The following is a 115,343-nucleotide window of genomic DNA, read 5'->3' on the forward strand; positions in this document are numbered from 1 at the left end:
TTTGTTACTTTCCAAATAATAAGTCTATTACTGAGTCCCGCTTAAAATAGAATTCTACATAATAATCAGAGAGATATATGGCATTAGTTGGGGATATAAAAGATCTGCCTTTAGCCGATATTATTCAAATAAACTGTCTAGGTCGCAATGTTGCTCGATTACTAGTGCGCTTTCCTATTGGGGATGCGATATTTTATTTTCAAGATGGCGAAATCTATGATGCACGCTTAGGACAGCTATCTGGAGTAAAAGCAATTTATGAAGCACTAAAATATGAAGAGGGGGCATTTCGCATAGATGCGTCTGTAACTACTTCTGAACGAACAATTTTTAAGTCCTGGGCAGAAGTGTTGATGGAGGGGATGCGCATTTTAGATGAGCAAAACGCTGGTATGGCAACCCCTGGACGTAGTTATCCTAATTTTGACCCTCAGGCATTTTTAGCTAGACAAACTCAAGGCATTCCTATTGCAGGCAAGCAAACTAAAAACTATATTGGCAAGATAGTCAATGATAAATATAGGGTTGTTACTAAGATCAAGGAAGGTGAGCTTGGTGTAATGTATCAAGCTACTCATATTCAAATGGATGTGTCAGTAGCAATTAAAATAATGCACCCTTATTTAGTAACAGATCAGGCTGCTGTAGAAAGATTTCGACGTGGTGCGCATGCTGCCGCAAAAATACATCATCCTAATGCCATTAGTGTACTAGACTTTGGTATTACTAAGGATGATATTGTTTATTTAGCAATGGAGTTCTTAAAGGGGAGACTTTTCGGGATAGACTCCAAAGACAAAAAGAGTTGCTGCTAAAGATTTACTTAAAATTATTCGCCCTGTATGTTCAGCATTAGAAGCGGCTCATCGTGATCAAATTATCCACCGTGATCTAAAACCAGAAAATATAATGATTTATGAAAGTGGTGGGGAAGAATTAGTAAAAGTTTTAGATTTTGGTATGGCAAAACTAAAATCTATGGGAACAGAAGGCGTTTTAACCTCTCATGGGCTGGTGCTAGGTACTCATAGCTATATGTCGCCAGAACTTTGCGAAGGTACAGAAATTGATCATCGTTCAGATGTTTATGCTTTAGGAATAATTTTATATGAAGCTTTAACAGGAAGTTTACCTTTTAATGACCCTACTCCTGTTGGTATGGCATTAAAACATATTGGTAGTGTTCCTAGTTCAATGAGAACACTTTATCCAGAAATTTCAGAGAATGTTGATCGTGTAGTAATGAAAGCACTAGAGAAAAAACCTAGTGCGCGGCAACAGTCTGCTGCTGAACTAGCTAAAGAATTTGAGCAAGCTGTTACTTCAAGAGGTTTTACAGGAAATTTACCTAAACCTAAATCTCCTTCAATGGGTGGTTTTCCTGCTGCATCTTCCTATCAGGGGATACCTGAAGTGTCTGGTGGTGAACTAGGGGAAGCGCGATCGCGTGTTCCTAAAAATATTCAACCACCTATTCAATCGCCAATCTTACAAAATAGTAGTAGTAATGATACTGCTCCGCAGTCTCGTAAGACGGTTGCTGAAGAAAGATTTTTAGCTTCCCCAAACCAGCCTAATATGCAAAGGATACAAAATCCAGCTAGTTTTGAAACTAAACCTTTAGATACAAGGCCAAAAGTTGTTGAACCACCTCCTATTAAAGTAGTTGAAGAAGTAAAACCACAAGCAGTAAAGACTAAGAAAAAAAGAAATTTACTAGAATCTAACTTAGTTTTATTTTTCTTGTCAGCTTTAATTGCAGGTGTACTATTTTTAGCTGCCCTATTATTTTTTAAGTATTTTAATAGCCAAAAAACTACTAATATACAAAATATTATTGTTCCAGAAATGATTAAAATTGCAGGCAGTAATTTTACTATGGGACGTGATGGCAAAGATGTCACAGCTATTGAATCTCCAGCACACGAGGTAACTGTAAAAGATTTTTTTTTAAGTCGGTATGAAATTTCTAATAAAGAATATCAGGCATTTGTATTAAGTACTAATTATAGACCACCTTTAGAATGGAATGGGGTAGATATTCCTAAATCAGCAGAAAACTTGCCAGTAGCAAATATAACTTGGGAAGATGCTCAATATTATTGTTATTGGCTTTCTCAAGCAAAAGGTGAGAATTATCGACTTCCAACAGAAGAAGAATGGGAGTTTGCTGCACGAGGTGCGGAAAATAGCCTTTACCCTTGGGGTGATGAACTGATAGCTAATTCTGTTGTGTTTGCAGAAACTAGTTTAGGCGTTAGTTCTCCAATTAACAGTGCTACTTTAGCTAAAGATAAAAGCAGTTTAGGAGTTATTGGTTTAGCAGGTAATGTTAGTGAATGGACATCAAGTAAATTTACGCCTTACTCTGGTTCAACTGCAACAATAAATTGTGATAATTGCTATACAGTACGAGGAGGCAATTTTAAGTCTCAAGCAAATGAATTAGTTACAACCTTTCGTCAAGGTGCTAAAAAGGCTAGTGAAACTATTGGATTTCGTATTGCAAAAAATTAATATTTTCTACTTATTTTTTTGGTTGATTAAATAAATCGTCTGCAACTGTTTTGTTATGTTCTACTTGGCTTAAGCGGATAATCACATTTGTTTGTAAAATAGATTGGCGTGTTGTCATAGGAAACTTAATGCCATCTATTTCCTTATAGTCTTCATAATAAACTTGGATTGGTACTTTAGCTTTTTCTGGTTCATAGACAGGATAAGTTGACCCGTTTTTGGTTTCTTCTCTTTCGTTAACTCTAGGAATTTCTGTATCAATATCGCTACGAAGAAGTAATCCTGTTTGAGTATCAAAATAAAATGTTTCTTTAGGGGAGTTTTCCTTAATTGCTTCTAAAATATAGGCTTCTTTTTTAGAAGTTGTTCCCTCTATTTCTATGATTTTTTTACCAATTATTTTTAGCTCAGGATAAAGGGTTTTTAAGTTGATAGCTCGATAAAAGTCAGCACGAGTTCTTAATAGATCTAGCTCTGAGCCTGAAATTTCACGCAATCCAACTTGTAAGTCTTTTGCCCAAGCTTCTTTTCCATTAAAAGCTCTTTGAATATCTTCTTTTTCTGAAGCCTTTATTTTCAAAATAAATTTATTAGGAGCTTTAGCATATATTTCTAATGGTGCGCTAATTCCAGCAGGAGAAATTTCATAAGTACCTTTTGCTACACGAGAAGTTAATTTTTCTATTGCTGCTTTTCCTCCAAGAGCCTTGACATAATTATCTAGGACTTGATCTACAGTAATATTTTCTTGTGCTAAAGTGTTGTCTAAATTAGTTAATAGAAGGCTAAAACAAAATAGTAGCACTAAAAATAACTTCTTCATTAAAAAGTCTCCCTTAAGTAATTATTCAATATTAAAAAATTCAACGTTATTTAATATCCAGCCTGTACCTTTACGACGAAGTATATAAAGGGCTTCGCCGCTTTGCTCACGTTTGTTAATGTCTACAGCCGTAACAATTACATCAACAGCAACTTTATCATTAGAAATAGTTTCTGTTCTAACAATTTCCGTTGTCCAACTATCAGGTTTATTGCCAACTAGTCCACGAACAAATTTATTTAAGTTAGCTCTAACCAAAACAGTTTCTAGTGCTTGACTAGAAGAATCTTTAATTGCTTTATCTAATTGTCCCATAAAGGAGCGAATAGATTCTTCGGTGGCAGGTAATTGGTTAGCACTAGCTTCTAGGTCTATTAACTTATTCCTAATAAATGAGTTATCTTTGCTAACTGTAATTGCACGACGAAAATAATCTATAGAATCTTTGGTATTTTTTTGACTTAGTGCTAATTCTGCTTGTAGGTAATTTACCCAGATAACAGAATAATTTGGTAATGGTGCAGAACTAGCTAAAATTTTGTCAACTTCTGTTTTAGCTTCAGTAAGTTTATTAGCTGCTAGAAAGCTTCTAGCTAACAAAGTTCTAGTAACAAAGTTGTTGGGTTCTAGTTCTAAGGCTTCTTTAAGTTTAGCCTCTGCTTCTGGATAGGATTTTTTGTTAAATGCTATGTTAGCATCTCTAAATAATGTAATTGCAGATGTTATAGGAGGGCGAGAATCATTATCATAATTAGTTTGTGGATAAAGTTTATCAGGATCAACTTCTACTTTAGCTATTTTATCTGGGGTCTTAAAAAATACTTCTCCTCGGCCCAAAGAAGCTAGGTTAACAGTTTGGAAAAGCTTTTCTCCTTTTTCTGTAATAGCTAGGACTTTTACAGTTACATTACCATTCCCTAAATTACGTAATGCACAAACCCAGCCACCTTCTTTAGCTAGTGGAACACCAATAATAAAATCTGGGTCAACAATTTTATCAAACCATTGGTCAAAAAAGAGTTCTAGCTCTTTAGTTAAATCTTTATTGGCATTAAGAATATTTTTGCGAAAGTCATCAAATTTTATTTGACGCTCTTTTATTAAATCTTTAATTAAAGCTAGCATTTTATCTCGCCCAAGTTGCTGTTCAATAATACGTAGCATTAAAGGAGCTTTATTTAGTATGCTAGTTGTGTAAGAACTATCTAAGGTAGAAAGAGAAAGTAATGCACCATCACTTTTATTAGCTGCTACTGGAGCATAGGCGCGGACACGGCGAGCAAAGAATTCTTGTTCTTCAGTTACACCATAGCGTTTTCCAAAGTAAAAAGCACTAAGATAAACTGGAAGAGCATCTTGTAAAATAGTCCAACCTTTTGCACGAGGAACACTTTCCCCACCAATTTTAGTTTTTAGTAATGCACGAGCTACAAACTCAATAGTTTCAATATCTAAGCTATCACGGCGAAAAAAATCTTCCCCCAAAATAAAAGTAGTTCCAGTTATATAAGAGCCTATTTGGTCAGAGCTAATTACTCGAAATTGTTTTGGTAGATTGATGCCTAGGAATTGATTATAAAAATCAATAATTTCGGCTATTTCTGTAGTTAAGTTTTCAGCTTGTTTACGAGCATTATTACTTATTCCACGAGGATAAACAAATTCTACTTTAATGTCTTTTTTAGTTATTTCTATTGGGTCATCATAATTACCAGAAAGTAAAATTGGTTGAGCAGGCAAGTTTTGTTGAAAGCTATTGCCTTGGCGTTGGCCGTCTGCTTGGGGTCGTTCATTTTCAGCACTTGTAACTTGTAAATTTACAGGAGCAACATCAATTCCATAAGTAATAGCAAAAGGAGTGTGAATAAAAGGCACCCAAAAACTTTCTGGTAATAAAATAGTACTACCGGGAATAATAGCATTTATTGGGGAGCTTTCTTTTATCTCTAAAGTGTAATTAATAGTAATATTTGCTGTAGCTGCGGGTGCTAAGGCTTTAGGGAAGTCTGCTGAAACGTTGGCAAGTTCTGTTAAGCGTTCATCGTTTTTTTGTCGTACTTCTACAGTAGTTCCATCTATTTGCATTCCTGTAACTTTAGCTCTTTTATTAAGCTTAAAAGTGATAAATGGGCCACTACGTCCTTGAGTAGTGATATTAACAACAGTTAGTTTAGCTTGTACTTGTACAGAATTATTAGATGGTTGGAGTTGAGCATTAATGTCAAAGCGTTGAATATCATAATCTTGTGCTTGAATTGTGGTAGCAAAAAACAAGATTATAAGAACAGACCAAAATAGCATTCGCATGAAATCACACCTTTTGAGTTTTTTAATTCTCTGAGAAAGCAAGAAAAATTAGAATAATTTTTCTCTAATTCCTTATATTGGTTGCTTTTTAACTAATTCGTCAATCTTTTGAGCATAACCAACAACGCTTCTAATCTAGCTAAAGGTAAAGCATTAGGGCCATCACTTAATGCAACAGCAGGATTATCATGTACTTCCATAAATATACCATCTACACCACAAGCAACGCCAGCACGAGCTAAATTTTCTATAAATTGTGAGTCTCCACCCGTTGCATTACCAAGTCCGCCAGGGCGTTGCAATGAGTGTGTAACATCAAAAACTACTGGACGATTAAATTCACGCATAATTGGAAAGCCGCGCATATCTACTACTAAATTGTTATAGCCAAAACTAGCTCCTCTTTCGGTAAGCATCGCAGTTTGACACCCTGAAGCGGTAAGTTTTTCTACAACATTTTTCATATCCCAAGGGGCTAGGAATTGCCCTTTTTTAACATTTACAATCTTTCCTGTTTGGGCAGCAGCAATAAGCAAATCCGTTTGACGGCAAAGAAAAGCAGGTATTTGTAAAATATCAACCACTTCAGCTACCGCTTTTGCTTGCTCAACTTCGTGTATATCCGTAAGAATTGGCAGGTTAAATTCTGAGCGAATTAACCCAAGTATTCTTAAACCTTCTTCTAAACCTACGCCACGAAATGAGTTTATAGCTGTACGATTAGCTTTATCATAAGAGGCTTTAAAAACATAGCAAATATCTAATTGGCTGGTAATTTTTTGTATTTCTCTTGCCATCTTTATTGCATGAGCTTCACTTTCAAGTACACAAGGGCCAGCAATTAGAAAAAATTGTTTTTTAGTAAAAATCTCATTAACTATTTTTTTATGTAAATTATCCATCATTTTAACCTAGTAGAAAAGTTATTAAAAATTGCTTATAAAACTTTAATTATTTGTTGCTTCATTTTGTTTTTTAGTTATCAAAGACAAAAGTCGTACTTCTAACATAGCCATTATAAAAGCTATACCGCTATAAAAATAATAAAGCCAATGCCAGGGGATTACTTTTAATGTAAAAATAAATCCTCGTTTATTAAGAAAAAATTTGTAAACTGAGATGTTTAATATAGTTAATCCAATAGCACAAATTAAAGGAATTATTAATAAAAAGGAATATAAAAACTCTTCAATAATAAAATTGAGAATATACTTAAAAGACTAGCTAATAAAATAAAGACTAACATTACACTAAGTCGGCTAGAATAATTTAAGTTTAAGTCATTAATAAAAACTTTGCCTGTAAGAATTAATTTTGACCAAGGTAAGGCGCGTTGAAAAAAATCTGTTCTAATTAATGAAATAGGAGTCCAACATTTAAGATGTTTAACTTGAAGTGATTTATCTAAGTAAATTTTATGACCTGCGCTAGTCAGACGATAACCTAATTCAATATCTTCAATAGAAGGTGTTTTGTAGATTTTGCTAAAACCTTGAAACTCCATAAAAACATTTCGTTTAATAGCTCCACATCCACTCCAAAAAGTTGTAGCTTGAGTGTTAGCGGTTTGATGGGTAAAATGATGGAGTAGGTTTTTATATTGAGAAGGAAAGTTTGTTTTTCCAGGCTTATCATCATAAGAGCCAAAAATAGCTGTAAGATCAGGATCTTTAAGAAAGCATTTCTCTACTTTAGAAATAATATCTGGGCAAACATCAATATCTGCATCAATAAATAAAATAATGTCACCTGCTGCTATTCTTGCACCTTGATTGCGGGCCTGTGCCGGGCCTTGCGGACTAGAATTAGCGATAACTTTTAATCCAAATTTTTCTGCTAACTGTCGTGAGCCATCTGTATCTCCATCTGCCACAATAATAATTTCTTTAACTCTAGATTTAATAGCTAACAGATGTTTTAAGCAAGAATGAAAATCTTCTCCACCATTATAAACAGGTACTATTAGAGAAATACTTGGTTGTAATTCACTGCTAGTTATCATAAGCAAATTTTATTTACACATTTATTTTACACATTTCATGATAAAGCGCGAGGGTTTGTGCTGTTGGGCCTACGCTTTTAACTTGACCATTAACTAACAACATGGCTTTATCACAAAAACGCATAATTATTTCGTCTGAGTGTGAGACTATTAGAATAGTTTTTCCTTGTTTAACAATATTTTCTATTTGTTTAGTAAATTTTTTCTGAAAATTATCATCACCAACAGCTAAAATTTCATCTAGGATTAAAATATCTGAGTCTAAATGTACTCCAACAGAAAATGCTAATCTAATATACATACCGTTAGAGTAATGTTTTACAGGTGTATCAATAAATTTTTCAATCCCAGAAAATTCAATTATTGTATCAAATTTAGCTGTAATTTCTTTTTTGGTCATTCCTAAAATTGCACCACATAAATAAATATTTTCTCGTCCTGTTAAATCTGGATGAAAGCCTGTTCCAACCTCCAATAAGCTAGAAATACGTCCATAAATTTCTGCTCGTCCTGAAGTTGGATCCATAATACGAGAAAGTAGTTTAAGTAGAGTAGATTTACCAGAACCATTTGGGCCAACAATCCCAAAAACTTCTCCTTGCATTACTTCAAAACTAACATCTTTTAATGACCAAAATTCTTCTTTAGGAGATTTTTTGAGCTTACTTAAAGGATTGCGTATAAATCCAGTAAGAAATTCCTTTAAGGTATCAGGCTCCCATGCATGATTGATATAAAAATGTTTACTTAAATTATATGCTTTAATTATTGAAGACATTACAGTTATATTTTTTCTGCAAAAACTTTTTCTAACTTAATAAAGATATAAGAAGAAATGATAAAAGTTATTGTTGTTGCCCCAATACAGTAAATAAGTAATTTAATATCTAAATAGATATTAAATAGTGAGAGTCTAAAAAGCTCAATTATTGCTGCTAATGGATTTAAGGCAATTAACCAACGTTGTTCAGCAGGTACTAGGCTTAAAGGAAACATTATTGGGGTAACAAAAAAAAGAACTTGTATTACAAATGGTAGAGCATAACGAACATCACGATAAATTACATTTAATGCTGCTAATAACATTCCCATGCTATTGGTAAATACAATTAAACAAACAATTACTGGAGGAATTAAAAGTAATTTCCAACTAATAGGAACCTTAAATATTATGGCTAAAATAACTAGTAATATAGATGTTAGGGCTAAATCTACTAGATTAGTTATTACTTTTGAAATACTAAGTAGCATTCTAGGAAAGTAAACTTTAGTAATTAAATTTCTTTCCATAGTTAAACTAGTGCTAGCATTAGTAACAGAGTTAGAAAAAAATGTCCAAAGAACTAAACCACTATAAAAAAATATTGGATAAGGAACATTGTTGGATGGCATTTTAGCTAATTTTCCTAAAACATAACTTAAAATTAGCATGGTAATTAATGGTTGAAGTATTGCCCAGGATGCTCCCAACAAAGTTTGACGGTATCTAACTTTTAAGTCTCGCCAAACAAAAAAATAGCATAATTCTCTATAACTCCAAAGTTCTAAAAGGTAGGCGAAACTAACTTTTTTAGGTTCAATAATAAAGGTAGGTTTTTTGCATTGTTGGGAGTTTGCAGTTTGCAAATTAGCCTGATTAGCCTGATTTTCTAATTCTTTTATTTCTATGGACACGAAAAATATCTCTTTCTTACCTAATGAAATGTTATTAAAATTGAGAGAAAGTTAGGCTAGTTGCTGACAACCAAGCAAAGCTAATAGTACACAACAAACTATCTTTTATCAAACAGCTATTTTACTATTGGGATTTGTTATAAAGACTTTTATTAAAACTATTAATAAATTGGAATGGATAAATTTATTTTTTTTTCAATAATTATTCCAACCTATAATCGCTTAGATTTGCTTAGTAGCTGTCTAATAAGTATTGCTACAGTAGACTATCCTTTTGATAAATTTGAAGTTGTTGTTGTAGATGATGGTAGCAAAACAGCACCTGATGAGGTTGTTTTATCTTTTCAAACTAGATTTAAGTTATCTTTAATTAAACAAAAAAATAGTGGGCCTGCTTCGGCCCGTAATAGAGGAGCAAATAACACGGTAGGGGATTACTTAATTTTTATTGATGATGATAGTATTGTTAGTAAAAATTGGTTGAAAGAATTAAATAGAATGGTTTTAGAAAAACCTGATTGTGCAATTGGTGGAGCTATTGAAAATGCTTTACCAAACAATCTTTATGCGACAGCTAGCGAAACTATTGTTAACTATTTGTATAGTCAATTTAATAAAGATCTAGAAAATGCTAACTTTTTTGTCTCAAATAATTTAGTAGTTTCTAAAAATAACTTTTTATTAGTTAAAGGTTTTGATACTAATCTAGAAATGAGTGAAGATAGAGAGTTTTGTAAAAACTGGTTAGCCAAAGGCTTTAAGCTTTGTTATGCTGAGAAAGCAGTCATTTATCACCAAAATAGAGCTAATTTTAAGGCTTATTGGAAACAACAATTTGTTTATGGACGCGGAGCCTATCGTTTTAATCAAATCTGCCAACAACGCTTTCAAAACAGTTCTTCACTTAATAAGCACAGCTTTTATATAGATTTGCTAGCTTTTCCATTCAAAAAATTTAGTTATAGACATGCTTTTCCAATAATGGTTTTAATTTTATTATCACAAATAGCTGTTTTTACAGGCTATTTTTATGAAAAAATATTTTTAGTTTATAAACCACTAGAAAGAAAAGGACTTACTGCTTAAAACAAGCTTAAATCCTTAAGTTTAATTTGGAGTAGTTTCTAATGACACTTGAGACAATTAATAGTTTCCTTTCCTTAAATAACACTAAATTAGCTCATATAGTTTTTATTCTAGTTTTAATAGCTTCTAGTTTTATTACCTGGAAAAATTTTCCATCAGAGCTAGACTATAGTAATGCTGATGAAGGTACTTATTACCGCCAAGCTAGGGTGATAAAGGATGGAGGTTTTTTAGGCTTTAAAAATATGGGAGAGCTATACATTAATGAACCTAATAATCAAGGTCGTCCTACTCCTCTTAGAATGGCAAATATTTATATCTGTGCATGGTTATTGAGCATAAATGATTCTATTAGAACACTTAGCTATTATTCCTTAGCTGCAAATATTCTTTTATGTATAGCATTGTTTTTCTTTGTAAAAAGGTTTTGGCAAATTAATATTGCTTTAATAGTTAGCTCTATAGCTGCTTTTTTTCCCTTAACTACAGGACTTGCTACAAGAGCTTTATCTGATTCTAGTAACTATCTTTTTTCATCACTTAGTTTATTTTTCTTTATTTATTTTCTTAATACCAAAAATAAAAAACATTATTGGCTATTTATTTCATCTTTAATAGTTTCTATTTTAATTAAAGAAACTAATATAATGTTTATCCCTTTCTTTGCAGGAGTATTAATAATATTAAAATTTCTTGATCAAAACTCTAATATCAAACAAGAAGATATTTTAATAACAGCCCTAGTACCAATTTTTATTGTATTTAGTCTTTATTTTATTGCATTTGGAGGCATGGACGCTGTTAGCAGTATAGTTAAATTTACACTAAACCCTAAAAATGTAAACTCTACTAACTATTTTAAAGGCTATTTGGCCGGCCCTTGGTATCAATATTTTATAGATTACTTTTTATTTTCTCCAATAATTTCTATTTTGTTTTTTGCTTTTATTGGAAATTATATATTTAGTGAAAATAAAAGCTTAACAACCAATATTTTATTAGCATTTTTTATTTATTTTATGATCTGTAATATTATTTTACCTAAAAATATTAGGTATGGAGTTTACCTAACGTTTATTTATATCTTATTTTCTTCATTGATGTTAGTTGAAGTAGTGTATAAATATATCTCTCAACAAGCATTGCAGAAACTAGCTGTTATTGGACTTACAACTATAATTTTAGGAACTAATATTTATACTTTTTATAAATTTTATGTAATAGAAAAAATTTATGATCCCGTAATATTTAATTTAGTTAAAGCAGAAAAACTAATTCCTCTTCCTAAAGTACAAAACAATGATGAAACTACTAAAGTAGACACAATAGATCTAGCAAAAAAAGACTTATTGGTAAATATAGGTAAAATTTCTGCTGATACTATGGATGCCCCAACATATGGTAAGTATATAAATCTAAGTTTATACTATTATCAAGCACATCTTTATGATGAAAGTATAAAGATGAGTAAAAAAGCCCTAGAACTTAACCCTAAAAGTGCTGTTGCTTATAATAATCTTTGTTCTGCTTATAATGATTTGCAAGATTGGGATAAAGCTATTGAAGCAGGAAAAAAAGCCTTAGAACTAGATCCTAATTTTCAACTAGCTAAAGCTAATTTAGAATGGGCAGAAAGTCAAAAGGGAAAAAAATAAAATGATATTGTGTAACTTATTGATTTAAGACATATTTTTGATAAATGCTAATAGTGAATTTTTCTAAAAATATTTTTTTAGAAAAATTAGTAAAATTTTGTTGATTCATTTAGAAAAATGAATGATAATTCACTCACTTTCTTACAATCAAAAATTCAAGTAATTTTATTAAGCAAAAATTAGCATTTAAGGAGTTTTTTAGTTATGGCAATGCGTATAGGTGGAGATAATTCAGTAAATCAACTACAACAAACAGTAAATAATTCTTCAAGCACTCGTACAACACAACAGCCTTCAGTTGGTGAAAACAGTGCTTTCCAAGGCGATCAATTACGTGCGGGTACTTCTAATGCTGCTAGTATTCGCAACCAGGAATCTGGCATTGCTGCTAGTAGCTTAAGAAACCAAGCTCAATCTGCTCCATCACTAAGAACTGTTGTAGATAACATTGATAGTGCAATGCGTTCTGTTAATAGTGGCCGAGATGGTTTAACTGCGACTGGAACAGCTTCACCAAATGCTGCAATTAGAGATAACTCCACAACCACTTCTGCTATTAATATTAACGATGATTTATCTGTAACAGGTGTAAATGTAGCAGTAAACATTGACCATACTTATGTTGGAGACGTGGAAGTAAAATTAAAATCTCCTTCAGGTAAAGAAGTAACACTACGTGCTGCTAGTGGTGGTAGAGGAACAGGAACACTTAATTTTACAGCTAATCCTGCTGATTTTAATGGTGAATCAAGCAAAGGGGCTTGGACATTGGTTGTAAATGACAAAGCTGCTCAAGATACTGGCACATTGAAATCTTGGAATCTAAGTGTTTCTGGTGATCCAAAGACTCCTGCTCCGGGTGGCGATGTAATCACTAAAAATGCTACTCCAAATGCAGCAATTAGAGATAATTCTACAATTACTTCTGCTATTAATATTGCTGATGAAGGAAGCTTAGAAGACCTAAAAGTTAATGTAAATATTGGACATACATATCGCGGTGATTTAGTTGTAAAGCTTGTTTCCCCATCAGGAAAAGAAGCTGTTTTAACAAATAAAGCGGGTGGTTCTGCTGATAATTTTGTCCTTTCTGATAAGAGCTTGACAGAATTTGCAAATGAATCAATCAAAGGTGATTGGAAACTAGTAGTTCAAGATACCGCTACTCAAGATACAGGTACACTTAATTCTTGGGGCTTAAGCATTAAGAAAAAAGCTGGTGGCACAACTCCTCCACCTCCTCAACCATCAGGCCCAACATTATTACAAGTAACAGGAGATGCAAATTTTAGAAGTGTAGTAGCAAGAGATTTAGCCAAATTTGCACCCGGAACAACAGTAGATTCCCAAGGATATGTTCGTGCAGCAACAACTAGAACCTCCGGACACGAACAAGGCTATAAATTACTAGATGATATTCTAGCAGGTGGAAAAGGTGGAAATAAGGCAGTCACCATATCATTTTACATCACAAAATGCGTTTACTCAATCTGGTGCAGGTGCAACAGTAGATACTCAAGGCAGAGCAGGAACAGGATCTAATGCAACAGTAGCAATGGATTTTGACTTAAGGATCTCTTTACCAGCACTCCAACCAGATGGAACAATAAAAGATGAGCCTATTGCAACAGAAATAATTTTAGCTCATGAACTAGCACACGCAAGCCACGCTCAAAACGGAACAATTGACCGTTCATTAAGAGATCGCACATTTACAGATGGCAGCACAACCTACAAAGAAAATTGGAGATATGAAGAATTCCGTACAACAGGATTTACAGGATTTCGCCAAGGTAATGAGCCTTCAGAAAATTCAATCCGTGCAGAATTAGGATACAATGCACGTGCAACATATCTTGATAGATCAAGCTGGACTCGTGTAAATGGTGCTACTAATAATGGTATCACCGCTAATGCTCCTACTAATGGTAATGAGCAACTAGTTGGCGATTCTTGGCGATCTGCTGGTGCTGCATTACCTAACGGTCAATTTAGAATTTGTGATTGTTTTGCTTGCTAACTATTACTTAAGGTTATAGCAGGAAAATTAGTTTTAGATTTTTAAGCAAGTTATTAAATTTACTTAATAACTTGCTTTTTAATTTTAAAACTGGGTTTTACCGAAAGGTTTTCTAAATCTTCGGGAATTTTTTGGCAACAAATTTATTCAAGTACCGATAAATTGAATGACAATTCATTCATACCTTAATTATTAATCTACTAAATAAAAATTTTTGAAGGAGCTAAAAATCATGGCAATGCGTATTGGAAATGACAGTTCAGTAAATCAACTACAACAAACAACAAGTAATTCTTCAACAAGTCGTGCAACACAACAACCTTCTGTCCGTGAAAACAGTGCTTTCCAAGGCGATCAATTACGAGCAGGTACTTCTAATGCTGCTAGTATTCGCAACCAGGAATCTGGCATTGCTGCTAGCAACTTAAGAAGCCAAGCTCAAACAGTGGCTCCTTCCTTAAAGCAAATTACAGATAACGCTGCTAGTGCTGTTCGTCCAGCTACTACAGGCCGTGATGAAGCAACACCTGTCACCAAGAGTGTTAGCCCAAATGCAGCAATTAGAGATAATTCCACAACTACTTCCACAATTAATTTTGCTAATGAAGGCCAAGTACAAAACCTAAGTGTCAATGTAAATATTGCTCATACATATCGTGGTGACTTAGTTGTTAAACTCGTCTCCCCATCAGGAAAAGAAGCTGTATTAACAAATAAAGCTGGTGGTTCTGCTGATAATTTTGTCTTGTCTGCCAAAGACCTAAGCACAACTTTTGCAAATGAATCAATCAAAGGTGATTGGAAATTAGTAGTTCAAGATACTGCTAGACAAGATGTTGGTACATTAAAGTCTTGGGGAATGACTATTACTCCAAAAGATGCCACTACCCCACCTCCACCACAAACAGGCCCAACATTATTACAAGTAACAGGAGATGCAAATTTTAGAAGTGTAGTAGCAAGAGATTTAGCCAAATTTGCACCCGGAACAACAGTAGATTCCCAAGGATATGTTCGTGCAGCAACAACTAGAACTCCAGGACACGAACAAGGCTATAAATTACTAGATGATATTCTAGCAGGTGGAAAAGGTGGAAATAAGGCAGTCACCATATCATTTACATCACAAAATGCGTTTACTCAATCTGGTGCAGGTGCAACAGTAGATACTCAAGGCAGAGCAGGAACAGGATCTAATGCAACAGTAGCAATGGATTTTGGCTTAAGAATCTCTTTACCAGCACTCCAACCAGATGGAACAATAAAAGATGAGCCTATTGCATCAGAAGTGATTTTAGCTCATGAATTAGCACACGCAAGCCACGCTCAAAACGGAACAATTGACCGTTCATTAAGAGATCACACATTTACAGATGGTGGCACAACTTACAAAGAAAATTGGAGATATGAAGAATTCCGTACAACAGGATTTACAGGATTTCGCCAAGGTAATGAGCCTTCAGAAAATTCAATCCGTGCAGAATTAGGATACAATGCACGTGCAACATATCTTGATAGATCAAGCTGGACTCGTGTAAATGGTGCTACTAACAATGGTATCACCGCTAATGCTCCTACTAATGGTAATGAGCAACTAGTTGGCGATTCTTGGCGATCTGCTGGTGCTGCATTACCTAACGGTCAATTTAGAATTTGTGATTGTTTTGCTTGCTAACTATTAGCACTTTGCTAATAGTCACTTTTGCCTAATTTCGAGCTTCCTTTATTTTTTGGCACGCTGTTGAGTTAACTTAACAGCGTGCCTATGTTATTTTTAACTCAAATTAAAAATCCAAAAAAATTAAAAACAATATTGAGTAGAGGTGTTTAATGAACCTGGATCCATTAGCTGTAGATGCTTTAGCCATTGGTGCGCATCCTGATGATATTGAATTAGTAGTAGCTGGTACTTTATTAAAACTAAATTCTTTAGGCTATAAAACAGCAGTTTTAGATGTAGCTAGAGGAGAGATGGGAACTAGAGGCTCGGCTGAAATTCGCGCACAAGAAGCCGCTGCTGCTGCTAAAGTTTTAGGCTTAGTTGCAAGAGAGAATTTAGGTTTACCAGATAGCAATATTTGGTGTAATGAAGAGTCAAGAATAAAAATGGTTCGTGCTATAAGACGCTTTCGTCCTAAAGTAGTTTTTACTCATTATTGGGATGATCCACATCCAGATCATGCTCATATTGCACAACTGGTGCGGGAATCTGCTCATTTAGCTGGTTTAGCTAAATTTGATGTAGAAACAGGTCAAACCCGTTTTCGTCCATCAGCGGTAGCTCATTTTATGTTTCCTCGTAATGTTATTCCTACCTTTGTAGTTGATATTACTGAATTTGCTGAGCAAAAAATAGCTGCAATAGCTTGTTATAAGTCACAATTTTATGATCCAAACAGCAAAGAACCTGAAACCAACATTAGTACAGAAGGATTCTTAAAGCGTGTTGACGCTCGCCAACATTTTTATGGAAGCTTAATTGGTGTTGATCACGGCGAAGGTTTTGTTGTAAAAGAAGCTATCAATATTATTGATCCTATTGAACTTCTAACTAGAAAAATGAATATGTATTCTTAAAAAATCAAGATGAAAACTAAGGAAAAATAAATGAGTGACAATACTAGCTATGCTGTAGAAATGCGTAATATAACCAAACAGTTTGGAACAGTGGTAGCTAATAGCAAAGTTAGCTTAAAAATTGCTAAAGGCTCAATACACGCTATTATTGGGGAAAATGGAGCAGGTAAAAGCACTATAATGAATGTTTTATATGGATTTTATCGTGCTGATGAAGGCGAAATTTTAATTGATGGACAAGTGCAAAAAATTAATTCAACGGCTGATGCTCTCAAATTAGGTTTAGGTATGGTGCATCAACACTTTATGTTAGCAGGGGCTTTAAGCGTCACAGAAAATATTATTTTAGGCTCAGAACCAGGCTCCACCTTTATGATTGATTACAACAAAGCTAAAGAAAAAATAAAGGAAATTTCTAAGCAATATGGACTACAAATAAATCCAGATGCCAAGGTAGATACGCTTTCCGTAGGTGAAGAACAACGAGTTGAAATATTGAAAACTCTTTATCGTGGCGCAAAAATACTAATTTTAGATGAACCTACAGCCGTACTTACACCACAAGAAACCGAGGAATTTTTCCGCATTTTACGTTCTTTACGCGACCAAGGAAAAACCATAATTATAATTACTCATAAACTAGCAGAAGTTTTAGCAATTTCAGAAAAAGTAACAGTAATGAGACTAGGAAAAGTTGTTGGCGAGGTGGAAACAAAAAACACTTCTGCCGAAGAATTAGCCCGTTTAATGGTAGGACGGGAAGTTTTACTTAGAGTAGATAAAAATCAATTTGGCCGACCAGAAAAACAAGAAACAGTTTTGAGTGTTAAAAATCTTGGCTTAAAAAGTAGTGAAGGGATCAATCTATTAACAGACATTTCTTTTGAAATAAAATCTGGGGAAGTATTTGGTATTGCTGGAGTAGAAGGAAATGGACAAACAGAACTAGTGGAAGTATTAGCAGGTTTACAAACTCCAACAAGCGGACAAATAACATTACTTGGCAAAGATATTACAGCTTGTAGCTCACGACAAGCTAAAGAGTTACATATTGCACATATTCCAGAAGATAGACATAAACGAGGACTATTGCTTAATTCTCCACTTACAGAAAATGCAATTTTAGGTTTGCAAAATAATGGGGAATTAGTTGGCTGGCCGTTACTAAATGATGCACAAATTGAAACGCATACAAAGAAATTAATTAATGATTTTGATGTAAGACCGCCTGACCCAAATATAACTGCACGAGGACTTTCAGGAGGAAATCAGCAAAAGTTGATTATTGCACGCGAATTTTCTATAGCACCTAAATTTTTAATTGCTTCACAACCAACAAGAGGTGTAGACATTGGAGCGATTGAGTTTATTTATAAGAAATTGCTTGAGTTAAGAGCTAGCGGAGCAGCAGTTCTTTTAGTTTCTGCTGAACTTGACGAAATATTTTCCTTAAGTGACCGTGTTGCAGTAGTTTATGAAGGAAAAATAGTTGGAATAATTGACCCAAATAAAGTATCCCAACAAGAGATTGGTTTAATGATGACTGGTGGCAAAAAATCTAACAAAGCTAAAGCTTAGTGATAAACCTCCATATGCACCAATTTAAGAATAACTATTCTATTTTCAATTAGTTATTGTTTAAGTTGGCCCATATGGGAGTTTAACCCTAGGTATAAGAATGGAGTATTCCCTATTACTTAGATTAGTTATTCTTTTCTAGCTTTTTCTGCTCAAACTTTGGGCTATTGATAATAATTTTGGTAAAGTCAAATTTGTAAGTTTTTTCACTTTGGTTTATGTCCAAATGGTGTGGTAATTGTAAGTTTGCAACTTGTTTCCAATCAGAAAACAGTATTTTTATAATTTCTTTTTTGTTATCTGAATTTTCTATATATACCGCTCTTAACAATTTGGTATCAATATCAAAAAATAGCCAACATTCTTGATTTAATGCGTCTTTGGCTTCTAATTGATAAGTCTTTTTGTTGTTTATTTCAACAATTGTTACTTTTCCAAAATCATAAAAGAAATCTTCTGGTTTTAGTATTAATTGATGAAAATAATGTCCTCTAATTATATTTACAACGGCTTTAGGCAATTTCTCTATTTTATTTCCTAAAGTAAATCCCTCTTCTTTTCCTTGTGTTATTGCTTCAAATGCTTGTGCTTTATAATCATATACTTGCTTAAAATATCCATATCCTTTTGAATTGGTATGTATTTCAGTGGTATAAGTACCTTCGGGAGATTGACAGCTTGCTATTGTAATTATATTTTCTATTCTTTTAATATACGATGTTTCTCCTAAAGCTTCTACTGAATATTTAATAATATCTGCGGCTATTAAATTAGCTTCTTGTAAATTTAATGCTTCTTTACAATTTATATTTATATTATTTATCAATTGTTTTTCTTCCTGTCCTAACACACTATAAGATATTACTAATAATATTAAACAAGAAAATAATATATTTTGCATATTCTATAACCTTATATAGATTTTTTGGTAAATAAAGTTTTTTTAGATGTGAAGTTGGCCGGCTTTACGATTAATGTTTTCTTTTTGTTCGACAACTATTTTTCTAAGATAGCAACCTAATTTTTTGTGGATAGGTTAATTTCTAGTTTTTCAATCTCTAATTTAAGAGGTAGGTTTATTCCAATTACTAAGTTCTTATATATCTTCTATAACTAGAATATGGCTTTTTAATTAGTAACTAGTTTTATTTTATACTGATTAACGTATTACGTAAAATAACACTATTATTTTATAATACTTTTTTAGTATCAGCAGAGAAGTTGAACAAAATTTTTGTAAAATACTTAAATGACTAAGAGGCTTTTACATATTAACAACAATAACTAATAAAAATAGTGGTTAGGAAATACTTTAAGGTAATTTTATGGATGATAAGAAAAAATTTAGTGCTTCAAATGCATGGCGCGAAGCAAGAGAACTACTTTGGGCGCACAGAAAACGCTTAGGTTTAGGTTTTTCTTTAATGATAATTAGCCGGTTGATGGGCTTAGTTTTGCCTGCATCATCAAAGTTTTTAATAGATGAAGTGATAGTTAAACAACAAGTGCAAATATTATATTGGATTGCTTTATTTGCCGGGCTAGCAACCATTGTTCAAGCTATAACCTCTTTTGCTCTATCGCAAATCCTTGGTGTTGCTGCTCAACGAGCAATAAATGATATGCGTAAACGTGTTCAAGTACACATTACACAACTTCCTGTTAGCTTTTTTGATAGCACTCAAACAGGGAAATTAGTCTCCAGAATTATGACTGATGCTGAAGGAATAAGAAATCTTGTTGGTACAGGTCTAATTCAACTTGTAGGAAGCATTTTTACAGCTATTTTATCCCTAGGCATATTGTTTTACTTAAACTGGTGGCTAACACTAATGACAATTTTAGCCTTAAGCTCTTTAGGCGCGATTTTAGCTTTTTCTTTTAGCAAACTGCGTCCGCTTTTTAAGGAACGAGGAGAAATTACTTCTCAAGTTATGGGCCGTTTGGGTGAATCTTTAGGCGGAATACGCATTGTTAAAGCTTATACGGCCGAAAAAAGAGAAAATAGAACTTTTGCTAAGGGATCGCATAAACTATTCCGTAATATTGCTAAATCAATGACAGGTGTTTCTGCTACAACATCATTTGCTTCAATGATTGTAGGCATAATTGGGGTGATTATGATTCTTGTTGGTGGGAATTCTGTACTTAGTGGAGCAATGACTTTAGGCGACTTTTTTATGTATGTATTTTTTACTGGACTAATGGCAATGCCTATAATTGAAATTGCTGCAATAGGCACACAAATTACAGAAGCATTTGCTGGGTTAGATAGAATTAGAGAAATACTTAATCAACCAACAGAAAAAGATCAAGACCGTAACCGCCAAGCTGTAAGAAATGTTATAGGAAATGTTGAATTCAAAGACGTTAATTTTTCTTATGAAGCTGGAGTTCCTGTCTTAAAAAATATCTCTTTTTATGCTCCAGCCGGTTCAACTACGGCATTAGTTGGCTCTAGTGGTGCTGGAAAAAGTACCTTAATTAGCTTGATTATGAACTTTAACCAAGCCAAATCAGGTAGTCTTAAAATTGATGGGAAAGAAATTTCTAGCTTAAAAATGCAGGATTATCGCTCATATTTAGGTGTGGTTTTACAAGATAATTTTTTATTTGATGGGACAATAGCAGAAAATATAGCTTTTTCTAAACCAAATGCAACTCGTGAGGAAATAGAAACAGTTAGTCAAATTGCTTATTGTGCTGAGTTTATCGAAGGATTTGATAAAAAATATGACACAATTGTTGGCGAACGAGGAGTTAAGCTTTCAGGGGGACAACGCCAAAGAATTGCTATTGCAAGGGCAATTTTAGCTGATCCAAAAATTTTAATCCTAGATGAGGCTACTTCTAGTTTAGATAGCGAAAGCGAATCCTTGATTCAATCAGGGCTTCGCGCACTTCGCAAAGGTCGCACATCCTTTGTAATTGCTCATAGACTTTCCACAATTACTAGTACAGATCAAATTTTAGTGCTAGAAAAAGGTGAAATTGTCGAGCGTGGCACACATAAAGAATTACTAGCAATGGGTGGACGTTATAGACAGCTTTATGATAAGCAATACCAATTAGAACTTAATCGTTTTACTAATCCTGGAGAAGAAAATAGTTTAGAATCTCCAAGACAATATGCTATTTCACACTAAAACAAGGCTTTATCAATAATTTACTAAATGGAAGGTTTTATGGAAAGAGAAGCACAAAATTATCAAAATCATGTTAGATGGCATCAACCTTTTCACTTTTTTGTTATGCCAATATTTGCTATTCATTTGATTTGGACTTTAGTTGTACTTGTTCGTCAACCGGGTTGGCAAACAGCAGAAAATTTCCTTGTAGCTGTGGCTTTAGTTGTAGCAGGGTTTTTAATTCGTATTAACGCACTTAAGGCACAAGATAGAGTAATTCGCCTAGAAGAGCAACTAAGGTTTCAACGCCTATTTCCACAAGATTTTGCTAAAAAGTTAGAGTCTTTAACAACAGGCCAACTTATTTCGTTGCGTTTTGCACCTGACGAAGAATTACCAGAACTAATAGAAAAAATAAGAGCTAAACAGTTAACAAAAGGCGGGGAAATCAAAAAAGCTATAAAAAACTGGCGGCCCGATTATCACCGTGTTTAATTTGGGAAAGCGAGCATTTTGCTCGCTCTCCTCACTCTCCAAATTCTTTCCATAAATAGCCTTGAACCATTTTTCACTTACTTAGTTAAACTAGTCACACTCCAAATAAAATTTCACGTTAAAAAATAACTTTTCTAGGAGCAGCTATGTCTAATCGATTAAAGATAAAGCTACTTACAATATTCGTGTGTTTTTTGATATTAGCAATTGTGCCTAATCAATCATATTTGTTCAGTAAAAAGTTTTATTTTTCTCCTTATCAAGTAACAGGAGCAAATTCACCAAAAATAACTAGGGTAACACCTAATAAATTTTCTTTAGCTGGAAATGTAGAAATTGTTGTAGAGGGAGAAAATTTTTCTGCTAACTCGTTGGTAGTTTTAGGAGATCAAGTTATTTCAAATACTACAATTAGCGAAAAAGAAATAAAATTTTTAGCTCCTAGCCAAGATTTGGCTGGAAATGTAACTTTATCAATACAAAATGCTAACGGGTTAGCACAAACTGAACTCCAAGCACTTGCCAAAAATACAAATGAGTTACAAGGAGGTGAAATTACTACTTTACTTGCAACTAAAGCTGCTTTAGGGAATGGACAGTTAGCCAGCAAAATAAGCTTAAACACTTCTACTAAAATAGCAGTTGATAAAGATGGGAATATTTTTATTGCAGATACAATTAATCATCAAGTTCGCTTTATAGACGCTAAAACAGGAATTATTAATTTAGTTGCTGGAATGGGAGTTGCTGGTTTTAGTGGTGATGGACAACTAGCTTTAACAGCTAAACTTAATAGTCCAATAGATATTGATGTAGATGATGATGGAAATATATTTATTTTAGATTCTGGTAATTTGAGAATCCGCAGAATAGACAACCAAACAGGGATAATTACTACATTTGCTGGCAATGGAACTTTTGGTTGTAGTATTGCATTTTGTGGCGTTTTTGGTAACGGCGGCCCGGCTACAGAAGCTAGCGTAGTTGCTGAAGCCATAAGTATAGATTCACTAGGAAATCTATTTCTTATAGAATCTGGTTCAGGCTTTAATTGCATTAGAAAAGTAGATAAACAAACAGGTATTATTACTGGGTTTGTTGGTGCTTGCTCAAAAGAAATTTTTATGCCCTGTGATGTAGAAGATGAAGAAGATTGTATGTTTTTTATTGATATTGCGTCGGATAAAACAGGTAATCTTTTTGTGATTAATTCAAGAAACGATTCTATTGATAAAATAGATTCTGCGACTAGAGAACGAACGATTTTACAACGCTATGACCGATTTAATAACCGAATCCCAAGACTTAGTTCTATTGCAGTTGATCAAGAAGGGAATATTTTGCTAGCCACTATAAAAAATACAATTATTAAGCTAGATGGAAAAACAGGAGAAATGCTTTCAACCATTGCTGGTAATGGAAAACCAGGTTTTAGCGGGGATGGTAATTTAGCAACAGAAGCTAGCTTTAATTTTTTGGATATTTTTTTAGAGGAAGAAGTGTCTTTAGATGTTGATGGTATAGGCAATATTTTTATTTCCGATGTTGGAAATAACAGAATCCGTAAAATTTCGGCTAGTACAAACATAGTGGAAACAACTGCTGGACTAGACCAAGTTATAACTGAACCAGCAGAAAATACTTTTCTAAATCTATCTTATATAAAAGTAAAAAACGGCAAGCTTTATACTTCAGATTTTTTTAGTAATTCTGTAAAAGCCTTAGACTTAAACACAGGCCAAGTAACACTTATTGCTGGTAATGGACAAGATGCTTTTGCTGGTGATGGAGGATTAGCCACACAAGCAAGTTTAAGTTTTCCTCAGGGTATAGCAATTAATAATAGAGGAGATGTTTTTATTTCTGATTCAGATAATGGGCGTGTCCGAAAAGTAGATGCTCAAACAGGCATTATTACTACATTTGCTGGTGGAGAATTTAGCGGATCAATTAAAGATGGAGTGCTAGCAACCCAAACCCGTTTACTTCAACCACGAGATTTAGCCTTTGATTTAGCAGGAAACTTACTTATTTTAGATAACCGGGTAATTAGAAAAGTAGATGCTAAAACTAATATTATTAACACAATTGCTGGTGGTGGAAATAGTTCTAGTGATGGAGTTTTAGCCCTAGAAGCTAGTTTAAATGATCCAGTCAGCATAGCAGTAAATTCTGTTGGAGATGTTTTTGTTGCTAGTTTTGGAGACAAGAAAGTCCGTCAAATAGATGTCCAAACAGGAATTATTACTACATTTGCTGGTAATGGAGAAACGCAATTTAATGGAGAGGCAATACTTGCAACACAAGCAAATCTAGGAGTACCTACAGGACTAGCTTTTGATGAACAAGACAACTTATTTATTAGTGATACTTTTAACAATCGGATAAGAAAAGTAGATACTCAAACAGGAATTATTACTACTGTTGTAGGAAATGGTTCTTTAGGTTATAGCGGGGATAATGATTCTGCTATAGGTGCTAGTTTGGAGAATCCTGGAATAATTGCTTATGACAAAGGGAAGCTATTTATTTGTGATCAAGTAATAAATCCTAGTAGCTCTGGTCTTTTCTTTGGCGAATTTAACCGAGTTGTTAGAGTGGCTAAAGTAGGTGCAGAAGATGACTTTGGCCTGTTTATAACAGAAAGTCCTAATATTTTTCTTAACCAACAAAACCGAAAAAAATTTGTAGTTAATATAAATAAATTAGGTATATTTGATGATACGGTTACAATAACTCCACCACAAAATCTACCCTTAGGAATTAGTTTTATTCCTACAAAACCTGTTAAAACTAGTACAAGTGCTAATTTTAAGATCAAAATTACAGAAGAATTTCCTTGTGGCAATAGCAAATTTACTTTTGTTGGGCAAGATTCAAAAGGTCGAAAGAGAAACGTTGAGTTAAGATTAATCTTGCAACGTCAAGATTGTATTAGGTAGCTGTAACGATAATTGCCAAAGCTGCAAAAAATAGCTTGAAAAAATTTAATTGCTGTTTTAGCATACCAACAAATTCATAAACACCTGTTATCAATATCTAAAAATTTTATGCAAAACACAAGATTTAGCAATTTCAGATTTACTTTCCGCTTCTCCTTTAGGGAGCAGCGGACGGCTAAGACTTGTGCAAAGGAAATAGATATTTAGTTAGAAATTAATAGCACAAAAAGTTTTAGACTGGAACCGACTGCGAACATTTAAGTAAAAATCGCAGTCGGTTTTGTTTTTATGGGCTACTTTTAACAAATCTAAAAATCTCTCGAAAGGAAAAAAACAATGAATATTGAAGATTGCAGAGCAGAAATAGACGCTGTAGACGAAAAAATTATTCATTTGCTAAATCGCCGTGCTGAATTAGTAGCAAAAATTGGCGAAATAAAACAACTTCAAGGACTACCTATTTATGATCCAGCTAGAGAAAACACTGTACTTTCAAATATTTATAATGCTAATAAAGGCCCTTTAGACAATGAAACACTAGAGAAGTTTTTTAAGCAAATTATTGCTAAATCTAAGCTTATAGAAAGCAGTTACATAGAAACTACTCTAGCTTCTTAACTTTAGTAACAAAAGGGTTGCAAATTATGACATATGTAGCATTTCAAGGAGAAACAGGAGCATTTAGCGAAGAAGCTGCTATTTCATTATTAGGTTCACAAACTCAATTACTTCCTTGCAGTAGCTTTGAATCAATGTTTGATAGCGGCCTTCAAGGAAAAGCAGATATGATTCTTGCTCCGCTAGAAAATAGTTTAATTGGCTCTATTTCACGATGTTATGACCTACTTTTAGAAAGTTCTTTACAAATTATTGCCGAAGTTGTTCACCCTATTCATCATTGCCTAATAGGTTGTCAAGGGTCGTCTTTTGAAGATATAAAAACCGTAGAATCACACCCAGCAGCCTTAGCACAATGTGAAAAGTTTTTTGCCGCAAATCCAAAAATCAAAGCTGTTGCAACAAATGACACTGCGGCAAGTGTGCGACGGGTTATTGAAAGATCTGACCCAACTATTGCAGCCATTGCTAGTTATCGAGCTTGTTTAATTTATAAAGGCAAACTTTTAGGTCAAAATATAGAAGACAATAGCCAAAATTTTACCCGGTTTGGACTACTTACCTCTAAGGAAAAGGCTAGCAAAAAAGCTACTAAATTTTCTATACCTAATAAATTATCCTTAGCTTTTTATCCATCAAAAGCCGACAATGAGCTATGTAGATTATTGCAATATTTTACTGATCATAATGTAGAGCTATTAAAAATAGAGCCTCGACCAATCAAGGGACGACCTTGGAACTACTCATTTTGCTTAGATTTAAGGGCTTGTCTTAAAAAAGAGCAATTAAAAAATATTTTAGAAACCCTTCAAAGCCAAGGTTACAATCTGCAATTTTTAGGGTTTTATCCTGAAATGTTAATGCCTAAGCAAAATTAAGTGGAGAATCAAAAATGCTTATTAAAATGCTAGAAAGTGCTACAGAAAGCCAAATAAATTATTTATTAGAAAAAATAAGAGAGCTTGGATTTCAGCCCTATACAAATTACAGTAGTAATTCTATGACAATTGCAATAACAGGAAATGGAAATTCTGACAAATTAAAAACCTTATCCAATGAATTAGGAGTAGATATGCTTGTACCAACAACACACCCTTTTAAGCTTGCTAGTAGACAAAACAGATCTCAAACCTCAGTTGTTGATGTAAGAGGTGTAAAAATAGGCGGAAAAGAAGCTGTAGTAATAGCCGGCCCTTGTTCGGTTGAATCCCGTGAACAGCTTTTAGAAACAGCTATTGCAGTAAAAGCGGCTGGAGCAGTAATGCTAAGAGGAGGTGCTTATAAACCTCGTACTTCTCCTTATGATTTTCAAGGTTTAGGAATAGAAGCTCTTGAACTCTTAAAAGAGGCCAGACAGATTACAGGACTTCCAATTGTCACTGAAGTAATGAGCGAATACGACGTTGAAATAATGAGCGAGTATGCAGATATGATACAAGTTGGCGCAAGAAATATGCAAAACTTCGCTTTGTTACGCCGTTTAGCAAAGCTTCAAACGCCAATTTTATTAAAGCGCGGCCCTTCAGCAACAATTAAAGAATGGTTGTTAGCTGCTGAATATTTGCTAGCAGGTGGAAATGAAAAAGTTGTTTTATGTGAAAGAGGAATAAAAGGTTTTGATACAGAGTTACGAAACACGCTTGATTTAGCCGCAGTTGCCCAAGCTAGAGAGCTTTCACACCTGCCTATTTTGGTTGATCCTTCTCATGCAACAGGTAAAAGAAGTTTAGTTGCTTCACTTTCAAAAGCAGCTTTAGCAATGGGTGCAGATGGGGTTTTAGTTGAAGTTCATCCTTGCCCTGAATTTGCTTTGTCTGACGGCCCACAATCGCTAGATTTTCAAGGCTTTGCCGATATGATGTATCAATTAACAGAACCAAATCGCCCTGTTGCTAGTCCAAAAACTTGGATGGTAGAAGCAAATATAGCTCAAGTTGTAGCCTAAGAGCTATAACTTGAGCTATCAATTGGTTTTCTCGCACGGTTTATTCAATACTAAAAGCTAAGTCATTGTTGATAATTTCGCCAGAAACAACTAACTCAACACGTCGGTTTTGTTGTCGCCCGCCTGCTGTATCATTTGAAGCTACAGGGCTTGTTTCTCCAAAGCCGCGAAATGTAATAGCATCAGGTGCTACGCCTTGTTGACTAAGGAAATCTCGGACGGCTTGAGCGCGGTTTTCTGAAAGTTCTTGATTATATTCATCTGTTCCAACGCTGTCTGTATGACCTTCAACTTGGATTTTTAGGCCAGGATAGGCTAGCAATATTCCAGAAACTTTAGCTAGTTTTTCACGTGCGCCAGGTTTAAGTGTATATTTTCCAGTATCAAACAAGACATCTGACATATTAACAATTAAACCTCTAGCTGTGTCACGTGTTTCTAGGATTAAACTTAATTGTTTGTGTAGTTTAGCCCGTAGTTGAGTTTTTTCATTTTCAGCTTGTAAGCGCAAGCGTTCAGCCTCTTGAGCTTGTAAGCGGAGGCGTTCAGCTTCGGCTAAAGTAGCTTGTTGTTGTGCTAAAGCTTCATTTTTGGCGCGTTCAGCTTCTGCCTTTTGTTGTGCTGCGTGTTTGGCTGCTAATTCAGCCTCCATTTTAGCGCGTTCAGCTTCCATCTTGGCGCGTTCAGCTGCTAAACGCTCAGTTTCAGCTAAAGCCCTGCGTTCAGCTTCTAGGCGGGCTTGTTGCTCTTTAGCCTCGGCTTCAGCTTTAGCTTTAGCTTCTCGTTCTGCGGCAGCGGCTCGCTCATTAGCTAGCTGTTCGGCTTCAATACGTTTAATAGTAATAATTCGAGCATCTTCAGCCGTTTGTACTGCTTCTCTAGACATTGCAGCAACAGGTTTTTTTCCAGATTTGTTTGCTAAATATTTTTTAGCTTGTTCTAAGCTTCTAAGAGCTTTTTCAAATGTTTCTGGAGCATATTTTTCTGCTCCTGCCCAACTAGCAATTTGTACTGCATTTTCAGCTTGGTAAAATTCTAGTGGAATATCATCAGAAAATCTTACTGGTTTAATAGCCATTGGATTTACATTTAATGTATATTGCCCTCTTTGCAGTAGTTCATATTTAGCATCTACTTCCTCTCGATTTCCTTTAGTATCGTGTCTAATAAAGTTTTCCATTACTACTACATCGCTTGGTTGAGTTACTGCATAATAAGGTTCTGCTGTAACAATTAACCCAAATGCTTGAAGTTCAACTGTGGCTGATAGCTTGCTTTCATCGTCATCTAGCAATACTTCGCCAACATTTATTGCTCGGCCTTCAGGCGTAATTGCCCACATTACATAAGTTAAATATTCAGGGCCATATTTTGTTGCTGGCTCAAGTTTATCCATCTTGGCATCAATCTTTAGCACACCTTGTTTACTTTCTACTTTTGCCTCTCCTTTAGCATTTGGCAAAAGGGCTGTACCGCGAAAATCAACCTTTGTTGACCCGCTACGATGTCGATAATTAACCGCTTTTATATTTCTAGCTACTACCGTTACACGATAAATAGGAGTTGTATCTTGTTGATAAATATCATCTTGTTGTATTGTGCGTTGAGTTGCTTTTTGTGTTGGGTTAGGTGCTTGTGAAGATTGAGCAAATAGAACACCAGATAAAGAAACGCTTAACACTAAACTTAAAATAATAGCTTTTACTTTCATTTTTACATTATCCTTTCTTTATTACTTATAATTATTGCGATACTTATAATGTAGCTATATATCGTATAGCTTATATCTGTAGGTTATTTAGCTAGATGTATATAAAGTATTACTTTGCGGGTATTGCTTCAAGATTAGAACTAGAAGTATGTTTGGCTAGGTTTTCTAAGGGAGTAAGTAGCGATTGCCACAAAGATGTATCTCTTTTTAATTGTAGGGTTTTAATTGGTGAAGTGCATAAATGAGCTAAGTCATCATTTAATTCTAATAAGAAAATAGCCTTAGCATTAGTGCGTATGCTGTTGCTACTAACTCTAACTTCAGTTCCTTGAGAGGTAAAAAGAAATATTGCTCTATGTCTACTATCTCCTAATCTACCACCCGATAAAATCCCGCTTCTAGTGGCAGGATTAAGTATTTCAAACTGATATTCATGATTTTGGGTGTTAATAATAACTTGATCAGTTGATTTTAAGTTACGAAAAGGAATTTTTTGTTCATAATTTAGCATAATTATTATCTCCTACGTAGCTCTAAAGTATAGCTACTAGTTAGTTATTGAAAAATAATAATTTATCAATAAGTTAATTCTACTTTTTAACCTCGTTTATTCTGCTTATAGATATATCAAAAGGTGTGCCATAGTTGCAAAATTGTTTGTAACCTGTTGTATATAAATGATTTATATTAAATAATAATTTTAAGAAAAGTTAAAAAGCTAGTTTATCTGTCTGTATAAGGATGTCTGCTATTAATACACTTGTATTGTATTAATACAGAAAAAGAGGAATTTTCTTAAAACTTAAGCTTTGATCTGCAAATAAGACCTTTATAGTTTTTATGCTGTATTATTTTTTGCATTATTTTCTTGTCATATACTTAGGAAGTTAGCCATTTATTTAATTAAATGTAATAATAAAAGGCGGCTAGTTTTATCCAAAAGGCACTAAGCAAAAGCAGTTAAATCTTTCTTAACCAGTTTAAGGAGAATAGTCATGTATTTTATAAGCAAATTTTTAGCAAAAGTTTTTTTTGCTATTAGTCTAGTAATATTTTCTTTTATTAATATTTATGGTCAAACGTCAGGTACTTTAGATGGTACTGTGGTAGATGAAAATAATGTTCCTGTAGATGCTGCATTAGTAGTTGTAACTAATCAAGATGATGGTAGTCCTTATGCGACTAGAAGTAATGCTCAAGGTAAATATGTCTTTTCTTTTCTTGAACCGGGACGTTATACAATTGCAATTGAAAAAACTGGTTATCAAAAGACAGAAAAACTTAACTTTATTATTCCATTAAATAAAACTACTGTCACATTACCACCGATTGTAATTAGGTCTTTAAGTGCGCCTACTCCAAATCAACCAGATCCAAACCAGCCAACTCCAACAACTAATCAGCCTGTTGCTAGTGCTTCGGGAAATGATGTTTTAGTAGAACTTACAGACGCTGCTAACCGAGGTAATTATAATAGTCAACTTTTAACATCACTCCCATTAGCAGGAATTAGGTCTTTTGATCTCTTTGCATTGCTTTCTCCAGGTGTTGCTCCTTCACCAGCTACCACAGGTGCAGCAGGCCCAGGTCTTGGGCCCGGCGTTGGCACTTCTGGACAATTTGCTGTTAATGGTCGTCGCGCTCGTTCTAATAATTTTACAATTGACGGGTCAGATAATAATGATCAAGATATAGGTGTACGTCGTCAAGGGTTTGTTTCACTTGTTCCACAATCAATAGAAAGTGTTAACGAGTTTCAAATTTCTACCCAAGTTTGGGATACAGAATTTGGAAGAAATATTGGTTCACAGGTTAATGCTGTTTCCCGTTCAGGTGGAAATGAATTTCATGGTACAGCTTATGGATTCTTAAATTCTGATAGCTTTAATGCACGAAATTTCTTTGACTTAAAAGGCGGTGCATCAGGTGATAAAGACGAAATTACACGCTCACAAGTAGGGTTTGTTTTAGGTGGGCCAATTGTTAAAAATAAAACTCATTTTTTTGGTTCTTTTGAAAGACAAGATATAAACGCTTCACAAGAACATCATTTTGCTGTACCACTAGCTAATGAAAGAAGTTTTCCTGGCCTTACAACAAACGTTGGTAGAGCAATAGGAGGTATTTTTCCATTACCAAATAATTTAGCTGGCCCTTATGGGGCAACTAATTTTACTCAAATATTACCTAGTAGTGCTAATGGAACAGTATTTTCTGTTAAGCTTAATCAAAAGATAGGAAAAACAGTTTTTACTGCTCGTTATAACTTTACGGATGATGATTCAATTATTCCTAGTGTAGGCAATGCTATAAATGCTTCTTTAGGTACAGATACTCGAACACAAAATCTTTCTTTATTTTTTAATAGCCAATTTTCTCAAACAATTTCTAATCAAATTCGCATTTCCTATGGCCGAACTACGCTAGCTTTTCCTGTACAAGCAGGGAGTCCATTACTTTTTGGTGAAACACCTGCTACTTTAAATTTGCAACAGTTAACTACAGATCTGCAACAGGCTGGAAATATTTTAATTACAGATCCTTATCTAAAACCTCTTACAGCACCTTTTGGTAATTTTGATGCTTTTGGTCGTACCGGCCCTCTAGGACAATTAGTTGTAACTCCTTTTAGTCCAGTAGGTGTAGATCCTTTTACTTTTCCTCAAGGTAGAACAAATAATACTTTTCAATTGGCTGATACTCTAGTAAAAACCATAGGCAACCATACTATTAAATTAGGGGCTGATTTTAGGCGTACACAACTTAATAGTTCCTTAGACCGTAATTTCCGACCACAAGTAGTTTTTACTGGTGGTTTTTTTATTAACCCTAGTTTAGGAGCTAGATTAATTCCTGGTTTAGATGTTGCACTTAGAGCTATACCCTCACAGGTTTTCCAAGCTCTAGCAACTACACCAGATTCAACAATTGGATTACGTTTTAATGAATATAACTTTTTTGCTCAAGATAGTTGGCGTGTTAATCGTCGGCTATCTATAAATTATGGGTTGCGTTATGAATATACTTCTGTACCAGTTGAAGTAAATAACAAAATTGAACAAACCTTTAACCTACAACTACCTGCTTCTAATCCCAATATTGGGAGAACAGACTTTGGACAAACGTTTCAAGGTTTATTTGAAGGCTTTATCAATGATGCAGTAGGCTCACTTAATCGATTTTTAGATGGTAGAGATAAAATATTCCGTCCAGATAAAAATAATTTTAGTCCTAGAATTGGTCTAGCTTTTGATCCATTTGGTAAAAGCACAACTTCTATTAGATTAGGTTATGGTATTTACTACGATCAAATTATTGGTAGTGTTACTAGCCAATCCCGAAATGTCTTTCCAAACTTTATTCCAGTAGTTTTTGATCCATTATTTTCCTTTGATCCACAAGGCAATGTAATTAGTGTTTTAGGAGCTTTTAGAGAAAATGGGTTGTCAGGTATTGGGCGGATAATAAATTTTATTCAACCAGGTACACTTAACACTTTATCTATTAACAGCGATGTATTGAGATTTGCTTTAGGAGAGGTTTTACTTGCAACAGGTGCGCGTAACCCCATAGAATTTAACGGCATGGCATTTGGCGGCCCAAGAGGTGGAGGACTTGCCTTTGTGTTACCAGACGCTAATTTACGTAGTCCTTATAGCCAGCATTGGAATGTTTCTATAGAACATCAATTTGGCCGTGATTTTGTTGCAACTGCCTCTTATGTTGGTTCAACAGGTACTAAGTTAATTAGATCTCGCGCTCCGACCGGGGGGCCACAGTCTTTTGCTATCATAGCTCCTGATACAACTGTACCAACAGGTTTCCGAGCAAACGCATTTGCTCCATCACGCAGGATCCAAACCTCGGGCCATTTACTGTAATTGAATCTTCGGCTGCTTCTATTTATCACTCTCTACAATTATCTATTACTAAACGCTTAAGCAGTGGTTTGCAATTTGGTTCTAGCTATACTTATTCTCACGCAATTGATGAAGTTTCTGACGTATTTGATACAACTGGCACTTTTGCACTTCCTCAAGATGATAATAATTTACGTGCTGAACGTGCTTCAGCAGGTTTTGATGTTCGTCATCGCTCAGTTACTTACTTTAACTATGACTTACCTAGTTTTAGCAAAAATAAATTACTTAATGGATTTCAATTAAATGGTGTGCTTACCTTACAAACAGGACAACCATTTACTGTTAATCAAGTTTTTGATACTAATCGAGATGGTAATTTAACTGATAGATTAGATTCAAATAATTTTGTTACACAAATTGATAAAGGTATCCAACGCCTTAATGATCCAACAAATTCATTTCGCCAAGCAACTGAAATGATTGGTGTAGGTGTTAGAAACGGTGCTTTAGGACGTAATACTTTTCGTGCTGCTGGCGTTGCTAGTTTTGACTTAGCTGTAGTAAAGAAATTTAGTATTTCCGATAGACAATCTTTCTCTATTCGTACAGAATTTTTTAATCTCTTTAACCGAACACATTTTGGTATTCCAGTAAGAATTTTTGGCGCACCATCTTTTGGACGTTCAGTTAATACTTCTCTCTCAGCAAGAACTATTCAATTTGCTGTTAAGTATCAGTTTTAGCCTACTTTAGGAGTAAATAAATTATGTCAAATGAAGAAATGGAACGAGCAATAAATTTCTTGTTAGAGCTAAATGCAAAATTTGAAGTTAAACAGCAAATCTTGCAAGAAAACATGCAACTTATGCAAGAAAACATGAAAGTTATGCAAGAAAATATTCAAGGACTAACAAAAGATGTTCAGCAACTAACTAATGCTGTAGCTATTTTGGCTGTACAAGCAGACCAAGACCGAGCAGAAATGCGAGCATATCAAGCAGAGATGCGAACATATCAAGCAGAAATGCGAACAGTTGTGCAGCAAACAAATTCTGCAATAACAACTTTGTCTAATATAGTTGGTGGGATTCATCAAAGGGTGACTAAATTAGAGGAAAAAATTAATTAATCTTAAGGGATAAATTTTTATGAAAGTGCTAGAACGTTTACGTAGTCGTGCTACTGCTAGTCCTCAACATATTGTGCTTCCTGAAGGTGAAGATCCACGGACTATTGAAGCAGCAGCAGAAATTATTAAAAGTAAAATGGCGCAAGTTACTTTGCTTGGAGATGAGGATAAAATTGCAAAAGCAGCTAAAGAACAAAATATTTCTCTTAGCAATATCCCAATAATTAATCCTCGTCGCTCATCAGATTTTACTAAGTATGTACAGTATTTTTATGAGCTAAGAAAAGCTAAAGGAATCTCTTGGGAAGAGGCAGAAAAAGCCATACAAGATCCACTTTTTTTTGGGAATATGATGGTTAGAGAAAATAAAGCAGACGGCTCTGTTGCTGGTGCTACTAATACTACAGCACACACGGTTAGAGCAGCACTTCAAGTAATAGGACTAAAGAAAAATTTCCGTATTGTTTCTAGTTTTTTTATTATGGTAGTCCCTAATTGTCCTTATGGAGCAGATGGAAATTTTATTTATGCTGATTGTGGAGTAGTAATTAACCCTAATGCAGTAGAGCTAGCAGAAATAGCTATTGCTTCAGCAGAAAACACCCGCGCTTTGCTAGAAGTAGAACCTAAAGTTGCGCTTCTTAGTTTTTCAACTAAGGGTAGTGCAACACATCAATTAGTGGATAAAGTTGTAGAAGCTTTACAAACTATTCGCGCTCGCGCACCACAGTTAAAAGTTGATGGTGAACTGCAAGCTGACGCTGCCCTTGTTCCTAAAGTAGGAGCAAGTAAAGCACCTGGTAGCAGTGTTGCAGGCGAGGCTAACACATTAATTTTCCCAGATTTACAGTCAGGAAATATTGGTTATAAATTAACAGAACGCCTAGCAGGTGCAACGGCCATTGGGCCAATACTTCAAGGTCTTGATAAACCAGCTAATGACTTGTCTCGTGGTTGTAAGGCAGCAGATATTGTTGATGCTGTTGCAATTACAGCAGTTCAAGCCCAAGCAGGAAAATAAAAATTTGTTTGCTAATGCGGCAATTGATTCTAAAAGCCTAGTAATAAAGTAATTGCTAGGCTTTTTAATTCCTACATTTTTCTAAAATTCTTCTATAGTGATAGAGTAGTTTTCAAAATTAGCGTCTTCAACTCCGTAATCAAAAAGCAAAAAATCCATTCCAGCTTCTTCACTTTTTAATAGTTCGGTAATAAATTTTTTAGCAGTTTCAGCATTCATTTTATGAATAACTTTACGTTGGCGAAGATCTTTACTTTTTCTCCAAGTGCCTTGAATACTTATTGTTAGACTCCCTATTTGTTGAATCCGACGGCTTTTAGTTTTTGGATTTTTTTGCATAGCTGCTAGGATTTGTTCTTTAGATTTTGGAGAAGGTTTTCTAACACCTCTTTTGTAAAAATTTACTTTACGCATTGCAGCCTTATAAGCTTTGCTTTTTTTGTCGGTTGTTCCTGCCATAGCCATTGCTAAAGCAGGGGTGCTACCAAAATCATAAAGCACTTCAAAAAAACTATCTTCTTGATACTGGATTTTACTAGCTAAAATTTGTTCAGCTATTTGAGTTAAATTAGTACCACTATATGAAGACATAGAAATTTTATAACTCCTACAGTTTTAAGAAAATAAGCCTTAATATTAAAACATAGAAAAGCAAATTAATTATTTTGTTTTAGCTGATCCATTGCTCTAATAAAATCTCTAATTGGGAGGTCAAAAAGATGTGCTACTTTTTTTAATGGATATTTGGCTTCTAGTTTATATTTATCTCCAAGAGGAATTTCTTGATTGCTAGCAAAATAAAGCGCGTCAGTTCGTGCTGCTAGAGGGTGAAACCCTTCTTTTAAGAGTTTATCAATGTTGTAAAACATTCTTGCTCGTGCTGTAGCAATAATTGACCAACGCCAATCAGGTCTAAAACTCCATTTACGTTTGCTATAAATATTGGCATCAAATAAGCCTATGGTAGAGCGAAAAACACTTTTTACCCCTAAAATAGCTTTTTGACGAGCGATTTCATTCTTAAATTTATTTTCAGCATTATTTTTAAGCTCAGTTAATGCAGATGTAAGCAGTTTATAAAATGGTTCAAGTATCTTAGCTTTTTGCTTAAATACTTCTGCTTCATAAATAGTTACTTGATAACCTAAATCTAAAGCTAGTTGTACTAAAGCAGTATCAAACCAACCTTCAGAAAGATAAGGTTCACGGCTGTTTCCTAGTGGATGTGGAAGGCTTTGCCCATTCCAAAGGCTTTCTCCACTTAAAGAGATTTTCCAGAGTCCAACAATTGCTTTATCAAAACTTGGATTAATTAGCCGTTCAGGTTCACCAACACCAAAAAAAGATATTGCTAGCAGATAGATATTGTTGGTTTTTATCATAAACATAAATATATTTGCATTTTTGATCTTTTTTATTTAATGGACGTACCCAGGCTAAATCAAAAGGCTTATTTTCATGCCAAATAGCTAAATCGGTTTTTAAGTCTTTAATATATTTTTTTCTAACATCATTTGTAGAATTTAGTCGCTCAATTAAATTAATTCCTGTTGTATTAGGCTTATTTCTTAATTCTATATCTAATAGTGTTTCTAAATAACTTATTGCTCCATAAAGGTTTGATGCTTGCGTAATATCTGAAAAATACCAGTCTATTAAACGATTTGGTAAATTAATATAGGTGCAATTTCGGTCTGATTCCCAATAGTATTTTAGAGCAATTTGATAAATCATATCGCCTGGTTTGGTTACATGGTCTAGTTTCCATTCTTCGCCTAAGTTACTTATAAATGGATGTTTAGTAAAATCAGGTGTAAAAATTAGTGGTTTATCAGTTAATTTTTTAGAAAGAGAGCAAGTAGGAAGTAACCAAACGTGTTTTCTCTCATACTGCCTAGCCAATTCTGCTATATCACTTGCATTAAGCAATAGCTTTATATCAATAGGGATTTGATGCCATTTGCCCTTACTAGCAAAACAAAAAAAATCTTCTGTTAAAACAGAATGAAGGCCAATCATGTAATTTTACTTATATCACCATACTATAGCTGCTCCACTAGAAGAGCTAGCAACCATAGTGCGAAAGGCTTCTGCTGTTGAGCCTAGTTGATCATGGTTGTTTTCTAGTTCTGCTGAAAGCTTATCAATCATATCAGAAGCTTTATGTGAAGGAATGAGTTCAAAGGATAGCAAAGCACTTCCTAGTTGAATAATATCTTGATTTTTAAGTAAAACTCCTTGTCCATAAGGGGTTAAAGGTATTTGTGTACGAGTATTATTTTCTCGCCTGTTAATTTTAGTTCCATTAGTGCTACCAGTATCATAAAGGTAAAAATTACCATTAGTAAATTCTATTTTCGCATGTTTACGGGATATAGTTGTATTAGGTGATGTTGGGTGGTTAGGTTGTAAAAATGAAATATCATTACGTCGTAAAAGTTGGCTAGTTTGTAAATCAACAACGTTGCGAAAACGTCCTAGATAAGTAGTTGGTTTAATAACTAAATGGTAATTTGTGTAAGTAGTTCCATTAATTGGTTGAAGTAGTGCTAAAGTAGAAATTTGTACTGCTGGAAGATGTGTTTTTACTATTTTATGTGAATCTACTTGAATAATTTTTTCTAGTCCATTGCTAATATCGCTACCTGTCGGCCAGATTAGCTCTAAAGAGCAACCTTCATAACCGCTAGCTTGAGGATGGACAATTTCAAGCTCTAGTTTAATATCACTAAAAAAGCGATATCCTGCTTCACGGACATATTTATAAATGTTGCTAATAAAGGCTATAGAGTTAAAAATAGATTCCATTTCTTGGAATTTTTTTGTAGAAGTATGTGGTACATAAATTTTCATTAAATTAGGAGCAAGCCAAATCCCATCTTTGAAAACAGCTTTAGTTTCTAGTTCTTTTCCTAGTTGAGAAACTATTTTTTGTGGATTTAAGTCAGAACTAGATAAAAATTGACTTATTCTTAAGGCTTCTACTAATACTTTAGCCATTGATGCTAATTTTGGATTTTTTTCTGCAACTGCACTAGGTGGAAATTTACTTATATTAACACTTCTTTCAGCTACTGGGTCAAGCTTAGAGGCTTTTGGCATAGTGTTGTTAATTCTTCTACTTGAGGTGTTGGGCCTGTTATAGTTGGTAGGATTTCTGATAAAGATTCCATTTGGCCTGTTCTAGGTTTATCAATAATCATTTTTATTAAATTAATCATTGATAAAACCGAGGAAAATCGATCTTCAGGAGATTTAGCTAAAGCCCTTAATACTAGAGACTCAACAGCTTCTGGAATGTCTCTTCTAATGGATCTTAATGGTATAGGGCTTTGTTTTATATGTTGATTCATCAATTCTTGTGCAGAAGTAGCAAAAAAAGGTACTCTACCAGTTAGTAATTGATAAAAGATTACTCCTAAAGAGTAAATCTCACTAAGTTTAGTGATTTCTAAGCCATCACATTCTTCAGGAGAAAGATAAAAAGGTAGAGAAAATAGGTTTTGTGTTCTTGAACCGGGAAGGAAATTATATAGTTCTTGGTTTTTAATTTTGGCAAAACCAAAGTCTAAAACTTTAATACGTTCTTTCCCATTTTGATCATAAACAATAAAAATATTATTTGGTTTTAAGTCATGGTGTAATTTATTATTTTTGTGCATTACTGCTACTGCTGCACAGATTTGATACATTAAGTTATAAACCGTTTCTAAAGTTAAATTAGGTTCTTGTTCAATTAATGTACTTAATAAACACCCTTCTAAATATTCCATTACTATATAAAGTGTATTGTTGCTAAGACCATAATCTAGTATTTGGACAATATTGGTGTTTTGTGCTTTAGCCATAGCTTGAGCTTCGGCCAGAATTACATTAGCTATTTCTGGGTCGGCTTGTAAAAATTCTGGATGGAAAACTTTAATTGCTAGAGGGGTATTTTGACCAATCTTAGCTCCTTTATAAACAATTGCTAAGGAACCGGAGCCAATTCTTTGGTCTAATCGGTAAGAGTTGATAATTGGAAATATTGGAAGTGTAATTCTAAGAGGACTATAATCACGGTCACATTTTTCTACATGATCACCAAAAACTCGTTTGCAAACAACACATTCTTTCATAAGCAACTCCAAAGAGACCAACCATTACTTAGGGGCAGATTTGTTTTTTGTTATTTTTATGTTATGGCTAAAATACCCTGATCATAGCATGAGAGTTTTATATAGCCAAAAATTTTCATTTGATTTTAACAATTTAAAAATAAAAATTTTTATGACCAAAATTAATATAAAAAAAAAACTGCTAATCTGTAGTATTGACCTAGGAACTTCTTCAGTTAGAGTATTGGGTTATGATAACAAAGGCCAAGCTGTCAAAGGTTTAATAGTTCAACAAGCTTACCAAATGAATACTGCATTAGATGGCAAAGTAGAAGTAGCAGCAAAAACTTTATTTTCTCTAATTGCTAATTGTTTAGACTCTTTTTTAGAAAAAGTAAGCAAAGAAAATTATTTAATCAAAGCTGTTTCAATTTCTAGCTTTTGGCATAGTCTTATGGGAATTGACTCTAAGGCTAAAGCTATTATGCCATTAATTAGCTGGAATGATACCCGAAGCCATTTAGCTGCAAAGAATTTACAAGCTAGCTTAAATGAAATAGAAATACATCAAAAAACAGGTTGTAGACTACATTCTAGCTACTGGCCTGCAAAAATCTCTTGGCTATCAAAAAAAGAAAATTTTTCAGAAATAAAATATTGGCTATCTTTTGCAGATTATCTTTTTTTAGAGTTATTTGGCGAATTAACTACTAGTATTTCCTTAGCATCTGGAACAGGATTACTTGATCATAATAATTGTGTTTGGGATAAAGAATTAATCAAAAACCTACCATTAGAATTTTCACAACTACCTAGAATTAGTGAAGAACCGCTTAAAAACTTAAGACCAAAATTTGCAGGACGTTGGCCCGAACTTGCTAAAATACCCTGGTTTTTAGCTATTGGAGATGGGGCTTGTAGTAATATTGGTAGCAATTGTTTTGACAACACTAAATTTGCTTTAATGATTGGCACTTCTGGAGCAATGCGGGTAGTTTGTGAGAGAGATTTTTCAATTCCTAGCGGGCTTTGGTCTTATCGTATAGACTCACGACGTAGCATAATCGGCGGTGCAATTTCTAATGCAGGCAATCTTTTTGCTTGGTTAAAAAATACCTTAATCTTAAACTTAAGTGATAAAGCATTAGAAATAGCCTTAAACAAAATAAAAGCTGATAGTCATGGACTAACTCTACTTCCATTTTTTAGTGGAGAACGAAGTTTGGGTTGGAACGATAATGCTAAAGGGGCAATAATAGGTTTACAACTAGCTACTAAGCCTATAGAAATTCTTAGAGCAGCTTTAGAAGCCATTGCTTATCAATTTTTCTTGATTTATCAAGAGTTAATAAAAATTTTAGATAAACCTAAAGTAATTGTTGCTACAGGTGGAGGCTTATATAATTCAAGGGTTTGGGGAAAAATTATTGCTGATGTAATAGGGGAAAATTTAGGCGTTATATCGCAAGCAGAAGCTAGTAGCCGGGGGGCTGCTCTTTTAGCTTTAGAAGCGTTAAATATCTTAAAGTTTGATAAAAGTGATAATTTTAAGGAAATATATAAGACAAACTCTGACAACAAATTCGTTTACCAGCACGCAATTGGCCGATATAAAAATTTTTATCAAAAATTAGTTTTAGAAAATTAATCTTTTATTTTAAATCTGAAAATCTGGCTATAAAATAAATAAAAATATCTAGTAAGAAATTATAAAAAGACTTATCTTAAAACGAAAAATCTTTTTATAATTCATTAAAACAAAAAGAAATTTAATAATTAGATGGCATTTATTAGTTTTATCAAAAAAATAATTATGAGTAGCACATTTTTGCTACTTTGTATTACTTTTTGTATAAAAACTATTTATTCCCAAGACAATCAGGTTTACTTTGACCATATTACTCAAAAACAAGGTCTTTCTAACAATGGAATACTAGCAATACTACAAGATTATAAGGGTTTTATATGGATAGGGACAGAGTTTGGTCTAAATCGTTATGATGGACAAATTAAATCTTATCAATATCCTGACAATCTGCCTGTTAAAAGAATACTTTGTCTTTATGAAGATAAAGCTAATAACCTATGGATTGGCTCAACAGAAGGATTACTAAAATATAATAGACAAACAGACTCTTTTAGCAAAATCCCGCTTTGTGATGATACGCTTACTAATATTACTAGCTGGATAAGCAGTATTTATCAGGATAAAAATAATATTCTTTGGTTAGGTACTAATTGGGGATTAGTAAAATTAGATATAGCTAATAATCAATGTGAACGTTATTTGCTTAAGGAAAAAACTGTAGATACTAATTATTCTCCTGTTTATGGCATAGTAGAAGATCATTATGATAATTTATGGGTTAGTACTAATGATAAATTAAAAATTTTTGACCGTTTAACTAAAACTTCTACAGATATAATAAAATTAGATACAAAAAACGCTTTTTTTAACATAGCTTATAACAATATAGCACTACACCCTAATGGAAATTTATTTGTTGGCAGTACGGAAGGGCTTTATTTAGTAAATACCCAAACTAAACAAATAGTAAGTAAGTATGAACAAGTAAATAATGAACAAATAACTTCTTTACTTTTAGCAGATTCAAAAACTCTTTATGTAGGTACTTTTAAGTCAGGATTTTTTAAGATAGATTTAACTACAGGTAAAACTACTAATTATAGAAATAATCCAGAAGATCCCAATAGCTTACTTGGCAATACTATTTTTGCTTTATTTCAAGATCGAGGTGGAGTTTTATGGGCAGGGGATGGTTCTTATGGCTTAAATAAACTCTCTCCATATAGAAATTTGTTTCGTCTTTATCAAAATAATCCTTTTAATAAAAACTCATTAAGTAATAACTATATTAGAGGTATTTTTGAAGATTCTGAAGGTTTTATTTGGATAGCTACTCAATATGGCGGTCTTAATAAATTAGATCGTCAAACAGGAAAAGTTACTCATTACCAAGATAAAATAGAAGATATTTCCTTGGGTAGCAGTTTGGTTTGGAATATTTATAAGGATAGCCAAAATATTTTCTGGATAGGACTTTTTCCTGATATTTTAGCTAAAGAAGGCCAGCTTAATACAGATTTTACTATTGTTAATACTAAATTAGATAAAAATACTGCTACAAAGCTTGTATATTCTGGAAAAGTATTTCATGAAGATCGACAAGGTACTTTATGGATTGGTACGGCAAACAATTTATATTCAATAAGTAAAGATCGACAAGTTATTACAAATTATAAAAAACAGTATTTAGATAAATGGGTAATAGGGGAAGATATACAGGCAATTTTTGAAGATAGTCAAGGAAAAATTTGGATAGGGACTGAAAGAGGTTTTTTAGTTGTAAATACAAAAACTAACCAAAGCACTTTTTACACAGGTTATTTATCAGGAATTTATATCTCAGATAGTTATATATGTAGTTTTTGGGAAGATGAAAATAAAAATATTTGGATTGCAACAAAAGGTTCTGGAGTTTTAAGTTTTAACTCACAGAAAAATGAATTTACTGCAATAACAGAAAAAGATGGGCTGCCTCATAATAATACTTATGGTATTTTAGGAGACTCAAAAAATACTCTTTGGATAAGTAGTGATAATGGACTTGCTCATTATGATCCAGGCAAAAAAACATTTGAACTTTTTGGTGTTAATGATGGGCTACAAGGCAAAGAATTTAATCGGTATGCTTTTTTTAAGAGTTCAAGAGGAGAGCTATTTTTTGGTGGAACTAATGGGCTAAATAGTTTTTATCCAGAACAAATTATAAAAAACAATGTCGCCCCAAAAGTTATTATCACTGATTTTTTAGTTAATGGAGTTAGGTTAGATACAGATCAAAGTAGTTTAGAGCTAAATTACACACAAAAATCTTTATCAATTAAATTTGCTGCAATAGATTTTAATGACCCAGAAAATAATCTTTATAATTATCGGTTAGTAGGTTTTGATCCAGATTGGATACAATCACGCGGTCAAAAAGAAGTTATTTACAACAATTTAGACCCAGGCAACTATACTTTTGAAGTCCGAGGAACTAATAACCATCAAATTTGGAGCGACAAAATAACAGAGCTAAAGTTTACGGTTTTACCTCCTCCTTGGCGAAGTAATTGGGCTTATTTACTTTATAGTGTAATGCTTATAGGTAGTATTTCAGCTATTATTAGCTATCAAACTAATAGGCTAAAAATAGCAGCTAATATAAAAGAGGCAAAATTAAGGGCTGAATCTGCTGAAATGGCAGCAAAAGCAGCACTCCTAGAAGCAAAAGCAGCAGAACTTCAAACAAAAGCGGCTCAAGTTCAAACAGAAAGTTTGGAAAGAGAAAACCAACAACGTATAAAGAATGAATTAGAAATTAAACAAAAGAATCAAGACCTAGAGGAAGCAAACTTAAAGTTAAAAGAACTAGACGAAATCAAAGCTAAATTTACTGCCATGTTAGTTCATGACTTAAAATCTCCTTTAACTGTAATTAGTTCTACTTTAGATATTCTCTTAGAAGATAAAAAAGATATTGTAAAATCAAAGTTAATTAATACTTCTCGAAAAAGTGTAAAGAAAATAGTTGATTAGGTTAATGAAGTTTTAGAGTTTTACCGAGCTAATTCTGAGGAGATGAAACTAGAGTTTCAACCTACAAACCTTTTATACTTAATTACTTATTCTGTAGAAGGAGCAAAAATAGCTGCTAGGGATAAAAATATTTTAGTTAAATTTTATCCAGACGCACAAATACCTTTAGTTTCTGCTGATGCTAATAAATTAGAAAGGGTTTTTAGTAATTTATTTTCTAATGCTCTTAAATTTACTCCTAAAAATGGAAAAATAACGGTTGAAGTTTCAACACAAAAAGGTAGTGGTGTAGAAACTGGATTAACATTTGTTAATATTTCCATTACAGATACTGGAGAAGGAATTTTACCCGAAGAATTACCCTATATTTTTGAACCTTATCGACAAGCTAAATCTAGCCAAAGTAAAGCAGGTGTAGGACTAGGGCTTTCCATTGTTAAACGTATTATTGCTGCACATAGTGGTAATATTTCTGTACATAGTCAAATAGGGGTTGGTAGTTGTTTTACTATAATTTTACCTGCTTTAACTTGTTTAATCGCAGACTTATCTAAAAATCAAGAAAATTTGACTAATATTTCAAGTTCAAATCAAGAAATAAATAGTGAAATGGTTAAAGATAAAAGAATTTTGCTTGCAGATGATGAAAAAATTAATCAGAAAATAGTAGTAGCAAAATTAAAAACTATTGGTTATAAAGTAGATATTGCTAATAATGGAAAAGAAGCTGTAGAAATGTTTTTATCTAATAGATATGATCTTGTATTAATGGATCATTATATGCCAGAAAAAGATGGACTAATAGCTAGTAAAGAAATTAGAGAGTATGAAAATAAGCAAAAAGATAGCAAACATACACCAATTCTTATTATTACTGCTAATTCTATAAGCGAAATGAAAATAGATTATAAAGATGCTTATATAGACGATTTTATAGAAAAGCCATTTAATATAGATAAACTTGCACACACAATTCAAGAATGGTTATTTAATAAGGAAACAAAAGTCTTAAATTAGTTTTAGGAAAAATTCTGAAGAAATAGTTAGACAGCTAATAAAAAGCTATGTTAAGTTTCTAAATACTACTTAACTTAATAGGTACAAATACAAAATGCTAAATGTCCAAAAAGTTTTCTTAAAATTAATTAAACAAAGCTTGGCTTTAGCTATAATTTTTTGCCTAAGTGGAATGGCAAGCATAGTTTGCTGTTTTACCAAATGCCAAGTAGACCTAGAAACTACTTGTCATCAAACTTCTGCTAGTTTTACAGAAAGTAATTGTCAGGAAAGCGATTTTGAAGAATCAGAAACTTGTGCTGCTAGTGAAATTTCATTAGAAACTAGTTGTAGTGAAAACAACAGTCAAAACTGTTGCACTACAGATAACACTACAAATAATTTAACTTCCTGTGAGTTTCTTTTAAGCAATGATCTGGTAGAGGGGTTTAATAGTGATTCTAGTTGTAAAATGAAATGTTGTTTACCTTCTGAAGAAGTTCTTGATATTCCTAGAATTCCTAGGCTAGACGACCTAAAAATTATAATTACTACAGAACTTTCTTATCCTACTGTTGTTAAAGAGCAAATTATTTTTACTAGCTTTCCAATTAAAAAATTAGTCAATCAAGAAAAAACCTACCTACGTTGCTGTGTCTTCCTAATTTAAAAATAACTTTTAGCTAAGTCTTTTCTATTTATTAACTTAGGTTAGTTAATTAACTATCCTTTTAGCTAAAAACTTAAATTTACTTAAATTAGGAGATTCAGTTATGTCAAATTTGAAATCATTTTTAGTTAGTTTTGCTTTAATTCTTACCATGTTTGCTTTACCTGTTTTTGCTCAAGAAAAAAACACAGGTGAAAAGTCTAATCAAACAACAGAAGCTAAAACACATTGTGAAGAAAAGGCTGAAGGAAAATCTTGTTGTGCTTCTAAAACGAGTTGCTCAGAAAAGAAAGTGACCAAAAAAACTTCTAAGAGCAAAAGCAAAAAAGTTGCATATAATTCTAATTCCTGTTGTGTAGTAGATAAAAGCTGTTGTGTGGTAGACAAAAATTGCTGTGATGAAAAAGACAGTAAAAAAACTATTCAAAATGTTAGCTTAAAAACCAGCACTAGCAATGACATTAGCCAAAATGAAGATTGTTGTTCAACAGATGGTAAATGTTGTTTGATAGATAAAAATTGCTGTGATGGGAAAGCTAGCAGCTAAATAACTAACTTAATGAAAGTAAAAGGGTAGAGTCGTTCTACCCTTTTATTTTTGTACTAATTAAGTAGGAGTTTAAGATTTTATGGGTAAATCAGAAGAAAACTTAAATGATTTAGTAGAGAAACTTACAGATTTAGAAAATAAGCTTGGAACAAAAATGTCTCAAGAAGATGTAGAAACAGCTATTAAAGATTTTTCTATTGCCTTAACAACCTTAAAACAACTTCAAAAAGATATTTTGAGTGATTCAGCATTAAATTCAGCCAAAAAAATAGAAACATTAGACGAAGATAGCCCATTTGAAACTTAACTAAAAATTCTCCTGCGTAGAAGACTCTATATCTTCTATTAATGCTTGAACCTTTAGCTTATCTCTCATAAACTCTGCTAAATCAACATTATCTGGTAAATTATCACAAAGTTTTTGGATAATTTCTTGGGCTTTTTGAAGTTCCTCTAAAGCTTCTTCCGTTTGACCAAACATCCAAAAAGTGTTTGCTAAACCATAATGAGCTTGCCACTTGTAGGTTGGATGAATAATGCGCTGGCAAAGCTCTATAGCTGTTTGATAGTTTTGTTGGGCTACTTCTACTTGTCCTAGCTGCTCATTTGTATAGGCTAAAGCACAATAAGCTTCAGCCATTAGCCTATTTTGACCTAGTTTATTATGTTCTTCTAAGGCTTTTTTAAGCTTACGTAAAGCATCATGATAGATACCTAATTCTAAGCTAACTAACCCTAAATTATGGTTAGCTAGTGTTTTTGCTCCTATATTATCCATACTATTAGCAATATTAAGTAATTTCTCATAGCATTCACGAGCCGTATCTAACTCACTTAAATAGCGGTAAACATCTCCACGCCCGTTTTCAAAAATTGCTTCATCTATTTTAGCTTCTAAAATATAAGCTAGTTCTAGCCCACAATCAAAAGCTTCTAATGCTTTATCTAATTGCATTGTTTGAAGATAGAGTTGACCCATACGACGTAAGGCGGTTAATTCTCCAAAACGGTCTTTATTGTTATGAGCCATTTTTAAGGCTTGTTCTACTAGTATAAAACCTTGCTTAAATTTTCCTGTTAAGCCATAAGTGCTACCTAATAAAGATAAAATTTGGTTTTCTGTGCTAATAACTTTTTGCTGGCGTGCAATAGTTAGATTAGCTTCTAATATATCAAGAGTTTCTTCTGTCTTTCCCAATGCTGTAAGAATTTGGGCTAGCATTAGCAATAACTGGCTTTCTAATTTGGTATCTCCAAGAGAGCGAGCAGCCTTTAATCCTATTTCCGTTGCTTCTCGTGCTTGCTCAAAATTACTTAAATAATACTCTATTTGACTTTTAATTAAATTACTATGACAAATTATAGTTTGATTTTGCTCAAATTTAGTCAATTGTTGGGCTTTTGCAAGGTCTTGTTGAGCTTTTTCTATTTGTCCTAAATGTAAAGCAATACGAGATGAGCCTAAATAAAGCTGTGCTTGTTCCTCTAAATTAGGTAGGTTTCCTTCTTCCTGCATTTCTGAAGCAGCAGTTAATGCCCAATTATAATATTTTTCTGCTTGTGCAATGTCTTGTCGTGACAGTGCTGCTTCTGCTGCAAGACGACCATAATAAAAGGTTTTTTCTATTTCTCCTGATTCATAATAATGATGAAGTAATGCTGTACTATGACGAAGTAATTTTTGTTGGTTATTTTTTACTAAGTCCTCAATGGCTTTAGCTACTTGTAAATGTAGCTTGCGTCTACGTCGTTTTGGGGTTGCTTCATAAAGTACAAATTGAACTGTTGGGTCAGTAAATAAATATTCTTCTTCTTTGCTCTCTGTTTCTTGTAGTATTCTTGCTTTTATAGCCTTTTCTAAAGAATCAATTAATGTATCTTCTGAAAGATTAGTAAATTTTTCTAGTAGATCAAAAGTAAACTGTTGGCCTATTATTGCTGCTTGACGTAAAATATCTAATGTATCTTGACCTGCTTGTCCTAACTTTATTTCTGCTAACTGTTGTAAGCTTTCAGGTAACACAAAATCTTTAATATTTTCACAATGCCAAGCCTCTGCTGATAAAGTTATTTTTCTTTCATTAATTAAATAGCGAACTACTTCAACAACATAGTAAGGGTTTCCTCTAGAAACTTCCCAAATTCTTTCAATATCTCGTTCAATTATTTCTAAGCGGCCAAAAATACCATCTAACATATTTCTTAATTCAGCTTGACTTAATGGAGTTAGCTTTATGGTTTCATAGCCTCCAGAACGAGATAGAGAAACTAACCATTCTTGGCAAGGATGACCTTTTTGGGTTGCTTTTTCACTATTAACTAAAAAAACAAATAATGTTTGACTAGGGAAATTACGGATTAAATAAGAAAGAAACTCTAAATTAACATGAGCATATTCTAAGCTATCAAATATTAATGCTCCTATTTGAATAGTTGAGGAAATAGTATTTGCTAGACTTTCAAAAACTGACCATTTTTCACTTTCATCTAGGCTACGACCTTCAAAAATATACTCAGGTAAAATTATCCCTGTTTTTTCTGCAACTATAGGAATTAAATCTGATTCTTGAGATAAAGACTGACGACGGACATTAAATATTCTTCGCAGTAAATCCAACCAAGGTTGAAAAGGTAGTTGTGCGCGGCTAGTGGGTTCATAAAATTTAGTTAGCAAAACAGGAATATTCTGCTTTTTTAACCATTTAGTAAACTCTTCTCCTAATTGAGAGAGTCCAACGCCTTTTTCCCCTAAAACTACCACTGGCCTAGCTTTTCCAGCTAGTAAATTTTGATATTCTGCCGTTAGTCTTTCTAATTCCTTTTTTCTACCTACAAAATTACTAAAATCTGGATTAACTTTAACTAAACGACGGCTAATAGTATCTAAACGTAAGGGTGTAATAGGCTCATTACGCTTATTTGGATAAGGGGTTAAATCAGCACTAGAGGATTTATTTTTGTTATGCGCTCCTGTGTTAACAGTTCGTAAATGACCAATTCCTGAGTTAGTCAAGAGTTCTTGTCCAAATTCCTGGGCTGAATTTGGACGCTCATCAGCCGTTTTACTTAAAGCTCTTAAAATAACAGCTTCTAAATCCATAGGAATATTAGGCCGGAATTGTCTTAAAGATGGTGGTGCTTTTTCTACATGAGCTTGCAGAATTTCAATAATTGATGATTCATTAAATGGCAGATGACCAGTTAACATCTCATAGGCAATTATTGCTAGGGAATATATATCGGAACGAGCATCTAATTCTCGACTATAGCATTGTTCTGGTGACATATAATGAGGTGTGCCAAGTATGTTATTGACTTGGGTTAACGCTTCACCTGCACGAACTTTAACAATACCAAAATCAACTACTTTGACTAATTCTGTACCATCTTTAAGCTTATGTAGTAATATGTTAGAAGGTTTAAGGTCGCGGTGAATAATTCCTTCTTGGTGTGCTGCTCCTATGGCACGACATACAGGCAGAAAAATATCAATAAATCGCTCTACAGCCAGACCATTATAATTACTTAATTCTTCACTAAGAGTTGGGCCCTGAAGCATTTCCATTACTAAATAAGTTAGCCCTGAAGTTGTTGTTCCAAAGTCATGAATAGTAACAATATTAGGGTGTTTAATTCGTGCTGCTGCCTGGGCTTCACGCTCAAAACGAATTTGGCTAACAGCATCAGCCGTTACTTCTGCATGTAAAATTTTAATGGCTACTTCATCATTTATACGTAGTCGGCGAGCTTTATAAACAACTGACATACCTCCTTCGCCAAGAGGCTCAATCAATTCATATTTATTATCAATAATTTGACCAGATAAATTTTGAGTTGTTGTGTTGTCTGCCATTGCAATAGTTTATAAATTAATTAACTTATCAAATTTATTTTAAGTAAATCTTTATCTTATTGATTTAGTAGATTTAAGCAAATTAGCATAACCTTTCAGGTTATTCAATCTTAGCTAGTATTAGAGAAAAACTTTTCTATCTAATAAATTGACAATAAATATATTTACTATTTATTTTGGAAGATAATATGGTAGTGACAACTATTACTACCTTGGGGGATAGTACGTTTTAGAGAAACATGCGCATCTAAAGCTTGTCTTTGCATATTAAGTTCTGCTGTACAAACTTCTGGAAAATCTGCTGCAACCTGGGAAATAGGGCAATGCTTAATGGTAAGAACATACTCATTCTTACCCATAGCATTAACTTCTACAACATAACCCATAGCACGTAAAAGTTCTGCAAGTTCACTAATTTTAGTAACTTCTAAGGGTTTACCCTTAAATTTTGATTGTAATTGCTGAAGAAACTCCTGGGCCCGACCAGCAAATATTGAGCTAATTGCTTGCATACCAAACATTTGCTTTACTTGCTTTAATACATCACTAGCCAATTGATTATAAGCACTAGGAAAAGAAGAATGCCCTTTTTCTGTAAGTTTATAAAGATATGATGGCCGTCCACGTTCATTAGATTTCTCACAACGCATAATAACTAAACCATCTCTCTCCATTCGGCTTAAATGACCACGAATGTTTACACCTGATACTTTAAGCTCTTCACTTAGTGAAGATACAGTCATCTCCCCATTAATTTTAAGTAGATGTAAAATTTTTTCGCGGGTTTTGTCAACTAGCTGATTATCCATAACCATAAAGTCTTAACGAAAATGACTGATAATTAACAACACTAAGAATAAATGTTTTATTGTTTTAACTAGCTAATTTTATCTATAAAGTAAATTAGAGACACTAGCAATATTACCAGTGATATTATACTCTATTATTCCAGAGAATACCTTACAACAAATTACTAGTTAGAACTTAAGTTACTTATTAATATAAAGCTAAGGTACAAAAAAAGTGTAACACTTAGATATAGGTTTTTCAAACCCGCTATCCTTATGTAATTGCGGAAATTCCAGCAGTTAGCCTTATTGGGCAAGTTTTTAAAGAGACAACAAAAAGAAAATAGATTAAGTTTAAGTTAACCTATTTTCTTTTAAGTTAAGCTACTGTAATTCGGGAAAAATTTCTTGATCATCTATGTTTGCAAAAGAAGGTTTTTCTTCTTTTTCTACAACCTGTCGTAAATACTTAGGCCAACGGCCTTGGCGAAAGACCATTAGTAAATAATTTACATTATCTAAATTAATTGCATAGAAAACGCGGTTGTCTACGTTAGGACGATCTGAAGGGTCTTTCTTTACCCAAATTTCTATGTTTTTTCCATTATTTATTACCCCTAAGTGAGGATCATTGTACTCATTTTCATTAGGGTGTAGTTCTGTATTACCTTGTAATTGGGCATAGGAAACTAATTTTTTAGCAAATTTAATTATTAATTGTACATCTTGTTGATTCATGCAAAAACTTCCTCAGAAAATAAAATTTTTGTTTTTGATGCCGATAAAGATTACCGTTGATTGACTCTAAAGGCTAGGAATTTAGCCGCAATATTGGCTAAATTTAATCTTTCTTAAACTTTAATAGAGATCTACACAAAAAAGATCTACTAAATGTATGACTTAAGAGTAAAGTTAAAAATTTTTATGCACAATCCTTTTTACCTTGCTATAATCGAAAAGTTAGTTTACTTGGCCGCGACTTAAATTAAATTAATAAAAATTTGTGGGGAGTAATTATGTTTGATTACTACCAAATACTTGGAGTTTGTCCAAAAGCGAGCCAAGACGAGATCCGTTCAGCCTATCGCAAATTAGCTAGACAACTTCATCCAGATCTAAGCAATGCACCGGAGGCTAATGAACAATTTGCTCGTTTAAGTGAAGCTTATAAAGTGCTTTCTAACCCTGAACTTAGGTCACTTTATGACCTAGGTGGAATAGAAAAACTAGATAGTAACCGCCGAAGCAATAACTTACGCACACAACGAGATGTTTATCGCTCTAATATTAATCGTGTTGTTGAAGAAATGTTAGAACAAGAACGCCTTGAAGTGCAGGCCCGCGCTCAGGCTGTGACTGTAGTAGCAACTCTTTTTACCTCTACTTTTATTGTTGCTCTACTAAAACCTATGATTTTGGATTCTATTGTAACAAAAGTTTTAGCTGTCTTTTTATTTGTTTTTGGAGTACGGTTTCTTTTTCAAAATATGCAAAATATATTAGAGAAATATACTTATTTACCAAACGTTCCTTCAGTAACTAAAATGACAGAACCTCCAAAACAACCCTTTAGCCGTTCTTTAGCCTTAGCTTTTTTAGGATTTGGATATTTGGTTTCTTTAGTGCTAGGTACATTAATAGGGTATTATTTCTTAGATAATGGTAAAAATGGCCCCTACATTGATAATTACTATTTAATGAACATATTTTTGCTACCTACAATTGCAGTTTTTCTTATAGGAATTTGGCGAGAATTTGTTTCAAAAATGGATGAAGTATTTGATTTATAAACAATTTAGTTTTACATGATAATTTAATATACATGGAATTTATTTTGTAACTTATTGATTCTAAAAAATTTTAGAATTTTAATGCCCTGTAATGGCATTTTGTAATAGCCCAGTCATGACAGGGCTGGGCATAATTTATTAGCTGCACGAAAGAAGCTTTCTTTTCATGAAACAATGTCTTAAATGTAATCGCCCTTTTGAAGATAATAGCGGTTTTTGCCCCTATGATGGACAACGCTTAATTTTTGTCCAAAATAAAGATGATATGATTGGGCGGTTGATTGATAACAAATACCAAATAGATAAACTTATTGCTAAGGGTGGTGCTGGTGCAGTTTATCGTTGTACGCATGTACAACTAAATGTTCCTGTAGCCTTAAAGATAATGCACAGTAACTCTACAAGTGATGTTAGTACTATTGAACGCTTTCGCCGTGAAGCTTATGCAGCAATGCAAATACGCCATCCTAATGCTATTGCTGTGATGGATTTTGGTGTCACCATAGATAATTTAGTTTATGTTGTAATGGAATATTTATCAGGTGTAACACTTAGACAAAGGTTAAAGGAACAAAAATTCTTTTCTATTAAGGATGCTAACGAGATTATCCAACAAATTGCTGCTGCTGCTGCTATTGCTCATAAACGTAAAATTGTCCATCGAGACTTAAAACCAGAAAATATCTTTCTTCACCTAGATAGCGAACAAGAAGTTGTAAAAGTCCTAGATTTTGGCATCGCTAAGTTTAAGGAAGCTATTCATAATGAAGTAGAAGGAAACATTACTCGTAAAGGCTTTGTTGTTGGAACTCCTCATTATATGTCACCAGAACAATGTTATGGTAAAGAAGTAGATGCACGCTCTGATGTTTACTCTTTAGGCATTATTCTTTATGAACTACTTACAGGACAGTTGCCTTTTGTTGGGCCATCACATACAGCAATAGCTGTAAAACAAGCATCGGAAAAACCACGCCCTACTTATGAAGTCCGTAAGGGCATACCAGCGGTTGTTAATGCTGTAGTAATGCACGCGCTAGAAAAAGCTCCAAGTAATCGCCCTCCAGATATGATTGCTTTTGCTTCTGAGCTAGAAGCTGCTGTAAAAGCTGTAACAGAACAAGAATTCTTAAAAGTATTTCTTAATGCCAGTGAACAAGATTTAGAAGCAGCACTGCTTTTAGCAAGTGACCCTAATAAAAGCTCTACTAGGATGTTAGAAATAGATAGCGATTTACCAACTTTAGAAGAAAAATTAAATCTACCTCCGCCCCCAGCCTATATGTCTGACAATAATAATGATATAAGTAATGCTCCTGTAGTTGGTGTGTCTGGTAATGTTGCTAGTAATTCCAGAAGTAGTTCTTTTAATCACTCTATAAGCATTGGCTTAAAGGCTAGAAAAACAGCATCTGTTCCGCGTTTGCAAGTTAGTAAAAAAACTAGTGAAAATGACTTTAGCGAGTTACAAAACTTACTTGGTGCTGCTCCAGAGGCTATTACAGTAGGTGATAGCAGTAATCAACAAGCTTTAGCTGCTGATTTATCGCAAATAATTTCTATAGAAATACCATCGGGTACAGTCCCTAAAATTGTAAATATTAACCGAGAAGCCTTACTTAATAGCTCTAAAGAAACTGCAATGTTGCTGCAAATTATTATTGGCGATTTAGAAACAGATAGTCCGCTAGATGATATATTTTTGAGTGAATTAAAAGCAGCACTACAAAATTTACTTGCTAATGTGAAACCTAGTTAACGGATTTCTTTTGGAACCAACTTCTAAGTTAAACGTCAAAGTCAAAAAATCCCAATCCTGAAAGTTGCAAAAGCTTATGAAAATACTTTTCCTCATATCTTTATTTTTTGCTTTTACTATGGTTGTTTACTCACAAATTAATGATTATGAAAAAATTAAATCTGAAGCTGAAAAGCTCTACTCTGAAGGCTCTTATAGTATGGCTAATCAGCTTTATCAAAAGCTAGCTGATTGGCCTTTGTCCGATACAGAAAAACGCTGGGTAAACTTTCGTTTAGCTGATACTCTTTGGCGTAGTCAAGCTGCTACAAACACATCAGATAACACAAAATATGAACAAGCCCGTCAACAATTAGAAATTTTAGTTAGAGATATTAACCGTGAGCAAGATAGGGATTTAGTTTGGGCCGAAGTCCAAGAATCACTAGCTGATTTTTATTGGCAAAGAAATAATAGCCGAAGTTGGGGACAAGCTAGCAATTACTACCTAGCCGCGCTAGATTGGTGGGCCGGCTCTCAAAACCTAGATCTAGCCCGTCGTAGATACTTAAAAATTGTTTTTTCCTCTGCTAAACCTACCTGGGCCGAAACCTATTACTATTATGGTTACTACGGAAATATTTTTCCTATACAAGTTTTAGAAAATGCTTTGAAAATTGCTCAGTCTGATAATGATAAAGCTCATGCACATTATTTGATTGCAATGGCAATTCGTTATAGTGGTGGAAGTAATGAAGTTCGCCAAAAAGCACCAGAAGAATTTGAAGCAGCAATCAAGTTTGGTAAAACTGCCGATTGGTATGATGACGCGCTATTTTATTATGGCGAATGGCTGCAAAGCTATGGACGTATTAGCTTTGCTGATGATGGTCGAGTAATTCAGCAACAAGATTTTCCTGGCGCATTAAAACTTTATCAGCAAATAGTAAGCGAATACAAAAAAGGTGAAAGTCGCTACTATGACCAGGCACAACAAAAAATAGTAGAAATTACTAAATCCTATGTTCAAATTAGCGTTTCTAATTTCTTTTTACCTGATTCAGAAATACAGTTTTATCTTAACTACCGCAATGTAAAAGACATCAACTTTGCTTTATATAAAGTAGATTTAACTCAACACTTAAATTTTACTGACAACAATGTTTCTAGCAGTGGTTGGTTACAACAAATCAAGCTTGAAACTACACAACAAGTAAAAGCATGGACAAAAACAGTTGAAAATAAAGGTGATTATAAGCCTGTTGGGGAAAACATTGTTTTAGGTGAAAAATTACCCGTTGCAGCCTATGTTATTGAAGCTAAAAGCGGTGATAGCACAAGCAGGGAATTAATTTTAGTTACTGACACAGTTTTACTAGTTAAAACTGCTGGAAAACAAGTCTTAGCCTATTTTAGTAAAGCAATAGATGGTAGTCCGGTTGCAAGTGCAAATGTAAAGCTTTGGCAACGCTATTACACAGGTAATCAATATGTTTGGCAATCGCTAAATTTACAAACTAATTCAGATGGCCTAGCAGTTTTTAATCTGCCTGATAATAGTTCTAATCAAGATATTTTTATTGCTGCTAATAGCGATAATTATCAAGCATTTAGCCTTGGTTATAATTATCGTTATGGCAGTAGTGGTCAAAGCTGGAAAGTTTATGCTTTTACAGATCGTCCGGCGTATCGACCAAAAGAAGAAGCTAAATGGAAATTTATTGTCCGCCGCTATGATGGGTCAGTTTATAGCACTCCAGCTAATGAAACCGTAGAGTTTGAGGTTACAGATCCACGAGGAACAAAAGTCAAAGAAGGCAAAACAAAATTAAATGCTTTTGGCACGGCTTGGGACAACCTACAACTTACTGAAGCTATGCCACTTGGAGAATATCGCATTAGATTTTGGGATGAAGGAAAACGAAACGGCATTGGCGATGCTGTACTATTTCGTATTGAAGAATATAAGCTACCAGAATTTAAGGTTTCTGTAAAAACACCTGAAGAAAATGGAAAAAGACAAGTTTTCCGCATAGGTGAAAAAGTAGAAGTTAATATCCAAGCGGATTACTACTTTGGCGGGGCCGTAGCCAATGCTAACGTCCAAGTGGTAGTTTATCAAAATCCTTTTTATCACTATTACCGACCAAGAAGAGATTTTGCTTGGTACTATGAAGATTTTGATCGAGGCTATAATAATTATTATGGAAACGGACAAGTCATTAAACAAGAAACACTTAAGACTGATGCAGAAGGACGAGCAAAACTTATTTTTGAAACTCCAACTTATGGAGGACAAGATTTTGAATATCGAGTTGAAGCTAGAGTTACTGATAGCTCACGACGGGAAATTATTGCATCAGAACGAATTAGAGTAACACGCCAACGCTACTATGTTTATTTACAACCTGATCATTATCTTTGTCGCCCACAAGATAATATTAAAATCAAAGTTAAAACCATTGATGCTAATGATCAACCAACAGCAGTTGAGGGAAATATCAAGCTAGTTAGAGATTATTGGTATGAAATTTGGCTTGATCCAAATGATAAAGAGATTAAAGGCGAGGAACTAGACAAAATACGTAGGCAGCTTAAACAGTTTCCTCCGCCAAATGAGCCAAATAAAAAACCTTGGCGGCTAAAATTCCGAGGTTATGAGCATGAAGAAATTTTAACAGACAAATTAACAACTAATGACCAAGGAGAAGCTGAATTTAATGCTAAACCTGTTAAAGTTGGCTACTACCGTTTAGAATGGGCTAGCAAGGATAAAGGCCGTCCTCCAATCACTACACAAACAACTTTTTGGGCAATAAACAACGACACAACAGAGTTAGGTTATCGCTATGATGGTGTCCAAATTATTGTTGATAAAGATACTTTGCGCGTAGGTCAAAAAGCTTCTGTAATGGTGACAGTCCCAAGCCCAGACCGCTATGTTTTATTTAGTCTTGAAGCTAGCGACCTTTACAGCTATAAACTTTTACGTTTAAGCGGTACTGTCCAACTAGTAGAATTTGATGTTCAACAAAAACATGTTCCAAATGTTTTCCTAAATGCTTTAATGGTTTGGGATAAACAAGTTTACTCAGATAGTAAGCAAGTCATTGTTCCACCTACGCAAAATTTCTTAAATGTTAGCGTTAAGTCAGACCGTGACCAATATCAGCCACGAGAAGAAGGAACTTTAACTATTGATGCACGAGATGAAAATAATAATCCTGTTTCGGCTGAAATAGCCTTGGGACTAGTGGACGAGTCTGTTTATTACATCCAAAGTGATTATGCTGGAGATCCTCGTCAATTTTATTTTGGAAGTAAACGATCTCTTAATGTCCAATCTTTTAACACTTTCCAACAAAAACGCTATGTTCGTCTAGTTACAACAGGCCAAAGATCTCAACCATTAGTTGAACAAGAACGCTTGCAAGAATTTCAAGGAAAATCTGGTGGAGAAGGTGCTTTTAGAGATGAAGAAAGTGATTTTGCTGCTGCACCTCAATCCGTTGCTGCTGAATCAGTAATGAGCTTACAATCAGGTGCAAGACCTGCTGCACCTGCTGCAAATGCTCCTGCTAAATCCTTGGGACGGGCTAATAATGCTCAACTAGCTAAAAAAGAGTCTAAAGATGATGCTAATGAACGCAGAAGAGACGGTGCCGACCTAGACGATAGAAAACAAGTTGGTGAGAAAGGACAAGGGGGCGAACCTGCTGTTCAAGTTCGTAGCGATTTCCGGTCAACTGTTTTTTGGCAACCTGATGTTGTGACTGATAATCAAGGAAAAGCTACAGTAAAAATCAAATATCCTGACAATTTAACTAGCTGGAAAGCTGTTGCTCGTGTTGTAACAACCAAAGACCAATTTGGTATTGCTGATGCAATGACTAGAACCAAACAACCGCTAATTGTTCGTCTTCAAGCTCCAAGATTTTTTGTTGTTGGTGATTTAACTACTGTGTCCGCAGTAGTCAACAATAACACTGATAAAACTATAGTTGTAACACCAAAAATTGACGCTACAGGCGTAACCGTAACAGGATTTCTAAAAGATGGCAAACCTGCAAAGGGCGAAGCCTCAAACTTAGAAATTCCTGCAAATGGTGATGCACGGGTTGATTGGATTGTCTCAACATCTAAAGCAGGCGACGCAAAAATAAAAGTTAGCGCGTTTAATAAAACTTACTCTGATGCTATGGAAAATAGCTATCTTGTCTATGAACATGGCATTGAAAAGTTTGTTACTAAATCAGGAAAAATGCGAGGTAGCGAAGTAGCAGTAAACTTAACTATTCCTAAAGAACGCAAAATAGAAACTACTTCTTTAGTTGTCCAAGTTGCTCCAAGTATGGCAGTTACAATGCTAGATGCTTTGCCATATTTGCTAGATTATCCTTATGGTTGTACTGAACAAACAATGAGCCGGTTTTTACCTGCTGCAATTATGGCTAAAACCTTGCGTGAGCTAGGTTTACAGCCAGAAGTTGTAATGGGACGTTTATTTGGCGGAATTGAACAACAATTTGTTGATAAAACTCAACCAAAAGGCAAAAAAGATTTAACTAAGCTAAATGAAATTGTTTACCAAGGGCTAAATCGTCTGTATGACTTCCAGCATTCTGATGGCGGTTGGGGTTGGTGGAAAGAAGGCGAGAGCGACCATTTTATGACAGCTTATGTTTTATGGGGACTGACTCTAGCCAATCAAGCTGATATAGATGCTCGCTTAGATGTTGCTCGTCGTGCTGCTAACTATTTAGATAAAGAGCTTGTAGAAGAAGAACTTAACTATGATCAACAGGCTTGGATGCTACACGCTTTAGCCGTATTTCAAGCTTCAATAAAAGCTAAAGCTACAGAATTTCAAACCAAAGCATTTAACAACATTTGGCAAAATCGAGATAAATTAAATGCTTATACTCGCTCATTGCTTGCTTTAAGCGCACATTATTTTGGAGATAAAGAAAAGGCAATGGTGCTAATTCGTAATCTTGAAAATGGCGTAAAAATAGATAATACACCTGATGTAGCAGTAATTGAAAAAGGTGCAGAAAAATCAAATGATTCTGTAATCGGCACTGCTCATTGGGGCGAGGATGGGCTTTATTATCGATGGTCAGATGGTGGAATTGAAGCAACTTCATTTGCTCTAAGAGCTTTACTTACAATAGATCCACAAAATAAGCTAATTGAACCTGTGACAAATTGGTTAGTAAAAAACCGACGTGGTGCGCAATGGAGTAACACTAGAGACACTGCTATTACGATACTTGCCTTAAATGATTATCTAAAAACTACAGGTGAGCTAAAACCTAACCTAGAGTATGAGTTATTAGTTAATGGTAAGTTAGTAGTTACTAAAAAACTTTCTGGTGAAGACGCAATAGCAGCACCTAGCCAATTTCCAATTGAGCAAAAGCTAATTGCTGATGGAGCAAATGAAATTCGCATCCGTCGTAAAGGTGGTAGTGGGACGCTATATTTTGCTGCTCAAGCTACTTTCTTTAGCCTAGAAAACCCAATTGCTTCAGCAGGAAATGAAATTTTTGTCCGCCGGGATTACTATAAAATTGTAAGTAAACCTACCTTACTTAAAGGGTTTATTTATGAAAAAGAGTTAATGAAGGACAAAGATAAAATTAATAGTGGCGATAGAATCCAAGTTGTACTAACAATTGAAGCTAAAAACAATTATGAATATCTTTTGTTTGAAGACTTAAAGCCTGCTGGAATTGAAGCTGTACAAATTCGTAGCGGAGAAGCCCTTTATACAAGAGAACTTAAGAGCAGTACAATTGAAAGACGTTTTGCAGATAAGAAAGAAATTTCAACCGATCCGGGTCAAGCTCCAGAAACTTCACCGCGCAAAGCCGCTTTACGTGGTGAAGCTAAAGCACTTGTAGAAAAAGAAATTGCTAAAACGCTTCCTAATCAAACAGATGATCTATCTGCTCAAGATTACACTGGGCGTAGTCGCTGGGTTTATCAAGAACTTCGTGACCGCAAAGTAGCACTTTTTATTGATAAATTGCCTGAAGGCGTTTGGGAAATTCGTTATGAATTTCGTGCAGAAGTGCCAGGTGAATTTCATGCTTTACCAGTTTTAGGACATGCTATGTATGTTCCTGAAATTCGTTGTAATAGCAAAGAAATTCGCATTAGCGTTACGGATGAGAAAAAATAAATTTCACTAGTTAGTAGTGCATAAGAACTAACTTTATTAGCCAGTCTTAGGCATTACTAACTAGCTTAAAAAATAATATTAAGCTAACAGATTACTTAAAAACCCTACCAAAATACATTAAAGACCTAATTTACATTAAACCCCTATTAGGATAAATTCCTAGACACACCTCAAAATCTAAAACTATTAATCAACAAAATTTTTCATTATTAGCTAAATTAACTAAAGCTAAGTTAACTAAAAAAACTTGCCCCAAAAATAATTGCCCCTAGGCAAAAAACTAGTTTGGATAAGGAGAAAATACATGACAGCAAAACTATATATTGGAAACATTGCTTATAATGTTTGTGGGGAAGATCTTTCTAATTTGTTTTCTGAGGCTGGCACAGTGCTAGCAAGCAGAATAGTCTTAGACCGTGTAACAGGTAAATCACGGGGATTTGGCTTTGTTGAGATGGCTAATGCTAATCAAGCAGAAGTAGCTATAAGCCGCTTTAATGGACATACTCTTTCAGGTCGCACATTATTAGTTTATTTAGCTCATGACAATAGAGAACTTAGCCGACGCGCCCGCGAAGAAAAACAAAAGATTTCTAATGCACAAAGAGCTACTTTTTATAATCAAGAAGAAAAGCTAATACCCGAACGCCGTCTATCTCGTAGCCAAGCAGGTTAAAACAAGCTTATATAAAAGCAGTTATTTCTAGGATTTTTTACGCACTAAAACCAAGTGCATAGTAGGTTTGTTTTTTTGCCAAAAAGATGTTCCCAACGAAGTTGTAAGAGAGGTCTGCTATCTAAAACCTCTAAGTTGGCACTGGTATTTTGCTTTAGTGTAGCTAAAAAGTCTTCTCTAGTAACAAAATAGGTTGTTTTATCATCGGCTAATTCTTTTAGCATATCTTCTAGTTTCCAATTTTGAAAAATTGCTCGTTGTGTATAAAACATCAAACTAGGTGTATCAACAGAAAATGTTCCTACTTTATCTGTTGGGCTAGCTTGGGACTTTATAATTTGGGCAAACTGTGGAATTGGCCGATAAAACTCTATCTTAGGCATTATCAATGTAATACTTAATATTAATAACCAGCTAGAAACTAAAATTACAGGTAGCTGTAATTCTAGTTTTTTAAGGCTAACTATTAAGCCTAGAGAAAGTAAAACTAAAGCAGTAATAGCTAAATAAATTAAATTTGTTCTTATTTCAAGTTTTTGGTAGGCTAGAAAAATTATTACACTACTTGCTAAACAAACTATAGCTAAAAGTGAGGATAAAACTATTTGTAAATTAGTAAGTAACTTATTATGATTAAATAAGTTAAATCTAAAATAATAAGCAATAATTATTGCTGCTGCTGGATAAAGAGCAACTAAATAAACAGCACGCTTACCAATAGATAAGCTAAAGAAAATAAAAATAAAAATAAACCAAATAATTGTTAAAAAAGGCAAAAAAGATTTAAGCTTTTCTTGGCTAATATTAAGTTTTTCTTCTTTCCAGCATTTTAGCCAGTAAATAATTGCTGGAATAATAAAAATTGACCAAGGCAAGGTTTCAGAAAAATAAACCCCTACATAGTAGTAAATTGCTCGTCCGCCCAGTTCATCAGTTACATATCTTTTTACAGTCTCATTAATGATATTAACCTGAATGAAATCCCAACCATATTTCCAATACATCAATGTATACCAAGACGCACCAACAACACCCGTAATTACATAACCCGTAGGGCTAAATAGTAACTTTATTAACTCCCAACGTCTTAGAAGTAAAATAAATAGCCCTACCATAGTCATTGGTACAACAATAGCAACAATACCTTTATCAAGCATACCTAATCCCATAGCTAGGTAAGCAAGAAATTTATATAAGTTTTGCTTTTTCCTTTCTGTTTCAATCATAGCGCGAGCAAAATAAAGCATTGTTAAGCTAATAAAAAGGGTGAGAAAAATATCCCCAGCATATTGACGGCAGTAGATCATAAACTTCAGCATAGTAGCTAAAACTAATGCTGAAATAATGCCTAACTCTTTATCTGCTATGAGTTTACCTAAAAAATAAGTTATCCAAATCGTTAAAATTGCAGCAATTGCTATAGGCAAACGCTCAGCAAATTCTGACACTCCTAACGTCTGATAAGAAAAAGCAATAATCCAAGTTGCAAGAGGAGGTTTCTTAAAACGTGGTTGATAATTATAGGTAGGGATTAAGTAATTACCACTTTCTACAACTTCTCTAGCAGGTTCAGCATAAAAACCTTCGTTTCCATCCCAAAGAGAGTTACCGCCAAGGTTGATAAAGAAGGGTAGGCAAAAAATTGAAATTAGCAGGAAGGTTTGCCAATTTTTATTAAATTTTCTTAATAATTCAATCATGATTTTGGAAAAACTGTAATTTTCTACATATTTACTCTTAAAGCAATAGGGTTGCTAGGGTCAAGTTCTAAAGCACGACGAAACAATGCACGAGCTTGTGAGGTATGGGAAAACTTTTGATAAAACAATCCTAACTCAGCACAATATTCAGCATTTCTTGGTGATAGCTCAATAGCTCTTAAATAGGCTGTTTCAGCTTGTCGAATATAAGCAGGAAGTTTTAGCATACTGCGAGCTAGCGCAATTTGATATTCTGCATTATCTGGGTCAGCATCAACAGCTTCTAAAAGCATTTTTCGGGCTTTATCAAAATGGCGTTTTTTATAAAATTCTAAAGCTACTTCATATTCTTCACTACCAAGTAGACCATAAACTACTGGCGGCAAGGGCTGTGTGGTGGGTAGAGCTTGTTCTACAACAGGTGTTACTTTTCCTTCAATAAAATTACCTGTGCCTTTTGCAATAGTAGAAATTGGTTTTAGAGTAATATCATAGGCAGAGCGTCGGCTATCATCGCTTAAAGTGTAATAGGCTTCGGCTAAACGCTCAAAAATTGTTTTTAAGTCTGACCTTAAATTTAAGTGGTAGCTGGCTAATTGGTCATGTCTATCGGGATGAAACTTTTTAGCTAGTTCACGAAATGCTTCTGTAATTTGGGATTTGCTACCTTTACGCCCTACATCTAATACAGCATAATGATCACAAAATCTAAATTTTTGTAGCAACATTTCTATTTCATAGCAAAATTCTGCTGCTGATCGAGCATCAAAATCACCTTGAAGCGGTATAAAATCAAATAATTCTGCAAATTTTGGGATTTCTACAAGTAGTTTTTCTGCTTTGGCAGAAAATGGAACTAACATTCCTGTTTCAATTAGACCTGATAAAGTACGCAGTACAATTTCTTCATCTAGCTGGCTAAGTTCGCAAATTTGCTCTATAGACATTGGACGATCAATTTTTTCAATCACTTTTATTTCATTTTGATTTAGGGTTAGAGCTTGAAAAAGTGCGGCTAAATTAGAGGTAGGAATTAATATTTGCTCAAAATCACCTAACCATTGTTCTATTAATTTGCGGTTTTTTAAGTGTCGAATCCCAGCAAAAATTACATCTGCTGTAGAAAGGGAAAGCATTACTTCATTTTCTAGTTTAGCTCCTGGCTCAAAAACAAAGTCGCCTTCTGCCCATTCAAAAGTTGAATAAAGTTGCTTTAAGATATGTTGTACCAATAATGGTTTAAAGTCTTCTGGTTTTAGTAAGCCTAAAGAAGTTATAGTAGCAGCAAATCTACTTTTAGATTTATTCATTAAATTGTTTATAGCTTCTAAGTCTAATGGTGAAATTTTTCCTTCTTTTACTAATTTTTCACCTAACAATTTGTCTGATTCTTTACTTCTAATATATACAATTGAACCATCTATAAAATAAAAACTAGTAACTAGTTCTGTTCTAGTAATATGTAACGCACCTGTTAATTGTTGCTGGTAAAATGCTCTAAGCAGTCTTGGAATTGTAGTACTACTTAATAGACCTTTATATTCAAGGGTTGAATTAGTGGTAGATTTTTGACTTTTTGCTTTTTCAAAAGCTTGTTGTTGTTCTAGGCTAACTTTTATTAAATAAGGTAGTTGTTCTGTGTAGCCTTCTATTTTTGGTAAGCAATAATTAGCTCCTGCCTGCATTACTTTTAATAGCAAATTTTCGTCTATTTCTTCAGCAATAACAATTATTATTATATTGCTAGCCGTAGCTTTTAGCTCACGCACTACTTCTATAGAAGTAGTATTAGGTAGTAGAAAATCTACTATTACAATTTTGTAATTGTTGGTAGCAATTAACTGTTGGGCAGTAGAAAAGTTTTCTACTAAATCTAAAGTAAAGTTTTCTTTTTCTAGTCTATTTTTACATTCATCAGCTACTGTTTCATCAGCAGTAAAAATTAATACATTAATGTTATTGTCATTGGCTTGATTAAGCACTTGAGACATTTTCTTTTCCTTAAGAAAAACTATTAGGTGAGCTAAAGAAAAGTATTATAACATTAAGTTAATAGTCTGCAATTAAAGTGTGTTAGGTTAAAAATAGCTTAATTTTATAAATAATAATATTTTATTAAGTAAACAAAGTTGGGTTAAAAAGAAAAAGTGTTGAAACTATAAAAAGCTCCAACACTTTTACTTAAGTTTTAACTATTCTACAACTATTTTTTGGAAAAAGCCTTCTGACACCCAATCTTGAAACCACTTAAAGACTTGATTTTGCAGTGCAGCAACGTCTTTTTCATGGGAGTTTTCAATTGCACTTACTATTGCTTCTCCTAAAGGTTTGCCAGCTACAATGTCACTTAATAGTTTATAAGCATCTCGATTAAGTGGAAGTCTCCAAAGTTTATAGTCACGACGATAGACAGCAACCCAAGAGTCTATTTTTTTCGCTTTAGGCAATTTTTTATCTTCATCTTGTACAGCTTGTAAATACTGATTGGCATTGTGTTTAAGTGCCAAAAGCCGAAATGCTGTTATAGGAATTATTTTAGCTGTCTCCCAAATTTCTGGAGCAATAGCGGCAATATCCTCTTTGGTTAAAACAGGAGTCTCTTCTGCATCAAAAACATAACTTAGAGCTAGTTCCAGTGATGCTAAATCATAAAGAAAGCCTCGATCTTTTATCTTTGGAGCAGTTTTAATAAAATTTGGGATATTGTAGCTTAGAAAAGATAGGTTATAGCTGCGCGATGGGTGAACTTGTAAATATTTATCTACAAATTCTGGGTAATCATCTTCTCCTAAAAACTCAGCTAAAGCAGGGTAGTCTATTTTTAAGACATCTACTAGCCTAAGTATATACATTGACCGATAAAGGGCTAGGCGTTCATATTGATTAAGAGTTTTAGAAGGTTTAATAAATTTTAATGCTTCATCAAAAGGAATTTCTTCTGCTACGTCCTTAGCCTTCATTGCTTGTTTAGCTGTAGCATTAGGTTGATACATTATGGCGGAAGACATCCAACGTTGAAAACGACCTAAATCTATTTCCATTAAGTTAAGCTCCTACAGTTAACATTTCTGGTTGATGGCGATATGCTTTTGCTTTTAATACTTCATTATGAACAACTTCAAATTCTGGAATCTCATCATCCCATTCCATTAAAGTTGCACGTCCGCCAGTATGTTGACAAGATCTCTCATAAAGCTTCCAAACAGGATCAATTACATAATCGCTATGTGTATCAATAATATGTGTACCTTTATTAGTATGACCTGCTAGATGATATTGCACTATTCTATCAGCAGGAATTGCATCAACATATTCCATTGGGTCAAAGCTATGATTAAAGGAACTAACGTAAATATTATTTACATCTAGCAGCACTCCACAATCAGCTTCTTTAGCAAGTGTTGAAAGAAAGTCCCATTCGGTGATATCAGAGTTAGTAAACTCAATGTAAGCAGAAGGATTTTCTAGCATTAAAGGACGTTCTAGGACTTCGCTAACTTTGCGGACTCTATCAATTGTATATTTTAAGGATTCTTGGTTGTAAACCATAGGTAGCAAGTCATGAATATTAGTTCCTGCAACACCTGTCCAACATAAATGGTCAGAAACCCAAACAGCGTGAACACGCTCAGCAAGCTGTTTTAATTTCTTTAAGTAGTCAATATCTAAAGGGTCAGTGCTACCAATTGACATTGAAACACCATGCATAACTATTGGGTATTTTTCAGCAATTTTATCCAAGATATACATGGGTTTACCTTTAGTTTCCATGTAATTTTCTGAAATAATTTCAAACCAATCTATAGCAGGGTTGTTGTCTAAAATATGGCTATAATGTACAGTACGAAGCCCAATACCAAATCCTAAATCAGGTAAATTCCAGCGATTTTTTGACATAAAATTAAATTCCGTAAAATAATAGGTGATTAAGAAAAACTACTAGAATTTAGTAGCTTAGAAAAATAAATTATTTATTGATCTTTATCGCTAGTTTTGTTGCTACTTTTTTCTGTAGGGTTTCCACAACTAGTAGTTCCTTTGCAACTAGCTTTACCTTTGCAATTATTCTTTTCTATGGCAGGAGAATCAGAACTTGCATTTCTTGTAGATTTTTTCTTTTTGCGACGGCGACGGCCTTTAGCCTCAGCATCTGTTCCAGCAATAATACCTGCAACAGCAGCACCTAGCAAAAGTTTAGCAAAGTCTCGACGATTCATAAAAAGATCTCCTTAAAACCAATAAAATAAAATAAAATAAATAAGAGTTAATTAAAGTTAAATTTTATTTGCTAAATGACACGCATTTTAGCACCAAGTAACAATTATTAGCTACTTTTTTTAGCTCCATTTAGCTTCTCTACACGCTCACGAACCTCTTGAGGTGTAAAAGCTGGAAGTGAGCAACGCTGATTAGCACAAGCAAAGGCTGCTGCTTTATCTAAACTAGGATATTCTACATCTGGATTAGGTAGATTGCCTTCTTTTTTGTCTAACCATTCAACACGTTTATAGCTTGAAGGATAATTTAGCGCAGCTTTGTATAAAGCTTGTGCATTTGGGTCGTCTTTTGAGCCAACAATTGTTACATGTGCTGGGTCAAGCGACATTTCTAAACTAGCTAGTAAGACTCCACCGGGCGGGCGTTTGGTTGCAACATCTTTAATTGCAAGAAATTGCATTCCACGTTCAGCTAATTTTTTATGCTCTTCTTTCCCCGTGTAATGATGGAGCAAATTAGCAAAACGTACCATTAAAATATTTTCATCTCGTTGTGGTTTGGGTTGAAAACCACCTGGAATAATATGAGAACTAGCAAACCCAGGTATAGAGTTATCTTTACTAACAAAATTTTCAACAATAAATTTAGTTGTTTCTTCAGAACGTTCTAGCCATTTACGGTCACTAGTTGCCATATAAAGCTTTAGAAAAGCATTAGCCATTGCTATATTGTCGCCTAAATAAGGGCCAGCCGAATCTTTTTCATCGTGTCTGAATCCGCCACCTGGCAAATTACGGTTAGCCATAACCCATTGAGTAGCTTTTATAGCATCTTGCAAATATTTATCATCTGCACTAGCACTATAGAGTGTAACTAGTGCGTTAATTACCCAACCATTTTCTCTTGCATAAATATGTTTGTCTACGGCTGGAATGCCTTTGCTACGACGTGCTGCATCGTCTAGCTTAAAGTAATCTTCGCTATGTTTACCTTTAACTAAATCTGCATCTTGGCTAGTGTAAAAAGCACCTTCAGGGCTGGTAAGAAAATCTTTAAGATAACGATGTATATCTTTTGCAGTTTTTAAGTATTCTTCATTACCCCATAGAGTGTAGGCTAGAGCATAAACACGCATATTTTCTGCCTGCATAGACATAATTTTTTCAAAATGAGGTTCTTTCCAAGTTCCTCCAGCCGAATATTGATAAACTCCCCCCCATACAGGATCCATTAGTTGGAGTTGAGCTTGTAGGGTTTGTTTAGCCATTTGTTCAGCTTCCTTATCTCCCTGCCTACTAGCCGCAGTCATACAATATTCCACACTGTCCCAATCCATATATTTATGAGAAAAGCCCCAGCCACCTTGCTCTTTATCATAACCAGTTAAGAAAATTTCCTTAGCTTCTTTTGTTACTTCTGGAGCAAGAAAAGGTGATTCACTAGCAGTTAAAACCTTGTCAGGATCAGCCGATGGGCCTGGAGTAGGATCTTTAATAATTGCGTCTAATAATGCAGCCATTGGTTTAGGTGGAATATAGCCACTACGTTTTGCTATTTCCGTTCCATCTGGAGCAAAAAAGATTGTTGCGGGCCAACCATAATCTTCATAGCGGTTTGAAAGGTCTGGACGTGAATCTTGATCTACACGAACAGCAATAAAGCCTTTAGAAATAAGCTCTATAACTTCAGGCTCACTATAAGTAATTTCCTCCATCACATGACACCAATGACACCAAACCGCTTCTAAATCTAAGATTACACATTTATTTTCCTTTTTAGCACGCTCAAAAATCTCATCACTCCATTTTTCCCATTTAATACCACCTGCTTTATGTTCTGAGTGTTCAGTAGGTTTGTTTTCTGTTTTATTTTGAGGATTACAAGAAACTCCTAAAAAAGAAAAAACTAATATTAAAGATAAAATCAATTGCCGCATACTTTCTCCTTAGCGCAATTAGCTATTACACTGTAACTTCAGTAAATAAATAAAATTTTTCCAACAAACTTGGGAAGGCAAAAGAGACTAAGATGTTGCCCAAAAGCTTAGAGCTTGACTGAAAAGATAGTGGTCTTTTGCCCAAAACTTGCCAAAAAAGCCAAACACTATAGTAGGCTAGCCTAGGTCAACAAAGTTGGCAGAAAAGGCAGTCGTCCCAAAAAAAAACAAAAGAGAAAATAATTTTATGACAAAAAATATAATAATGCGAATAGGTGTAGGAAAAAAAACAATTAATCTAGTAATAAAGCTGTAAAAAATTTACACTAGTAAAAAGATTAGTAATAATGAAAAAGGGTATTAAGATATAGAAAAGTGGCTAGAAGAAAAAGTAGTAGAAAAACTATAGGGATATATGAAGGTATCAGTTGGTATGCTATGCTAGATCACCCTAGCTAAAGTAAATACTTTAACCTCTTTTGCACCTGCTTCTAATAAAGCTTTTGTTGCTACAGAAATAGTTGTTCCTGTAGTAAAAACATCATCAACTAATAAAACTATCTGTCCTTTAACTAAACGTGGTCTTGTTACTTGAAAAGCACCTTTTAAGCTATCTTCTCTATCTACTACGTTCATACCTACACGATGTTTTATTGTAGGTTTAACCCTAGCTAGAGATTCATTATCTAAATCTACTGTTATAAACTTACTAGCATATTCAGCAATTAAAAGAGCTTGATTAAAACCACGTTCTTTTAAGCGATTTAGATGTAAAGGTATAGGAATAACTAGGTTTATAGGGAGAAAGTCTGATTTTTGTACAGTATTTTGTATTAGCTCAACTAACTTTTCACAAAGATAAGGTCTAGTTTTTAATGCTAAAATACTTGCACTCATTGCCCCTTCATATGCACCACAAGCGCGAGCCAAGGAAAACAAAATATTTCGACAACGTAAACAGTCTTTTATTGGAAAATTTTGGGAAGGTATTTCAAAAGGATAACCACATTTAAGGCATAAATTATTTGTTGGCAAGACCTGATAAGCTTGCCAACATTGTTGACAAGCTACACCATAATCATTTGATTCTACTAACTGACCACAAACATGGCAAGCAGTAGGGAATAGTGTAGTTAGTAGTGCATCCTTTAATACTTTCATATATTTAACTTAGCCGACTACCAACTAACTACTTAATTTAGCTTACTCGTCGTCTTCTTCTAATAAGCCACGCTCTTGTAGGTCTTGGCAAGTAATACAATGACGCGCCCAGGGTACAGCTTCTAAACGCTTGGGTTGAATTGGCTTACTACAGTTAACACAATCCCCAAATTCTTCATCTTCTATACGTTCTAATGCTTCTTCTATTAGTTTAAGTATAAACCGATCATTAGTACTTTGACTAAAGAGTAATTCTTTAGTATAAGCATTAGATGCTTTATCTGCTGGATCTTGGGTTAATTCTGTGTCTGCCTCACGCCCATAGCTTTCTGTTCTTTCTACAACACCTGTTAAAGCAGCGCGACGCTCACGCAGTTTGGCTTCAAAGTATTTCACCTTTTCTTGTTCCATAAGTAAACTTTATCAGTTTTCCATAACTAGTTTATTTTAACTAAGGAAAACTTACCTCCTAAACAACTAAAAATAGGAAAATTATACTAGCTTTACAATTATTTTTGATACGGATGATTATTTATAATTGTATAAGCGCGATATAGTTGCTCAACTAGTATTAAACGAGCCATGTCATGAGTAAAAGTTAAGCTGGATAAAGACATTATTAAATCGCTTTTTTGTTTAACTTCATCTGACAATCCAAAATGTCCACCTATAATAAATGCTAATTCTTTAGTTGACAAGGTTTGATGCTTTTCTATAAACCGGGCAAAGTTTATAGATGTAAAAGATTGTCCTTTGTCATCTAAAATAATTTTATAACTTTCTTTGTTAAGAGCATTGAGTATTTGTTTAGTTTCCGCTATAAGCACACTACTGCGATCAGTTAAACCGCGTACAGATGAGAGTTCTAAAATGTTGTATTTAACATACCTAGATAGTCTATGAAGATAATCATTAATAAGCTCTAAAAGATATTTATCTTTAGTTTTGTCAATCCATATTAATGAGATTTTCATTTACAAACTACTCTGTTTGTATTTCTGTACGTTCTGCATCTCGCCACAAACGCTCTAAATTATAAAATTCTCTTGCTGATTCAGCAAAAATATGAACAACAAAGTCTCCATAATCCATCAACACCCATTCAGCCGACTGATAACCCTCAATGTGTGATGTACGAGAATTTTGCTTTTTTAGCTGTTCTTCCACTTCATCAGCAATCGCTTGAACTTGACGTGATGCACGAGCAGTACAAATAACAAAATAATCTGTAAAAGAAGCTATTTCCCTTAAGTCTAAAACCACAATATTAGAGGCTTTTTTATCAATAGCAGATTGAATAGCTACTGATACTCGGCTATCTGAAAATTGAGCTTGTGAAAGGCTAATTGCTGAATTTAATGTTTCTTTCATGCTGATCCTGATAAATCCTGATATAGCTGATATTTAACAATATAATTTGCTACTGATTTTGGTACATAATCAGTAATTGACTGCCCCTTAGATACTAAAAGGCGAATAGTAGTAGAGGAAATATTTTCTGCTACTAAATTTGTAAAAAAAATAGTTGAAGAATTTAGTTCTAAGCTATTTACTTCAAAGATATTACTTAAATCTTTGATCTCTTTTTTTAAAGCTAAACTTCGTTCAGAAAGATCTACTAAGTAACCTGGCCGAGTTACAACAACGATATTACAACTTTCTATTAGTTCTTGATATCGCCACCAACTATTTAGTTCTCTAAATAGATCTGTTCCCATGATAAAAAACAAATCTAGTTTTGTTGTAAATTGCTTTTTTAGCTGTGCAATTGTTTGTACAGTAAAGGGTTGTGTAGGAGACTCTAATTCCAAAGTACAAACAGCTATTTTTTCTAATTCATTTGTTGCTAGAACTGCCATTGCATAACGATGATAGGCAGAACTGATGTTATTTTTTATCTTATGTGGTGGTATATAAGCAGGCATCAGCAAAATTTGGTCACAATTAAAGAGTTTTTGCACCTGGTCAGCTATTTTTAGATGCCCATAATGAATTGGATCAAATGTGCCTCCTAAAACACCTACACGCATCTTTTGCCTACAATCTGACCACCAAAATTAAAAATTTGGAGCTTAATCAATTTCATTAGCGGCTAAGTGATCTAGCTCTTTAGTAATTATATGAATTAATTCTTGTGTGCCTGTGCCTGCAACAGCAGAAATTTTATGAAACTTTAAGTTATTTTGCTGACAAAAAACTTCTAGTTTTTCTAACCTACTAACATCATCTAAAGCATCTAGTTTGTTTGCTATAATAATTACTGGTTTGTCTATTAAATTAGTGCGGTAATTTTTTAGTTCTTCAGTAATTACTTGGTAATCTGTTAATGGGTCACGTCCACTAGCATTTGAAATATCAATAAGATGCAAAAGAAGCTTAGTTCTTTCAATATGTCTAAGAAACTGTAAACCAAGACCAGCACCCTCGTGCGCTCCAGCTACTAAACCAGGGATATCAGCAACAACAAAAGACCTATAATTACCCGCATCAACAACACCTAAGTTAGGGATTAAAGTAGTAAAAGGGTAATCAGCAATCTTAGGTTTAGCAGCAGAAATTCGAGAAATTAAAGTTGATTTACCTACATTAGGAAACCCTATAATCCCTACATCAGCTAGCAACTTAAGTTCTAGTTCAAGATGGAGGATTTCTCCTGCTTTTCCTTTTTCATGTTGTCTTGGAGCGCGATTAATTGAGGTAGCAAAAGAAGCGTTACCACGACCTCCACGACCTCCTTTTGCAAGTAAAAGTCGCTGACCGTTTGCAACAAAATCAGCTAAAGTTTCTCCTGTATCAGCATCTGCTACTAGAGTTCCTACGGGGACTTTAACTGTAATATCTTCGCCATCTTGTCCAGTACAGTTACTGCCTTGACCATGTTTGCCACGAGGAGCGCGATACTCTGGATTATAGCGAAAATGTAGCAAAGTATTTAGTTGGTTAGTAGCTTCTAAGTAAACGTTTCCACCATGACCACCATTGCCCCCAGATGGGCCGCCATAAGGAACAAACTTTTCTCGCCGAAAAGCTACACAACCATTACCACCATCGCCGCCCTTAATCCAGATTTTAGCTCGATCAATAAACACAATTTAGACCTAAATCTAGCCTTAAGCTACGGCTTCTGTTGCTGTTGTTTGTACAGGATAAACACTGATATATTTTCCTAGACGGCCTTTGTCTTCAAATTTAACAACGCCATCTATTCTGGAATAAAGGGTATCATCTTTGCCAATACCAACATTTTTGCCTGGTTTATATTGTGTGCCACGTTGACGAACAAGTATTGAGCCGCCAGAAACTAGTTGACCCGCAAAGCGTTTGACTCCAAGACGTTGGGCTTGTGAGTCACGACCATTTCGAGAACTACCTACACCCTTTTTGTGTGCCATAGAAATTTCTCCTTATAGAATTACTGTGTTTGTAGCTTTTAAGTGATTAAGCGATTTGATCAATACGCACTGCAGTAAAGTTTTGACGATGACCTTGTTTGCGCTTAAATTGTTTACGACGCTTGAACTTAAAAACAATGACTTTTTTTCCACGTCCATGTTCAACTACAGTAGCTTTAATTTTTTGATCTAATAAAGGTGTACCAACTTGGATAGTTGTTCCATCAGAAATTGTTAAAGCTTCTAGTTCAACCGCGCTACCAACTTCTTTGTCTAAAGTAGGTATACGAACGACTTCACCAGTAGTTACACGGAATTGCTTGCCACCAGAAAGAATAACTGCGTAAGCCACAGCCTTATTACCTCCCAAAAATTGACTACATTATTTGTTAATTAAATGAATGCTTTTTTAGTAAAGTGTCAAATTATAATGATGCTACTAGTCTTCGTCAATCTTAGCAGCCCCAAAAATTGATTTTTACCTTTTATGTGTTGAAGAAAAATTCTGTTTAAGAGTGATTTTTATTAAGAAAATTAAAAGAATTTTTGTAAAAGTTTGCTTGAAAAGCACTAGTAAGTATGCCATTATGGGCATTTCCTAATATATCCTGCAATACTATATTAATCAAATAATTTAAATCATACGTGGAGGGTTTTAATGAAGGTCTACGCAACACAGGAAATTCGTAATATCGGCGTTGTCGGTCATGGGCAAGCAGGAAAAACCTCATTGATTGCGGCAATGCTTTTTAGCTCTGGAGCAGTTAACCGTTTGGGGCGTGTTGCTGATGGTACGGCTCCAACAGATATTGATGAAGTAGAAATTGCTCGAAAAATGTCAATTTTAACCACTCCAGCTTATGCTGAGTGGAAAGGCAATAAAATAAACTTTTTAGATACTCCTGGAGCTAGTGCTTTTATTCATGAGGCACGTGGCGCGCTTCGTGTATGTGATACAGCACTTTTTGTTATTGATGCTGTTAGTGGTATTGGTGTAAGTACAGAAAAAGCTTGGTCTTATGCAGAAGAATTTAACCTACCTAAAGCTATTGTAATCAATAAGATGGAGTATGAACGCGCTGATTTTAAAAATACTTTAGCTTCAATAAATGAGGTTTTTGGACGTGCTGCTATAGCTGTACATTTACCTATAGGAAGTGAAAAATCTTTTCGTGGTGTAGTAGATTTAGTTAAGATGAAAGCCTTTACCTTTGAAACCGATGGTAGCGGTAAAATGAAGGAAGTAGATGTGCCAGCAGATTTGCAGGATGAAGCTAGTTCGGCAAGGGAAGCTTTAATTGAAATGATAGCTGAAGGTAATGACGCTTTATTAGAAAAGTTTTTTGAGCTAGGAACTTTGCCAGAAGAAGATATTTTACCTGGTATTAGAGTAGCTATTTTAGAAAGACGTTTAGTTCCTGTATTTGCAACTTCTGCTATTAACAATATGGGTAGCCAAAGCTTAATGGATGCTATTATTAATTATTTACCTTCTCCAGCAGATTTTGTTGAAGTTACAGGGAAATCTAGTAATGAAGCTGATGCAGAAGAAGTTAGCCGTAAAATTGATAGTTCTGAGCCTTACTCAGCTTTTGTTTTCCGTACTGTTGCAGATCAATTTGGCAAAATTACTTTGTGTAAAATCTACTCTGGAGTAGTTAAAGCCGATGCTACAGTCTATAACTTAAGCAAAGGTGTGCCAGAAAGACTTGGGCCAATCCACGTAATTCAAGGCAACAAAATGGAGAAAATCACAGAAGCAAATGCTGGAGACATTATTGCTGTTACTAAATTAAAAGAAACAGCAACAGGTGATACATTTGCTGATAAAGCTACCCCAATTCTTTATCAACCTGTACGTTTCCCAGAACCTGCTATAAACTTTGCTATTGTGCCTAAATCAAGACAAGATGAAGACAAACTTTCTACTGCACTAAGCAAAATGCTAGAAGAAGACCAAGCTCTTCGCTATACCCGAGATATTCAAACAAAACAATTTTTACTCTCTGGTTCAGGACAATTACACGTAGAAGCCGCAGTTGAAAAACTAAAACGTCGTTATGGTGTAGAAGTAGAATTACATACTCCAAAAGTACCTTACAAAGAAACCATTAAAGCCCGTGTTGAAGTACAAGGACGACATAAAAAACAATCTGGTGGACGTGGGCAATTTGGCGATTGTAAATGTATTTTTGAACCACAACCTCGTGGCGCAGGTTTTGAATTTGTAGACAAAATCTTTGGTGGCTCAGTCCCAGCTAATTTTCGCCCTGCAATTGAAAAAGGTATTATAGAAGCTTCAGAAAGTGGAACTTTAGCAGGTTATGTTGTAGTTGATTTTAAGGTAGAGTTAATTGATGGATCTTACCATCCAGTAGATTCTGACGAACTTTCATTTAAGATCGCAGGACGTAAAGCCTTCCGTAATGCTATGGAAAAAGCCAAACCTATTTTATTAGAACCAGTAATGAATATAGAAGTTGTTGCTCCACAAGAATTTTCTGGTGATTTAATGGGCGATCTTAATTCTAGACGCGGACGCATTCAAGGTATGGATGCTCGCGGCTCTCAACAAGTAATTAAAGCTCAAGTGCCTTTATCAGAAATGCTTAACTATCAGCCTACATTAAATTCTATTACGGCTGCCCGTGGTAGCTATTCAATGGAATTTTCTCACTATGACGAAGTGCCAGCACTAATTGCGCAAAAAAGTAATTGCTGAGGCTCAAGCTGAGGGCCATGTCAGAGTTAGTGAAGAAGATTAATTTTTCTTTTAGTAATACAAGGAAGAAACTCTCTTCCTTGTATTATTACTACCAACTAAACCATCCTTTTTTCTGCTTTGTTTTCTGATCTTCTTCTGCTATAGCTTGTTTAGCTTCTGCCTGTCCTACTTTATTATTAACTTTTCCTGACATTTCTTCTAAAGTGCTGTTTAATGAATCTGTGCTATTCATTAAATTATCTAAGGCTGAAAGTCCCATTGACAAATTAGATAAAGGTTCTGGTGCTGAAGGAGTGCGACCTGTTTTTTTAGCTACTAGGCCATTTAAGATTACTTCTTCATCAGCAGTTAAAGTATTATGAAGTTTTTTTTGTAACAATTCTTTTAATAATAATTGGTCTTGTTCTGTCATAAGGTTTCCTTAGTTTTGATAGTCTATTTTCCTATATTAATTTTTATTTCGCTAGCAGTAATTTTTCTAATCTTCATCAAACATATCTGATGGAACAAAAGTAAAATTAAAGCCACTAGCACCAAGTTTAAGAGTAAGTTTGTTTAAGATCTTTCTAATTTTATTAGCATCATCATATGGGCCATTTATATAAAAAGGTTTGCCATCTTTACCAAAAGTGAAGAGTTCTTTACATTCATTTATATCTATACCTTCAAAGATTTGTTGTGTTTTTTTATAGTCTGGATGAGGCTTAAAGCCTAAATTTTTAGCATAGTCCACTAAGTTTTCTATTAGTTTGCAAGCATAAGAAGGTAATACAGAATTAAATGTTTGGTCTTCTTCTAGGGTATTAACAATATTATTATATTCAGCTAAAGAAATTTCCTTAATAAAAGAATCTTTAACTCCTAAACAAAATATATCTAGTAAAAACATTGCTATAAGAATATTCTCATTTTGCAGTTTTCGACTTACAACAATATGACCTATTCCACTTTCAAAAAGGTCTTGAGGTATTAAGCATTCATAGATAGGTGTATTGACTAGAGAATTTTTTGTTTGAGCATCTTTTACAATAGCTTTTTTACTAGCTTTTTGTTTTTGCTGCTGTTGGTTATTTTCCATATTTTTTTATTCAAAAGAGATATTTGGTTTAATCTTTTTCTTTAATATGTAAAATATCATTGTTTTAGTTTGAACTGGTAATATAAGTAAGAAAAATTTTAGTAAAAAGGAAAAAATTTGTGAGAATATTAGTTACTGGTGGTGCTGGTTTTATTGGAACTCATCTTTGTCATCGTCTAATTGAAGCAGAAAATGAAGTTATTTGTTTAGACAATTTTTTTACTGGGCAAAAAAATAATATTGCGGATTTGCTTACATATCCTAACTTTGAACTAATTCGTCATGATATTACTCAACCAATTTTTCTAGAAGTCGACCAGATTTATAATTTAGCTTGTCCTGCCTCACCAGTTCATTACCAATATAATCCTGTTAAAACTATTAAAACCAATATCTTAGGTACATTAAATATGCTAGGGCTAGCTAAGCGAGTAAAAGCACGTATCTTACAAGCATCAACCTCAGAAGTTTATGGCGACCCATTACAGCACCCACAAAAGGAAGAATACTGGGGTAATGTTAATCCTATTGGGATACGTAGTTGTTATGATGAAGGAAAACGTACAGCAGAAACCTTAATGATGGACTATTACAGGCAAAATAAAGTTGATGTGCGTATTATCCGTATTTTTAACACATATGGCCCATTTATGCATGAAAATGATGGCCGAGTGGTATCAAATTTTATTGTTCAAGCCTTAAGAAACAAAGATATTACGGTTTATGGGGATGGTTCACAAACACGGTCTTTTTGTTATGTAGATGATTTAGTATCAGGAATGATAAAGATGATGGAGCAGCCAGATTTTATTGGGCCAGTAAATTTAGGTAATCCAGAAGAATATACAGTTTTAGAACTAGCACAAAAAATAATAAAAATGGTTCATAGCCAGTCAAAAGTTGTGTTTAAGCCACTTCCAGAAAATGATCCAACAAGACGACGACCTGATATTACTTTGGCAAAAGAAAAATTAAACTGGCAACCTACAATACCAGTTGACCAGGGTTTAGAGAAAACTATTGAGTACTTCCGAAAAGTAGTTTCAAGAGATAAATAGCTTATTATCTAGTAAATAGCAAACCTTTAAGCTTTCCAAGGATGGTTGACAAAGACTTTAATAAAAACATACCATACCAAGTTTTAACAATTTGTTTTCTTTCAAGGAGTATTACAGATGCATCAAGCAGACCTAAAAACCGATCCTTTTACACCTCTAAAATTGTTTTCTCATATGGAAACAATGTATGGTTGGTGGAAAGGAGAAAATGTCTATCCAATTACAATGGAATTAGGCCCTTCCACTTTATGTAATCATTTTTGTACTTGGTGTATGCATGGCGGTTATTTTGGTACTCATAAAGGTGATAAAAAATCCCTTAAAATGTATCCTGACAATAGCATAATGTCTTTTGAATTTTACCGGGGTCTTTGTGATGAGCTAGCAACACTAGGCACTAAATCTATGATATTTTCTGGAAGTGGAGAGCCTTTTGTTAATCCAGAATTAATGGATTTTATTGAGTACACAAAGAAAAAAGGTATTGATGTTGCAGCAATTACTCATGGTGGATTACTAACTAGAGAACGTGCCAAGGTAGTAGCAGCTAATTTAAGTTGGATTAGAATTTCGCTAAATTCAGGAACAGCAAAAACTCGCCAAGAAATCCATAAAGTAGATGATTTTGAAAAGGTTTTAGGCCATTTAGCAGGACTAGCAGAAGAAAAGAAAATACAAAATTCTAAAATCCATATAGGGGCTGGAATTGCTGTTTGCCCAGAAAATTGGGAAGAAGTTTATGAAGGTGCAAAGCGTGTACGGGAAACCGGAGTAGATTATTTCCAAATTAAACCTGTAATTTGGCATCCAATGTCAAAAGATAAACAATATGAAGAAGAGTTTTTCCGTAATGCTTTACCCTTAATTCGTAAAGCTAAAGAACTAGAAACAGATACTTTTAAGGTTTTTGTTAAAGAAGATCAATTTATTGGTGTTTTATCTCCTGATTATGAACGTAGCACTTATAAGAAATGCTACTCAACTTTCTTTCCTGTTATTGAAGCAAATAAAAAAGTTTATTATTGTTCTCAAACTAGAGGGCTTCCAGAGTTTTGCTTAGGTGATTTATCAGTAAATACTTTTAAGGAAATTTGGGAAAGTGAACAAAGACAAAAAGTAATTGAAAGTATAGATATTAGTAAATGTCAGCCTATTTGCCGATGTCATCAGCTTAATAAGACACTTTGGGCAATTAGACACCCACAAAATGCACCTAATTTTGTTTAAGGATTTATGTTGATCTAAAATTAACTAAAATGGCAGTTGCCAACTGCCATTTTTAGTTTTAAGACTTTAAGATTTTTTGGTGTTAGTAGTTTCAATAGCTTGACTAATCATTTTAGCCCAAGCATCGCTTGCTTCTACTATCTTTAACCCAGCAGAATTAGATTTACCATCTTGCCAAACTAACTCAATAATTACTGCGGCTTCAAACTTAGTATCAGGCACAGAAAGAGTTAATACACTACCTTGTTCTATTTGATGGGTAATAGAAATTTTAGCTCCAGACAAACTTACATCGTGCGTAAAGGTTTGCTCAGAGAATTTTTGCCCTTCTCGATCAACCCCGCTAATACCAATTTTCAATTTAATTGAATGGCGAACCTCCGTCCGACGATCCTGATTTTCTTGTTGCTGTTTCATATCATCATAGAGATCGTCATAACAAAGCTGACAAACTTTACGATAATTTTGACGACGTACAACTTCACGAAATTCTGGTAGACGCGTCAGATCGAACAGATGGTCAACACTCTCTTCGCAACTGTCGCAAAAACCTTGCATCAGATTATTCTCCTTAATCTAATTTAAATAACTTATGAATTACGGTTTATTACTTTACTAACAATTCTTAGGTAGGGTGGCTGGTATTGCAAGGTTTTCCAGACTTTACTTACCATATATTAACAATAGAGATTATTTAGTAAAGCAAGCAAGTGTTGGACTACAAATCATTGAAATTGCTCCATTGTAACATATAATTTTTACTAGAAAAGAGCATTTTCTAATTAGAAAAAAGATTTATTTAATCTGTTAATTTCAACTCTTGTTTGGCAAAACTTAGAAGCAAAAATGAAACAAAATTTTTCTTTGAGAGTTATATAAATTGACCATTTTTCTTTAATTTTGACTAAAATAAATAAAATTTTTACCGAGGGTTTAACTATGTATCGTCTAACAGTCAGACAATTAATCTTACTTTCAGTTATTTCCGCAGTACTGGCTGGTGGTATTGTTGCTATTTATGATCGTTATTGGCGTTTTGCCTTATCTACTGCTAGTACCAATACAGAAATTACTTCAACACCAATTGATACAGAAACTCCTAAAATAGCAAAAACAGATGCTTTTTCCTTAGATGAACAAAATAATATACAGGTTTATGACAATATTAGCCCAGGGGTAGTTAATATTACTAGTACTGCCTACCTAGAAGATTTTTGGGGTAATGAAGTTGAAGCCCAGCAAGGAACAGGATCCGGTTCTATTATTGATAAAAAAGGACATATCTTAACTAATGTACATGTAATTAAAGATGCTCAAGAGTTAACTGTAACTTTAGCTGATAAAAGCACTTACAAAGCAAAGGTAATAGGTAAAGATCCAGACAATGATTTAGCTGTAATAAAGATAGATGCTCCTATAGAAAAACTTCATGTTGTTCCTTTAGGTAATTCTCAAGAACTTCGTATTGGTCAAAAAGTATTAGCTATAGGTAATCCTTTTGGATTAGATCGAACTTTAACACGTGGAATTATTTCTGGCCTTGGTCGTCCACTAAAAACTGCTAATGGTCGTACAGTAGATAATGTAATACAAACAGATGCTTCTATTAACCCTGGTAATTCTGGCGGGCCTCTACTTAATGCTAATGGGGAAATGATAGGGGTAAACACAGCTATTTATAGCCCTTCTGGTGGATCAGTTGGAATTGGTTTTGCGGTTCCAGTAGATATTGCTAAACGAGTAATACCAGAATTAATTAATTATGGGCAAGTCTTAAGACCTTGGCTAGCAGTTGCAACCCGTTCAATTACCCCACAGCTTGCTAATGCAATAGATTTAGGAGTAAAAGAAGGTTTAATTATTACAGCCGTTTTACCTGAAGGCCCAGCAGGTCGTGCAGGCATTCGTGGGAGTGATAGACTAGTACGACGGGCCAATATGTACCATTTAGAAGCAGATGTGTTAACTAAAGTAGGCAATTACCCCATAAAGAATGAAGAAGATCTTTATCGTGCATTAAATAACTTTAAACCTACAGACACAGTTCAAGTTGAAGTTTATCGAGACGGTCAACCTATCCAAATCACTATTAAACTTGAACCTAAGCCAAAGGCATATAATCGATAGTTTGGCTACTAAATGAAAGGAATAAAAACCGCAACTGGATAAGAAGAAACTAGATGAGTGTGAAAGAAACAACTAGTGTAAATGTATTAAGGGTAATGATGTTTTATTTTCCAAAAACATCATTTAGATACTATGCACTACTAGCATTAAAAGAAGTAATGAAATTAGAGGATGCTAAAGAAGTTTGGAGCAAAACTTTAGCACAACAGAGAAAATTAGCATTAAAACGCCCATACTACTCACTAGGTACAAATCATTTACTACGTTATATGGAATGGGATTGTGCTTTGTATCTTGCAGCACAAGAGCAAGGCATTGCACAATCTTCTGCTAAAGAACTTATTGAGAAGATAAATTGGTCTATATTTGGCCCTGCAAATAAAGCTGTTTTTTATATATCACGTCTTCGTAGCAGTCAATTGTTGACTAGGATTGATTGGATAATTAGTTTAATGTTTTTACTTATCTTTACGGCACCTTTTAAGTATCATAAACACAGTAATTCTAATGAGGTAGCCTTTGATGTAACTTTATGCCCACTAGCAAATTACTTTAAAGAACAAAATGTTGTTGAGTTAACCGCTTCTGCTGCCTGTTCTCTTGATAATCATATGGCGAATTTATGGGGGGTTACTCTTACTCGTCCTCAAACTATTGCACAAAATCAGCCATTTTGTGAGTTTCATTTTCAGCCAAAACTTGTAAAACTAGAATCAGCCAAGCAAAAATAAGAGCTAGTACTATAGTAGGCTTAGTGATATTAAATTAAATCAAAAAGGCAACCCACGAAGGTTGCCTTTTTTGTTAAATAATTTGTTTTTCTACAAAATTATTCTGTTGTTAAGCCAGGAATATTTGGTAGTAAACGAGTTCCTGTTGTAGGAGCTTGATGGCTAATTAAAGCCTTAGCTTGTTTAACTACATCATCAACAGTAAATCCAAAGTGTTTAAGTAATTCTTTTAGTGGGGCTGACGCACCAAATTCTCGACGAGCAATAACAGCACCTTCAAAACCAACATAACGCCGCCAACCAATAGATGTACCTGCCTCAACAGCTACACGAGCGCGACAGCTTGAAGGTAATACTTCTTCACGGTAAGAATCAGATTCTTCTTCAAATAATTCCCATGAAGGCATACTAACTACACGAGCGCGAACACCTTCAGCAATGAGTTTTTCATATGCTCCAACACACCATTGAACTTCTGAACCTGTACCAATCAAAATAACTTCGGGTGTGCCTTCACAATCAGCTAAAATATAAGCTCCACGATGAACACCTTTAGCTGAACCAAACTTGCTACGATCATAAGTTGGTAGAGCTTGACGGCTAAGGATTAAAGCTACTGGACGGTGATTATTGTTCATAATATAACGCCAGGATTCTGTTACTTCATTAGCATCTGCTGGGCGTAAGACAACTATATAAGGAATTGCACGGATAGAAGCTAGTTGTTCAATAGGTTGGTGTGTTGGGCCATCTTCGCCTACACCAATAGAATCATGTGTATAAATATAAGTAACAGGCAGTTCCATTAAAGCAGACAGTCTCATTGTAGGACGTGAATAGTCTGAGAAGATTAAAAATCCTGCTCCGTAAGGTCTTAATTTAGAAAGAGCCATTCCATTAAGAGTTGATCCCATTGCATGCTCACGTACTCCAAAATGGAAGTTACGACCGCCATAACTTTCTTTTTGGAACTCGCCGCCATCAGGAATACGGGTTTTAGTTGATGGAGCAAGGTCAGCAGCACCACCTAAAAACCAAGGTACTGCTTTAGCAACTGCGGCTAAAACTTTAGAAGAAGATTCACGGCTAGCTAAACCTTTAGGATCAGCAGGAAATTCTGGTAAATTAGCATCCCAATTTTCTGGAAGTCCTCCAGCTTGCATGGTTTCCCATTCTTTAGCTAGTTCTGGATATTCTTGGGCATAAGCAGCAAACTTAGCCTTCCACGCTTCTTCTTGTTCTTGACCGCGGTTAATACACATATTGGTAAAGTCATGAACGCGATCTGGTACAAGGAATTTTTCTTCTTCAGGCCAGCCATAGCGACGCTTGGTTAATCTAATCTCTTCATCTCCAAGCGGTTCACCGTGTGCGCCGTGAGTGTCTTGTTTGTTGGGTGCGCCCCAGGCAATGTGACTATCAACAATTATTAAAGTTGGACGTTCTTTTTCCTTGTCAGCTAAGGTTAATGCCTTAGCAAGCATTTCTGTGTCATTAGCATCACTTACACGTAAAACATTCCAATGATAAGCCATAAAACGTGCGCCAACATCTTCAGTAAATGCTAATGCTGTATTGCCTTCAATGGTAATGTGGTTATTATCATAAATCCAAACAATATTTGAGAGTCCTAAGTGACCAGCTAAAGAAGCTGCTTCACTAGAAACACCTTCCATCATACAGCCATCACCAGCAATAGCAAAAATCTTATAATTAACAATTTCATGACCGGGGCGATTAAAATGGCTAGCTAACCAGCGTTGGGCAATTCCCATACCAACGGAATTTGCTACACCTTGACCAAGTGGGCCTGTAGTAGTTTCTACACCTGGGGTTAAGTGATATTCCGGGTGGCCTGGGGTTTTACTATCCCACTGCCGGAAGTTTTTTAATTCTTCGAGAGGCAAATCATACCCAGAAATATGTAGCACGCTATAAAGCAACATAGAAGCATGACCAGCAGAAAGCACAAAGCGATCCCGATTGGGCCAATGTGGGTTTCTGGGGTTAAAGTGCATAAATTGGTTAAATAAAGTGTATGCTACAGGTGCTAATGCCATAGGGGTGCCTGGATGACCAGAATTGGCTTTTTGTACACCGTCCATTGCTAGGGTACGAATTGTTGTTATACAAAGCTCATCTAGAGACATTTTATCAAGACTCATTAAAAAATAGCTCCTTCCGTGGGTGTTTTTAATATGCTTTTCTATCAAGGATTTAGAGACTTACCTGGCGCGAACTATAACACACCAAATGGGTAAAAACAACCAAATGGGAACTACTTCTTAGATGTTTTCGAGATAGGTATCTTAACCAGCAAAGAGCTAAATATTTGTTAAAGTGTCACTAAGAAAAGTGTCATAATCAACCATATTTTCTAAACACTAACCATAATAATCTTTAGCAAAATGGAGGAATGGTTATGTTAAAAACTTGTCTTATTTGCCAATACAACCTCAAAGAAGAACTAAAATCTTGCCCTCAATGCGGTGTTCGATTTGATGAAAATATCTTACAAGAAGTAAATTCCATTAATTATCTACTTAGGGAAGTTCCAGCCTGGCGAAGTAACAAATTAATTGAACCTTGGGTTGAACAAGAACTCTTTCGCTTTTATGGTGGCCGTCGTCATAGCTTGATACAATCTATCTTGCCACAAATCTCATCCATCGAAGTAAATATAACTACTCCTGAACTATCACCTAATACATTTTTAGTTAAATCTCAACAACCTACTTCTGATAATGTTAGTTTAATTAATGATATTACGACTGATAACACTAGTAATATTTTAATCACAGAAAATAGTAAGTTAAATCAAGTAAGTGAAATAAATACCGCAAATAACATAAGTATGGAAGCATTACAAGATATAGCTGTTAGAAATGTTAAAAATGTCAAAGCTACTAATGTTGTTGCTAGTAATTCTAATGAAGCAAATATTTCACATAACAAATCCTTTAATTTTGTTCCATCTCCCCTACCTGAAGCAAAAAAGCCTTTAGGAGAAATAGTAGCAGAAAACATCAACACTATTTTTGCTGTTAGTGCAGCCTTGTTTGTTGGTGGAGTTGCTCTTTACTATAGAAATGAAATATATCGTGGACTTACTCAGCCCATAGTTCAAGCTGTTATCTTGATGTTAGTTACACTTGCTAGCTTAGTGACTGGGACTGTGCTAGTACGTAAAACTGCTGAACATGTTGCAGGCCGTGCTTTAAGTTTAACAGGTGCTTTACTTGTGCCAATAAATCCTTGGTTTTTGGTTCATTCTAATTTAATTACTGACACTGGACGAGGTTGGGTTTTAGGGCTGGCTTGTACTTTTCTTTATGGCTCAATAGCCTATTTTTTAAGAGATAGCTTGTTTGTTTATTTAAGCTTAGTAACAGGGCTTATTACTAGCTGGGTTTTAGCTTATAAATTTGCAGGAAACGTTGCATCTACTAGTACTTATGCTGTTGTTTTAATGGTTTATAGCATTATCTGTTTATTTGCTGAACAACATTTTAAGCTTGCTAGCACAGAAACAGAGTTTTCAAGAGAAAAAATAGGTCGTCCATTCTTTCATTTTGCCCAAGTTGGTATAGCCTTAACCTTACTGTTTTATACTCCATTAATAGATTTACTTCCAAAAGAATTTATTGCTACTAAAAAGCATTTTGACCCGAGTTATAGTAGTCTGATGACGGTTTGGTTAGCCCTGGCCGCTGCTTTTGCTTATAGTTATTCGGCTGTAGTGCGTCGAGCTAGCTACTTTGTTTACCTTGCTATAGCGGCTCTTTATTGGTCAGAAATCTCTTTATTTATCCATCTAAAAAGCTCTATAAGTAATTTCTATTTAGCAATTGCTGGGACTACTTTGCTTTTAGGGGTAGTTGGACAAAAAGCAAACTTAGAAGAATTTTATAGTAAGCCAATAAGTCTATTTACTAGAGCAGTTGGAGAGATTTATTTAGTAATTGGTGTTGTCTATTTACTTTTTGCTATTTCTGCTAGTTGGACAACAATTTTGGCTTTTGTTTTAGTAGCCATAATGTTTCAAGCAAAATTAAATAACTTATCAAGCGAGCAAATAACTTATAGAGTCGCTCTTTTATCTTTAGTTGCTTATATTTTATCTTTGACCAACTTAGCCTTGGACAAAGATATTTTCTTGATTCTACAGCCAAGTATTGCTGTTGTAGCACTAGTGTTAAGTTCTAGGTTAGAAAAAACTAATCAAAGTTCTTTAAGTCAGGCTTGGCAAAAAATTTCTTTGCTGATAGTGACAATTTCAATTTATAAACTTGCTCAAATGTCTATTAGCAAAGACTTTGATTATTTAACCTTAGCAATTTTTTGGCTAGAAATAGCATTGATTTTTGCTGCTCTTAGCTATCAACTTAAGGAAGAAAGCTACAAGATTTTACCAGCAATCTTTTCAACTAGCTTAGGAACTATTGCTTATGGTTTAGTATTAGCCAAATATAATTATTTAGATCGTAAAGAAGCCCTTGTCGCCTTTGCCCTACTAGCTTTTATTTATTTTGCAGTTTCTCAAACAACAATTTTATGGCAAGCAATAAAAGACGCTTTTTCTTATTTATCTGTATTTTTAAGCTTTGCCCTGTTACTTTGCTGTTCTTGGTTAACTTTAGAGCTAGTTATAGAAAACAAAACCTCTGTTTTTGCTGCTCCTATAGCTCTAACTCTAGCTTTAATCGGTGCAAAAGAGTTTTTGCATTTAAAGGAACAAAAACATCTATTAAATTCAATCTTGCTAGGTGTAATTGGAATACTATTTGTACCTAATCTATTAGCAATACTTAGTATTACTAGTCATAGATCATTGTTTTTTGCTTTAACTACCTTGGCAATCGGTTATTTAATTATTGCTAAACTAGAAAAACGCCAAATAGACAAAGAAATTTATGCTACTTTTGAAGTTTTAGCTAATCTAGTAATAGTAATCAGTGGACTAGGATTTTTAGCTATTGGATATAATTTCTACACTGACCAATTTTCATTTTTTACAACTCTAGGATTTTTGCAAATAGTTCTATTTTATGGACTTGGAACTTATTTAAGTAATGATCAAAAACTTTCCCAAGCCTATAGCCATTTTACTTTTAGCCTTTTGCTTGTAACAACTTGTCTTTTTGGAAATTATTGTGGACTAAGAAATTGGGGAGATTTAGCCGCAATTCTTATGCCTGTTCTAATGCTTTATTTAGTGGCAGATGCTTTCTTAAGTAAAACTAAATTTGTTGGAGCAAGTGCAGTTGCTCAATTTGCACAACCTCTAGTAATAGCCTTAGGCTTATGGTCAGGACTTTTTAGAACTACAACTCATATTGCTACAGCCTTCTTTTTTGCAGAAATCGCTGCTTTTTATCTTTTAGCTACAATAATTAGAAAAGAAGTCGTTAATTTTTATGTTGCTCAAGTAGCTATAGTTATTACTTCGTGGAAATTACTACAATATGTCAACGTTGAAACTAGCTATTTTATGATATTTTATGCAATCTATGGTGCAGCACTGTTTTATATAGAAAATAAGACTAAGGCTGCATACCAATGGCTTAATCTAGCAATAAGCAATTCTGCTAGTGGAGTGTTAGCTTTTACTTTACTTGGGATAACATTTCAAAGTTTATTTTCATTAGAATTAAATGATCCTAATTTGACACCTTATCTAGTGTCTTTACTATTAATTATAGGGATTTTTGCATTACTTTCTACTAAACTTGAAAACCAGGCTCTTAAGCAATTTTACAAAATATCTACATTCTATTTAGGTGGACTAACTTACTTAACCCTAGGTGTTAGACTAGGTTATGACCTTTTAACACAAACTGAATTTTATAGCTTACCTATTGGAGCATTAATTTTATGGGCAGGCTACTCAGCTAAAAAGAAATCTGAGAAAATTGGCGATTTTTGGCTAGCCCTAGGTGCTTTACTTTGGGTATTACCAACAATGCTTCATGTAATGGGCTACCGTTTTATTACTCGGCAACCTGCTTTAGAATATGATTTTACTTTATTATTATGTTCTTTAGCATTAATTTTAGGTGGCATTTTACTACAAATTAAAACACCTGTTATGATTGGTGGAGCAAGCTTTCTAACAGCAATAGCAATAATAGTTTTTAGCGTGGTTCAATGGGAACAACAATGGCTATCTGTAGTTATGATTTTACTAGCAATAATCGTTTTTGTTTCAGCCTGGGCTATACATTATCGCTATAAACATCATCAATCAACAGAGTCAACTCATATAAATTGACGCAGGTCTGATAATGACAAACGGGAAAAGTAAAGCTCCTTTTAGTTCTAAGTTATATTTACCTAAGCTAGATAAAGAACCTAAAACTATTTTTGAATATTTAATAACTAGATTTCCACATCTTGAAGCTGAAATTTTAGCTTCAAGAATTGAGGAAAAAGAACTTTTTCTTGATGACAATAGCGCGATAACTTTATCAACTCCTTACAAAGCAGGACTTACAATTTTTTATCATCGCGCGACTGATAAAGAAGAAATAATCCCATTTCAAGAACAAGTTATTTTTGAAAATGATGAAATTTTGGTAGTTGATAAGCCGCCTTTTCTTCCCGTCACCCCATCAGGAAAGTATGTTAATGAATGTTTGTTATCTCGTTTAATACATAAATATGATTATAAAGAACTTACTCCAATTCATCGCATTGATCTTGAAACTTCTGGACTAGTATTATTTTCTAAAAATAATCAGACTAGACATTTATATCATCAACTATTTCAAACTAGACAAGTTGTTAAACAGTACTATGCAGTTTGTCAGCTTAACGATTGCAAAAAATTGGAAATTGGCAACAAGTGGACGATTGCAAACCGAATTGCAACAGGCGAGCCTTGGTATAGAATGAAAATTGTTGAAGGTGAGGCAAACGCTACTACAGAAGTACAACTAATTGATTATAAAGAAGAAAAAGCTCTCTTTTTATTAACTCCAATTACAGGAAAAAAGCATCAATTAAGACTTCATTTAACAAGTTTAGGGTTTAATATCTTAAATGATTTGCTTTATCCAGAAATAATAAAAAACACTAATTTAGATTACTCTAAAGTTTTGCAACTACTAGCCTACCATTTATCATTTAAAGATCCTTTAATAAATCAGGAAATTAAATTTTTTTCAAATCAAAAACTAAACTGGTAAAAATTATTTATAAATCTACTTGTTTTTCTAATCTAAAGTTGTAGTATTGGTTACTTCGTTTTGAGATTTCTTATCAAATATAATTTTTATTGACTAGCAATATTACTCTATCTGTTTAGTAATATTAATGTGTGGAAAGGTCTAAGTTAATGAGAAATAAAAGTTTATTGTTACTACTATTTTGTTTGATTTATTCTTTTACTTACATTTCTGTTTTAGCACAAAGTGGTTCAACTACAGCTAGCGTTGTTGGAACGGTCAAAGATCCACAAAAGGCATTGATAGCAGGTGCAACAGTCACCCTTACAAGAATAGAAACAAATTCTGTTCGCACTTTTGAAACAAATCAAGAAGGAGTATTTCAACAAGTTCAATTGCCTCCTGGTAGTTATGAAATGACTGTATCTGCACCAGGTTATAAACAAATTAAAACCAAATTTGAAATTAGCATTGGCTCAACTATTTTGTCAGAAGTTGAATTACCATTAGATAATGCCACAAATGAGGTTATAGAAGTTAGGGCCGATAATATTTTTAGTGAAGTAAAAACAGAAAGTAGTAATAATAATGATCTTTCTCGAATCAGCGGACTACCAATAAACCGAAGAGATTTTTTAGATTTTGCATTAACTTCTCCAAGAGTAGTTTTTGATCGTGTTCCAAATCAAGGAATTTTTTCTACATCAGGACTTTCATTTAATGGTCAATCGGGTAGATTCAATAATATTACTATTGATGGCCTAGATAACAATGATGTTAATCAAGGTGCTGTAAGAGCAACATTTAGTCAGGAAGCTGTACAAGAATTTCAAGTTGTGTCTGATGGCTATTCTGCCGAATTTGGCCGCGCTTTAGCTGGAATAGTTAATATTGTAACTAAAACTGGTGGAAATGATTTTCATGGAAGTTTATTTTTCTTAAATCGTAATGATGAAATTAGTGCGCGAAATACTTTTGATAAACTTCGCTCTCCTTATTCTCAATACCAATTTGGAGCTACTTTAGGTGGGCCAATAAAACGTGATAGAGCCTTTTTCTTTAGTTCTTTTGAACGCTTAACCATTAAGCAAAATAACATTGTTACTATTTCTGACGACACAGTTCGAGCAGGACGTAACTTAAATTACTTTTTAGGTAATGGCAATCAACCTTTTTCTGTTGGAACTACTTCTTTTTTAGGTCGTGTAGATGTTCGAGTTAATGAAAACGATACATTTTGGGTTCGATATAATAATAGTTATACTTATGATGGTGGATTTGAACCCTTTGGAGATTTAAGAGATAGAACTAGTGGCGGTATCTTAAATGTAGATGATAATACAGTTGCTTTTAATAATACTTATGTTAGTGCAGCACTTAACTTAGTTAATGAAACTAGGTTTCTTTATAGTCGGCGTAATCAAGGGACTTTACCTGTTAGTGATGATGCAGGAGTACAGCTACTTACCCCTGAAGGAAATGTTTCTTTTGGGCATAATAATTTTGTTCCTGAGTTTAACTCACAGCGAGTTTATCAAATATTAAACAATGTTTCGTTAACTAGAGGAAGGCATCAAATTAAATTTGGAGCAGATTTTACTTCTATAAGAAGATTGCCTCAAAGCGAACCAGCTTTATTTCCTGATGGTTTTGGAGTATTTACTAACTTAGATTTTTCTGTGCTTTTAGGTATGCCGGGACTACCTTCTTTAACAGGTCTTCAAAGCTTTGATCCAAGTTTACGTACACCAGAACAGCAAGCTTTTCTTACCTTTTTATCATCAGCTATACCAGGGCTTCCATCAGGACTAAATCTTGCTCAACAATCCATTCCTATAACTTTTTTACAAGGTTTTGGTGATAGAGCTATAGAAGTAACACCTAAGCTTTTTTCTACATTTGTTCAAGATGATATTCGAGTAAAACAAAACCTAATAGTCAAACTTGGCCTACGTTATGATATTACTAGAGTTAATTTTACTCCTAGTAACAATGGTAATTTTAGCCCTCGTATTTCAATAGCTTATAAGCCAACAAAATTACCTCGTGTAAATGTTCGCGCTTCTTATGGTTTGTTTTTTGCTTTGCCTTTTACTAGAGCAACCGTTAGTTCTCGATCTAGTCAAATTGGCTCAAGCCTTTTGTTTGTTCCTTTTCCTTTTTCTGCGCTCCCTTTCTCTTTACCAAAACATAAATTTGCTTCAATAGATCAAGTACCTCCAAATCTTTCTGTTATCCCTCAACTTAGTTTGTCTACACAATACCAAAAAGACTTAAAGAGCAGTTACTCACAACAAATTACACTAGGTGTTGACTATCTAGTTGCTAATAATACAGTAGTTGCTCTTTCTTATAATTTTGTTAGAGGTATTAGGCTATTTTCATTACGTGATATAAATCCCGTAGTAAATCCAGTACCAGGTGATCCACTAACAAGTATGATTGTTGGCCGAATAGATAAGACTCGGGGTTCTGTACTACAATTTGAATCGGCTTTTGATAGTTATTATCATGCTTTTTCAATAGGAATTAATCGCAGTTTTACTAAAAATTTAAATTTCCTGGCTCACTACACTTTTTCTAAAGGCATAGATAATGTTGCAGACTTTAATTCTGTAGTGACAGATAGAGCTAATGATCCGCTAACACCTGGTAATGAAAGAGGTCTTTCACTTCAAGATATACGTAACCGTTTTGTACTATCAAGTATTTGGAAATTGGATTATACCCAAAATCCATACTTAAAGGATTTTGAACTTTCAACAATTATTAGTCTTAATACAGGTCGTCCATACAATTTGCTAGCAGGAGTGGATCTTAATCAAAATGGTGATGGTGGTCTTTCAGATCGTCCAACGGCTTTGGGCCGCAATACGGGTCTAACACCAGGCTTTGCAACTATTGATATGCGCTTAACACGAAAAATAACTTTTAATGAAAAATATCAGCTTCAAGCCTTTGTTGAAGGTTTTAATATGTTTAACCGAGTCAACATTAACCCTAATTCCATTGATCGTACTTTTCCACCAAATGCCCAAGGCGGCTTTAATCTACCACCGCAGGAAGATGGCCGGTTTATTGTTACTCCAGACAGATTTCGAGGAGCTTTTGCACCTCGTCAATTTCAATTTGGGTTTCGCTTTGCTTTCTAAAAAGCTTCTAAATACACTGTAAACTAAATATTCTGATATTTTAATCTTAAGCCCCAACGGGGCGACAGATATGTAGCGTAGGGTGCAAGCCCTACGTATGATAATGTAATACTCTCAAAAGCCCCAACGGGGCGACAGAGTATTTTCTTAGCATTAAAAGACTATGTCGCCCTTACAGGGCTTAAAGAAACCTAACTATTATGTCCTAGGGTTGAAACCCTAGGCTACAGTTATATCGCCCCTCTGGGGCTTAAGAGTTAAGAATATAAAATTGCTATATTACTTAGTTTACAATGTACTAAACAGTCTCTAACAGGTAAGCAAATTTTTCTAGTCTAGCAATAAGATGTTGGACTAGAAAAATTTAGGAAAATAAGAAATTTTGTTTCTTTAATAGAAAAATAAATCTGTTAAAATCTCTATCCACATTTAAAAATTAATCCACAAAAGTTATTCTGAAATAAGGAGGTAAAGTAATGATGGCAATAAACTTGCCTACTGTAAGGGCATGGTTTTTTTTAGCACTATTTTTTCTTAGTCCAGCCTTGGTTTGGGCTTTTGATACTACTGGCACAATAACAGGTGTAGTTACTGATTCAAGTGGCGGAGCAATTGGAGGTGCGCAAGTCATAGTTCGCAATGTTGGGACTAATTTAACTCGTGAAACTGTTACTTCAGAGGCAGGGATGTTCCAAGTTGCTCTTCTTCCTGTAGGCGAGTATGAAATAACTGTAGAAGCAGATGGTTTTACTAAAGTACAAACTAAAGCCACATTGCAGATTAATCAAGTTGTACGAACAGATTTTAATTTAATGGTTGCTAATGTAAGTAATGAAATTATTGAAGTTAATGCCGCTGATGCTGTAGCTTTAATTACAGTAGATAACTCAACTCAATCAACTGTAATTGATAATAAGAAAATAGTTGATCTTCCATTAAATGGCCGCAATTTCTTGCAATTAGGTGCTTTAATTCCAGGTGTCGCCTCGGCTGTTGGCGGTGGGGGTGCTGAAGGTGCCACAGAATCAGGAGCTTTTTCTGTTGGTGGTCAAAGAGATAGAGCCGCTAATTTTTATATTGATGGGACTGATAATAACCAAATTATTAACAATAACTCATCTGCAACAGCTAGTGTTGATGCAATACAAGAATTTACCATTTTAACTAGCACTTTTAGTGCTGAATATGGGCGTAATTCTGGTGCTGTAATTAATGTTGTTACTAAATCTGGTACAAACCAAATACATGGCACATTATTTGAGTTTTTGCGAAATGATAAATTTGATGCTAGCAATCTTTTTGATAACGCTGCGGGTCAACCTAAACCAAAGTTTCGTAATAACCAATTTGGTTTTACTTTGGGTGGGCCAATTATTAAAGACAAGACCTTTTATTTTATCAATTATGAAGGTCAGCGTACTCGCGTTGGAAATACGATTTTTACTAATGTTCCAACACTTTTAGAAAGACAAGGCTCTTTTATAGATCCAAATACAGGCCGTCCGGTTCAGCTTAGAGTTGACCCTGTTAGCGCACAATTACTAAACTTTTTCCCATTACCTAATGCTAATACTCAATTTGGCAATTATGCTTCTTCTGAAATTATTAGCTTACGTAGAGATAATGCTATTGCCAAAATTGACCAAAAACTAGGCCCAAATGACCAACTTAGTTTTCGCTATTTAATTAATGACCGAGACACTTTTACACCTGTTTTATCAACTTCTGGTAATGCTCAATCTTCCTCTCAAGTTCCTGGTTTTGGTACTTCCATAGTTGCGCGTGTTCAAAATATTTCTGTAGCAGAAACACATGTTTTTTCTAGTAATGCAGTTAATGAATTTCGCTTTGGCTATAATCGTTTTGTAGATGTACAGTTAGGCATAGATGCTACTAACCCTGCTACACTTGGACTACCTAATGGCAATATGTCTGTTTTAGGTAAAGGAATACCACAGATTTTAATTTCTGGTATTTCTGGAATAGGTAATTCTAACCTATTTCCATTTACTGACAATCTACAAACCTATCAATTTATTGATAATCTGTCTTTTTCTCGTGGACGACATAACTTTAAGACAGGTGTAGATATTAGAAAAAACAAAGTTGATGGTGGCGAGGATTTTAGTTTTGCTGGAACAATTATTTTTGATGGTTCCCAATCTGGTATAAGTGCAACGGCTGATTTTATCCAAGGTACTCCACAAAGTGCTTTTATTGGACGTGGTTTTACCTCTCCAAAAATCCGCTTAAATAATTATTACTTTTATTTCCAAGATGACTTTAAGTTTAACTCTCGTCTTACAATTAATGCAGGTCTGCGCTATGAGTTAAACACTGTTCCAACGGCTTCTAAACGGTTGTTTAATTTTACAACTAGCCGAGGAATCTTTGGCGAATCACTTTATGAAGGCGATCATAATAATTTTGCTCCACGTCTTGGGTTTGCATACAATTTTGGCGACAATAAAACGGTTGTTCGTGGTGGTTTTGGTGTTTTTTATGACTTGCCTTTCCAAAATACTACTTTTAACTTAACTTTTAACCCACCTACTAGCACAATGCTCTTTAACTTTGGCCCATTTCAACCTGGTAGATTAGGGAGCATTTTTAGTGATACCAGCCTTGACCCATCTGGCCCATGCTTTGTCACTATTGACCCTAATTTCCGTAACCCCTATAGCCTTCAATATAATTTAACTTTTCAAAGAGAATTACCTGGAGAAGTTGCTTTTGAAATTGGTTATGTTGGTACACGAGGAGTTAAATTGATTGGCGCACGCGATGTTAATCAAGCTCAATTTTTTCCTGGTGCTAGTGGAGATGATATTTTTGATCGTCGTCCTACTCAACTATCTGGGCTAGATTTTGGTGTTGGTGGTGCTGATATTGTTCAAGAACAACAATCTATGGGGTCATCTGTTTATAATTCATTACAATTAAAAGTTGCTAAACGCTTTAATAATGGCCTAAGCTTCCTTGGTGCTTATACTTATTCAAGTTCTATTGATAACCTTTCAGATATTTTTGGTTTTAAGGGAAGTGCTGCTATTCCTCAAAATTCCAATGACTTACGCTCTGAACGCGGATTTTCTCCTTTTGATATTCGACAACGCTTTACCGTAAGTTACACTTATGAACTTCCATTTGGTAAAGGAAAACGCTTTTTTGCTAATGCAGGTGCTTTAGCCGATAAACTGCTTTCTAATTGGCAAATGAATGGCATTGTAACTTTACAAAGTGGTCAACCATTTACAGTATTTTTAGGGATAGATCAGGCTCTAACAGGTAATCTTTTTGGTGAACAACGCCCAAATAATGTACCAGGTGCTTTTATTCAAACCGATGATGGACGAGTTGTTTTAGCTTCAAATCTGCTAAATTTGGATGGATCTCCTAATTTTGTAGCACTTCAAGCAGCAGGCGTAATTCCTTTACCAGGGCAATTTGGCTCACTTGGACGTAACACTTTTAGAGGGCCAAATTATGAAAACTTTGACTTTTCTTTAACCAAACGCACTTCTTTTACAGATAGTACTGCACTAGAATTTCGTGCAGAGTTCTTTAACCTGTTTAATCATCCTACTTTTGCTTTACCAGATAATAATCTTAGTTCTCCCACTTTTGGGCAATTTTCCCGTACACCTGATGTTGCTGCTGGCTCTCCTAAAATTGCTAGCGGTTCACCTCGTGTAATCCAATTTGGATTAAAGTTAATTTTTTAACTATAAATTTGATACAAGGCTGTTGCTAATAACGCTATTATTAGCAACAGCCTTAAAATATTTATAGGGAGTTCACTTAATGAGTTCAACTAGCGAGCCTTGGCAAATACAAATTAATGACCAAATTTATCAAGCTGATGAGGAACTCTTAAAAATTTGGTTAATAGAAGGAAGAATTAAACCAACTGATAAAATTAGAAAAAATAATCAAGAATGGCTAGAAGTTGCTCAAGTTTTAGTTATACAGCCAGCTAAAAAAGCTAGTGCTATAGCTAGTGCTACACCTACTCCTATAGCTAACATAGAAGTAAGTCGAAGAGATGCAATACTAGAACCTATTTTTTACCGTCCAGAAAACTGGGAAAAATACTCAAGAATTGATTGCCAAAACCATCAAGATGTAATTCCTGCTTATGTTTGCCCAGAATGTGGAGCTAGTTTTTGTCAAGGTTGTGCAAAAGATCATTTAGTAGGCGGGGGTTATAATAAAGCTTGTCAGTGTCAATTTTGTGGTGCTTTATGTAGAGCTTATCCAGAAGTTAGAGAAAAAATCTTACTTTTATTAGAACAAAACTCAAAATCTAGCCTCTCAGACTTAAAAATGGCCTTTCTTTATCCTTTTGGCGTTGGTATAGCACCAATAGCCGTTTTTATTGTTGCCCTAACAATAGGAGGATTTGCTTTTCCTTTTTTTATAGGAATAGGTGTTTTACTTAGAGCTATTACTACTATTACTAGAGATGTTGCATCAGGAAATGTTAAGGCTAGTCCTATGGGTTTTGACTATAGTTCTTTTTTAACAGAGGTGCTTTCTTTTGGAGGATTGGGATTTGGAGTAATTTTAATTAGTTTTTCTCCAATGTTTGCTTTATGTTTTGGTGAGCTAAAAATATTTTCCATTTTAATGCCTTTAGCCGTGATTTGGGGATTTTTTTATTATCCTATTGCCCTACTAGTTGCAGGTGTAACAGAGAGTTTTGCTTCTGTTATTAATCCCCTACTTGGTTTTGAAACTGTTAAACGAATAGGTAAAAGCTATTACAAGCATTTTCTTTATTTACTAGCCTTACAATTGCCAACACAAATTTTTGCTTTTTTAGTAGCTACTTTACTTGTTGAAGGCTCAAAGAACGCTAGAGCATTTCTTAGTTTCTTTATAGTATTGATGTTTTTAGGTTTAATTTTTGCTGCACCTATTTTTTATACAAATTCTGTAATGGCTGCTTTAATTGGTAGAGCTATTTTTAAGTCTGCTGATAGATTAGGAATTCGTACTAATGCAACTACTAAGCTTTAATAAAAGCTTAGAGTGCTTGAAAGTTAATAGTTTAGAACTTAATATTTGATAAGTTTTTAGTTTATTAATCAAAAAGTAAGTTTTTAGGAGAAACTAAAAGTGTCTGGGAGAGAAGCACAAACTCTATTAAAATTTATTCTTTCTCAATATCAAAATAGAGTGATGCTTCAGAGTTATACGGCAAAAACTTTGGTTGACTGCTGCGCCATTTTGTCGGAAATAGTTCCAGAATTAAACTTATCCCCATTAATTATTTTAGGTACTAGTAATTGTGCTGATAGAAAACAACTATTAAATGCTTGCCGTCCTGCTTTAGAAGCAGCACAAAAAACTTTTATTTTATATCATCAAGAATTTCCTATTATTTCTGAAAAAAGCTGGGGAATATTTTTAGATAAAGAAGATAATTTATTAGCTGATTGGTTTTTAGCCGTTCTTACTCCAGAAGTCGCTTATTTAGTTGTTGCACAAACAAATTTTGACTCAAACGAAATTCCTGTTTTACTCTCTTATGACCGAGAAATAGTTAAAGAAACTATTAGTTGGTTAAGCGATCAAATTTCTAATGAAGACAAAGAAAAACTTAGCACAAATCTAGCAGAAATAGAAAAATAACTGTTAGTGCTGCCCAAAAAGAGGCGTGTTTAGTAAAAGTTTTAGAAAAAGTAACTTTTAATCTTAATCGCGCTCCTAATGAATATGAACGCATTGCCCAAGAAATGGAAACTACCCTCTATAAATTAGCTCTTACTAATAGCGAACTTGCTTTGCTTAATAGAATGCTTGAGCTAATTAGCCGCTCATTAGATACTAAGGAAATTTATCAGGGAGTACTTAATGCAGTAGAAGTTGTAGACTTAGAATCAGTAATTATACTTTTACTAGGCGAAGATAAAAAATTTTATGTAGATTTTAATAGCGGAATAGGTGCTGAATTTAGCGAACAAATTTCTAGTATGTTTACTAGTATGTTTACCGATGGTGTACTGCCTAGTGAGTTAGCAATAGTTTATACAGAAGAAGTAGTAAAAAATTTTCCACAGATTGAAAATGTAGTTAAAAATACAGGAGTTCGCACGGTAGTTGTTATTCCGCTTCGTAGTCGTAATTCTACTATTGGTTTAATGCTATTAACATCTAGTTCTCGTCGAATTTTTTCTAGCGAAGACCAAAGGCTTTTAAGCAGTATTGGTTCACAAGTAGGGATTGCTATTGAGAGCGCAATACTTTATGAAAAATCTCAGCGTCTAGCGCGTCAAATGAGTGCATTATTTGAAGTTGGTAAAACTATTAGTTCACATTTAGAAATTAGCCCACTACTAGCTTCTATTGCTGAAAATGCTGGAAAACTTTTAGATGCTGAACATACATTAGTTTCAATAGTATTTTCTGATAAGCAAAGTAACAAAATGGATACAATGGCTGAATGGAGCTTAAACGGTCAATCAAGAGCCGTTAGTCTAGCTAAATATGTGCAAAAAGAAAGCTTAGCTCAAGATATAGACCAAGATGGTAGTAATGATGCTTCATTAATTAGCTTTCCTATTTTTGTTAAGGATCGGTCTTCTTCACAACCTCGATTATTAGGCACTTTTTGTGCGTCAAGAGATGCTAAAAGCAATAGACCTTTTACACAATCAGACCTGGATTTACTTCATAACTTAACTTCACAAGTTTCTATTGCTGTAGAAAATGCAGAACTCTATGCCAAAATCTTAGCTGCTAATGAACAGCTAAGAGAAGCTATCCGCTTAAAAGATGAGCTAGTTTCAATGGTAGCGCATGACTTTCGTTCTCCTTTAACTTCTATACAAGCTTTTAGTGAACTACTTCAAGACCGTGTTTCAGATGATGGAGTAAAAAAACATCTAGCTATTATTAACCGCCAATCTAAACACCTGGCTTCTTTGGCTGCTGACACTTTAACTATGTCCAGGTTAGAATCAGGAAACTTTCCCTTAGACTTTAAGCCATTTAAGGTTAATGAACTTCTTACTTCTTTAATGGAAACCCGAACTACAGATTCAAAAATTGACCTAAAGTTTGAATTTTTGGAGCAGGATATTGAAATTTGGGGAGATGGTCGCCGAATTTATGAAGTAATTGATAACTTAGTTGGTAATGCTATTAAGTATTCTCCTGATGGGGCATATGTTCGAGTTAAGGTTGGGCAAATAAACGAAGGGGTACAAGTTTCAATTATTGATAGAGGTATGGGAATAGCTCCTCAAGATATGTCAAAGTTATTTCAAAAATTTAGTCGTTTAGATAGCGCACGACAACGCCAAATTGCTGGCACTGGCCTTGGACTTTATATTTGCCGAGCTTTTATTGAAGCTCATGGTGGGCAAATTTGGGTTGATAGCGAAGTAGGCAAAGGCTCAGCATTTCATTTTATCCTACCAAAACAAAAAATTTCTGCTAATGAAACAAATCATTAAAAAACAACAAGATAATATTCTTACTCAAGCCAACTCTATTAAACTTATTTTGATGGACTGTGATGGAGTATTAACAGATGGGCAGATTATTTTATTGCCTGATGGCGAAGAAATAAAAAATTTTCATGTCCTAGATGGGCAAGGCGTTGCTTTAGCCAAACAAGCAGGTCTAAAAGTAGGTGTTATTTCTGGTCGTCAATCAAAAGTGCTAACTAGACGCGCAAAAGAAGGCAGTTATGATTTTCTTTTTGACAAAGTGAGCAATAAACTAGCTATATATGAAAATTTACTAGTAGAAACAGGGTTAAAAGACCACGAAATAGCTTTTATTGGAGATGATTTACCAGACATTGCTATTATGTGCCGTGTAGGTTTAGCCATTGCGGTTGCTAATGCAGTTGATGAAGTTAAAAATCAAGCAGATTTGATAACTACTCGTTCAGGTGGTCAAGGAGCAGTTAGAGAAGCTATTGAATTTATCCTAAAATCCCAAGGTCTTTGGCAAGAACTAATAAAGAAATATTAAATTAATTTAATGAGGGGGCCTTCTAATGACAGCATTGCTAGCAAATAGCCTTACAGAAAATGTAAAGCGTACAAAACTAGAAAATGGACTAACTATTTTAACTAAAGAAGTACATACACGCCCAATAGTTGCCGCTATGATTTGGTATCGTGTTGGTGCGCGGGATGAGGAGTTAGGCCAAACAGGTAAATCTCACTTTTTAGAACATATGCTTTTTAAGGGAACAAGCAAATATAAAAAAGGCGAGATTGACCTAATCACTATGCAAAATGGTGGTAGAAATAACGCTTTTACCTGGTTGGACTTTACTGCTTATTACTTTACTTTTGCTAGTGATCGTTGGGAAATTGCACTTGAAATAGAAGCCTCTCGTATTCGTGACACACTTTTTGCGCCTGAAGAGTTTACATCTGAAAAACAAGTAGTCATTGAAGAGCTACAAATAGGTCAGGATGGGCCTTGGGATTCTTTAGAAGAAGAAGTTTGGGCAACAGCTTTTCGCCAACATCCTTATCATAATCCTACTGTAGGCTGGGTTGAAGACCTTCTTGATGCAAGTGTTGAGGATATGAAGGATTATTATGATAAGTGGTATCACCCAAGAAATGCTACTGTTGTCTTAGTTGGAGATTTTCAGACAGAGAAGGCTATAGAAAAAGTTACAAGTTTATTTGGTCAAATTCCCGCCGGCCCTGATCCTATTCGTAAAAAAATAGTTGAACCACCACAAAAAGGGGAGAAGCGAGTTTCTGTAGTAAAACCTACACCAGTAGAACGCCTAATGATAGCCTATCATGCTCCAGAAATTGGACATCCTGATTCTTATCCGTTACAAGTTTTATCAATGATTTTATCGGCTGGCCGACGTTCACGCCTTTATCAAAGACTCCAAGAAGAAGATCGCTCTGTTACTTATGCTCGTAGTTCTTATAATGATCATATTGACCCTACGTTATTTTACTTTCAAGCAGAGCTTAAACCAGGTAAAAAATTAGCAGATGTTGAAGCTAGCATTTTAAGCGTACTTGAAAACTTAAAAGAATCTTTAGTTTCTGAACGTGAACTAGAAAAAGCACGTCGTCAAATTCAATCTAATTTTATTTTAGGAAATGAAGATGTCTTAAACCAAGCTACGCTTTCAGGACAGTTTGAAACCATTGGCTTTCAATTAGAAGGAAAAGAAAATGGCTATGATTACCTAAGCCACTATCTTTCACATATTAATAATGTTACTGCTGAAGAGGTTAGGCGAGTTGCAAGAGAATATTTTACTGAAAAAAATCGCACTGTTGGCTATTTAGTAGCTGATAAAAATAATGTTTCAGATGCTGTAACTACTGATGAATCAATAGAATCTTCATTAGTTCCTGGTGCTGTAGAAAAAGCACTAAATAAAACTAAAATGGCAAGTATTTATAATAATGTAGCCTTTCGGTCACATTTAGATAGTTTTGAGCTTTTAACCCAGTTAACTAAGCGAACGGACACACAAACCTATACACCTGCATTAGATATTGAGCGAGTAGTTTTAGATAATGGGATAGTGCTATTACTAGGGGAAAGCCATAATATTCCAGCTATTTCAATTAATGCAATGGTTAATGCTGGGGCGCGTTATGAGATGGATGAAAAGGCAGGTCTAGCTTCTTTGCTAGGAGATATGCTAGACGAAGGTACTAAAACCAAAGATGCACAAATGCTTGCAGAAGCAATTGAACAAGTAGGTGGGCATCTTCAAACCTTTGGCGGCTATGGTCAAAGTGGAGTGTCTGTTACGGTTTTAACTCCAGATCTAGAGTTAGGCTTAGAACTAGCAGCAGATGTAATGATAAATAGTACAATCCCTAAAGAACGTTTTGAACAACAGAAAGACCGCCGCTTAGCTCAAATTAAAAGCCGGGAAGATGACCCCAGAGTTATAGCGTCTGATACTTTTAATGAACTTGTTTACACTGGACACCCAGCGCATAAGCCCAGACTTGGTTATGAACATACAGTTGCTAATTTAACTACTGAAGATATGCTAGAGTTTTATCATAAATATTTTATTGCTAATAACTCTACGATAGCAATTGTAGGTGATATTAATAAATCAGAAATTAAAGAAAAAGTAGCAAAAGCTTTTTCTAGTTGGAAAGTTGAGCCAAATTTTAAGTTACCAAGTGTTCCAGAAATTCAACGCCAAAACGCTCCAATAAAAAAATTTATTAGCAAAAATAAAGAGCAAATTAATCTATATTTAGGGCATTTAGGGATTAAGCGAAATCACCCAGATTATTATCCTTTAGTAGTTATGGATACAATTTTAGGTAGCTCACCAGGTTTTACTTCTCGAATCCCTAAAATACTACGTGATGAACAAGGACTAGCTTATAGTACATTTAGCAATATTACTGGCTCAGCAGGGCTTGATCCAGGTCGTTTTGTTGCTTATATTGGCACATCTCCAGAAAATCTACGTCTTGCAACTGATGGAATGATGAAGGAAATCTACCGGATTCGTGAGGAAGCAGTTAGCCCAGGCGAGCTAAAAGATGCTATTGACTATTTAACAGGAAGTTTTGTTTTTCACTTTGAAACCAATGCACAAATAGCTGCTTTTATGGTAGAGGCAGAAGTTTTTCAACTAGGTTTTAATCTTTTAACTGATTACCCTACACAAATTCGTGCAGTTACTATTGAGGATGTCCAAAGAGTTGCAAAAGAACATCTTGACCCTGAAAACATGACTCTAGTAGTCGTTGGCCCAATTGATGAAGAAGGAAAGAGCAAAAAATAAAGGTTATTTTATGCAGAAAGAAACAGATTTTGTTGTAATTGGTAGTGGGATTGCTGGGTTAAGAGCCGCAATTGGACTAAGTGAAGGGGGAAGTGTTGTTGTTTTAACAAAAGACCGTGTAAGTGAGTCAAACACAGAATATGCTCAAGGTGGAATTGCTGTAGTTTTAAGCGATGATGATCAGATAGAGTTACATTTTCAAGACACTTTAGAAGCTGGTGCTGGGCTTTGTGACAAGGCAGCCGTTAGAGTGTTAGTTGAAGAAGGCCCAAAATATATTACACAACTAATTAATTGGGGAACTAGTTTTGATAAAAAAGGAGGCAAACTTCTATTTACTAAAGAAGCTGCTCATTCACGACACCGAATCTTACATGCTCATGGTGATTCAACTGGGCGTGAAATTGTTCGAGGCTTACTTGCTCATGCTCGTACAATTGAAAAAATTAAAATTGTCCCTCATGCTGTTACGCTTGACTTAATTACTAATGAGGATCAGGTAGTTGGAGTTAAGTATTTAGATATAGAAAATAATCAGTTATGTCATATTTATGCTAAGGCAATTGTACTAGCGACGGGTGGAGCAGGTCAGCTTTATGCGCATACAACTAATCCAGATGTTGCAACGGGCGATGGGATTGGGATGGCTTATCGTGCTGGAGCAAAGATAGCCGACATGGAATTTGTTCAATTTCATCCAACAGCCTTAAATGTTATGGGCGCACCTAATTTTTTACTTTCTGAAGCAATGAGGGGAGAAGGAGGTTATTTAATTAATAGCGAAGGCAAGCACTTTATGGGTAAATATGATGAACGTGAGGAGCTTGCGCCTAGAGATATTGTTAGCCGTGCTATTGTTTCAGAAATGAGACGAACTGATTCTAAAACAGTTTATTTAGACGTAACACACTTAAAATCCAGTTACTTAAAAGAACGATTCCCCAAGATTTTTCTTACATGCTTAAATTATAACTATGATATTACTAAAGATTTAATCCCTGTTAGCCCGGCTGCCCATTATGTTATGGGTGGTGTACGTACTGACATTATGGGTAGAACTTCACTTTTGGGGCTTTATTCAGCTGGGGAAGTTGCTTCAACAGGAGTTCATGGAGCAAATCGGCTGGCTAGCAATTCCTTACTGGAAGGTTTAGTATTTGGTGCTAGAGCCGCAAAAGCTGTTTTAGAAGATAGCAATAAATTATTAAGCAAAATAAGAAGAGATACGTTAGAAAATAGTCCTGCTGATTATAAACTTAACCAGGCAATTCGAGGTGAGGTTAGCCAAATAATGTGGGAGCAAGTAGGCATTATTCGGGATGCTATTAGGTTGGAAAAAGCTATAGATAAACTAGATGAAATAGCTAAAGAATCTGTTAATTTATTGACACAAAATTATTTAAGTGTAGCTCAAGCAATTACACGAGCAGCATATTTTCGCCAAGAAAGTCGTGGAGGACATTATCGAGAGGACTTTCCTAAATGTAGCAATGATTGGGAGTGTCACACAATTGATCAAATAAAAGAAGGGCTTTCAAAAGAAGCTTTAAGCTAGAAATATAAAATTGTCCTAACAAAATAACTAAGTTATTTTATAGCTAAAGCATACTTAAGAGCATTAGCTGTTTTTGGCTTATGAATATGATAAGATAAAAGCAAATTTTCTAATAAACTTTTGGCATTAAACTTTATCAATAATAAATAATTAAAAGATTTGGAAAAGAGGTTGCCCTATGTCTGTAGAACAGCTACTTAAAAGTGCCAAAGCACTAGGTGCGCAACAGATTTGTTTAGAAGCAGGAAAAACAGCTTTAATTTTGGTAAATGGTAATATTAAAGAGCTTACAAAAACACCTCTTACCCCTTATGATATTTTTAAGCTAATTTCTCCAATAATGCCTGAAGAAAAAAAAGTTGCTTTAGTTGGACAACCTACTACAGAATTTACTTATAAACTTGAAGGAGCAACAGATTTTCAAGTTGTTGTATTAAAAGAAGCTAATGGAATTAAAGTTCTTTTTAGAGATAATAGCAATAAAAGTAATTCTGGTGATTTAGCTGCGTCATTAACTACTACACAACCCTTTACCAAATCAACAACACAATCACTTCCGGCTGTTAATGCACCACAAAGCCAGCCAGCAATGGCAGCAAATTTACCTCCAACAGTGGCTTTACCTGTAGCTAAACCAATAACAGCACAACCTGTTATGGCACAACCTGCTCAACCTGATACTGCTCCATTAGCGTTGCAAACAGCTAAACCAGTGATGGCTCAACCCATTACAGCTAGCCCAGCTACAGGTGTAGCTAGCACAGATGCTACAGCACTTTTAGACGAGCAACAACGAGCCGCCTTAGCTCAAGGTCGTCCACCTGACCCACGACCACCTTTACCTACACCTCCAAAAGCACAACCATTTGCAGCACTTCCAGCTATACCTCCACCGTCTACACCTATTACTCCTGTATCGGCTGCTAGCGTATTGTCTACTAGTGGTTCTATTACTGGGACAATGACGGGATTTAATCGTACTGGATTTGGCATTAATACGGAACGTCAAAAACTTAGACAAGATATAGATAAACTGCTAGAACGTACATTAAAAATGCGTGGCTCAGACCTACACGTTGCTACAGGCGCACCACCAATTGTTAGACGCTTTGGAACCTTAATGCGTGTGGAGGGAGAAATTTTAGAAATAGAGAAAGCACGCGCAATAGTTAGGGAAATTTTAACTGATGAACAATTTCGCCAATTTGAAAAAACTGGTGACTTAGATTTTAGTTATGAAGTAATAGGTGTTGGCCGTTTTCGGGGAAATGTCCTAAGACAAAACCGAGGTATTGACTTAACTTTTCACGTTGTCCCAGCAGAAATTATGTCCCCCGAAACCTTAGGACTACCTCCATTAGTTCGTGAATTAACCCACTTTCACCAAGGGTTAATTTTAATTACAGGTGCTGCTGGACAAGGTAAATCTACTACCATATCTTCTTTAGTTGATGTAATTAACAGCGAGCGAGCTTTACATATTCTTACTGTAGAAGATCCTATAGAATTTGTACATCCTATCGATAAAAAAGCTATTGTTAATCAACGTGAAGTAGGGCGACATACTAAATCCTTTGCCAATGCTTTACGTGCAGCACTACGCGAAGATCCAGATGTAATTGTAGTTGGAGAAATGCGAGATTTAGAGACAATTTCTTTGGCTGTAACTGCCTCTGAAACAGGACATTTGGTAATGGGGACTTTAATGACTTCTAGCGCACATCAAACAGTAGACCGTATTTTAGAATCATTTCCTCCAGCACAACAAAACCAAATTCGAGCAATGCTTTCTGATTCACTTCGTGCCGTTATTTCACAACGCCTGTTGCCAATGACAGATAATAGCGGAATGGTATTAGCAGCAGAAATTTTACTAGGCACACCTGCTGTAGCTAATTTAATTAGAGAAAAGAAAACATTCCAAATTCCAAGCATAATACAAACTAACCGACATTTAGGAATGAGAAGAATGGATGATGCTTTACTAGAATTAGTACAAGCAGGTAAGGTTAACCCACAGAAAGCACTAGATTTTGCTTTTGATAAAAAGGCTTTTGAAGCATCTATTAAACGTATTTAAGGAAATAAAAAAGGGAAAGAAATATGGCACAAATAGATCATCTTTTTCGGGAAACATTACGCCAAGGTGCTTCAGACCTGCATATGGTAATTGGACGACCTCCAATGTTAAGAGTACGAGGAGATTTAGTTCCAACCACATTTCCTGTATTAACTGCTAAACATAGCAGAGACTTAATTTATGAGATCTTAAATCCAGAGCAAAGAGATAGAATTGAAAACCATTTGGATTTAGATTTTGCTTATGAGTTAGAATCTGTTGCACGTTTTCGCGCCAATATCTTTTTTCAACATCGCGGCATGGGGGCTGTATTTCGTTTAATTCCAGAAAAAGTTCTAACACTTGAGCAATTAAATATGCCTTCGGTGCTAAAAAAAATAGCTGATATGCGTTCAGGGCTAGTTTTAGTAACCGGGCCAACAGGTAGCGGTAAATCTACTACCTTAGCAGCAATGATCAATTATATTAATGAAACTCGTGAAGCTCATATTCTGTCTATTGAAGACCCTATAGAATTTGTTCATCAAAATAAACGGGCTTTACTTACCCAAAGAGAAGTTGGAACACATACAGAAAACTTTAATGTAGCTTTGAAAGTTGCCGGACGACAAGACCCAGATATTGTGCTAGTAGGGGAATTACGCGATTTAGAAACAATTTCCTTAGCTTTAACACTGTCTTCTTTTGGGATTTTGGTTTTTGGAACCTTGCACACCAATAGTGCTATGAAAACAGTAGATCGAATCATTGATGTCTATCCACCTGAAGAACAACCACAAATTCGGGCTATGCTTTCTGATGCTGTAAGAGGTGTAATAGCTCAACAACTAGTGCAAACAGCAGATAAAAAATCGCGTGTAGCTTCAGTTGAAATCTTAGTTGGTAGTCCTGCCCTAGCAAATATTATTCGAGAAGGAAAAACCAATCTTATAGTTTCTTATATGCAGTCAGGTGCAGCGGATGGGATGCAAACTATGGATCAGGCATTGATTAAACTTGTGCAAGAAGGGCGTATTTCATTAGAAAATGCACTAGAAAAATGTCAAGATCGTAATTTAGTTCAATCTAAAGTTAAAGGATTAAACTAATTTTGCTATTATGAAAACTACGGCAGTACGTATCTTAGACCAGTTAAAAATAGATTATGAGTTACGAGAATATCAAGTTAATGAAGATGAACTTGATGCTCAAACTGTAGCAAACAAAATAAATTGGCCGGCAGAAAAGGTTTTTAAGACTTTAGTTGCACGTTCAACTAGGGGTTCCGTAGTAATGGCTTGTATTCCAGCTACTTGCGAGTTAAATTTGAAATCCTTGGCCCAATTAATTAAAGATAAAAAAGTAGAGTTAGTTCCAGTAAAAGAAATACAATCCTTAACAGGTTATATTCGTGGTGGGGTTTCGCCTCTAGCAACAAAAAAAAGCTATCCTTTATACTTAGATATTAGTGCAGTAAGCCACGACAAAATAAGTATTAGTGCTGGACGACGTGGACTACAAATGCTACTGGCACCAAAAGATTTACAAAATATAACTAAAGCAATACTAGCAAAGTTAACTAATGAGTAATGTAGTAGCAATTAAAATTAACTATATAAATATGATAATTAGCAAGTTTAATAAATTGTAAATAAATTTTCTGTTAAGTTTTTCTTTAAAGTTTATAGTGCGATTTCTTCTAACATTTATTATAATGACTAGTAATTTGGCTTTTCTGCATTTCATAAGACAAACTTTTAATATTAAGATACTTAAAGATTATTTATTTTTAATAAAAATTTAGGCTAGGCTTTCAACCACAAGGAAATGTTTATGTAATTATGCTTTATGTGTAATTATGTAGAGCTTTTTCTAGTGAAAATATTAGTCCTTATTGTTAACAATAGTTGTTGCTTATCTGCTTGCAATTCTGAGGAGAAGCCAATATGTTCGTTAAATTGAAGTATCTCAATGGAACACATCCGGGCAGTACCAAAGAGTTTACCCAATCAATAATAAAAGTTGGGCGCGCTCCTAGCTGTGATTTTGCTCTTTATGATAATACAGGGCGACACTCAATTGCTTCTCGGGTTCATGCAGAATTGCGTTGTGAGGACAACGAACTCTTTATTTATGACCTAAATAGCAGCAATGGAACTTTTGTTAATGGTGAGCGAATTAGAAAAGTAGCATTAAAAAATGGAGATATGCTTACTTTTGGCCCAGATGGGCTAGAACTCCAAGTTAATTTCCTTATTTCCTCTAAAGACGAAACAGAATTTCTTGCTTCTTGTCCTTTATTTCAAGACCTACCTTGGGAAGTGCTTTATGAAATTACCCGGCGTGGTGATATTAAACACATGCCTGCTAATAGCTACCTTTTTAGACTTGGAGAAACTTGTACAACCGTTTATGTAATTTATAGCGGATTAGTAGAAATTTCTACTGTACGGGATTCTAGCGGGCGGCTTACTATTGTAGGGTTTTTAGCTAGTGGTGAGTCACTAGGAGAATCCCTAGCTATAATTGCAGGCAAACATCGTACAGAAGCTAGAGTAGAAGAAGCAGCAGAAATTTTTACATTAGATGCTGAAGCTTTACAAGAATTGATCCAAACTATTCCAGCCTTTGCACTTAAGTTTACTTCTGCCCTATGTCATAAGCTAGCTGCTAGTGAAGGGCAATTACAATCACGACATAGCAAACGACATTTACAAGGCGATTTACAATACTTTGACTTAGCTACTATTGTTCAAACTCTTAATGGGCTGCGTGAAACAGGTGTTTTAATGCTTTATCCAAAAACAGATAATGATGTTGGTGGTAGTGGAGTAATAGGAATGCTACCATTTGCAAGAATATATTTTGAAAGCGGAGAAGCACGCTATATAAAATTAGGTTCACGTGGTGGGGAAGAAGGGTTTTATCAGCTTTTCCAAATGCCTTTAGCTGGAACATTTACCTTCCTTCAACAAGATTTACCAGAAGATATGGTTACTACTGATCCTATTCGTATGCCAACTATGAACTTGCTTTTAGAAGCTCACCGCTTACAAGATGAGCTAGAAAGTTTTAAGAACAAACTTCCAGATCTTACTGCTACTTTTCGACCTCTAGTAGAAGAGCTAAATTGGTCAGAAGGAGAAACTGGCACCTATGCCAATCAAATTTGGTCATTAATTTTAGGCGGTTCAACACTTTGTGAAATTCTAGGAAAAACTGATTGTAGTAATTTTACTGCTTATAGACTTATATTAGAAATGATTACTAATAATCAAATTAGTGATGAAAAATTACCTGCTGATATGTTGATTTCTACTAAAACTATTAGAGTAATGGCTACTCACAGAGAAGAATAAAAAATAATTTATTTCCTTTAAGTAAATAGGGTTAAGTATTCTGAGAAGTACTTAACCCTATTTATTTAATCCATTGTTTCCCAAAAAAATCCTTCTACTGGAAATTCTGCACTTAGGATTTCATAAGCTAAATTAAACTTAGCATTGTTATGTAATGCCATTAATTTATAAGAATGTGGTGTGGTTGGACTAGCAAAATTTATATCAAATAAAGGGTTACGCCCAAATAATTCTACTTGATTCTTTTTTACTAAAAACCCTCCACCTATAGTAAAAAATTCCAAGTAGAAATCATTGCTATTTGCTCCTAGGACTTGATTTACATAAGTTCGTAGTTTACCTAAAGCCATTGTGCTATCTTTAGCATCACCTGGCAAAACACAAAGAAAAGTGCGGTCTACTAAAGAAATTAATAACCATTGATATTGTGGGCGTTGTTGTTGTTTTAGTTCACCTGTTCCAGCAAAAGCAATTGAAAGGCTAAATTTATCTTTAGGTTGGATGGATTGAACTTTCTTTAGCTCTACTTTAAGTAAATTACTATTGTTTTCTATTTGTCCTAAGTAGTTGACTACCATTTCTTGTAAGGGTTGTATATCAAAACTACCAGCATAGTTGCTTTTATATTCCAAGACTTGTTGCCAAATATTCTCTAAAATAGAAGGAAAAATAAGTAATTTTTCTTGTTCTTGTAATTTTAAGAATACTTGCTCAGCTAATCTACGGCTAGACATTATATTATGGATAATAAGCCGTCTACGGCTTTGCCTCATTAAAGATAATGCCTTTAGCAAGTTAAGATTGTTATCTTTTGACTGACCTAGAAAGCCTTGATAAAACTCTAAAAACACTTGGCAATCATGCTCAGATAATGGGGTGTCGTAATATTTGTTTAGTTCTCTACTCACGTTTTTTTGTTTGGGCAGTTAAAGTATCAATTTATTTAATAGATATAATAGACAAGCCCTAAAGGACTTGTCTATTGTCAGAAGCCCCAAAGGGGCTTAAGAAGTAAGAACCTTTTATAACCTTTGAGTGCCACAGAGTAGCACTTGATAGTAGGCTAGTCCTTTAGGGCTAGCCTACTATTTAGCCAAATAACCTTGCCTTGTAATTGTTGAAAGATTTTTCTTACCAACAATTTTTACTTCTATTTGTCTAAACTTACCATCATTATTATTATTAGGCTCATAGATTATTACATATTGATTACGTAGAAAATCAGTTACTAGCTTAAAAGCTTTAGTTAAAGCTTCTGTGTTATCAGGGAAAAAACCTCTCCTCCAGTATCACGACAGAGCCTTTTAAGTTCTATATCGTCTAAATTATAATAAGGCGTTCCTTCAACTCGAAATACTGACCCGCCTTTAGTGCTTAAAGCATAAATTGTTGTTTGTGTGCGTTGGGCAATTGAAATAGTTTGCGCTAAGGTGTGTTTGCTATTAGTGTCTGCTCCATCAGTAATAATTACTAGTACTCGTCTTCGGGAACTAGTACGAGACATATTTTCCCGACAAATCTTATGAACAGCATCATAAAGACTGGTTTGTCCATTTGCAACTTTAATTTGATCTAGCGTTTGGGAAATTTCTGACAAATTATTAGTAAAGTCATTGCGCACTTCTACTTTAGTATCAAAAGTAACAAAAGCAATACGGTCTTTTTCTGTTTTTAGTACAGAGGCAAGAAATTGTTTAATAGCAATTCTTTCAAACTCTAATTTATTACGAATACTAGTAGAAGTATCCATTAAAACAGCAACATTTAGGGGCAGATTTGATTGTGAGTGAAATTCTATGATTTGTTGTTGGTCATTATTTTCTAAAACTCGGAAATTATCTCTTTTTAAGTCTGGAACAAACTTGCCTTTTTCATCAAAAACAGTTACAGGTAAAGCAATATTTACAGTAGTAATTTTAATTACTGCGTCTTCGTCTTCTTCATTATTAATAGCTACATCAGGTGATTGGCTAAAGGCAGTATTGACAGGGCTTAATAATAAAAATAAAGATAATAAGAGTAATTTTTTCATAAATTTCCCAATATTAAGAATACTAACTTTTTGACACTTTGATGTTACAAATTTAATTAATAGTTGTCGCTTTATTAATTTGAGTTGATATAAGGGCAATTAAAATTATTTTGGTGTAGCAGAATTATTAGGCGAAACTTTGCACCTTGTCAATGTCAATAATAGATAGAAATTTTGTTAATTCTTCTGGCAGTGGGCAAGAAAATTCTTGATATTCTTTTGTTATAGGATGAGTAAAAGCTAATTTAGCTGCATGGAGAAAATGTCTATTTAAGTTATTGATAGTTGCTACTAATTTATTATTTTTTAGTTGGTTAATACGACCTGAGCCATAAACCTCATCTCCTACAACAGCATGTTTAATATGTGCTAAGTGTACTCGAATTTGATGTGTCCGGCCTGTTTTTATTTCTACATTTAATAGCGCAAAGTCTGACCATTGTTTAACTACTTTGTAGCAAGACCAGGCAGGCCGTCCCCTTTGAGGTAAAACCGTCATTTTAGTTCGTTGGTTTGGATGTCGTCCAATTGGAAGATCAATTATTTCTGTTTTAGCTTTCATTTGACCATAAACTAAAGCTATATATTCTTTTTTTACTTTTCGTGTAGCAAACTGCTCAGTTAAATGTTGATGGCAACTATCGGTTTTTGCTACTACCATCAGCCCAGAAGTATCGCGATCTAAACGATGAACTATGCCAGGTCTTAAGGCTACTCCACTATGATTAGTAGTATTAAGATAAGCTACAAGCCCATTAGCTAATGTTCCGCGCTCAATGCCTGCTGCTGGATGTACAACTAAACCCGCAGGCTTGTTTAATACAAGTAATTCACTATCTTCATAAACAATATTTAACTCCATTGGTTCTGGAATTATTTCTGTAACCGGGGGCAGGGGCAGTTCTACTTCTATTTCATCATTTTCTCTAATTCGATAACTAGCTTTAGTAGCTTTACCATTTACTAGTACATCTACATTGCTAATTTGACGGTGTAATTGTGTACGACTAAAGGGAAGGTTTAAGGCTAAATATTGGTCAAGACGTTGACCAATATCTTCATTTACAACAGTTAAATTTACGATTTCAGCTAAAATATTTTGTTGTGAGATTTTATTAACTCCAGATCTAAGAATTATTTACTAGGTTTAATTGTGCTTTCATTAACGTTTTTAGGATTATAAACAATATCTATTGTTAATCCTTCTTTGTAATTTTCTGCTAAGTCAAAAACAGTTTCAGTTGTTTGATAGTTTGTGTTGTTAACTGTGTAACTATAAGAAACTAGCCAAGGATGCTTGCGATTTACCCTAACACTTTTGTCTTGAATGATTTTGGTAATCTTTGCAGTTGAACTAGTGCCAATTGCCAACAATTTTTTCTTCTTTTTAAGGCTAGCCAATCTAGTAACAGCTAAAATTAGTGATATAGTAGTTATTACTAGTCCAACACGAAGAAACATAAGCCCAATTTGTGGGGGATAAAAAACTGTAGCTAAAATAGCTCCAGTAATAGAAAATACTATTCCTAATATCCATAATACTAAAGCAATAACTCCAATAGGTCGCGCTAAAAATTCGCGCAGAGGAAACATTATGGTTTTTCTCCTATGGGTTCAGTTGGGGTAATTGGTAATTGGCCTGATTTTTTCCATTGCCAGTATTTATAAATAAAAAGAATAATTGCAATAGGAAAAATTGTACCTGCAATTAGCTGGGAAGTTGATAGACTAAGTAGTCCACCTCTAGGATCATCTCGGAAAAATTCAATAGTAAATCTTGCTACTGCATAAATAGATAAATAACTAAGAATTACTTGACCTCGGAATTTACGATACTTTAATAAATAAAGTAAAAATATAGTAACAAAAAACATTGTTATTGATTCATAAAGTTGAACAGGGTGCAAATGCACTTCAATTGGTACTCCAGTAAGCTCATGCGCTCGTTGAGTAAATTTAACTCCAATCCAATAATCAGTAGGTTTACCCCAACAACAGCCAGCAGAAAAACAACCCAACCGCCCAGAAAATTGACCAAGTGCAATGCCAGGTGCGCAAATATCTGCTAAACTCCACCATGGAATTTTATAGCGACGTGCTAAAAGGAAACTTGCAGTAAAAGACCCTAGAAACCCACCATAAAAAACGCCTCCTGAGCGCAAGAAATCTATTCTTAGAAGTAATCCTGGGTCTTGAACAAAAACATGCCATTCTGTAATAACTAGTAAAAGCTTTGAACCAACAAGCTCTGCTAAGAGCATATAAAGGCCAATATCATAAATTTTATTGCGGTCATAGCCCTCACGCGCTCCAAGTGTTGCTGCAAGCCAAAGTCCACCTAAAAATGATAATGCTAGCAACACTCCATAGGTGTTTATCGCAAAATCAAGGCCAGGAATACGAAAAAGTTCAGGAAACACTTACAAAATCCTCTCTATTGTTTTACTTCATTTGACTGAGGTAAAGTTTCTTTAGTTTCTAGTAGTATATCAACACTAAGTAAAAATGCTCCAGCACAAATTGCTACATCAGCAATATTAAATGTGGGCCAATGATAATCACCTAAATAAACTTCTATAAAGTCTATAACCACTTGTAAATGAAGGCGATCCAATAAATTACCAACTATGCCACCTAAAACAAGCATTAGTGATATTAAAAATAGTCGTTTATTGCTAGGTGATGTACTAACAAAATAAATTACTAAACTAATAGCAATAAATGAGATAGCAGATAATAGCCAAACTTTCCAATTGCCGTTGGTTTCAGAAAGTATTCCAAAGGCAATCCCAGCGTTTTCTGTATAACTTAGCTTAAAAAGGTTGTCTATTACATGCACATCAGGCTTAGAACGTAAATT

At 34.5% G+C, this 115,343-nt stretch carries 88 protein-coding genes and 1 pseudogene (1 of these 89 only partly in view); 48 read left to right on the forward strand and 41 right to left on the reverse strand.

Annotated features, from left to right (window positions below):
- The first annotated feature begins 77 nt into the window (after positions 1-77).
- Both IPK14_19645 and IPK14_19650 read left to right on the forward strand, forming a co-directional pair.
- The gene (locus IPK14_19645) at positions 78-815 is read left to right on the forward strand and encodes a DUF4388 domain-containing protein (GenBank protein ID MBK7995500.1); all 738 of its coding nucleotides are present in this window, start codon (positions 78-80) and stop codon (positions 813-815) included.
- Positions 816-909: 94 nt separating this feature from the next.
- On the forward strand, positions 910-2,517 hold the full coding sequence (locus tag IPK14_19650; GenBank protein ID MBK7995501.1) for an SUMF1/EgtB/PvdO family nonheme iron enzyme: 1,608 nt from the start codon (positions 910-912) through the stop codon (positions 2,515-2,517).
- Between the two features lie 10 nt (positions 2,518-2,527).
- On the opposite strand, the gene IPK14_19655 is transcribed toward IPK14_19650, so the two are convergent.
- From IPK14_19655 to IPK14_19680, 6 genes and pseudogenes are all read right to left on the reverse strand, one after another.
- Positions 2,528-3,340 carry a hypothetical protein gene (locus IPK14_19655; GenBank protein MBK7995502.1) on the reverse strand — a complete coding sequence of 271 codons (813 nt, stop codon included), beginning with the start codon at positions 3,338-3,340 and terminating at the stop codon, positions 2,528-2,530.
- Positions 3,341-3,361: 21 nt separating this feature from the next.
- Positions 3,362-5,647, reverse strand: a complete 2,286-nt coding sequence (locus IPK14_19660) for a tetratricopeptide repeat protein (GenBank protein ID MBK7995503.1) — start codon at positions 5,645-5,647, stop codon at positions 3,362-3,364.
- Positions 5,648-5,739: 92 nt separating this feature from the next.
- Positions 5,740-6,552 carry a 3-deoxy-8-phosphooctulonate synthase gene (gene kdsA / locus IPK14_19665; GenBank protein ID MBK7995504.1) on the reverse strand — a complete coding sequence of 271 codons (813 nt, stop codon included), beginning with the start codon at positions 6,550-6,552 and terminating at the stop codon, positions 5,740-5,742.
- A 42-nt stretch (positions 6,553-6,594) separates the two neighbouring features.
- Positions 6,595-7,649, reverse strand: a pseudogene (locus IPK14_19670) (glycosyltransferase family 2 protein).
- Between the two features lie 13 nt (positions 7,650-7,662).
- Positions 7,663-8,427 (reverse strand): ABC transporter ATP-binding protein, encoded by a 765-nt coding sequence (locus IPK14_19675; GenBank protein MBK7995505.1) that lies wholly within the window; start codon positions 8,425-8,427, stop codon positions 7,663-7,665.
- Between the two features lie 5 nt (positions 8,428-8,432).
- Positions 8,433-9,323: an ABC transporter permease gene (locus tag IPK14_19680; protein ID MBK7995506.1), complete on the reverse strand. Its 891-nt coding sequence runs from the start codon at positions 9,321-9,323 to the stop codon at positions 8,433-8,435.
- Positions 9,324-9,497: 174 nt separating this feature from the next.
- Between IPK14_19680 and IPK14_19685 the strand changes: the two genes are divergently transcribed.
- From IPK14_19685 to IPK14_19715, 7 genes are all read left to right on the forward strand, one after another.
- On the forward strand, positions 9,498-10,409 hold the full coding sequence (locus tag IPK14_19685) for a glycosyltransferase (protein ID MBK7995507.1): 912 nt from the start codon (positions 9,498-9,500) through the stop codon (positions 10,407-10,409).
- Between the two features lie 41 nt (positions 10,410-10,450).
- Positions 10,451-12,064: a hypothetical protein gene (locus IPK14_19690; GenBank protein MBK7995508.1), complete on the forward strand. Its 1,614-nt coding sequence runs from the start codon at positions 10,451-10,453 to the stop codon at positions 12,062-12,064.
- Positions 12,065-12,268: 204 nt separating this feature from the next.
- Positions 12,269-13,606: a proprotein convertase P-domain-containing protein gene (locus IPK14_19695; protein ID MBK7995509.1), complete on the forward strand. Its 1,338-nt coding sequence runs from the start codon at positions 12,269-12,271 to the stop codon at positions 13,604-13,606.
- Positions 13,500-14,084, forward strand: a complete 585-nt coding sequence (locus IPK14_19700) for a hypothetical protein (protein ID MBK7995510.1) — start codon at positions 13,500-13,502, stop codon at positions 14,082-14,084. The genes IPK14_19695 and IPK14_19700 overlap by 107 nt, the downstream gene beginning before the upstream one ends.
- Positions 14,085-14,316: 232 nt before the next feature.
- Positions 14,317-15,759: a proprotein convertase P-domain-containing protein gene (locus IPK14_19705; GenBank protein MBK7995511.1), complete on the forward strand. Its 1,443-nt coding sequence runs from the start codon at positions 14,317-14,319 to the stop codon at positions 15,757-15,759.
- Between the two features lie 155 nt (positions 15,760-15,914).
- A complete protein-coding gene (gene bshB1 / locus IPK14_19710) occupies positions 15,915-16,661 on the forward strand; it encodes a bacillithiol biosynthesis deacetylase BshB1 (protein MBK7995512.1) in 747 nt (248 codons plus the stop codon).
- Positions 16,662-16,691: 30 nt separating this feature from the next.
- The gene (locus IPK14_19715; protein MBK7995513.1) at positions 16,692-18,239 is read left to right on the forward strand and encodes an ABC transporter ATP-binding protein; all 1,548 of its coding nucleotides are present in this window, start codon (positions 16,692-16,694) and stop codon (positions 18,237-18,239) included.
- A gap of 124 nt (positions 18,240-18,363) precedes the next feature.
- On the opposite strand, the gene IPK14_19720 is transcribed toward IPK14_19715, so the two are convergent.
- The gene (locus IPK14_19720) at positions 18,364-19,140 is read right to left on the reverse strand and encodes a DUF4292 domain-containing protein (protein ID MBK7995514.1); all 777 of its coding nucleotides are present in this window, start codon (positions 19,138-19,140) and stop codon (positions 18,364-18,366) included.
- 424 nt (positions 19,141-19,564) lie between these two features.
- On the opposite strand from IPK14_19720, the gene IPK14_19725 reads away from it, so the two are divergent.
- The 6 genes from IPK14_19725 to aroF all read left to right on the forward strand — a co-directional run bounded on the left by IPK14_19725 (position 19,565) and on the right by aroF (position 27,367).
- Positions 19,565-21,385, forward strand: coding sequence for an ABC transporter ATP-binding protein (locus tag IPK14_19725; GenBank protein MBK7995515.1), 1,821 nt, complete (start codon positions 19,565-19,567; stop codon positions 21,383-21,385).
- A 39-nt stretch (positions 21,386-21,424) separates the two neighbouring features.
- Positions 21,425-21,862 carry a hypothetical protein gene (locus IPK14_19730; protein ID MBK7995516.1) on the forward strand — a complete coding sequence of 146 codons (438 nt, stop codon included), beginning with the start codon at positions 21,425-21,427 and terminating at the stop codon, positions 21,860-21,862.
- A gap of 146 nt (positions 21,863-22,008) precedes the next feature.
- Positions 22,009-24,804: an IPT/TIG domain-containing protein gene (locus tag IPK14_19735; protein MBK7995517.1), complete on the forward strand. Its 2,796-nt coding sequence runs from the start codon at positions 22,009-22,011 to the stop codon at positions 24,802-24,804.
- A 336-nt stretch (positions 24,805-25,140) separates the two neighbouring features.
- Positions 25,141-25,422 (forward strand): chorismate mutase, encoded by a 282-nt coding sequence (gene pheA, locus IPK14_19740; protein MBK7995518.1) that lies wholly within the window; start codon positions 25,141-25,143, stop codon positions 25,420-25,422.
- 26 nt (positions 25,423-25,448) lie between these two features.
- Positions 25,449-26,300, forward strand: coding sequence for a hypothetical protein (locus IPK14_19745; protein ID MBK7995519.1), 852 nt, complete (start codon positions 25,449-25,451; stop codon positions 26,298-26,300).
- Positions 26,301-26,314: 14 nt separating this feature from the next.
- A complete protein-coding gene (gene aroF, locus IPK14_19750; GenBank protein MBK7995520.1) occupies positions 26,315-27,367 on the forward strand; it encodes a 3-deoxy-7-phosphoheptulonate synthase in 1,053 nt (350 codons plus the stop codon).
- 40 nt (positions 27,368-27,407) lie between these two features.
- Here the strand turns inward: aroF and IPK14_19755 are convergent, their stop codons facing one another.
- Positions 27,408-29,078 (reverse strand): OmpA family protein, encoded by a 1,671-nt coding sequence (locus tag IPK14_19755; protein ID MBK7995521.1) that lies wholly within the window; start codon positions 29,076-29,078, stop codon positions 27,408-27,410.
- A gap of 109 nt (positions 29,079-29,187) precedes the next feature.
- Positions 29,188-29,589, reverse strand: a complete 402-nt coding sequence (locus tag IPK14_19760; GenBank protein MBK7995522.1) for a hypothetical protein — start codon at positions 29,587-29,589, stop codon at positions 29,188-29,190.
- 484 nt (positions 29,590-30,073) lie between these two features.
- On the opposite strand from IPK14_19760, the gene IPK14_19765 reads away from it, so the two are divergent.
- The 4 genes from IPK14_19765 to pta all read left to right on the forward strand — a co-directional run bounded on the left by IPK14_19765 (position 30,074) and on the right by pta (position 35,091).
- On the forward strand, positions 30,074-32,959 hold the full coding sequence (locus IPK14_19765) for a TonB-dependent receptor (GenBank protein ID MBK7995523.1): 2,886 nt from the start codon (positions 30,074-30,076) through the stop codon (positions 32,957-32,959).
- Between the two features lie 68 nt (positions 32,960-33,027).
- Positions 33,028-33,684 carry a hypothetical protein gene (locus IPK14_19770; protein ID MBK7995524.1) on the forward strand — a complete coding sequence of 219 codons (657 nt, stop codon included), beginning with the start codon at positions 33,028-33,030 and terminating at the stop codon, positions 33,682-33,684.
- A gap of 23 nt (positions 33,685-33,707) precedes the next feature.
- Complete coding sequence (locus IPK14_19775; GenBank protein ID MBK7995525.1) at positions 33,708-34,070, forward strand: hypothetical protein; 363 nt, start codon at positions 33,708-33,710, stop codon at positions 34,068-34,070.
- Positions 34,071-34,089: 19 nt separating this feature from the next.
- Complete coding sequence (gene pta / locus IPK14_19780; protein ID MBK7995526.1) at positions 34,090-35,091, forward strand: phosphate acetyltransferase; 1,002 nt, start codon at positions 34,090-34,092, stop codon at positions 35,089-35,091.
- 81 nt (positions 35,092-35,172) lie between these two features.
- On the opposite strand, the gene IPK14_19785 is transcribed toward pta, so the two are convergent.
- From IPK14_19785 to IPK14_19805, 5 genes are all read right to left on the reverse strand, one after another.
- A complete protein-coding gene (locus IPK14_19785; GenBank protein ID MBK7995527.1) occupies positions 35,173-35,682 on the reverse strand; it encodes a hypothetical protein in 510 nt (169 codons plus the stop codon).
- Between the two features lie 65 nt (positions 35,683-35,747).
- Positions 35,748-36,479, reverse strand: a complete 732-nt coding sequence (locus IPK14_19790; GenBank protein MBK7995528.1) for a hypothetical protein — start codon at positions 36,477-36,479, stop codon at positions 35,748-35,750.
- Positions 36,418-37,110, reverse strand: a complete 693-nt coding sequence (locus IPK14_19795; GenBank protein MBK7995529.1) for a hypothetical protein — start codon at positions 37,108-37,110, stop codon at positions 36,418-36,420. The genes IPK14_19790 and IPK14_19795 overlap by 62 nt, the downstream gene beginning before the upstream one ends.
- A gap of 15 nt (positions 37,111-37,125) precedes the next feature.
- Positions 37,126-38,193, reverse strand: a complete 1,068-nt coding sequence (locus IPK14_19800) for an FHA domain-containing protein (protein ID MBK7995530.1) — start codon at positions 38,191-38,193, stop codon at positions 37,126-37,128.
- On the reverse strand, positions 38,163-39,209 hold the full coding sequence (locus tag IPK14_19805) for a serine/threonine protein kinase (GenBank protein ID MBK7995531.1): 1,047 nt from the start codon (positions 39,207-39,209) through the stop codon (positions 38,163-38,165). Before IPK14_19805 ends, IPK14_19800 begins: the two co-directional genes overlap by 31 nt.
- A 151-nt stretch (positions 39,210-39,360) precedes the next feature.
- On the opposite strand from IPK14_19805, the gene IPK14_19810 reads away from it, so the two are divergent.
- The 6 genes from IPK14_19810 to IPK14_19835 all read left to right on the forward strand — a co-directional run bounded on the left by IPK14_19810 (position 39,361) and on the right by IPK14_19835 (position 46,314).
- Positions 39,361-40,836 (forward strand): gluconokinase, encoded by a 1,476-nt coding sequence (locus IPK14_19810; GenBank protein ID MBK7995532.1) that lies wholly within the window; start codon positions 39,361-39,363, stop codon positions 40,834-40,836.
- Positions 40,837-41,001: 165 nt separating this feature from the next.
- A complete protein-coding gene (locus IPK14_19815) occupies positions 41,002-43,791 on the forward strand; it encodes a hypothetical protein (GenBank protein ID MBK7995533.1) in 2,790 nt (929 codons plus the stop codon).
- A 42-nt stretch (positions 43,792-43,833) separates the two neighbouring features.
- Complete coding sequence (locus IPK14_19820) at positions 43,834-44,808, forward strand: response regulator (protein ID MBK7995534.1); 975 nt, start codon at positions 43,834-43,836, stop codon at positions 44,806-44,808.
- A gap of 94 nt (positions 44,809-44,902) precedes the next feature.
- Positions 44,903-45,457 carry a hypothetical protein gene (locus IPK14_19825; protein MBK7995535.1) on the forward strand — a complete coding sequence of 185 codons (555 nt, stop codon included), beginning with the start codon at positions 44,903-44,905 and terminating at the stop codon, positions 45,455-45,457.
- Positions 45,458-45,560: 103 nt separating this feature from the next.
- The gene (locus tag IPK14_19830) at positions 45,561-46,004 is read left to right on the forward strand and encodes a hypothetical protein (protein ID MBK7995536.1); all 444 of its coding nucleotides are present in this window, start codon (positions 45,561-45,563) and stop codon (positions 46,002-46,004) included.
- An 82-nt stretch (positions 46,005-46,086) separates the two neighbouring features.
- Complete coding sequence (locus tag IPK14_19835) at positions 46,087-46,314, forward strand: hypothetical protein (GenBank protein ID MBK7995537.1); 228 nt, start codon at positions 46,087-46,089, stop codon at positions 46,312-46,314.
- Here IPK14_19835 and IPK14_19840 read toward each other — a convergent pair whose 3' ends face one another.
- The 3 genes from IPK14_19840 to IPK14_19850 form a co-directional block, all read right to left on the reverse strand.
- Positions 46,315-49,860 (reverse strand): protein kinase, encoded by a 3,546-nt coding sequence (locus IPK14_19840; GenBank protein ID MBK7995538.1) that lies wholly within the window; start codon positions 49,858-49,860, stop codon positions 46,315-46,317.
- Between the two features lie 167 nt (positions 49,861-50,027).
- Entirely contained in the window at positions 50,028-50,669 is a 642-nt protein-coding gene (locus IPK14_19845) for an ArsR family transcriptional regulator (GenBank protein ID MBK7995539.1), read from the reverse strand.
- A 363-nt stretch (positions 50,670-51,032) separates the two neighbouring features.
- Positions 51,033-51,386: a hypothetical protein gene (locus IPK14_19850; GenBank protein ID MBK7995540.1), complete on the reverse strand. Its 354-nt coding sequence runs from the start codon at positions 51,384-51,386 to the stop codon at positions 51,033-51,035.
- A 278-nt stretch (positions 51,387-51,664) separates the two neighbouring features.
- Between IPK14_19850 and IPK14_19855 the strand changes: the two genes are divergently transcribed.
- The 4 genes from IPK14_19855 to IPK14_19870 all read left to right on the forward strand — a co-directional run bounded on the left by IPK14_19855 (position 51,665) and on the right by IPK14_19870 (position 61,039).
- Positions 51,665-52,438, forward strand: a complete 774-nt coding sequence (locus tag IPK14_19855; GenBank protein MBK7995541.1) for a DnaJ domain-containing protein — start codon at positions 51,665-51,667, stop codon at positions 52,436-52,438.
- Positions 52,439-52,604: 166 nt separating this feature from the next.
- Positions 52,605-54,197, forward strand: coding sequence for a serine/threonine protein kinase (locus IPK14_19860; protein MBK7995542.1), 1,593 nt, complete (start codon positions 52,605-52,607; stop codon positions 54,195-54,197).
- A gap of 76 nt (positions 54,198-54,273) precedes the next feature.
- Positions 54,274-60,363: an alpha-2-macroglobulin gene (locus IPK14_19865; protein MBK7995543.1), complete on the forward strand. Its 6,090-nt coding sequence runs from the start codon at positions 54,274-54,276 to the stop codon at positions 60,361-60,363.
- Positions 60,364-60,667: 304 nt separating this feature from the next.
- Complete coding sequence (locus IPK14_19870) at positions 60,668-61,039, forward strand: RNA-binding protein (protein ID MBK7995544.1); 372 nt, start codon at positions 60,668-60,670, stop codon at positions 61,037-61,039.
- A gap of 44 nt (positions 61,040-61,083) precedes the next feature.
- Here IPK14_19870 and IPK14_19875 read toward each other — a convergent pair whose 3' ends face one another.
- From IPK14_19875 to rplU, 14 genes are all read right to left on the reverse strand, one after another.
- Positions 61,084-62,739, reverse strand: a complete 1,656-nt coding sequence (locus tag IPK14_19875; GenBank protein MBK7995545.1) for a glycosyltransferase family 39 protein — start codon at positions 62,737-62,739, stop codon at positions 61,084-61,086.
- A 23-nt stretch (positions 62,740-62,762) separates the two neighbouring features.
- Positions 62,763-64,730 (reverse strand): DnaJ domain-containing protein, encoded by a 1,968-nt coding sequence (locus IPK14_19880; GenBank protein MBK7995546.1) that lies wholly within the window; start codon positions 64,728-64,730, stop codon positions 62,763-62,765.
- Between the two features lie 201 nt (positions 64,731-64,931).
- Positions 64,932-65,780 (reverse strand): putative DNA-binding domain-containing protein, encoded by an 849-nt coding sequence (locus IPK14_19885; protein MBK7995547.1) that lies wholly within the window; start codon positions 65,778-65,780, stop codon positions 64,932-64,934.
- A 4-nt stretch (positions 65,781-65,784) separates the two neighbouring features.
- A complete protein-coding gene (locus tag IPK14_19890; GenBank protein MBK7995548.1) occupies positions 65,785-66,636 on the reverse strand; it encodes a DUF692 domain-containing protein in 852 nt (283 codons plus the stop codon).
- 74 nt (positions 66,637-66,710) lie between these two features.
- Complete coding sequence (locus IPK14_19895) at positions 66,711-66,956, reverse strand: hypothetical protein (GenBank protein ID MBK7995549.1); 246 nt, start codon at positions 66,954-66,956, stop codon at positions 66,711-66,713.
- Between the two features lie 107 nt (positions 66,957-67,063).
- On the reverse strand, positions 67,064-68,893 hold the full coding sequence (locus tag IPK14_19900) for a thioredoxin domain-containing protein (GenBank protein MBK7995550.1): 1,830 nt from the start codon (positions 68,891-68,893) through the stop codon (positions 67,064-67,066).
- A gap of 441 nt (positions 68,894-69,334) precedes the next feature.
- Entirely contained in the window at positions 69,335-70,054 is a 720-nt protein-coding gene (locus IPK14_19905; protein MBK7995551.1) for a ComF family protein, read from the reverse strand.
- 42 nt (positions 70,055-70,096) lie between these two features.
- Positions 70,097-70,450, reverse strand: a complete 354-nt coding sequence (locus IPK14_19910; protein ID MBK7995552.1) for a TraR/DksA family transcriptional regulator — start codon at positions 70,448-70,450, stop codon at positions 70,097-70,099.
- A 113-nt stretch (positions 70,451-70,563) separates the two neighbouring features.
- The gene (locus tag IPK14_19915; GenBank protein MBK7995553.1) at positions 70,564-71,028 is read right to left on the reverse strand and encodes a 23S rRNA (pseudouridine(1915)-N(3))-methyltransferase RlmH; all 465 of its coding nucleotides are present in this window, start codon (positions 71,026-71,028) and stop codon (positions 70,564-70,566) included.
- Between the two features lie 7 nt (positions 71,029-71,035).
- Entirely contained in the window at positions 71,036-71,425 is a 390-nt protein-coding gene (gene rsfS / locus IPK14_19920) for a ribosome silencing factor (GenBank protein ID MBK7995554.1), read from the reverse strand.
- Positions 71,422-72,084, reverse strand: a complete 663-nt coding sequence (nadD, locus tag IPK14_19925; GenBank protein MBK7995555.1) for a nicotinate (nicotinamide) nucleotide adenylyltransferase — start codon at positions 72,082-72,084, stop codon at positions 71,422-71,424. The genes rsfS and nadD overlap by 4 nt, the downstream gene beginning before the upstream one ends.
- Before the next feature lie 42 nt (positions 72,085-72,126).
- A complete protein-coding gene (gene obgE / locus IPK14_19930; protein MBK7995556.1) occupies positions 72,127-73,143 on the reverse strand; it encodes a GTPase ObgE in 1,017 nt (338 codons plus the stop codon).
- A 21-nt stretch (positions 73,144-73,164) separates the two neighbouring features.
- Entirely contained in the window at positions 73,165-73,446 is a 282-nt protein-coding gene (gene rpmA / locus IPK14_19935) for a 50S ribosomal protein L27 (protein MBK7995557.1), read from the reverse strand.
- 46 nt (positions 73,447-73,492) lie between these two features.
- Positions 73,493-73,798 carry a 50S ribosomal protein L21 gene (gene rplU / locus IPK14_19940; GenBank protein MBK7995558.1) on the reverse strand — a complete coding sequence of 102 codons (306 nt, stop codon included), beginning with the start codon at positions 73,796-73,798 and terminating at the stop codon, positions 73,493-73,495.
- A 306-nt stretch (positions 73,799-74,104) separates the two neighbouring features.
- Here rplU and fusA point away from each other — a divergent pair, with 306 nt between their 5' ends.
- Positions 74,105-76,168 carry an elongation factor G gene (fusA, locus tag IPK14_19945; protein MBK7995559.1) on the forward strand — a complete coding sequence of 688 codons (2,064 nt, stop codon included), beginning with the start codon at positions 74,105-74,107 and terminating at the stop codon, positions 76,166-76,168.
- A 91-nt stretch (positions 76,169-76,259) separates the two neighbouring features.
- On the opposite strand, the gene IPK14_19950 is transcribed toward fusA, so the two are convergent.
- Positions 76,260-76,583: a hypothetical protein gene (locus IPK14_19950; GenBank protein MBK7995560.1), complete on the reverse strand. Its 324-nt coding sequence runs from the start codon at positions 76,581-76,583 to the stop codon at positions 76,260-76,262.
- A 66-nt stretch (positions 76,584-76,649) separates the two neighbouring features.
- On the reverse strand, positions 76,650-77,249 hold the full coding sequence (locus tag IPK14_19955) for a hypothetical protein (protein ID MBK7995561.1): 600 nt from the start codon (positions 77,247-77,249) through the stop codon (positions 76,650-76,652).
- Positions 77,250-77,368: 119 nt separating this feature from the next.
- Here IPK14_19955 and IPK14_19960 point away from each other — a divergent pair, with 119 nt between their 5' ends.
- Both IPK14_19960 and IPK14_19965 read left to right on the forward strand, forming a co-directional pair.
- Positions 77,369-78,307: an SDR family oxidoreductase gene (locus IPK14_19960; GenBank protein ID MBK7995562.1), complete on the forward strand. Its 939-nt coding sequence runs from the start codon at positions 77,369-77,371 to the stop codon at positions 78,305-78,307.
- 117 nt (positions 78,308-78,424) lie between these two features.
- Positions 78,425-79,534 (forward strand): radical SAM protein, encoded by a 1,110-nt coding sequence (locus tag IPK14_19965; protein ID MBK7995563.1) that lies wholly within the window; start codon positions 78,425-78,427, stop codon positions 79,532-79,534.
- A 66-nt stretch (positions 79,535-79,600) separates the two neighbouring features.
- Here the strand turns inward: IPK14_19965 and IPK14_19970 are convergent, their stop codons facing one another.
- Complete coding sequence (locus IPK14_19970) at positions 79,601-80,092, reverse strand: PilZ domain-containing protein (GenBank protein ID MBK7995564.1); 492 nt, start codon at positions 80,090-80,092, stop codon at positions 79,601-79,603.
- Between the two features lie 381 nt (positions 80,093-80,473).
- Here IPK14_19970 and IPK14_19975 point away from each other — a divergent pair, with 381 nt between their 5' ends.
- Together IPK14_19975 and IPK14_19980 are read left to right on the forward strand one after the other, a co-directional pair.
- On the forward strand, positions 80,474-81,661 hold the full coding sequence (locus IPK14_19975) for a trypsin-like peptidase domain-containing protein (protein ID MBK7995565.1): 1,188 nt from the start codon (positions 80,474-80,476) through the stop codon (positions 81,659-81,661).
- Between the two features lie 53 nt (positions 81,662-81,714).
- Positions 81,715-82,392 (forward strand): L-2-amino-thiazoline-4-carboxylic acid hydrolase, encoded by a 678-nt coding sequence (locus IPK14_19980; GenBank protein ID MBK7995566.1) that lies wholly within the window; start codon positions 81,715-81,717, stop codon positions 82,390-82,392.
- Positions 82,393-82,490: 98 nt separating this feature from the next.
- On the opposite strand, the gene tkt is transcribed toward IPK14_19980, so the two are convergent.
- Positions 82,491-84,557, reverse strand: a complete 2,067-nt coding sequence (gene tkt / locus IPK14_19985; GenBank protein ID MBK7995567.1) for a transketolase — start codon at positions 84,555-84,557, stop codon at positions 82,491-82,493.
- A gap of 257 nt (positions 84,558-84,814) precedes the next feature.
- Here tkt and IPK14_19990 point away from each other — a divergent pair, with 257 nt between their 5' ends.
- From IPK14_19990 to IPK14_20055, 14 genes are all read left to right on the forward strand, one after another.
- Entirely contained in the window at positions 84,815-88,663 is a 3,849-nt protein-coding gene (locus IPK14_19990) for a hypothetical protein (protein ID MBK7995568.1), read from the forward strand.
- Between the two features lie 13 nt (positions 88,664-88,676).
- Entirely contained in the window at positions 88,677-89,579 is a 903-nt protein-coding gene (locus IPK14_19995) for a pseudouridine synthase (protein ID MBK7995569.1), read from the forward strand.
- Positions 89,580-89,728: 149 nt separating this feature from the next.
- Positions 89,729-92,710 carry a TonB-dependent receptor gene (locus IPK14_20000; GenBank protein MBK7995570.1) on the forward strand — a complete coding sequence of 994 codons (2,982 nt, stop codon included), beginning with the start codon at positions 89,729-89,731 and terminating at the stop codon, positions 92,708-92,710.
- Between the two features lie 476 nt (positions 92,711-93,186).
- Positions 93,187-96,435: a TonB-dependent receptor gene (locus tag IPK14_20005; protein MBK7995571.1), complete on the forward strand. Its 3,249-nt coding sequence runs from the start codon at positions 93,187-93,189 to the stop codon at positions 96,433-96,435.
- A gap of 79 nt (positions 96,436-96,514) precedes the next feature.
- Positions 96,515-97,732, forward strand: coding sequence for a hypothetical protein (locus tag IPK14_20010; GenBank protein MBK7995572.1), 1,218 nt, complete (start codon positions 96,515-96,517; stop codon positions 97,730-97,732).
- Positions 97,733-97,831: 99 nt separating this feature from the next.
- Positions 97,832-98,347, forward strand: coding sequence for a hypothetical protein (locus IPK14_20015; protein MBK7995573.1), 516 nt, complete (start codon positions 97,832-97,834; stop codon positions 98,345-98,347).
- 104 nt (positions 98,348-98,451) lie between these two features.
- Positions 98,452-100,173 (forward strand): GAF domain-containing protein, encoded by a 1,722-nt coding sequence (locus IPK14_20020; protein MBK7995574.1) that lies wholly within the window; start codon positions 98,452-98,454, stop codon positions 100,171-100,173.
- Entirely contained in the window at positions 100,157-100,699 is a 543-nt protein-coding gene (locus tag IPK14_20025; GenBank protein ID MBK7995575.1) for an HAD-IIIA family hydrolase, read from the forward strand. The genes IPK14_20020 and IPK14_20025 overlap by 17 nt, the downstream gene beginning before the upstream one ends.
- 25 nt (positions 100,700-100,724) lie before the next feature.
- The gene (locus tag IPK14_20030) at positions 100,725-103,478 is read left to right on the forward strand and encodes an insulinase family protein (GenBank protein ID MBK7995576.1); all 2,754 of its coding nucleotides are present in this window, start codon (positions 100,725-100,727) and stop codon (positions 103,476-103,478) included.
- A 10-nt stretch (positions 103,479-103,488) separates the two neighbouring features.
- A complete protein-coding gene (gene nadB / locus IPK14_20035; GenBank protein MBK7995577.1) occupies positions 103,489-105,033 on the forward strand; it encodes an L-aspartate oxidase in 1,545 nt (514 codons plus the stop codon).
- A gap of 961 nt (positions 105,034-105,994) precedes the next feature.
- Entirely contained in the window at positions 105,995-107,113 is a 1,119-nt protein-coding gene (locus IPK14_20040; protein MBK7995578.1) for a type IV pilus twitching motility protein PilT, read from the forward strand.
- A gap of 23 nt (positions 107,114-107,136) precedes the next feature.
- The gene (locus IPK14_20045; protein MBK7995579.1) at positions 107,137-108,201 is read left to right on the forward strand and encodes a type IV pilus twitching motility protein PilT; all 1,065 of its coding nucleotides are present in this window, start codon (positions 107,137-107,139) and stop codon (positions 108,199-108,201) included.
- A gap of 10 nt (positions 108,202-108,211) precedes the next feature.
- Entirely contained in the window at positions 108,212-108,682 is a 471-nt protein-coding gene (gene ybaK / locus IPK14_20050; protein MBK7995580.1) for a Cys-tRNA(Pro) deacylase, read from the forward strand.
- A gap of 356 nt (positions 108,683-109,038) precedes the next feature.
- A complete protein-coding gene (locus tag IPK14_20055) occupies positions 109,039-110,451 on the forward strand; it encodes an FHA domain-containing protein (protein MBK7995581.1) in 1,413 nt (470 codons plus the stop codon).
- A 65-nt stretch (positions 110,452-110,516) separates the two neighbouring features.
- Here IPK14_20055 and IPK14_20060 read toward each other — a convergent pair whose 3' ends face one another.
- The 6 genes from IPK14_20060 to lspA form a co-directional block, all read right to left on the reverse strand.
- On the reverse strand, positions 110,517-111,359 hold the full coding sequence (locus tag IPK14_20060; protein MBK7995582.1) for a hypothetical protein: 843 nt from the start codon (positions 111,357-111,359) through the stop codon (positions 110,517-110,519).
- A 338-nt stretch (positions 111,360-111,697) separates the two neighbouring features.
- Positions 111,698-112,483 (reverse strand): VWA domain-containing protein, encoded by a 786-nt coding sequence (locus tag IPK14_20065; protein ID MBK7995583.1) that lies wholly within the window; start codon positions 112,481-112,483, stop codon positions 111,698-111,700.
- Between the two features lie 127 nt (positions 112,484-112,610).
- A complete protein-coding gene (locus IPK14_20070) occupies positions 112,611-113,579 on the reverse strand; it encodes an RluA family pseudouridine synthase (protein ID MBK7995584.1) in 969 nt (322 codons plus the stop codon).
- A 38-nt stretch (positions 113,580-113,617) separates the two neighbouring features.
- Positions 113,618-114,076, reverse strand: a complete 459-nt coding sequence (locus tag IPK14_20075; protein ID MBK7995585.1) for a DUF3592 domain-containing protein — start codon at positions 114,074-114,076, stop codon at positions 113,618-113,620.
- Positions 114,076-114,903: a prolipoprotein diacylglyceryl transferase gene (locus IPK14_20080; GenBank protein ID MBK7995586.1), complete on the reverse strand. Its 828-nt coding sequence runs from the start codon at positions 114,901-114,903 to the stop codon at positions 114,076-114,078. Before IPK14_20080 ends, IPK14_20075 begins: the two co-directional genes overlap by 1 nt.
- A 14-nt stretch (positions 114,904-114,917) precedes the next feature.
- Positions 114,918-115,343, reverse strand: partial view of a signal peptidase II gene (gene lspA / locus IPK14_20085; protein ID MBK7995587.1) — the 3' portion only. It continues 81 nt past the right edge of the window; the window shows 426 of its 507 coding nt (coding positions 82-507); its start codon lies beyond the right edge, outside the window; the stop codon is at positions 114,918-114,920.

Source organism: Blastocatellia bacterium, assembly GCA_016713405.1.
In the GTDB taxonomy this organism is placed as follows: Bacteria; Acidobacteriota; Blastocatellia; order Chloracidobacteriales; family JADJPF01; genus JADJPF01.

Coding starts and splice junctions, on each gene's coding strand:
- IPK14_20000 (MBK7995570.1), top strand. CDS start 89,729: ATGAGAAATAAAAGTTTATTGTTACTACTATTTTGTTTGATTTATTCT.
- IPK14_20075 (MBK7995585.1), bottom strand. CDS start 114,076: ATGTTTCCTCTGCGCGAATTTTTAGCGCGACCTATTGGAGTTATTGCT.
- IPK14_19915 (MBK7995553.1), bottom strand. CDS start 71,028: ATGAAAATCTCATTAATATGGATTGACAAAACTAAAGATAAATATCTT.
- ybaK (MBK7995580.1), top strand. CDS start 108,212: ATGAAAACTACGGCAGTACGTATCTTAGACCAGTTAAAAATAGATTAT.
- IPK14_19900 (MBK7995550.1), bottom strand. CDS start 68,893: ATGCGGCAATTGATTTTATCTTTAATATTAGTTTTTTCTTTTTTAGGA.
- IPK14_19875 (MBK7995545.1), bottom strand. CDS start 62,739: ATGATTGAATTATTAAGAAAATTTAATAAAAATTGGCAAACCTTCCTG.
- IPK14_19965 (MBK7995563.1), top strand. CDS start 78,425: ATGCATCAAGCAGACCTAAAAACCGATCCTTTTACACCTCTAAAATTG.
- IPK14_20025 (MBK7995575.1), top strand. CDS start 100,157: ATGAAACAAATCATTAAAAAACAACAAGATAATATTCTTACTCAAGCC.
- IPK14_19845 (MBK7995539.1), bottom strand. CDS start 50,669: ATGGATAATCAGCTAGTTGACAAAACCCGCGAAAAAATTTTACATCTA.
- IPK14_19855 (MBK7995541.1), top strand. CDS start 51,665: ATGTTTGATTACTACCAAATACTTGGAGTTTGTCCAAAAGCGAGCCAA.
- IPK14_19650 (MBK7995501.1), top strand. CDS start 910: ATGATTTATGAAAGTGGTGGGGAAGAATTAGTAAAAGTTTTAGATTTT.
- tkt (MBK7995567.1), bottom strand. CDS start 84,557: ATGAGTCTTGATAAAATGTCTCTAGATGAGCTTTGTATAACAACAATT.
- IPK14_20010 (MBK7995572.1), top strand. CDS start 96,515: ATGAGTTCAACTAGCGAGCCTTGGCAAATACAAATTAATGACCAAATT.
- IPK14_19990 (MBK7995568.1), top strand. CDS start 84,815: ATGTTAAAAACTTGTCTTATTTGCCAATACAACCTCAAAGAAGAACTA.
- pta (MBK7995526.1), top strand. CDS start 34,090: ATGAAAGTGCTAGAACGTTTACGTAGTCGTGCTACTGCTAGTCCTCAA.
- rpmA (MBK7995557.1), bottom strand. CDS start 73,446: ATGGCACACAAAAAGGGTGTAGGTAGTTCTCGAAATGGTCGTGACTCA.
- IPK14_19795 (MBK7995529.1), bottom strand. CDS start 37,110: ATGATTGGCCTTCATTCTGTTTTAACAGAAGATTTTTTTTGTTTTGCT.
- IPK14_19810 (MBK7995532.1), top strand. CDS start 39,361: ATGACCAAAATTAATATAAAAAAAAAACTGCTAATCTGTAGTATTGAC.
- IPK14_19760 (MBK7995522.1), bottom strand. CDS start 29,589: ATGCTAAATTATGAACAAAAAATTCCTTTTCGTAACTTAAAATCAACT.
- IPK14_19715 (MBK7995513.1), top strand. CDS start 16,692: ATGAGTGACAATACTAGCTATGCTGTAGAAATGCGTAATATAACCAAA.
- IPK14_20040 (MBK7995578.1), top strand. CDS start 105,995: ATGACGGGATTTAATCGTACTGGATTTGGCATTAATACGGAACGTCAA.
- IPK14_19755 (MBK7995521.1), bottom strand. CDS start 29,078: ATGAAAGTAAAAGCTATTATTTTAAGTTTAGTGTTAAGCGTTTCTTTA.
- IPK14_19725 (MBK7995515.1), top strand. CDS start 19,565: ATGGATGATAAGAAAAAATTTAGTGCTTCAAATGCATGGCGCGAAGCA.
- IPK14_19815 (MBK7995533.1), top strand. CDS start 41,002: ATGAGTAGCACATTTTTGCTACTTTGTATTACTTTTTGTATAAAAACT.
- IPK14_19660 (MBK7995503.1), bottom strand. CDS start 5,647: ATGCGAATGCTATTTTGGTCTGTTCTTATAATCTTGTTTTTTGCTACC.
- IPK14_19980 (MBK7995566.1), top strand. CDS start 81,715: ATGAGTGTGAAAGAAACAACTAGTGTAAATGTATTAAGGGTAATGATG.
- IPK14_19655 (MBK7995502.1), bottom strand. CDS start 3,340: ATGAAGAAGTTATTTTTAGTGCTACTATTTTGTTTTAGCCTTCTATTA.
- rsfS (MBK7995554.1), bottom strand. CDS start 71,425: ATGAAAGAAACATTAAATTCAGCAATTAGCCTTTCACAAGCTCAATTT.
- IPK14_19730 (MBK7995516.1), top strand. CDS start 21,425: ATGGAAAGAGAAGCACAAAATTATCAAAATCATGTTAGATGGCATCAA.
- IPK14_19790 (MBK7995528.1), bottom strand. CDS start 36,479: ATGTTTATGATAAAAACCAACAATATCTATCTGCTAGCAATATCTTTT.
- IPK14_19645 (MBK7995500.1), top strand. CDS start 78: ATGGCATTAGTTGGGGATATAAAAGATCTGCCTTTAGCCGATATTATT.
- aroF (MBK7995520.1), top strand. CDS start 26,315: ATGCTTATTAAAATGCTAGAAAGTGCTACAGAAAGCCAAATAAATTAT.
- IPK14_20020 (MBK7995574.1), top strand. CDS start 98,452: ATGGAAACTACCCTCTATAAATTAGCTCTTACTAATAGCGAACTTGCT.
- IPK14_19955 (MBK7995561.1), bottom strand. CDS start 77,249: ATGGAAAATAACCAACAGCAGCAAAAACAAAAAGCTAGTAAAAAAGCT.
- IPK14_19805 (MBK7995531.1), bottom strand. CDS start 39,209: ATGAAAGAATGTGTTGTTTGCAAACGAGTTTTTGGTGATCATGTAGAA.
- bshB1 (MBK7995512.1), top strand. CDS start 15,915: ATGAACCTGGATCCATTAGCTGTAGATGCTTTAGCCATTGGTGCGCAT.
- IPK14_19735 (MBK7995517.1), top strand. CDS start 22,009: ATGTCTAATCGATTAAAGATAAAGCTACTTACAATATTCGTGTGTTTT.
- IPK14_20030 (MBK7995576.1), top strand. CDS start 100,725: ATGACAGCATTGCTAGCAAATAGCCTTACAGAAAATGTAAAGCGTACA.
- IPK14_20065 (MBK7995583.1), bottom strand. CDS start 112,483: ATGAAAAAATTACTCTTATTATCTTTATTTTTATTATTAAGCCCTGTC.
- IPK14_19720 (MBK7995514.1), bottom strand. CDS start 19,140: ATGCAAAATATATTATTTTCTTGTTTAATATTATTAGTAATATCTTAT.
- IPK14_19840 (MBK7995538.1), bottom strand. CDS start 49,860: ATGGCAGACAACACAACAACTCAAAATTTATCTGGTCAAATTATTGAT.
- IPK14_19685 (MBK7995507.1), top strand. CDS start 9,498: ATGGATAAATTTATTTTTTTTTCAATAATTATTCCAACCTATAATCGC.
- IPK14_19745 (MBK7995519.1), top strand. CDS start 25,449: ATGACATATGTAGCATTTCAAGGAGAAACAGGAGCATTTAGCGAAGAA.
- IPK14_19820 (MBK7995534.1), top strand. CDS start 43,834: ATGAAACTAGAGTTTCAACCTACAAACCTTTTATACTTAATTACTTAT.
- IPK14_19835 (MBK7995537.1), top strand. CDS start 46,087: ATGGGTAAATCAGAAGAAAACTTAAATGATTTAGTAGAGAAACTTACA.
- pheA (MBK7995518.1), top strand. CDS start 25,141: ATGAATATTGAAGATTGCAGAGCAGAAATAGACGCTGTAGACGAAAAA.
- IPK14_20005 (MBK7995571.1), top strand. CDS start 93,187: ATGATGGCAATAAACTTGCCTACTGTAAGGGCATGGTTTTTTTTAGCA.
- IPK14_19690 (MBK7995508.1), top strand. CDS start 10,451: ATGACACTTGAGACAATTAATAGTTTCCTTTCCTTAAATAACACTAAA.
- IPK14_19880 (MBK7995546.1), bottom strand. CDS start 64,730: ATGTCTCAAGTGCTTAATCAAGCCAATGACAATAACATTAATGTATTA.
- IPK14_19705 (MBK7995511.1), top strand. CDS start 14,317: ATGGCAATGCGTATTGGAAATGACAGTTCAGTAAATCAACTACAACAA.
- IPK14_19860 (MBK7995542.1), top strand. CDS start 52,605: ATGAAACAATGTCTTAAATGTAATCGCCCTTTTGAAGATAATAGCGGT.
- IPK14_19675 (MBK7995505.1), bottom strand. CDS start 8,427: ATGTCTTCAATAATTAAAGCATATAATTTAAGTAAACATTTTTATATC.
- IPK14_19830 (MBK7995536.1), top strand. CDS start 45,561: ATGTCAAATTTGAAATCATTTTTAGTTAGTTTTGCTTTAATTCTTACC.
- IPK14_19825 (MBK7995535.1), top strand. CDS start 44,903: ATGCTAAATGTCCAAAAAGTTTTCTTAAAATTAATTAAACAAAGCTTG.
- IPK14_19970 (MBK7995564.1), bottom strand. CDS start 80,092: ATGCAAGGTTTTTGCGACAGTTGCGAAGAGAGTGTTGACCATCTGTTC.
- fusA (MBK7995559.1), top strand. CDS start 74,105: ATGAAGGTCTACGCAACACAGGAAATTCGTAATATCGGCGTTGTCGGT.
- IPK14_19785 (MBK7995527.1), bottom strand. CDS start 35,682: ATGTCTTCATATAGTGGTACTAATTTAACTCAAATAGCTGAACAAATT.
- IPK14_19775 (MBK7995525.1), top strand. CDS start 33,708: ATGTCAAATGAAGAAATGGAACGAGCAATAAATTTCTTGTTAGAGCTA.
- IPK14_19765 (MBK7995523.1), top strand. CDS start 30,074: ATGTATTTTATAAGCAAATTTTTAGCAAAAGTTTTTTTTGCTATTAGT.
- IPK14_20055 (MBK7995581.1), top strand. CDS start 109,039: ATGTTCGTTAAATTGAAGTATCTCAATGGAACACATCCGGGCAGTACC.
- nadB (MBK7995577.1), top strand. CDS start 103,489: ATGCAGAAAGAAACAGATTTTGTTGTAATTGGTAGTGGGATTGCTGGG.
- IPK14_19975 (MBK7995565.1), top strand. CDS start 80,474: ATGTATCGTCTAACAGTCAGACAATTAATCTTACTTTCAGTTATTTCC.
- IPK14_19870 (MBK7995544.1), top strand. CDS start 60,668: ATGACAGCAAAACTATATATTGGAAACATTGCTTATAATGTTTGTGGG.
- IPK14_19865 (MBK7995543.1), top strand. CDS start 54,274: ATGAAAATACTTTTCCTCATATCTTTATTTTTTGCTTTTACTATGGTT.
- IPK14_19800 (MBK7995530.1), bottom strand. CDS start 38,193: ATGCCAAAAGCCTCTAAGCTTGACCCAGTAGCTGAAAGAAGTGTTAAT.
- nadD (MBK7995555.1), bottom strand. CDS start 72,084: ATGCGTGTAGGTGTTTTAGGAGGCACATTTGATCCAATTCATTATGGG.
- IPK14_20045 (MBK7995579.1), top strand. CDS start 107,137: ATGGCACAAATAGATCATCTTTTTCGGGAAACATTACGCCAAGGTGCT.
- IPK14_19695 (MBK7995509.1), top strand. CDS start 12,269: ATGGCAATGCGTATAGGTGGAGATAATTCAGTAAATCAACTACAACAA.
- IPK14_19950 (MBK7995560.1), bottom strand. CDS start 76,583: ATGACAGAACAAGACCAATTATTATTAAAAGAATTGTTACAAAAAAAA.
- IPK14_19995 (MBK7995569.1), top strand. CDS start 88,677: ATGACAAACGGGAAAAGTAAAGCTCCTTTTAGTTCTAAGTTATATTTA.
- IPK14_19890 (MBK7995548.1), bottom strand. CDS start 66,636: ATGTCAAAAAATCGCTGGAATTTACCTGATTTAGGATTTGGTATTGGG.
- IPK14_19895 (MBK7995549.1), bottom strand. CDS start 66,956: ATGAATCGTCGAGACTTTGCTAAACTTTTGCTAGGTGCTGCTGTTGCA.
- IPK14_19850 (MBK7995540.1), bottom strand. CDS start 51,386: ATGAATCAACAAGATGTACAATTAATAATTAAATTTGCTAAAAAATTA.
- kdsA (MBK7995504.1), bottom strand. CDS start 6,552: ATGATGGATAATTTACATAAAAAAATAGTTAATGAGATTTTTACTAAA.
- IPK14_19905 (MBK7995551.1), bottom strand. CDS start 70,054: ATGAAAGTATTAAAGGATGCACTACTAACTACACTATTCCCTACTGCT.
- IPK14_19885 (MBK7995547.1), bottom strand. CDS start 65,780: ATGGAAATAGATTTAGGTCGTTTTCAACGTTGGATGTCTTCCGCCATA.